The following is a 113030-nucleotide window of genomic DNA, read 5'->3' as shown; positions in this document are numbered from 1 at the left end:
TGACGGCGTTCGCCTGCACGGAGAGGTGAATTGGCATGTCCGGCCATTTGTCGCGAACCATCATAATCAGTCCTGGGTCGGACATGATCAGTGCGTCTGGCCGCATCTCAACTACAGGAGCCATATCGTCCAGAAAGGTTTTTACTTTGCTGTTGTGGGGGGCGATGTTGGCGGCGACATAAAACTTTTTGCCTTGTGACCGCGCTATTTCGACTCCTTCGGCCAGCGTGGCGAGATTGAAATCATTCTCCCGCACTCTCAGGCTGTAGCGAGGCTGGCCGGCGTAAACCGCATCGGCTCCGTAAGCGAATGCAAAGCGCATGTGTTTGAGTGAGCCGGCCGGAGCCAGGAGTTCAGGTTTGTTCATAGCTTTTACTTCGTTGTCGGTTGATTGGTGATTAATAGATCTGTATCGGGCTCAGCAGCAAAATGGCCAGTCCCGCAACGCCGGAAGCAGCGAGGGCGGCCGCTACTTTGATTCCCAACGGACGATTGCCGATGGTCCATGCGAGACCCGCCTTGACCAGGCTATTGCTGCAAGCGGCGATAAAAATGCCCCAGGCGGCGACCAGTAACGCCACTTTCTCTGGTTCTTTGGCGAGTCGGGCTAGAGATAAACTGATCGCGTCCACATCGCTAAGCCCGGATATGGCGCTGAGAGCGTAGACGCCACTGGCTCCCAACCACTCGTGCAGGGCATTGGACAGTAACATGATGAGGAGCAGCAGAAAGCCGAAGAACAGAGCGGAGGATATTTCCAGCGGGTTCTGTTTGAGATCGGGCTGCTCAATTGTTATTCCCGAATGGCTGCGCCAGAAATAAAACGCGGCGGCGTATACGCAGAGGGCCATGAGGGCGAAAGGAGGGGTAAGTGCGTAAGCCAGCGGTGGGTAGACGATATAGATAACCAGCAATAGCCTCGGAAACATAGTGCCGCAGGCGATCAACACGCCTGACGCCAGAAGCGGCGCATGTTCCTGATTATCTTTCGCTACCCGCGACAAATGTAGCGTTAGCGCAGTAGAGGAGCTCAAGCCTGCGAATAAACTGGTTATCAAGATTCCTTTGGAGGGGCCGCCTATTTTGACTGCGAAATAGCCAACAAAGGAGATGGCGCTGATCAAAACGATCATCCACCAAACCTCATAGGGGTTGATAGCGCCCCACGGGCCGAACCCTTCGTTGGGCAGTACTGGCAGCATGACGACGGTCATCACCAATAACTTGAGCCCGGCGTCCAGCTCTTCATCTCGTATCTTTTTCAGAAACCCGTGCAACTCTGGCTTGAGGTCGAGCAATATGGCGGTTACTACCGTCATGGTGGCCGCAACGGAAAACTCTCCCATGACGCACAAAGCGCCATAGAAAAAAGTCAGCATCGAGGCGATCAGACTGGTGATGCTCATGTCCAGACGTTGTCTCTGGCTGGTGACATAAGCGGCGATAAGGATCAGCGCCAGGGCGATGATGCCCGCCGCCAGCACCCACTCCCCTATTTGTTCGCCCAGCCAAGTAGCCAATCCCCCCAGGAGCGCAATTAAGGCGAATGTTCTTACCCCTGCAACCCGATGTCCGGCCTCCTCGTTGCGATTGACCCAGCCGCGCTGTATGCCGATGGTCAATCCAAGCAGCAGCGCCATGGCTAGATGGGGTAGCGGATATTGCGCGTCAATCAGACTGTTCATGCTGGCGGAAGGATGGAGAGCAGCGGCTCAACGCCGCTTCAAAAAGGCGTGAAACGGGTTGGAGTGGTAGCCATTAAGAGGGCGGAATTGAACTGTCATATTCATCAATGGCGCGCGGTGTTTTTGATAAATGGCTTTGTCTTAAAAAGTATAGCTAACAGGGTCGCGTCCGTGCTGAAACGACGACAAACTCTAGTGTAAATGGATTTTTTTCAGGGTTTTCTGAGGTAGATCAAATTGCCTTTCAGCCCCTGTTTAAGGGGCCTGGATTAGTATGATTATTCTAATTTTTGCACGTATCTTGAGGGCGCAATCAAGGCAAGGAACTGGGTTCCTTATCTCAAAGTAAACCGGTAGGAGACCAAAGATGGGCAAGCTCAAGTCATATCAGGAGCAAATTCAGGACGCTGTAGAAAAAGGAATCAAAACAGTAGAAGAGCAGCATCGCACTCTTGCTGCGAAACCTTTCGAATACGCGGAGAAAATAGAGCAGGAAGCCAAGAATTTGTCCGTTAAGTCCGTGCGAGAAATGCACGATCAAATGCTGGATAACGTTTACTCTTCGTTCCGCGCTTGGAATCAGCGTGTAAACGACTTTGCTGCGGACCTGGTGGCCAAGATCGAAGGCGCAGAAAAAGACAGCGATGACGAGGCCAAAAAATCCAAAGCCGCGGCTAAGAAAACGACAAAAACTGCAGAAAAGCCGGCCTCTAAGACTACTGAGGAAGAAGCTGCAGCCTAAGAGTTAGCACTCTTAACAAAAGGGCGCCGATTGGCGCTCTTTTGGTTAGGTGAGGCGGAAAAGTGGATCAGTTGTTTATTTTTTCAAGCAGGAATTTCAGGCGCTCAATTTTCTGAGCGTACTCAGCGGTTGTTTCTTCACGATCCTTTTCATGCGCGGCGATTTCACTCTGTAGCCGTTGTATCTGGCTGGCGTCTCGCTGAATTTCATCCAGTAAATCCTGTGGCACTGCGCGTCCCGCTCTTTCTGCGTCCGCCGCCCGAGATTCCTGGCTTGCCACCTTCTTTTCCAGCACCTCAATATTATTGCGCTTGAGGCTAATTAGCCCGTCCAGTTCTTGCAGTTTGCGATCGCGGGCGCGGGCGGCGTCATCGGGGTGGCTGAAAAGCCGCAGGAGGAGTTCATCAGCCTCGCGTTGTTTGCGGACTTCCTCTTCCATTTGCGCTTTCTCCGCCAACTTGCGGTCACGCTCGATAATTTGTTCCGGGGTCAATGCGGGGGGGATGTCCTTGATTACACGACCGAATGCATCAACAATCTGGTAACCCTTTTTTGCCGCCTCCGGTGGTACGGAGTTCCCTAACACTAATGTGCCGTTTTGGTCCTTGTATCGATAAAATAGGGTTTCGGCCTGGACGAATGTTAGCGACATCAAGCAGAGCAGTACGCCTGCGGCAATCTTTGCTCCCCTGATTTTTTTTAATGGCATCATGTAGTTATATTATGGTTACTTCGCTTGGGTAACCCCTGATTAGTGGGTTTAAAGGTCATATCGGAATTAGCATGACTTTTATAATGTTATTCATAATTTCATTAATTGCCAACGGACTATCCGCTTTGGCTGGTGGCGGCTCTGGTTTGCTGCAGCTTCCTGCGTTGTTGTTTTTGGGCTTGAGTTTCTCTGTGGCTTTGGCTACTCATAAAGTAGCAAGCGTCGCTTTGGGCGTGGGGGCGTCATTTCGCCATCTGAGGGAGAAAGGGCTGGATTGGCGTTTTGCGTTATTTATTCTGGCGGCGGGACTCCCAGGCGTTTTACTGGGCGCTCAGGTTATTCTGGGGGTTGACGATAATGCGGCGCAAATGGCGTTGGGACTTTTAACAACCGGGTTGGGAGTTTATTCCATGCGTTCGCCGCACTTGGGCATGCAGGCGCACAGCAAGAACCGCTCTACATTGGGATATGCGGTAGGAGCGCTTGGGCTGTTCGGGATTGGCGCATTGAATGGCTCAATTACATCCGGGACAGGTTTGTTCGTTACATTGTGGCTGATTGTGTGGTTCGGGCTAAGCTATCAAGGGGCGGTGGCGTACACGTTGGTTCTGGTTGGCGTTTTCTGGAATGGTGCGGGCGCGCTTTCTCTGGCGCTACAGACGGAAGTGCGCTGGGATTGGCTAATCCCACTGATATTAGGAGCTCTGGCCGGAGGATATCTCGGCGCGCACTGGTCCATCGCCAAAGGCAGCGCAATGGTGAAGCGAGCGTTTGAAGTGCTGACGATACTGGTCGGGTTCAGTCTGATGTTCAAGGCAGCCGGGTGGCTGCCTGATTTACGTTTAGTGGAAGTTACGAATTAACTTTGCACGCCGTAAACGGCACGATACTCGGCAACCTGCTTATAGTTGTCGGAAAAGTGCGGGTCAGACTTAAGAAACTCGAGAATTTGATCTAGCTGGATAATAGCTGTGACGGGAATCTGGTAGTTTTGCTCTATCTCTTGAATCGCCGACAACTGATGCTGTCCGCGCTCTTGCCTGTCAAGAGCGATGAGCACGCCAGCGGGTTCCGCGCCATTCGCCTTGATGATCGAGATGACTTCACGGATGGCTGTGCCTGCAGTAATTACATCGTCCACGATAAGCACCTTGCCTTTCAGCGGAGCGCCAACGATGACGCCGCCTTCGCCATGGGCTTTGGCTTCTTTGCGATTAAAGGCGTAGGGAACGTCCATGCTTTTTTCGTTGGCCAACGTAACGGCGAGAGCGGAAACCAGGGGAATGCCCTTGTAAGCCGGCCCGAACAGCATGTCGTATTGCAGTGGGCTGGAAGTTAAGGCCGCCGCATAAAAGTGCCCGATTTGCGCTAACGTTGTGGATGTATTGAATAATCCGGCGTTAAAAAAGTACGGGCTGCTGCGGCCGGATTTAAGTGTAAATTGGCCGAATTTCAGCACTTCACGCTGAATGGCGAACTCAATAAACGCTTTTTGATAGTCGTGCATAAGAGTTTCTTTAGCCCTTGGATTCTTTTGCAGTAAATATGAATTAGGTATCATACACGCAAATTTTTATAGGTAACATCTATGAGGGTAGTAACAATCAGCGTAAACGGACTGAAGCGCGCAGTCGGAGAGGGATTCTTCGAGTGGATGGCGCGCCAGGACGCTGACGTCGTTTGCGTGCAGGACCACAGGATGCGGGTTTATGAGTTGGACGAAGACAAATATCGTCCCGAAGGCTATGAGCCCTATTTTCTAGATGCGGAAAAGCTTGAAGACGGTGGGGTCGGCATTTATACCCGACAGATTCCCAAAGCCATCATGATGGGCTTTTCCTATGCTCCGGCGGATATGAACGGCGCTTTTATTCAGGCCGACTTCGACGCTGTCAGCATTGCTTCTTTGATGGTTCCCTGCGCATTGATGGATGACGAAAAACAACAGGCTAAAGAAGAGTATCTGGAAGCTTTCGGCAATCATCTGCAGAAAACGTTGCGTAAGCGTCGGCAGTTTATTTTCTGCGGTAATTTCCAGACTGCTCACTTGGTGACGGACGCCAATCCCCGCTATCACCGCTTGGAAGTGTCCGGTTTTCTGCCGCAGGAACGGGCCTGGTTTGATCAGGTGTTTGATGAAATGCAGTATGTAGACGCATTTCGCAAGATCAACCGGGAAAAGAACCAATACACATGGTGGCCGGAATCAGCGGAAGGCTGGCGTAAGCATTCGGGCTGGCGGGTAGACTATCAGATCGCCACGCAAGGGCTGCGCAGCTCTATCAAACGGGCCTGGATCGATACCGAAACCCGGTTCTCCGATCACGCGCCGTTAATCGTTGATTACGACGTAGACTTCTAGGGCGGGCTTTGTCTAAGCCCCGCCCCGCCTATCTGGCGGGACGCGGTCAAGCAGTCGGCGCTGCGGCGCCGTCCGCCCACTTCTCTTTCTAACTTTGTAGCACTTCTTCTTGGGCCACAAACAACTGGCGAATGCCTTTGCCGGCCAGATCCAGCATCGCCGTCAGCTCCGCGCTTGAGAATGGCGCTGCTTCCGCAGTTCCCTGGACTTCAATAAATCCATCCTGATCCGTCATGACGACGTTCATGTCCGTTTCCGCCTTGGAATCTTCATCATAATCAAGATCCACAACAGGGACGCCTTCGTAAACGCCTACGGAAATAGCGGCGACTTTGTGCAGAATCGGGTTGTTTTTCAGCTGGCCTTTGGCGAGCAGACTGTTGATGGCGTCCGCCATGGCGACGAATCCGCCAGTAATGGAGGCAGTGCGTGTGCCGCCGTCAGCTTGAATCACATCGCAATCGATAGTAATGGAAATATCCGGCATTTTCTTCAGGTCCACCGCTGCGCGCAGGGAGCGACCGATCAGACGTTGGATTTCCAGGGTGCGACCGCCCTGTTTGCCTCTGGCGGCTTCACGCTGATTGCGAGTGCCTGTAGAGCGGGGCAGCATGCCATATTCGGCCGTGATCCAGCCCTGATCTTCTCCACGCAGGAAACGGGGTACTCCGTTCTCTACTGTAGCGGTGCAGATGACTTTTGTGTCGCCGAACTCGACCAGCACGGAGCCTTCCGCATGTTTCGTGTAGTTCTTGGTGATCTTAATGTCGCGAGTCTGGTCGGGCTGTCTTCCGCTGGGTCTCATAATGCATTGGCTCTCTTTGATTCATGTGGGGGCGGATTGTAGCACGATAGGCCTATATGAATAAGTGAACGACATGATTTGCAAGCCACAAAACAACGCCTGTTTGGGTAGGGAACAGGGCTGTGATGCGTGTTGAAAAATAGTTGCGCCAGAGCCAATAAGCGCATGAATGGGGCCCGGATCTTGTGCTATTGTGATTGAGGAGGCGCCGAGTTTTTCATCTATTCCGGGGCGATTTTCCATTCCGAAAAATTCATTGAGTTAACCTTTCAGGAGGTTATATGCCGGTAGTTAAAATTAAGTCGCTACCGTTAGCTCATGACACTGATTTGCCGAGGGTGCTGGAGGGAATTAGTAAGGAGTTTGCGGAAAGCGTAAATATCAACGTCGATAATGTGTATATCACCTGGGAATACCTTTCACCAGGGCATTACGCTCATCAAGGCAGGGTGGCCGGATTACAGGAAACCCACAGCCATCCGGTTCAGGTTCAGCTGCTGACGGCGGACATGATCGATTCAGGTAAAGTTCACCAGATGTTCGAAGCGCTGGCGGAAGCAATCAGCAAGCGCACTCACGTTTATCGGGAAAATATATTTATTTGGCATTCGTCGGTAGCTAGCGGTAAGGTATTCGACAGGGGGCAGGTAGATAACTGGTAATCTGGTTTGCGCTAAAAACGCTGCATATTTTGCGGTCCGGCAGGATCGCCATCTCTGACTATCTGCATCTAATTTAAACGACTATTATTCAGTGAGGCCGGCTCAGGCTCCGCGACGGCGCAAGGCGTCATGCCGTTCACCTATCGCTGCAGCAACCTGAACCGCCGAAAATAATATACCTGCCGCCGGCTGTATTGCTCATCACGGAAAGTCGGCGCGCCGTCTTTTTCAACATTCAGGAATCGCGATTGGAGACTTTATGATTCGTAGTATGACTGCTTACGCACGGCAGGAATCCAGAGGAGAATGGGGTGTGCTCACTTGGGAGGTGCGCTCGGTAAACCACCGTTATCTGGAACCCATGTTTCGAATCCCTGAAGTCTTACGGGAAATTGAGCCCGCTCTGCGGGAGGCGATGCGCCAGTATGTGCAGAGAGGCAAACTGGAGTGTCAGCTTAAATTTCAGCAGGAATCGCAGGCGACGCCTTCCTATCAGGTGAATCTGGGGCTCGCCAACGAACTGAATCAGGCGGTCAATCAGATCAATCGCATTCTGGATAACCCCGCGCATATCAACGCATTCGACTTTCTCAACTGGCCTGGTGTGCTTGTGTCTGAGGAGACGGATCTGGACCCTGTGAAAGAAGAAGCCGTGAACTTGTTCGAACAGACTCTGGAAAGCCTGGTGAAAACCCGCGAAAGAGAGGGCGATCGCATTCGTCCCATGTTGGAAGACAGATTGACGGCGATCACCGATATTGTCGGCCGCGTGCGTCAAAAAATGCCAATCATTCTGGAGCGTCAGAACGAAGCCCTGAAGTCCCGCTTCGAAGAGTTGGAGTTGGCGGTGGATAGCGCCCGTCTGGAGCAGGAACTCGTGATCGTCTCTCAAAAAGCGGATGTGGCGGAAGAGCTTGATCGCCTCGACGCCCATGTCCATGAAGTGCGTGAAGTCCTCGGTAAAAAAGAACCGATGGGCCGTCGCCTGGATTTCCTGATGCAGGAGCTCAACCGCGAAGCCAACACCCTCTCCTCAAAATCCCTGGTCACAGAAACCACTCAGTTCGCTGTAGAGCTGAAGGTGCTGATCGAGCAGATGCGAGAGCAGATCCAAAACATCGAATAGTTTTTTCACCCGTCCAAAAATGTCTTAGAAGCCCTGTTATTTGCTTGTAAATACAGGGCTTTTTTATTTTTCCCGTCCAAATCGGTTTGCAGATGTCCGTTACCAGTTGCTGTTTAAGTGGTGGGCAAAATGGTGGGCAAGACCTGTTTTTTTGACACAATAAGCAAAAAGTCAAGGTATCTGGTGAGCAGATTTTTGCATCTATCTCACCACCGCCTTATGCCATCTCCACTTATCGTGCTGCTTGCAGATTGTTCAATCACTCAACTATCGAACCAATCGATAAACAAACAGTGGTGGGCAATGGTGAGCAAATTTTAACGATTTCTTAGGAATATAGAGTAACAAACGATGGCAAAACTAACCGCAACTCAGGTGCAATCTTATGCTCGCACCGCAGCAGCAAACAAAAAATACAGTGATGGTAATGGCCTATATTTTTGCGTAAGAAAATCTGGCATGCCGTATTGGATGCTAAGGTATACCAGCCTAAACGGACGACGAGAAGCCACGCTCGGTCAATATCCAAGCATGACCTTAGCAGAGGCTCGACTTGAATCGTCTAAAATGCAGCTACAACTTCAGCAAGGTGAAGATCCATTAGCAATTCGCGCTATTGAAACCATCCCAGAGATCCAAAATGTCAGCCAGCTGTTTCAAGACTGGTATGCCAAAGACTTAAGTCGCCGGTTAAAGCACCCCAATATACCCAAACGTGTTTTTACCAAAGAAATTGCACCAGTGATTGGTCAACTTCCTATCCAAGCTGTGCGCCCCACACATGTGCGCGAAGTATTAGAGCGCATTCGAGAAAGTAACCGCCCTACCATTGCCAACGATACCTTGATGTACATGAAGCAGCTGTTTCGACATGCGATAAAGCTCGACTTAACGCTGAACAACCCAGCCGCAGCATTTACCGTAGACGATGCCGGTGGCGTGGAGTCCAGTAAAGACAGGATGCTTAGCAAAGAGGAAATTCACTACGCCTTTAGCGTGTTTCATACCCATATCAATAGCTTTGGCCGCGACAACTACCTCGCTTGCTGTCTTTTTTTGGTATTGGGCGTACGCAAAAGCGAACTTTGCGAAGCCATGTGGCGTGAAATGGATTTAACCACGGGCGTATGGGATCTGCCCAAAGAACGCAGCAAAACCGGCGTGCCAATTAGCATTCCTTTACCGCGCCAAGCCATTGCCTGGTTTAACGAGCTGCAAATCCGCGCTTGTGGATCGCCTTATGTTTTCCCAGCCAGACGAGCAAGCCATCGTCCGCATATGGGGCCTGATACGCTAAACCGGGCCATTTCTAAACTCTTTGGTCGCGAGCCTGGGCGCAAAAAACAGCCTCCCAATAAAATGGGCAAACTTGAACACTTCACCGTACACGATTTGCGCCGCACCTTTCGCAGCCTTGCCGCCTCTTTGGGTATTGCAGGCAACGTAGCCGAACGCTGTCTAAACCATAAGCTAAAAGGCGTTGAGGGTATCTACGACCGCCACGATTACTTTGAAGAGCGCCGAATTGCCCATCAAACCGTGGCTGATGTGGTTGAACCATTGGTGAACTTTGAGCCACATTCGCAACAGCACGCAGGAGGGCGCTAACATGCAATTTATGATGCGACTTGCCCCCATTACCTTTCCAATAGCCATGCTGGCAGGCCTTGGTTGGTGTATTGGCATTGCCTTACTCGAACAACCTCATGGTATAGGCTACGCACTTACTCGGCATTGCCTGATGGTATTCGTGGTACTCGCTCCTTGGCTGATGCTAAAGCTCATGTTCTACGTGATTGTCAGTTTAGGACGCAAACTGGGGGTCATCCCGCCTGCACGCCCAACGCACAGCTTGGGGTATGAAGAATCACTCTATTGGTTCAGAGTATTGGCCTTTTTCGATGGCAAACGCAGCCGCATGCCGAAAAGGCCTATCAGGCGAAACTAACAAGCCCCCATTTGCTCACTTACCGTGGGCAGTTGGGACAATGGGGCAACACTTGATATGCCGAGCTTTAGAGGGTGAATAAGAGGAAATTAAACTGCCCCAAGGAATGGGGCAATTGGGGCTATGCAAAGTTTATAATTGGGTTAAACGCTGCTTTGCAAGCGCCCAAGGTAAGCGACGACCAGCTTTTGCCATTTTATCGTAGGCAGCTTGGGCTTCTTCAACTGACAATACACCATGGGTGACGAGCTGCTCAACAACCCATAGCGTACCTTGAACTAATATCGCTTCTTTTTCAGCCGCCTTCCTAAGCGCCATATCCCCAGTTAGCAATGGACACTGTTCTTGTTTCGCCAACGCAAGTGCAAAGCAATCGTTCATGCTAGGGCCAGCATACTTTTGCCTCAGTTCAAATGAGTACATCATAGACTCAGGGCTTAACTCTCCCAACAACAACCCTAACTCGAGTAAATAGCCATGTTGATCGCTTAGCTCCTCGTGGAATAACACATCTGGAACTTTGAACTGGTAAGGCAAATTGAAAAAGACGCCTAATAATTGGCCTTCTTCGAGATCAATGAGGATATTGGCATCACTGATCAACAAATACATTTAAACAGCCTCAGCCAACATTTGGCGTTGCTTATGCAATGCCATCACTGACATCTGTAACAGCTCAGCGGCTTTCGATTCACTAACAATTCCCTCTGCCAATGCACGATAAACCAACTGCTCAAACAATAATGTCTGCTCTTGTGGATAAGGATTCCCAGGCTCTTGCTTACGCCAACCGTTTTTTGAGAACTGTATAAATATTTGGCGTTTTTTCTCTTCGGTGATCACACCAAGGTCGGCACTGCGATACAAACAAGCTGCCATGCTTAAGCCATATTCGTGTTTCAGGAAATATAGCTCTTTGGGGTCTATGTTCGAACGTCGCTCTCCTAGATGCTGAAAAAGGCCTACTTCGGGCAGTAAAAACGCAGAAGCAAAGCGGTTGCAGGCCATCTCTTCGTCAAGGGATTCATCGAGTAAGCCATGTAAAACAAGGTGGCCAAGCTCATGCGCCAATGTGAACCGCTGGCGGCAACCAGGCCAATGAGAAGACACAACAACAATTGGCTGCCCTGATATTTTGGCTTGTAACCCATCAAATTTATCGGCTTGGGGTACGTTACTGACAATCACCAAAATACCTTTAGACTCAAGCAAGTCGATTAAGTCTGGCAATGGATTCATACCTAACTGCCAATCAGTACGGACTTTGGCGGCAACCTGCTCTACTGCGTCTAAAGTACTTACAACAGGAACGTCGGGGTGGTAGTTAAAACTCGCTATCGGGAAGTTTGGCCATACATTTTTAAGCGCTAACCAGCGCTCTGCTTGGTCAACCACATCAGACTCAATCTTCTTTAGCAACTTAGCTGAAGCTGAGGCTTTTTTACGATACTCCACCTCACCCAAAGTCACCTGTGCTGGGCGAAAGAAGTATTCAGTACGAACCGACAAAGCTGTCGCCAATTTAAGTAAAACTCCCGACGAAGGCATACTCTGGTCGTGCTCGTATTTTTTAACCATGTTGGCACTAATACCAACTTGCTCACCCAAGGCCTGCATCGACAGGCCAGCGGCTGCACGGGCTCGTTTTATGCGCTCTCCAATCATACAGACCTCTGGTTTATGAAAAATAAAATTACTTTAAAAATATAAACCAAGTTGGCGTTTTTGTCGATTGGTTTTACAGGGCAATCATTCGCGTGTTCGCGCACACACTTCCCCATGCCTTTACCCCCATACGCCAAAACCACTATCCGTTTGGCTTTTGGATCGAAACGCCAAACAGGGAAATTAGCCCATTTACTGTTTGGCTTCTCGATTGAAATCCAACGCTGGTAGGCCTTGCCATTACTGGCTCAAAGCAAGGTTTGGCACTTTTCGTACCCTAAACCAACCTCGGCATCAAAGTACAAACCGTTTGATTTTTTAAACCCAGAATGCAAACGATCGTTTGGCGTCTCGATTTTTTTGCACTAGTTGAATGCCGCCAAACAGCGCGGTATTGGACTATGTATTTCAAACAGTTAGCCGCGCACAGGTCATCATAAAAAACCGATTTGACTGGTGAGTTTGATGGCCATTTCTTTCATCTAATTCACCACTGACTCTGCACTCGACGACTGAAAATAGACGGCATGACGAACCAACAAGGTGATAAGTGACGTGTTATGGGCAAGTGCTAACGATTTGGATAGAGAATGGATACAGCAGGTGGTCGCTTTACTGGTTGGGCATGGCGCGTTTACCCTCTACCCAGCACTAAGCCAGTGCGATAATGCAGCCGAACGCTTAACCCGCTGGCTGACCTTTCAGTTACCACGCGTTAAACAAGCGCACCCAGGCTGCCCGATTCACCAATGGCTAAATAGCATTGGCGCACAAGTGATTGTAGAAAAATGGCAAAGCCCCGAGCAATGGCCAAACCTCTATTGGCTACCTTTACCTGAGGTTGATGGCCACGCGCAAGGCGGGTTGGTTTTGTTACCGGCACATTTGTTACCTACATATAGGGATGACACGAGCCAAACCAGAACATTACAAGCAAACACTCCCGCCAACGGCTGTATATTTTGGTGCATTTCGCCTTTATCTAAAACAGGAAAGTGCACTACCTTGCACCCCACACAGCAAAACCGCGCCTTTTGCCTGCCCAGTTCGCCGGGGCAAATGGGCAAATCATGCATGGGGTTATTACTGAGAGGTTTGAGAAAAGAAAGCCAAAAACGAAACGGCAACGTGATCAGCCACCAGATCAACCTAGCGCTGCTACACCACCTTTGTGGGCCGGAGAATGATGTGTGGATGGAAGCTAATTTTGGTGCCGTAACTGATTACGGTAGCAAAAATTAGAAGCCTTAAAAACGAGTAACCCCTCACAGGGCGCCGATCTAACGGGTAGCGGGAGGGGTGTTGTTAGTACGATTTTAATATTAACAATGCAAAATGGCCATCTATACGTACCATCTCGTGATGATCCACGAAATGGTTAGTAATCTTTTGCTGCTTCAATTGCTTCAAATATAGCCAATTTAACCGACTCCGGATAATCGTCGTCATAAAGTACTGAGCTGATGATCTGACGTAATAGATCCTTGTCGATCACGTTATCTGCAACCCAAACGACGATGTTTTCCATTTCTTTGGCAAAGCGCTTTACCACATAGTCAAAACCGTTTAATTCAAGGAAATAAGCGCCTAACACCAACGATGATCGTTTATTGCCATCATTAAAAGCATGGTTTTTATTAATGGAGAATACCAAGTGAGTCAGCTTGTCCTCAATTTCTGGGTAATACCCGTCATTTTGTATATGCTCTAACGGGCTTGCTAACTGACCAACGTCCTTGGTGCCTGCTAGCCCACCAGAATGCTCTATGATCCAATCGTGAACGCTAATCGCATGCGCTACATCGAAATAGAAGAACCGTAAGCCTGTGTCTGTAGAATCGCTCATAGCCACATTCCTTTGCTTATCGATCTTTCAAGCGTTTGAGTACAGCCAATGTTTCTGGATCACTCAATTGCTCTTCCAAAGAACGGCTCTTCTCACCTAAGAAGCGATCAAAATCAGCTTCGGGTACCGATTGAATATAAGCTTCCAGCTTTTCATGCAAGGCATCACGGAAGCACAAATCGCGGCTGGCCATTTTAGTTCTGGCATCCAAAATCAGCGGTTTGAACAGAGGGTGACTTTCAAAACTCGCAAACAGGCTCTCCGCCTCTTTCTGCGAAAGTTTGCGGCCTAATTTATTGCTAGCTTGCTCTAGTTCATGAGCAATACCTGATTCGTAGCTGGCAATCAGATTAAGCACTTCTGAATATAGGGTCTCGCGGATATTGGTTTTCGTTGCTAGGTTTAAAACCTTTTTATATTCAGTCGCGTTTTCATGAAAAATGCTCTGATATATGAGGTTAGTAAAGCGTCCATACGTCCATTTATTGACCTCTACATACTTATCCAATGCATCAGTGAACTGACGACGGTAGTTTTCTTCTTGCAGAGCAGAGACAAGGTAATTTTCATCACGCTGATTAATAAACTTAGTATGACCACCCACACGCTCAGCCATTACATCCAGTACAATGTCGAGCAGACGTGAACGCAAAAGGCGTGCGGGCTCACTTTCTGTTAGTAACATCCCTATGTTGAGCACTGCACGAAAACTGAACAAACCCAGCGCGGTGGTTTTGGTACCGTCATTGATGTCGGTACCAGAAGTTAGTCCTTTGAATTCCTTTAGTTTTTTACCTTTTAGCACCTGATAGCCGTTGCATTTTAACTCATCGGCATGGCTGGATAAGTAGCGCTCAATAGTACGGTCTGTAACGTCATACAAGGCAACCACCTGTGCCTTGGTAAATACCGTTTCACCTTCAAAGGTCACACCCCCCAAGCCCAAGTGCTGCTCGGCTTGTTGCAGCGCGTAGCGGTTGTTAAGGATATTTTGGCGGTCATGTGATGAAGCGGTTAGGTCTTTAGCCATTCGAGCTCCCCTCGCTGAATTCTTCTAAAATTTTGTCACATTCATCCACAACGTACTCGGGAATAAGGTCGAAGCGTGTTGGGTCAAGCTGAAATATAAACTCATTTTCAATATGATAAGTTTCGTTGATGAATTTTCTAATCACCGAATTTTCAACTTCCTCTATATTTAACAAAATTCTAATCAGTTGTAGTTTTTCATAGCCATTATTGCTTTGTAGATACAGCTTTTTTATTTTCTCGTCATTACTGAACAGAGTAACTAAGGATAGATAATCACTTGGAAGTTCAGAAATAAAGCGTTTTATATCACTAATACCAGTACTTAAATCAATACTTGATAGCGGCGTATTTAGCCCTTCTGCATTTCTAGGAATGCGAAAATCTTCTGGATCATCTCGTTTTTTAAACACATTCGATAGAACTTCATACCCATTATCGAGCTCATCTAGCACTTCATATCTTCGTCTCAAATATATCAATTTTATAATTGGGTCACTTTCAGACGAAAATACATTTTCACAAATTTGAACAAAGGTTTTGATGTCTTCATTAGAAATAGGCTGCTCTTTAATTTCCCCGCTTCGTAAGCATAAATACGACGCAAAAACTTGGTTACTAAACTTCCGACGTACCGACCTTAGAGTATCAATAATAGGCTCAACATCATGAGTAAGCATCAATACTGTCTTGCTTTTTAAACAATCGCTAGCATCTCGGCGAAACAACATCTCTAAAATTGCATATTTTTTATTTTTATCAAAAGACGATATCGGATCATCAAGTATTACTAAATCAGGCTTTTTAGCTAGGCATTCATACATGAAAAGTACTATTGAAAAGGCATTGCGTTCACCAAAACTTAAATGCTGATCTCCACCGCTAAGATGAGTCGAATTATCGATATGTCGTAATTTTAACTGCGCCTGTTCGCCTTCACCAACAATTGCGACCTGGTAGCGATAACCTGCAAATGTAAGAAAATTATTAATATCAGTTTGATGCTTTTCAACTAATTCTTTCATTTCTTTGCGCTGAAGATTAATTTTTCCTTGCAAAGGGCCTGCTTGCTTTAGTAGCTGTTCAATTGATAAATTTATTGTGGATATTGTTTCATTGGTTTTAACCGAATTTAAAGTATCGAAGAACTGAAGGTCGATTATATAACCCTGCAATTTTTGTTTAACATTTTCTCCTTCATTGAAATCAAATCCTGTTAAGCCTTTGAGTTTTTCCAGTTTGGCTACCAAGTCGTCAATCTGTGATTTCACAGTTACTATAAAGGTTTCATGCTCTTTTTCGAGCCCGTTTTTTAACGATTTAATAACATCTAGATTTTTCCTTGCTGCATCTGAAAAATATTCACCAAGCTTATTGATAACATCAATAACACTCACAAGGTTTTTAATTAAATTTTTATCGTATTCTTTGCTTACATTTGCTATTTGATCTTTCTTACTTGCCGCATCACTTGTACAAAAAGGACAAGAATCTGATAAGCCAGAAAATTCCTTATGCCCTTTAGCTTGCCAATCAATCCAATTTACACAATTTGAACTTTGAATAAAGGGTTGGTAAGGTTGTAATCCATCAGGAATATGGTCAATTTTATTTGAACTAGAGAGCGCCTTTGCACCGGTTGATGTTTTGGCCAAACCACCACTGGCGGTAACTTTAAATGCCCGTGACAATTCATTTAAATTTGATAAAAGCGCTTCCAGTTCTGTGTTGTTCGCAAATTGTTGCTTAACTAAACTGGTAAAGGTTTCTATATCTCGCTCTTTTTTTTGATAAGCATCTGTACGTATAAAAATATCAAAACTATTGCTAACGAGCTCTTCAGGCTTAAAAGTAAACTTATTCACGTACTCTTCGTTAAAACAGAGAACACTTTTGATATTTTCAATACCAAGCACATCGGGTTGGATATCATCTACATTTTCGCTGCGAAACTTAAAGGGTAAAAGATCAGCAAGCGCTTTTTCGTCATCTGTTACTGCATATTGGATGGCTTTAGAAATTGTACTTTTACCGGTTCCATTCGGAGCAAACTTAATATTCAACTTACTCGGCACGATAGCCACTTTGGCCATCGTGATGTTGTTACAGTTTTTAATTTCAATGTCCATATCGCCATCCTTAAATTATTTCACAGTGACTTGGCCATTCATTAGCATTGGAAGGAGCCAGTCGCGGAGAGCTATTAGCTCTCTATTTTCGAGGCTTCGCTCAAATATCATTTTGTTGTAATTCGTAACGATCTCATCATACTTTTTGAGCAAATCCGAAGTTGGATAAGCAAGTGTCAGCGAATGCAAATCGTTTTTTGTGATAGAGCCAAAGGTTGTACCTTCGGAGTTTCGACGGTCAAAAATCTGTTTGAAATACTTCATCACATAAAACAGAAAACCGTCAGAGCCAGTTTTGCTATTTAATGCTGCTAAACCTCGACCAATACAGCAGTCGGTATTAGCAATGTTCATATCACCTACTGGTGCACGAACGCTTAACAGTATGTCGCCTTTCTTGGCCATGCGGCTAGGCGCTGTCGTGTACTGGCGTGTGGTAGGGAACAACCAACCAAAGTCCGTAGAACCTTGATAAAAAATGGTTCCAACGCCTTCATCATTATACGAACTCCCCTCTGGGGATTGACCCATAGTGATGTTCGCTATTTCAGATAGCGTTTTGTCGCTCCACCCCTCCGGTATTTCTCGCTTAAGAGTTGGGTTAAAGACCATTTTTCCGCCGGAGGTTTTGTAGGGTTTACCTTGGCCTTCTGGTGTGTCGTCGGGGAAGTCGAACTGCACAAACCAGTAGTCGTACAAGCTTTTAGCCATGGCTTCCAGCTCAGCGTTGATACGGTTGTTGAGTTCGATTTTTTGGTCTAGAACCGACAAAACCGCGACGATTTTATCTTGGTAATCTTTGACAGGAACCTTGAACCGTAGACCAGTGAGATACTCAATATTTATATTGTCTTGGATACTACCACTAGCTGAATTCTGAATTGCTTTTCTAATGTATGTAAACACGTAGTGCATAAAGAGTTCAGATGACTCTTCAGGATTAGCATTGAAACCTACCACGCTATCAGGAAAGCACATCGGATAACCCAATAGAGCGGTTTCCGCAATATTTGCTGCAATTGTTATGCAAAGTGTATTTTCAGGCCATATTGCACTTTGTGAAAGGCCAAATTCATTATAATTAGCCTCATGAGAACGGATATATAAATTGGCCGCTTTAACTTCTCCTGTTTGCACTAACGGGTATGAGCCATTAGCAAAAAGCTTAGGATCATTTCGTGGACGGTGTCGTGACTTTCCTCTTTGAAACTTACCTAGTGCAGATAACGGTTGTGTACCCCAATCAGCATTATATTTAGACGAATTAAAGATCATACTTTAACCCCGCTAACTGCTTTTTAATCTCAGTTTCCAAATCACGTGACTGGCTAAACAGGTTATCTAAATTGCTGGTAAAGTCCTGCATTTTTTCGGAGAACTTCTCTGGAGTTATATCGGAGTATTCGATTTTAACATCGAAATACTGACCTGCACTGAATGAGTAATTCTTGGCTACGATGTCGGAATAACTCACCGCTACCGAAAGATCTTCGATGGTTTCTTTGGTGTTAAACACATCAATAATTTGTTGTTCTTCTGCTGGTGTTAATACGGTTTTTTGGTTTTTTCCGTCTTTGACTTTTTCACCCAAGTTTGAGGCGTCCACCAGTACTACATCGCCATCGTTACTGGCATCGATAAACAGAATGGATACGTTCGTGCCGGTGGTGGCGAAGATGTTCGATGGCATAGAAACCACACCAGCCAGCATTTTATGATTTACGAGATGTTTTCTTATTTTAGGATCAATTCCTGTTCCCGCTGTAATAAAGCCAGTAGGAACGACAATAGCTGCTTTGCCGTTTGGTTTGAGTGAGGCAATGATATGTTGTAAGAACAATTGATAGATCGCCATCCCTTCTTTTTTCTTGCCTGGAACCTTAGGAACTCCTGCAAAAAAGCGCTCTTTATTTTCTTTGCTGTCTAGCTCATCTCTAAAATCGCTAAAATCCAGCTTGAACGGTGGGTTAGAGACAATATAGTCAAAGCGTTTAAGCTCTTTGCCATCTTTATGGTAGGGGTGCAGTACCGTATTACCTTGGATCACATTCGGGATTGAGTGCACCAAGTTATTTAAGATTAAGTTTAACCGCAGCAGGTTAGAGGATTTTTGCGAAATATCTTGGGTGTAAATACTACAGCGGTTTTCACCAATGGCGTGTGCCACGTTCATCAGCAACGTACCCGAACCTGCTGATGGGTCGTAACAGCTAACATTACGCACAGTGCCGCGTTGATCTTGTGGCACTAGGATTTCCGCCATAATGCGTGCTACTGCATGAGGGGTAAAATACTCGGCGTATTTACCGCCGGAGTTGCTGTTATAGTCTTTGATCAGGTATTCAAAGATAGTTGCGTAGAAGTCGAATTTTTGCGTAAAAATTCGCTCAAAACTGAACTCGACCAGTTTATTGATAATAGCGCGGCAAAAGGCATCGCGTTTGGAATCGTCGGCAATGTATTGGCTGATGCGGTCGAACAGCACCACTTTTGCGCCTCCATCGGTTTTTACTGCAAACACATCGTTATTGGTAATGGCAATGTCGATTAAGGTATCGTCAAACAGCTTGGCAAAGTCAGGTGCGTTTTGTTGGCTAAACAGGTAGCTGATAAAGTGCTGCGGTTTTAGCCGTGCGGTGTCGCCGCCCATTTGCAGTTGCAGCATGTCGAAGTCGTCTTCACTCATGGCTGCTAGGGCTTCTTCCCACTTTTCAGCTTTAGCGATAGTGTCGTCGAGCTTTTTCGCTTCAAAGGCAAATTTATCGTTTAAAAACTTATACAAAAAGGTTTGGGTAATGATCTTAAATTCATTACCGTCGTTACCTAGTCCGTAATTGGCACAGATGCTTTTTAAGCTATCAATCAGGGTTTTGGTTTTTTGCTGAAATTCTAATTCAACCATTGGACTTTTACTTCCTAATCAGTGTTACCCGCATTACCACGCTTGGCTGCCAGTATTAAATTCTTTTAAGTATTCCGCGACGACAAGGTGGTTAATGTAACGCGAGGCGTCGGCGTTGAGTTTGATTTGCTGTTCTTTCACAAAGCGGCCAATCACCAGCGGCATCATTTGGCGTTCAAAGTAGCTTTCGTTATCCAACACTTGGCTGTTGTTGAGCACTTGCTCGTCGGCGTCTTGTTTTACACCTGCTAGCGCTTCAAAAATTTTGCGTTCTGACTCGCTAATGTCGCTTTGGTTTTGCTGGCGCTCTTGCAAGCGCTTATGAATACGGGTGTATTTGGCATCGCCTAAGTACTTTTGCCGCAGTTGGTTGTTTTGGCGGTTCAGCTCTTTGACGCGGTCGTGAATTTTATTCAGCGCGTCTATGTTGGCAACCATTTCATCTTGGGTGACTTCGCTTAAGTTTTTCTTCTTAAACAGGCGCTCTAGCTCTTCTTTTAAGCTAATAAACTGCGGGTCTTGCTGGTCAAAATTGCTGGCCAGTGCTTCGCGAGTTTGACGTAGCGTATTCTTGAGCTTGTCGGCTAGTACCAGTTCTTCTTCGCCGATTTTTACAAACTTGAAGATCACATCTTCTAAGGCGCGGTTGAGCAAGTTGCTGGTATCTTCGCCGCTTTCTAAGTCGTTTTTAAGATTGAGTAAGTCCAAGTGATTACTGGTTTCACGATACAACACATTGAGCTTGGCAAAATCCAGTTCATCGAGAAAGTCATACTCGCCTTGCAAACGGATCAAGTTATACAAGCTGCGAGCATCGGCTAAGGCTTTTTTGAGCACCAGTACGGTGTCGCGATCTTGTATTTGGCTGATTTGATTGCAGAACTCTTCCATGTTGTCGGTATCAAAACGGAACAGCACGTCTTTGATGTGTTCGATTTCTTGCTTGATTTCTTCCTGAGATTTAAACAGGTGTGAGTAGTGCTCCATCTCATCGCCAAGCTCCGCCTGTAACTCATCGAAATAGGCTTTGTTGGTGGCATCAAACTCTTTACGAATATCAGCAAAATCCACAACATAACCGTAGCGGAAATCTTTGTAAGTGCGGTTCACTCGTGTGAGCGCTTGTAGCAAGTTGTGCTTGCGGATCACCCGACCAAGGTAAAGCTTTTTCAGACGCTTGGCGTCAAAACCGGTGAGTAGCATGTTGTACACAAACAAAAAGTCGATTTTGCCTGCTTTGAAGTCTTCTACCCAGTTTTTACGTTCTTCTTTGGTGCCGATGTCGTGCAGGATCAAGGCGGCGTTTTTTACCTTTTGGGCTTGTTTGGCAGACTCTGCATAACTGGTTGGCGCAGGCTCAGCGATTTCAAGCACTTCGGTTTTTGAGTTGGATGTTTGCGGCAGAATAGGCGTTTCGGCATAAACGCCATTGAATATTTCAAACATCTGCTTGGCTTGATCTGAGCTGTCGCAAATGACCATGCCACCAATGGTTGTATCGTTTAATGCGCCACGGCTTTTTTCAAAGTCGTTTACGATGTAAGTCAGCATGGGCTCAACAAAGCTTGGGTGGGCGTAAATCAGTTTGCGATCGACATCGCCCATTTTCACTTCGGCTTCTTCAAGGGCTTTTTGCAACTCAATTTTGTATTGAGTGCTGATCTCTTCACGGATTAGGCGCAAGGTGTAACCGTCGGCAATGGACGCGTTGTAGTAGTACTTGTGAATGTAATCGCCAAACAAGACGCGTGAGTTGTAGTCATCTCCCAATAGCGGCGTACCCGTTAAGCCAATTTTAATGGCGTTGCTGTCTGACTGGCTTAAGTTGGCTAAGAAACTCCCTTTGGGGTTATAGCTGCGGTGAACTTCATCTAAAAAGTACACACGCTGGATCGCGACGTTATAGTCTTTGGTGCTGACCACATCTGGGTCATCTTTAAACTTTTGAATATTCACCACGGTGATTTCTGGTTTGCCAGAATGGTTATGGATCACCTGTGTGGCTTTAATGTCACGGGTAAAAGCATCCCTTGAGTTGATAGTGTGTACGGTTAAACCACGGGCGGTAAATTCGCGCTGCGCTTGTTGCAGTAAGTCTAGGCGGTCAACAATAAAGTAAAACTTAGGGATGACTTGCTGCTTTTGGAAGTAGTCGGTTAAAAAGCGCACGTTATAAAACGTTAGGGCAGTTTTACCACTGCCTTGGGTGTGCCAAATGATGCCTTTTTTTATCCCTTCGCTGAGCTTATTCTCAATGGCTTTGGTGGCAAACATTTGCGGGTAACGCATGATGTGCTTTTGTAGCCCGTCAGATTCCGATACATACGCCAAGGCGTAACGCAAAATAAAGGCTAAGCGCTCTCGACTGAGTAAAGAGGTGCAAATGCGGTTGGTTGGGCGCTCGGACTGCTTGTTGGTCTGGAACTCTGGGTTACTGCGGATCACTTCCAGATTATTGTCTTTTAAGACTTTAAGCTCGTCATCATCCGATACGGGCTTCAGCAAGGCGGTTAAGTTTAAGACTTCTTCTTCGCGGAAATAGTTGAACACCGGCTTATGGTAAGAACTACTGGCATAGAAAGCGCCTTGTACGGGTTCAGGATCGCCGTCGTCGTACTCCATGTTATTGGAGAAAATCATAAACTGGGTGATGTTGGCAAAACGCTTGAACTTAGGGTTTTGAAAGCGTTTGTTGATGCGGTCGCGCTCGGCCAGAATGCCTTCGCGGTTATTCGGCTTTTTCACCTCGATAAACACCAGCGGCATACCATTAATTAGCAGCGTGATATCGGGGCGGAATTCTTCATCACCGTTTTGACACGTTAGCTCGGTAACAACATGGAAGCTGTTGTTATTGAAGTTTTCAAAGTCAATCAACTTGGTATTTGAACGCTCAGATAGGCGCTCAAAAAAGGCTTTGCCCAAGTCTTCGTTATCAAGCAGTAGTTTGACATCTTCTAGCAAACGACCGGCTTCAGCATCTTCAATACCAGGGTTAATTTTGCCTATAGCGGTTTTGAATACGTCAGGGAAGATATTGGTGTCGAGATCCCAGCTTTGTCCTTTAAGTGACAGGTACTTATAACCTAGACGCATTAAATGAAGAATTGCAGGGATTTTTACTCGGCTATCTTCATTAAATTTTTTGGTATTGAAGGCCATAACATTCCTTGTAATCGTTTTAATTAGGAACCTGTTCAAGCAAATCGCTTAGAGGGCAGTTAAACAAATCGCACAGCTTATCGAGCGCCTCTAAGTCCACCTTAAGCGCAGTTTCTTTGTACAGTAGCGTGACGGTGGTACGGCTTAGGCCGGTTTCTCGCATCACGTCGCTAATGCGCATTTTTCTCTCACCCATTAATCGGGCTAGGTGGCAGCGGATCATGCTCTCTCCACGGTGTTTTCTTAACCATAAACTTGGGGATTTTTCACTGTTGCTTACCCTACCACGATTATGATTATTCTCAACTTATTTGAGTTAAAACCAAATAATTGAGCTCATTTGTTATTCGCTCGGTGCTGGTTGTTGGTACGCTAGCGGTTCACGGGAATGCCTCTGGAGGTATTGTCTGTGTTGGACTTCAAGCATCGCTAGCTATTTATGTTGACTGGCGATGCACTGTAAGGCAACAAACCCACACAAGATTCATCGCCTTTTTAGTCATCCAAAATACTGCCTTTAACACAGTACATGCGTGGGCGGGTGTTGTCGGGCAGGCTGACTTTGCGCTGTGGCCGATTACCATCGGGGACCAGGTAGCCTGCGGCCATCAGTGCTTTGGCGGCGCGATCTGGGCTGAGACCTTCGGTGGCTTCACGCCAGCCAGTTGGGTAAAACAGGTAAAGGGTTTGTGGGCCAGAAGTATCAAGCCAACCCGCGCGTTGGCGTACTTGACTGCTGTAACCGGTTTGTTTGGGCGTAAAGCGGCTTTCGCCATGCTGCTCAATAAAACTGCGCACTTGGCGAATCGCTTGTTGATCTTCATTGGCGGCTACACCACCGCGGGCGAGTATCCATTGGTTAAGCTGATTTAAGCAGGCGGCTTCGACACTTTGAGCTGGCCAATCGAGTACTTTGGCTTGAATGGCTAACAACCCAGCACTAGCCAGTAAGGCAAACTTTTCGGCGACCCGGCGCACTTGGCCGTCTGCCTCGGGAGGTAAGCCGGCTAAAAAACGTTGGCGTACGTTTTGGAAAACGGGTCGCACCTGCGCGCTGTGCTGCGTTAAATACCGTAACCAGTCCAAGGCCAAGCAGCCGTAATGTTGGCGACTTTGCTGTTTAAGATGATCGGCTAAATCGGCAGCGTTCATACCATGGCTCTGGTTAAACACGCCCATTTGCGCTCCGGCATCGGCACTGAGATCAATCACGCGCACTTGCTGCCCCGCTTTTACGCGTTTGCCAATACTGGCAAGATGGCTTTCGAGCGTCACTTCGCCAGTAGATAAAAACACTAAACGCCAACGCGCGGGTAAGCGCATTTCACCGTATTTGCCTGCACGGGTTTTACCTTGGCCATTGGCAAGCATATAAGCGACATCGCCTGCCTCTTTTGGGTCAACTTCGCCCATTTCATCGAGCGCCAACAAGGCATCGTTATGCGCTAATGCTGTGCCTTCTAAACCGTTGGCCGTGGCACGCCAACTGTGGCGCAGTTGATTAGGCTCGCCCCACACCGATAATGCCGGATACAGCGCTGCGGTTTTACCAGTACTGCTGGCACCGTAGAGGTGTAAACCAAAACCATCCACCCCGCACAAATGCAACAAAGGCGCAGCCAGCGCAGCACAAACACCAACAATTAATAGCGGGTTATCCAGACAATAACGGCCAACGTGCTGCCGCCAACTATCGCTACTACCTTGTTGAATAAAGCCTTCTATCGGGTGCATGGTTTGCAGCACCATGCGCAGGTTGTTGCTGTGTTCGCTTGGGTAAAAGGTGAGGCGCGGATGCACATAAGCGTGGTGATGCCAGCCAATGCAGTTCACGCTGATGGCCTTTTGCGTGGCCAGTTCGCCCATTTGTTGAATAAACAGGGAGAGCAACTGCCGCGCTTTGACACTGTTGCTTAGCCGCATACCTCGGCTGAGTAGGATTCGGCGGTACTCGCTGCCGTCTCCGGCCAATAGTTCTGCTGGCATGGCCCAATAGCGATGGCGATTGTCATCGTCTAACCAGTGCAATAAATAGCCGTAGTTGTCCCCTTGCGGATCGCGAGTACGAGCAGCTACTTGCAGCCAAGAGCAGATTTTGACTGGGCTATCTTGCCCTGCCGGTTGCATCACCAGCCAGTTTTGCGCGTTATAGGCAAAACCAGCTGGTAATTTTGGCTCGTTGCTAGGCATATCACTGGCAGATAATTGGTTTAATGCTGATGGTTTATCCACGGCCATAAGCAGCACCGATACGGCGGGTTTCAATCCACTGGTCGATATCGCTTTCTAACCAGCCCACGGCACGCGCACCAATACGAATGGAACGTGGAAATTCACCGCTGGCCATCAGGGCATAAATGGTACTGCGGCCAAAGCCTGTTTTGGCCTTTACCTCGGGCAAGCGCAAAATCCGCTGCTGACGCGCTGGGTGTGTTGATGTGGTGGATGATTGTGTAGTTGGGTTCATCGTTTGCTTCCTCACTGATCTGTTAAGTTCAGTTAGGAGTTTGCCAGTACTAATCGGACGCAGTAGGCAGATAAATGCCCAGATCGTGCATCTTTCTGAGGGTGCAGGTCGCTACTTGCCCCAGTTTGTAGATAGTGCCCAAAACAATAAATGCTCTGTGGGCAGGGTTAGTGTGTGCCTAAGTAGCGTGAATTAAGGCGTTGCCCAGACTACCCCAAGTGCCCAAAGCCATCTCAAAAGGGAAAGCCTTGCCCAACGATAACGTCATAACACTTTTATGCGCATAAAAATGTAAAATTCCACACTTTTCTGCGCGTAAAGGTGTGCAATGCAAGTTGAGTTCTCTATGCATTTTACCGAACGGGGGAATGCAGAGGTTGAAGGTCTACACAAAGAGTTTATGGGTAACAATCTGTAGACCTTGTATTTATTGTGAATTGAAAAGTTTGTTTTACTTTCATTGAAAAAGCGCGGCATTTTCCTGTTTGCGCTGATCCAATGTCTTAGCAATCGCAGACACTGTTGTTTTACTGATCCCTTGCTGCTGTGCCAGATACGTAAATTGGCTGATGGCTTCTGCGACTTCTTCAATAACTTGCTTTGCCTCATGCCAACTCCCATAGCCAGCACTGGTCGCTAGTTTTTGCATCACCTTAAGCGGTGGCGCTTTGCCATAACCGCCGAACGCAGTGGCGTGTTCGTTGAATGGATGTGGGCTGTAGGTAACATCGTAAAAAGGGGCAGGATCCCATTGACCGTCATCCGCTTGCAAGAACGCCCAGTTTTTACTGTGGTCGTCTTGATTAGACGACAGCAGGTTAAAAATGGCGCGGCGAAATTGCAGTTGTCCAGCAGCTGGCGATTTACACAACTGACGGCTGGCTTTAATCAAATCAATGTAATCTAAACTTGGCGTTCTAAAGTCTGCATCCAGAAGCCCGCAAGCGCTGTGCATATGCAGGCGACCTGCACTGCGCTTTCTGCCTAAGTCGGCCTGTTCAGTGACATAATCAAAGCGCTTAAGCGCCAACCAGGCAGACGCACCGCTTGTAGGTGGTGCTTCAATGAGTTGCCATAGCGGTGGTTGACACTTAGCAAGTTCTGCCATTTGTAAATAAACTGCCTCGCATAAACCTTCTTCATGCCCGAGCGCGAGATTTTTAGAAGTAAATTTAATCAGCCAGGCCTCATCACTAGGCTTTGCAAAGGTTCGACAATGCTGAGTTTCCCCAGCAGGCATATAAATTTGTGCCTTAGGCCTTGCCCCACCCGAACTACCTCCGGCGACTAATGCGGCCAACACCTGTTGCGTATGCCCATCTAACTCATCGTGATTATTATTCATGTAATCTGACATTGAAGCATCGAACAACGTTTGTGCTTCTAAGCCTAACGTCGCTAAATCAATATCCGCGTGCGTGGTGGCTGAAAACTCAGAAACCGGAGAAAAAGACAATGCTCCCATGCCTTTATCACCGACAAAGGCTAACCTATCCATCGCCGTTAATTGATTAGGCAGTATGCCCTTTTGCCGGAAAATACGATCTTGTAACAGCATGCCCCAGCCATCGGGTAAACAATCTCCAAATACGCCCTGTACACCTTGGTGCGGCGCTTTAGGAGCGACTTGAACTTGCGCGTTCGCATGCAAGGTAAAAGGTGATAAGTTGCCAAACTGCTGCAAATAGCTGTCTGCATACTGGAAAAAAACACCTTGCCGATTCTGCGCCAAGACCCCTACTGCAACCTGCTCACCTGAACTTAAGGTGCGAGTCACGGCGAGTTTTTGAATGGGTTTAAAACTCATCTTTTAGCACCTCATCAATACTAGAGGGCATAGTGACCCGTTCTTTGCTAGGTTGTGTGAGTTGATAGAGCCTCTCTAGCGAATCAAGGGTCTGCCATAGCAACAGCAATTGGCGAAATGAAATTTGCCCGGTCAGCTCAAACTTTTTAATGGTGGCCGCAGGTACACAGCTGCGCTCAGCAAGCGCCGCTCGTGACAGCTTTGCCTGCTTTCGTAACTCACGTAAATAAGCCGCATAGGCTTGGCTTACATCGGTATCATCAAGTAAGGTAAATTTCATCCGCAAAGGCCAAATGGATACATTCATATCCATTATAGCGAAATAAAACGGAAAGTGGATATTATTGTATCCATTATCAAATGAGGTGTTGAAAAAATTACTCGATAAAGCCCTTCAAAACTGCTATGTTTTAGCTCTAACAGCAGCATAAAAACGGCACTGTTTTTCCATTGCTAACCACTAAGATTTAGTAAAAGCCATAGGCAAGTGGTGGGCAGTTTGGTGGGCAAACAGGCATTTTTGAACGGTTTCTTTTCGATAACTCGTTGAGTTTGTTAGGGTCTAGGCCGCTACTCAATGAGCAGATCCAGAACGTCGAGTAAATCGAACTGAGCTCGCGCCAGATAACCCTGTGAATGCAGGGTTTTTTATTGCCCGAATAGAGTAGAAAATTCCTATGGCGAAGAGCCGCCTCTCAGTTAGAAGGACCGAATTTTCTACAGGTTGTAGAGGCTCAGGATTAAGGAAAGCCATGTACGCAAAGAAGTATGGGAAGACGATAAAGCTGTTTTTGATGGACGCTGATCCAGAAGGCAGGATGGTGTGTGAAATATCCAACTGGACGGGTAAGGCTTATCGTATCCCGAGGGCAAAAGTAAAAGATTGTGCTGACCGCAGCGACCTGAAAGGGACCGCTGTGTGTATACTTTTTGGTCGCGCAGACTCTCCCACCGCTAAACCCAAAGCCTATGTGGGAGAAACTGAAAATGCCTATGAGCGTCTCGTAAAGCATGTGTCAGACAAAGAGTTCTGGAATGAGTCGGTGGTATTCACCAGCAAAGATGAGAATTTAAATAAGGCGCATATTAAGTACCTTGAATCCAGGCTTTGCGATATTGCCAAAACGGCTGGCCGATTTGATATTCAAAATGGCAATACGCCCACTCGAAGCGCCATTTCAGAGCCTGACCAAGCGGAGATGGAAGAGTTTATTGAGTATATAAAAATCCTAGTCAACACGATGGGATTCAGGGTGTTTGAGCCTTTAGTGAAAGTGGATGACGCATCGGCGCGATCACCAGATGTTTTTTATGTGAAAGGCGCCAGAGGAGCCAGTGGTCGGGGGCGGCGCACGAATGATGGGTTTGTTGTGTTCGCTGGCTCAGAAGCCGCCACAAGTACTGTGCCGTCCTTTTCTAAAGGCTTCAACGCTCTTAGGGAAGAGCTTATGGAAGCCGGAGTATTAGGCATATCGGGCGAAAAGTTACTTTTCAACGCAGACTATCTCTTTAGTAGTCCTTCGGCAGCGGCTGCTGTCATCATGGGGCGAAGCGCCAATGGGCTTATCGAGTGGAAGGATGCGACAGGCAAGGATCTGAAGTCGGCGGAAGAGCAAGAGATATCCAGAGCGGTAAAGGCGAGATAGTCCCGAGCATTACAATTGCATAGATCTCCCCCTAACGACCCTTTAACTTAAGAATTCACTATTGCGTTGAGATGTACACAACTCCCCCAGGCCCCAAACAACGCTACGACTCTTTACTCAACGCTGGTGAAATTCAGGCTGATCCGTCGCAGGTGACGGCTTTGAATGCGTTGCAGGATTTGTATGAGCGGTTGGCGGGCGCTGGCGGTCGTCCTAAGTGGTTGGTGGGGCGGTCGGAGTATGTATCGGGGTTGTATCTGTGGGGCAAAGTGGGGCGGGGCAAGACGTTTTTGATGGATCTTTTCGTCGCCAGCCTCAATCCAGAACAGGTTTTGCGTCAGCATTTCCATCATTTTATGGCGTCCGTGCACCAGCAGTTGCAGGCGTTGAGTGGAACGCCAGAGCCTTTGCGACGTATCGCCAGAGACTTCAGCCGTCGCTACTCTGTACTTTGCTTCGATGAGTTTTTCGTCTCGGATATTGGCGACGCTATGCTGCTGGGCGGGCTGTTGCAGTCGCTGTTTGAGTTCAATGTGACGCTGGTGGCGACGAGCAATACGCCGCCGGAAAAGCTGTATTGGGACGGTTTGCAGCGCTCTCGCTTTTTGCCTGCTATCGCTGCGATCCAGGCGCATACACAAACTTTGCACATGGATGGCGGGCTGGACCACCGTGAACGCGCATTGCAATCGGAAGCAATTTATTTTGTTGAGCGTGACCAGTCTGCGTTGTCTGATATCCAGGACGACTTGCTACAGCGTTTTGAGTTAGTGGCGGAAAGTGACAAGCCGCGTACGGTACGGGTGCTGTCCCGCGATATCGCCTATGTGGCTCGCGCTGGACGGAGGATCGCATTCGATTTTGCGGCTCTTTGCGAAGGACCGCGCAGTCACCTGGATTACGTTGATCTCGCTGAACGCTTCGATCTGATTATTCTTCTCAATATCCCGCCGTTAAGCGGCGAGGCGTATGAGAGGATCAAGGCGCGGGGAACGGAAGACGGCAGTGTCGGTTCCGGCGCAACAGGGGAAAGGGCTGTGGTGTTGTCGCGGAGTGATGATGCGGCGCGTCGATTTATTGCGCTGGTGGACGAGTTGTACGAGCGCAAAGTACGACTTTACATGACTGCCTTGGCGCCACTGGCGGAACTCTATACTCGCGGCGCGCTGACTTTTGAATTTGAGCGGGCGCGCAGCCGGTTGATGGAAATGGGGTCGTTGCAGTATCAGCATCTGCGCGAGCCGTCGGAACTGGCCTGACTTGCTGTTGAGCTACAGGTTCCTGATGACATATTCAGGAATATCAAAGGCGTCGACTTTCGCGCCGTAGCGCTTATCCAGATCATACGCCATGATCTCCAAGGGGGCGTTTGCATAACCACAAGTCAGAATTTCTTTCATGTAACGCTGGATAAAGTTCAACGCGCCCAGCTCACGCCACTGCACTACGTGCGCCAATTCATGAAAATGCACTCGCAACTCGGAAACCGCTGAGCTTCTTATGTAGTAAGTATCTTTATAGGTGGTCCCATTGACGGGCATATCTATAAAGCTGCCGAATCCCATTTGGCGCAGTTCTGGAAAGTCGGGTCTGGGAATATCGTCGGTCACAACGAAATAGGCGCTGGCCAGAAATTCCGGCGAGTAGAAGCCAGCGAACGCTTGGGCGAACTCCGTACAGGCGCGGCGGTGATCGTAGTTCTTACGGTTGGTGTCGTCGATCCAGGCGTTTATCTTTTCCAGCACAATGCCTCCTTTTGGCCCCGTTTTGCTGTAAATCTTCTCCCGGCAGTTTATTTCAATTCCCCTTTCAGGGCATGCGGATAACGCGCCCGGCGCGTCATTTCAGCGCACTATAAGTTTCCCTAATACTAGCTTTGCGATGAAAGTGATTGTATTTGCTGGGTTTTTTGGGGCCTCCTAGAATCGGTTGGTGTTTGAAGCCTGCGCGCTCATCTCTGCGGAGATAGGGCGTCGTCCTAGTAAACAACAATAAACAGGGGGATTAACCCATGGCCGAAACGTCCGCTGCCACAGCGTCTGACAACAGCATTGCGCCTTCAGTTGCTCATGTCGGAACGGTGGATTATGAGAATGTATCCAATGACTATCTGGAAAAACGTCAATTAAAAAAGGGAGCGGCGGGATGGATTCTGCTGGCCAGTCTTGGCGTCTCTTATGTTATCTCCGGTGATTTCGCCGGCTGGAACTTTGGCCTGGAGCAGGGCGGTTTCGGCGGCATGTTTATCGCCACGATTCTGATGGCCGCGATGTACACCTTCATGGTGTTCGGCCTGGCGGAACTCTCCTCCGCCATTCCCACCGCCGGCGGCGGTTATGGCTTCGCCCGTCGCGCCATGGGCCCGCTTGGGGGCTTTCTCACCGGCACCGCCATTCTCCTTGAATACGCTATCGCGCCTGCGGCCATCGCCATCTTCATTGGCGGCTATGTGGGGGAGATGTTCGGCCTGAATGGTCCCTTGGTCTACGCTGCTTTCTATATCATTTTTGTGGGCATTCACCTGTGGGGCGCCGGCGAAGCGTTGAAGATCATGCTGGTCATCACCGCTATTGCAGCGGCGGCGCTGCTGGTGTTTATCCTGGGTATGCTGCCTGAGTTTGAACTGGCCAACCTGACGGATATCGCGGTTAACGAATCCGCCGTGGGCGCCAGCGCCTTCCTGCCGCAGGGTTACTTTGGGATATGGGCGGCGATTCCTTTCGCCATGTGGCTGTTCCTGGCTGTGGAAGGAGTGCCTTTAGCTGCGGAAGAAACTAAGAACCCGGCTCAGGACATGCCTAAGGGCATTATCACCGCCATGGTGATTCTGTTGATTTTCGGCGGATTGGTGTTGTTCCTGGCGCCGGGCGGCTCCAGCGCTGAGCTGATGAAAGATCATAGCGCGCCGCTGGTGGGCGCTCTGCAGCATGCATACGGTGAAAGCTCCGCCATGGCCACCTTCGTCAATTTGGTAGGCCTGGCGGGCCTGATCGCCAGCTTCTTCTCCATTATCTTCGCTTATTCCCGTCAAGTGTTCGCTTTGTCCCGCGCAGGTTATCTGCCGCGTTGGCTGTCCTTAACCGGCAATCGCAAAGTGCCGACAATGGCGCTGGTTGTGCCGGGTGTGATTGGGTTTCTGCTGTCATTGACCGGAGAAGGAGACTTGATGATCACCATGGCGGTGTTTGGCGCCACGATCTCCTACGCCATGATGATGCTGTCGCACATCATTCTGCGAGTCAAAGAGCCCAATATGCACCGTCCCTATCGTACGCCAGGGGGCATATTGACGACTGGGATCGCTTTGGTCTTGTCCGTCGCCGCATTCATCAGCACTTTTTTGGTCAGTCGGGAAGCCGCGATGTGGTCAGCCGTGTTCTATGCGGTGATGGTGGCGTATTTCGCCTTTTATAGTCGGCATCACCTGGTGGCGAAGGCTCCCGAGGAAGAGTTTGAAGCCATCGCCAAGGCCGAGGCTGAATTGAGTTAATTGGCTTAAAGGGATTGCGGGGCCGGCGCGCCGGCTCCAGGATCATTATCTGCAACAGGACTGAACAAGAATCACAACAAGGCGGATTAGAAATGATAAAGACAAGAGACGTAAAAACTATCGCCGACGCCAAACGGATTGTGGAAGAGCGCAATCTGACCCATGTGAAGGTCGGATTGTTTGATAACGATGGCGTTATGCGCGGCAAGTACATGAGTAAGGAGAAGTTCTTTTCCTCACTGGAAAGCGGCTTTGCCTTCTGTGACGTGGTGTTGGGCTGGGACTCACAAGACCAGCTTTATGAAAATGTCGGCGTCAAATACACCGGCTGGCATACAGGCTACCCGGACGCTCCGGTGAAAATTCTGCCGGAGAGCTGCCGCGACATCCCCTTCGAGCCGGGCATGTTGCTGTTTTTGTGCGACTTCGATGGACCCGCTGCGCGTATCTGTCCGCGCAATGTGTTGTCACGCGTACTGCGTCGTGCGGAGGACATGGGGCTGGACGCCTATGCCGCCTTTGAATATGAGTTCTTCATGTTCAATGAAACGCCGCATTCCGCTCGCGCCAAAGGATATCGCAATCTGGAGCCGATCACGCCGGGTTTTTTCGGCTACTCCATGCTGCGTAACTCCGTGCACGCGGAGCTTTATCATGAGCTGTTGGATCTGTGCGAGAAAATGGACTTCCCTTTGGAAGGACTGCACACCGAAACCGGACCAGGCGTCCTGGAGGCGGCATTGACGGTGGATTCAGCCTGCGCAGCGGCGGACAAGGCGGCTTTGTTCAAGACCTTCACCAAGGTATGGGCGCAGCGTAAGAACATGATGGCCACATTCATGGCCAAGTGGTCTAACGACTATCCCGGCCAATCCGGGCACATCCATATGTCGTTGCGGCATAAAGAAAGCGGCAAATCGGCCTTCTATGAAGCCGGTCAGCCCATGAACATGAGCAAGATGCAGCGTCATTTTATCGCCGGACAGCAAAAGCTGATGCCGGAAATGCTGGCGATGATGGCGCAGACAGTAAACGCCTATTCCCGTTTGGTTCCGGGGTTCTGGGCGCCGACCGATGCGACCTGGGGCTGCGAAAACCGCACGACGGCGCTACGGGTCATTCCCGGATCGGATAAGTCGCAGCGGGTCGAATATCGACTGGGCTCCGCCGACGCCAATCCCTATATCGCCCTGGCCGCGTCTCTTGGCTCAGGTCTTTACGGTATTGAACACGAACTGGAGCCGGAAGAGATGGTGTCCGGTAACGCCTACGATCAGGAACATCCCAGACAGCTGGCGTTGCCGTCCACGTTGGTGGACGCGGCTGCAGCCTTACGTCGCTCGGAAGCGGCGCGTGAGTTATTCGGGAATGAGTTTGTTGAACATTACGCCGCCACCCGCGATTGGGAAGGCCGCGAATTCCGTCGCCACATTACGGATTGGGAGCTGGAGCGTTATTTCGAGATTATCTAGCGCGACGATCAGAATGACCTTCAGTCCCATGACTATCCTTTAAGTAAAGGTAAGAGAATCGAAAATGAGCACTATGCAGAAGACTTGGTCCCCTGTGGATGGATCTCTCTACGTTGAGCGTCCCTACGCTGATCAAGCGGCCATCGCCGCCGCCACGGCTAAGGCGGCGCAAGCCCAGCGCGATTGGAAGCGCACTACGCTGGCGCAGCGGCGGGACATCTGTCGCAAGATGGTGGACGCCTTTGTCGCCAAACGTGACGAGATCGCGACGGAGTTGTGTTGGCAAATGGGACGGCCAATTCGCTACGCGGCGGGGGAAGTGGGCGGATTTGAAGAGCGCGCCCGTTTTATGATCGATGTCGCGGAGGAAGCGCTGGCGCCGATAGAGTTGGATGAGAAACCGGGCTTTCGTCGCTATATCAAACGTGAGCCCTTGGGCGTGGCCTTTGTCATTGCGCCCTGGAACTATCCTTATCTGACGGCGGTTAACGCCATTGTGCCGGCGATTCTGGCCGGCAACGCCGTGCTGCTTAAACATTCTGCGCAAACGCCTTTGTGCGCGGAGCGCATTTACGAAGCTTTCCGTGAAGCAGGCCTGCCTGACGGCGTATTCCAATACCTGCATTTGAATCATGCGGATACGGAAGCGCTGATCGGCTCGCCAGACATTCACTACGTCGCGTTTACCGGCTCTGTCCCTGGCGGGGCCATGGTGGAGCGCGCCGCCGCAGGCCGTTTTATCGGCGTGGGCCTGGAATTGGGCGGCAAAGACCCCGCTTATGTTCGCGCGGACGCGGATATTGACCACGCTGTGGAAACCACCATTGATGGCGCTTTCTTCAACTCGGGGCAGTCCTGCTGCGGCATCGAGCGCATCTATGTCCATGAATCCGTTTATGACGCCTTTGTGGAGAAGGCCGTCGCCCTGGTCAGAAGTTATCGCCTGGGGCGCTCCGATGATCCTAACACCACCCTGGGGCCGCTGGTGCGCGCTTCCGCGGCGGAATTCGTGCGGGGACAAGTGCGCGAGGCCGTGGAGCAGGGGGCCGTCGCCCATATCAATCCCGCTGACTTTGAGATGGATAAAGAAGGAACGCCTTATCTGGCCCCGCAGGTGCTGACTAATGTTGACCACAGTATGCGGGTAATGACCGAAGAGTCTTTCGGTCCGGTTGTCGGCATCCAGAAAGTGGCGTCCGATGAGGAAGCCGTGACGCTGATGAACGACAGCGAATTCGGCCTCACCGCGTCTATTTTTACGCGGGACCTGGACGCGGGCGTGGCGCTGGGCGAGCGGGTCGATACCGGCACGTTCTTTATCAACCGTTGCGATTATCTGGACCCGGCGTTGGCCTGGACCGGCGTGAAGAACTCCGGGCGCGGCTGCACCTTGTCCAAGCTGGGCTATGAATCCCTGACCCGGCCCAAGTCTTTCCATATCAAGATGCTGTAACGCCAGTTGTAAACAATGGCGAAACAAAAACTTTAACGAGCGTATTAAAGAGACTGTACATGAGTGCACTACAAGCCAATTGGAATTATCCGACCGCCATCCGCACTGGCGCCGGACGTATCCGGGAACTGCCGGAACTCTGTCGAAATCTCGGCATGCGGTCGCCTCTGCTGATAACCGACCCAGGTCTGAAATCCTTGCCGATGGTGCAGGACACCGTTGCTCTCTGCCGTGACGCCGGGCTGCAATGCGGGCTGTTCGCGGACATTCAAGGCAATCCCACGGGAGAAAATGTGGAAGCGGGAGTGGCCGCATATCGCGCTGGCGGCCATGATGGCGTCATCGCCTTTGGCGGCGGTTCTGCGTTGGACGCCGCCAAAGCGGTGGCGCTGATGGTTGGACAGGATCGTCCGTTATGGGATTTTGAAGATGTCGGCGATAACTGGACGCGGGTCAACGAAGCTGGCATGGCGCCGGTGGTCGCCGTGCCCACGACGGCGGGAACAGGTTCAGAAGTAGGGCGGGCCTCGGTGATCACGGACGCCGCCAAGCACGTCAAAAAAATTATCTTCCATCCGCGTATGTTGCCGGCGCTGGTGATTCTGGACCCAGAGTTGACCGTCGGCCTGCCGCCGCCCATCACGGCTGCGACCGGGATGGACGCGCTTTCCCATAATCTGGAAGCGTTGTGTTCGCCTTTTTATCACCCCTTGGCGGAAGGCATTGCGGTGGAAGGCATTCGTCTGGTGAAAGACTATCTGCCCCGCGCTGTCGCAGACGGCGCCGATATTGAGGCGCGCACGCAGATGCTGGTCGCCTCCAGCATGGGCGCTACGGCGTTCCAGAAAGGCCTTGGCGGCATGCACGCCCTGGCGCACCCGCTGGGCGCTTTGTACAACGCGCATCATGGTTTGCTCAATGCGATTCTCATGCCTTACGTGCTGAAGGCGAACCGCGAGGCGATTGAAGAGCGCATCACTCGTCTGGTGCGTTATCTGGACTTGTCGGAGCCAGGATTCGACGGCTTCCTGAACTGGGTGCTGGCGCTGCGTGAAAGCCTGGGCATTCCGCATGCTTTGTCTGCGATCGGTATTGACGACAGCGACGCGGAGCGTGTCGGCGCCATGGCGGTGGAAGACCCCTCCGCTGGCGGCAATCCGGTTGCGTTCGATGCAGGCCAGTATGCGGAACTCTTCAGAAACGCTGTACATGGACGTCTTTGAAGGCAGGGAGAGGCGGATGAGAATTGGCATTTTGCAGTGTGACGACGTTATGGAGGAATTACAGCCGGAATTCGGGAATTATCCGGCGATGTTTGAAGCGGCGCTGGGAGAACTGGCTCCGCAATGGGCTTTCGTCACTTATCGGGCGATGGACGGCGAACTGCCGGATTCCGTCGACGCCTGCGACGGCTACATTACCACCGGCAGTCGCCATGGCGTGAATGACGGCGCGCAGTGGATCGAGAAGCTGGAGAGTTTTGTGCTGGCGGTCGCTACGGCGGGGAAAAAGTTTGTGGGCATCTGCTTTGGTCATCAATTATTGGCCAAAGCGCTGGGAGGCCAGGTGGAGAAGTCCAATCGCGGCTGGGGCGTGGGCATGTCCTTCAATCAGATTGGCGTGCGCAAAAACTGGATGGAGCCTTATCAGCCTTCCCTGGACCTGGTGGTCAGCCATCAAGATCAGATCACGCAGTTGCCGGAAGGCGCGGAAGTGTTGGCGAGCAGCGCCTTCTGTCCCTTCTACCTGTTGCAGTACGGCTCTGATCTGATGACGGTGCAGGGGCATCCTGAGTTCAGCAAGGCGTACTCCAGCGCCTTGATGGACAAACGCACGGATCGTATCCCCGCGCCGCGTATTCGCGAAGGCAAGACGTCTCTAACAGCGCCGGTGGATGATCGTTTGATGATGCAGTGGATCATCAACTTTTTCGCAGGAGGACAGCTGACTCGTTAAGCCTGTTCTGCTCTTTATATCGGACACACGCAGAGTCGGGCTCTGCGTTGTTCCCCCTCAACCCTCTTTGGCTGCGCTAGCGTCCCTAAGGGCGACGCCAGACGCGGCCGTTTTTTTGTCTGGGTTCAATCCCCCAACGTCAGATATTCCATCATCCAGGGGTGTTCGGTCGCCATCAGCGACAGGAAATCCTGCTTCAATATTGCGATACAGTCCTGGGCGATTTCCCGGGGCAGGTCTCCCAGTTCTCCCTTGCGGGCAGTAAGAGTAATCGAGCGGAACAGCTGTTCGCCGGGCAAACGGCGGATTTGTACGTGATGCTGCTTGATGCCGCTTTGGAATAAACACAGAGGCGTGGTGATGGTCCAGCCCATGCCCGCCGATACGGCGGAGACAATGGCGTAAGAGTTGTCCAGCTGCAGACGGTCCGGGGCTTCCACCCGCACCGCGCGCAAATGCCGCTCGATGCCCCGAGCGATGAGGGAATGAGCGCCGTAACGGACAAAGTCCAACTCCGCCGCCAGTTTGTTGAGGTCATCGACGGGGCCGTTGTAGTCGTTGGGAAGAGCCAGAATGAACGGCTCCCGCAGGATGCGGTAGCGGGACAGATCGGCGTAATCCTCCAAGGCGTCGTCGGAGATAATAATGTCTGTGTTGCGCGAGAGCAGGGAATGGCCGTGCAGATGCGAAAGTCCCGTGCTGATCGACCAGTCATGGGCGCGTTTTTTCACCGCATCCAGCAGCGATCGTCCTACCGAGGTGACGATGGAATCGGTTAACGCGATCTTTATGAGGCGCAATTGCGCGAAATCCGACTGCAGAATGGCCTGACTGGTCTGTTCCGCTTCCTGCAACAGGGCGGTGCTGCGGTCATACAGAAAGCGCCCGGCGCTGGTCAGCTCCATGGGGCGGACTGTGCGATCGAACAGCCGGGTCTTCAGCGACTCCTCCAGCTTGGACAAAGCCTGGGAGATAGAGCTTTGCGTCATTCCCAACTGCTCAGCGGAGTGGCTCATATTCCCAGTCTTGGCGACGTGGGCGAAAATCCTCAGAGCGCGGAGATCGAAACCGAAACGTGTTGCCATAACTTCTACGAATCACGGTTGTATGCATGGGCGTTTATCGCCTGTTTCAGGATTGCACGGAGCGGCCTCTGAATGCAAAGGTCCGCTACAACCCATCACAACTCTGATACTATTGTTGATTAACTAGAGCGTGTTGGTTAACTGGAATTCGTTGGTTAACTTGATTTGTTAACTGACCGGATTACTTAATCATTTTTCGCCAGCACCCAGAATAACGAAGGATATCTCATGGCCAGAGGTCAGTTATATATTATTTCAGCGCCCTCCGGGGCGGGTAAGACCAGTTTGGTGTCGGCTTTACTCAAAGAAGATAAACTGGCGCAAGTCTCCATCTCCCACACGACTCGTCAGGTGCGTCCGGGCGAACAGGATGGGGTGAATTACTTTTTTATCTCCCGCGAAGAGTTTCTGGCGCAGGCGCAGGCGGGAGATTTCCTGGAGCACGCGGAAGTGTTCGGCAATTTCTACGGCACGTCTCAGGCCTGGGTGGAGTCCACTTTGGCGAAAGGCGTCGACGTTATCCTGGAAATTGACTGGCAGGGTGCGCAACAGGTGCGCAAACTGCGTCCGGAAGCCAAGTCCATATTCATCCTGCCTCCTTCTCTGGAAGCCTTGCAGCAGCGCCTGGAATCTCGCGGTCAGGACAGCGCCGAAGTCATTCAGCGCCGTTTGCAGGAAGCAGCGAATGAAATTTCCCATTATCCTGAATACGACTATCTTGTATTCAACGATGACTTCGATCACGCGCTGGTGGATTTGAAGTCCGTTTTCCGGGCTGAGCGGCTGCGTTTATCCGTGCAGCAAGTGCGCTTCGAAGCCGAGCTACGCGGGATGTTGTCATCCCAGTCGAGTTAGCCTAAACTACGCGGTCATTTTCTGAACTGGCACTGGTAAAGGGTGTGTTATGGCGCGAGTAACCGTTGAAGATTGTCTGGATCATGTAGATAACCGTTTTGAGCTGGTCATGCTGGCTTCAAAGCGCGCTCGTCAGATCAGCCAGTATGGCAAAGACCCTAAAGTCGAGTGGGAAAACGATAAACCCACTGTCGTCGCACTGCGCGAAATCGCTGCGGGCCTCGTCACATCTGCGATGCTTGAGCAAGACGAAGACTAACGTCCGGGGCCCCGCAAAGGGGCCTGACTTCACCCTCTCTTGAAATTCCCCTCTTTATCTTTATATTGATTTATACAGCTGTAAAAAATCTGGGCTGATTGTCCGGTTTTTTCATCTCCACCTTTTTTATTTTGTGTACCGCTTATGTTGTGAAGGTCCCTTGTGCCGACGATTGATGCGCTTGCTGAACGTTTAAAAACCTATTTGGATAACCACCATATCAATGTGGTGCGGCGAGCGTTTTACTACGCCGAGCAGGCGCATGAAGGGCAATACCGGCAAAGCGGGGAGCCTTACATCACCCATCCGCTGGCGGTGGCCAATCTCCTGGCCGATTTGCAATTGGATCATCAGTGTCTGGCGGCGGCCATGCTGCATGACGTCATTGAAGACACCGGCATACCCAAAGATGCGCTCAGCGGCCAGTTTGGAGAGAGCATCGCCGAATTGGTGGATGGCGTAAGTAAGCTGACCCAGATTGAGTTCAAGTCCAAGGCGGAAGCCCAGGCGGAAAACTTTCAAAAGATGACTTTGGCCATGGCCAAAGACATTCGCGTTATCCTGGTGAAGCTGGCGGACCGTCTGCATAACATGCGCACGCTGGGACCGTTGAAACCGGAGAAGCGTCGTCGGATCGCGACGGAGACGCTGGATATCTACGCGCCGATCGCAAATCGCCTTGGCATCCACACCATGTGTGTGGAGCTTGAGGACCTCGGGTTTCAGGCCATGTTCCCGATGCGCGCAAAATATATTCAGGAAGCCGTACGTAAACTGCGCGGCACCCATTACGAGATCATCGAAGAGATCAAGCACAAGCTGGAAAGCAAACTGAAGGAGCGCGGTCTGTCCGTGCGTATTCAGGGCAGGGAGAAGCACCTGCACAGCATTTACCAGAAGATGAAGGCCAAACGACGTTCATTCCATGACATTATGGACGTGTACGCCTTCCGCATTATTACCGACTCCGTGGATAGCTGTTACCGAACGCTCGGGGTGGTCCACGGCATGTACAAGCCGGTGCCGGGCCGCTTCAAAGACTATATCGCCCTGCCCAAGGCCAACGGTTATCAATCCATTCACACCACGCTGTTCGGCTCCCACGTCAATATCGAAATCCAGATCCGCACCGAAGAAATGGACAAAGTCGCCAACAGCGGCATTGCGGCGCATTGGGTTTACAAGAGCGCCACCTCTGACTTGGCGGATAACCAGCAGATGCGGGCGCAGAAGTGGGTGAAGGATTTGATGGAGCTGCGCGAGCGGGCGGACGACTCGTTGGAATTCATCGAGCATGTCAAAATCGACCTGTTCCCGGACGAAATCTACATCTTTACGCCGAAGGGCCGCATCATGGAGCTGCCCGGCGGGGCGACTCCGGTGGACTTCGCGTACGCGATACACACGGATATCGGCAACTCCACGGTGGCCTGTCGCATTAACAAGCATCTGGCTTCTCTCAGTATGCCGCTGAAGAGCGGGCAAACTGTGGAAATTATTACCGCGCCCGGCGCCAAGCCAAACCCGGCGTGGCTCAACTTTGTCGTCACCGGCAAGGCGAAGAGCAACATCCGTCACTATCTGAAGCAGCAGCGCCAGAGCGAGTCCCGTGATCTGGGGCGGCGCCTGCTGAAGAAAAACCTGCAGGCGTTCGGCAAACGACTCGACGACATCAGCGAGCAGCACAAAGAAAAAGTGCTCAAGCATAATCAGGCCAGCAGCTTCGACCGCCTGCTAGAGGAAATCGGGCTGGGCAGCCGCATGGCGTATATTGTAGCCCGGCAACTGGTGTCTGATGGCGAGCCGACGGAAAGCCATGACATGGAATACCGCGAGGACGACAACAAGCCGTCCTTGATGGTGGAAGGCGCTGATGGTCAGGTATTGAATCTGGCGCACTGCTGTAAACCGATTCCCGGCGATCCCATCGTCGGCGTCATCAATCGCGGCGCGGGGTTGATGATTCACTCCGAAACCTGCGACAAGATCAAGAAATTCCTCCACGACCCTGAGCACTGCATCCATCTGACCTGGGCCAAGAACATCACTGACGAGTTCTCCGTAGCCTTGCGGGTCGAAGTGGAGCGCCAGCGGGGCGTCATCGCCGAAATCGCCAGCGCGGTCACCATGGCCGACGGCAATATCGAGAAAATCAATGTGGAAGAGCAAAACGCCCGTCTCAGTGTGGTGAGCCTGATCATCAAAGTTCAGGGCCGTATCCATCTGGCGCGGGTCATGCGTCGCCTGCGTCATCTGCTGGCGGTGACTTCCATTTCCAGGGTGAAACACTAAGCGGCCGGGAACGCTGCGCCAACCTTATCCATCCTGCTAGCTGATCCGTTTCCTGAGTACTGTCTGACAGTATTCGCAAACCGGAGAAATCCGGTAAGATGCCGTTCTTTCAACACAGTATCGGCGGTAACTATATCCAAGGCGGCGTTGTCCGCGGCGGAACGAGAATAATGAGGCAACAGATATGACTAATAAATCCGTTATCCAGACTGAAAATGCGCCCAAGGCGATCGGCACCTACTCCCAGGCTGTAAAAGCCGGTCAAACCGTATACCTGTCCGGTCAGATTCCATTGAATCCCGAGACAATGGAACTGGTGAGCGGCGATTTCGCCGAGCAGACCAGGCAAGTATTCGATAACCTGCGCGCCGTATGCCGCGCCGCCGGCGGTGATCTGGGCGATATCGTCAAGCTGAATATCTATCTGACCGACCTGAGCAACTTCGCTACCGTCAACGAAATCATGGCGACTTACTTCAAAGAGCCTTACCCCGCTCGCGCTGCGATTGGTATTTCCCAGCTGCCGAAAGGCTCTCTGGTGGAAATGGACGGCATCATGGTGACTTCCTGATCCGCTGATTCCTTCTCCCCGGTCCGGCTCCGGACCGGGAAGCTTTCCCTGCTAGCTTCTGATCTTCACTCTTTTGTATTCGCCTGACTGTTTTGGGCGATATATGCCTCAATCATTTCCCCATAGCCTTCTCGAAATGTGGGATAGCTGAAGCGAAAACCACTGGCCAGTAGCCGTTGGTTGGCGCAGCGTTTACTGCCTGCGCGGCGTTTTTGCTGGGCTGGCGCGGCTTCCGGCGCGCACTCCGCGCGAGAGCAGGCTTGCTCTCGAATCCATTGCGCCACGTTGTGCATGCGCACCGGCTCGCAGTCGCTGGCCAGGTAGCAGGATTGCAGCGGCTTGTCGGTAGCGAGTTCCGCAAAGTGACATAACACGCCCACGGCGTCCTGCTCGTGGATGCGATTGGTATAGCCGCTAGGGCCAGAGAGGGCGACCTGTCCATCCAGCGCCTGCTGCAACAAGCGTGTGCGGCCAGCGCCATAGATGCCGGAAAAGCGCACCACGGTCGTCGCAATATCGGCGTCCGCCAGCAACGCCTCCGCTTGCAGCAGGGTAGCGCCGGAGAAGCTGGAAGGCGCTGTGGCGCTGTCTTCATCGACCCATTCGTCGTTTTCCTGACCATACACACTGGTGGAGGATACAAACAACAAGCGCTTGATTAAGCCGTTGCTCAGGCGGTGCAGAACGCGTTGCAGGCTTTTCACGTAAACGGCTTCATAGCCTTCCGGCGTAAAGGCGGAGGGTGTGAGGCAGTAAATGGCGACGTCGATATCGACGGGCAGGGCGTCCAAAGCATCCTGCTCCAGATCCAGCGCATAGTGGGCGACGCCTTCCGGCTGTTGTGGCGTGCGCGATACTGCGAGGATGTCAAAACGGTCTTGCAGGCGCGCCGCCACTTGGCGATTCAGCGCCCCAAAACCGAGTAGCAACAGGCGTGGTTGATGCATTGCGTCTATCTCCAATCAGGCTTATGCTAGCTCTTGGCTATTAAGTCGAAAAGTTCAATATGGTCAGACTATTAAGCCAAGTCTGCGAAGCGGTTTCTTAACCGGCGCGCCGGGCGTATAAATTGGCGCATTCGGAACCCTGGAAAACAAGTGATGCAGGGTAGAGTATTCCCTGGCGTTCTGAAATGTTTTCCTGGGGAAAGCAGGAACTCCTGGTCCCACAGGCTGTCCATAAAAAGATTTGAGCCGATAAGTAGTCGTCCGGAAAGATGACTGAGCGCTTAACGGATGGAAAACAACATAGTGAGAAACACATGACTCTGACTGAATTGCGTTACATTGTTACTCTGGCTGAAGAGAAGCATTTCGGCCGCGCCGCTGAGCGCTGTTTCGTCAGTCAGCCCACCTTGAGCGTGGCGGTGAAAAAGCTGGAGGATGAACTGGGGGTCACCCTGTTCGAACGCAGCAAGAGCCATATCACTGTCACTGACACTGGCAAGCGCGTGGTGGAGCAAGCCTTGCGCGTACTGGATCAGGTCAGCGTCATCAAGGATATCGCCCAGGCGGGTAAAGATCAGTTGTCTCAGCCGCTGCGCGTTGGCGCGATTTATACTATCGGGCCCTACCTGTTTCCTCATCTGATGCCTGAGTTGCACCGGGCGGCGCCGCAAATGCCTCTGTATATAGAAGAGAACTACACCGCCGTATTGCGGGAGAAGCTGCGCCACTCTGAGCTGGACGCCATTATCGTGGCGCTGCCCTTTAATGAACCGGAAGTCGTGACTCTGCCGCTGTATGACGAACCTTTCGTTGTGTTGATGCCGGAAGATCATCCGCTGTCCCAATACGACGAAATCGACAGCGAAATGCTGCCCGCCCACGACCTGCTGTTGCTGGGACCGGGACACTGCTTCCGCGATCAGGTGCTGGACGCCTGCCCGGAATTGTTCAACCGTATGGGTAAAGAACCACCCCGCAGTGAGCGGCCGGCGCATATCATCACAGAAGGCAGCTCGCTGGAAACCATCCGCCACATGGTCGCTTCCGGCCTTGGCATCACCGTTCTGCCGTTGTCCGCCGTGCGGGAAGATCGCTACGCCAGCGGCTTGCTGACGACCCGGCCATTCAAATCACCAGCGCCTTATCGAACGGTGGGGCTGGCCTGGCGCGTCACCTTCCCGCGCCCGAAAGCGATCGACATGGTGGCTTTGGCGGCGGGGCAGTGCCGGGTGGTTGAGAAGCGCGCCAGTTAAAGCAAGACGGAAAAGGATCGCCTTAGCGTGTCTATTGAACAGCCATTGACCGAACTGAAAGGCGTCGGGCCGGCCCTGGCGGAAAAACTGGCGAAGCTGGGCCTGCATACGGTGCAGGACCTGCTGTTTCACTTACCCCTGCGCTATGAGGACCGCACCCGAGTGACGCCGGTTGCTCAGGTGCGAGTGGGGATGCCAGCGCAAGTCGAAGCGACGGTGGTGGACTCCCGGGTCGAACTGGGGCGCAAACGCAGTCTGCTGGTGCGGGTGCGCGACGATAGCGGTGAGATCGGCCTGCGTTTTTACTACTTCACCGCGCAACAGAAGAATCGCTTCAGCCCGGGCCGTAAATTCCTGTGCTACGGCGAGGCGCGCCTCGGCCGTAGCGGGTTGGAGATGTATCACCCTGAAACCACTCAGGTGGATGAGTTGAAACCGGCGGAGATGGAGCAGCGTCTTACGCCTATTTATCCAACCACTGAAGGGTTAATGCAAAAACGGTTGCGCGATCTGTGTCAGCAGGCGCTGACGCTGATGCGCCGTTACCCCATCAAAGACTGGCTGCCCCAGGAATTACGCAATCATTATCAGATGCCGGAGCTGAATACGGCGCTGGATTACCTGCATCACCCGCCGGTGGGCGCCAATGTGACGGCGCTGGCGGAAAGTCGTCATCCCAATCAGCAACGTCTGGTGGCGGAAGAGCTGCTGGCGCACCACCTCAGTCTGTTGCAGTTGCGGCAGGAAGTGCAGTCGCAACCGGCCCCGGCGCTGAGAGCTGGCGCTTTACAACAGCGCTTTATCGAGCAGTTGCCTTTCGCTTTGACCGGCGCGCAGAAACGCGTGATCGGGGAGATCGAACAGGATGTGCGCGCCTTGGTCCCGATGTTGCGTCTGGTGCAGGGCGATGTCGGCTCCGGCAAAACGGTCGTTGCTGCGGCGTCAGCCCTGTGCGCTATTGAAACCGGCCATCAGGCGGCGTTGATGGCGCCGACGGAAATCCTGTCAGAACAGCACTACAAGACGCTCAGTCAGTGGCTGGAGCCTCTGGGCGTCAGCGTGGTATGGCTTAACGGCAAGCTTAAGGCCAGTGAGCGGCAAAAAGTGCTGGATGCAATTGCTTCTGGCGCAGCGCAACTGGCTATCGGCACTCATGCCCTGTTTCAGGATCAAGTCGAGTTCGCACGACTTGGCCTCGCTATTATTGACGAACAGCACCGCTTTGGCGTGCATCAGCGACTATCGCTGCGGGAGAAAGGCGCCCGTTCCGGGCAGGCTCCTCATCAGCTGATCATGACCGCGACGCCGATTCCCAGAACTCTGGCAATGAGCGCCTACGCGGATCTGGACACCTCTGTGATCGACGAATTACCGCCGGGACGCACGCCCGTGGTCACGGCGGTCATTCCCGACATCAAACGGGACGATGTGGTGGAGCGGGTGCGCAAAGTCTGTCTCGAAGGACGTCAGGCTTATTGGGTCTGCACCCTGATTGAAGAATCCGAAGTGTTGCAGTGCCAGGCCGCGGAAGCGACGGCGGCGAATCTGGCGGAAGCCTTGCCGGATTTGCGCGTAGGCTTGGTGCACGGCCGGATGAAGGCGGCCGAGAAAACCGCCGTCATGGATGACTTTAAGAACAATCGTCTGCACTTATTAGTGGCGACTACTGTCATCGAAGTCGGCGTGGACGTGCCCAACGCGAGTCTGATGATCATCGAAAACCCTGAGCGTCTTGGGTTGGCGCAGCTGCATCAGTTACGCGGCCGGGTTGGGCGCGGCAGTCACGAAAGTTACTGTGTGCTGATGTATCACCCGCCGCTGTCTCTGGCCGGCAAAGCGCGCATGCAGGTTATGCGGGACAGCAACGACGGCTTTGTCATCGCAGAAAAGGACCTGGAGATTCGTGGACCGGGAGAAGTGCTCGGCACCCGCCAAACCGGTTTGATTCAGTTTCGCATCGCCGATCTGCAACGGGACCGACAGTGGTTGCCGGTAGTGAAAGAAATGGCTCTGAGCGTCATTGATCAGACGGACGTGACGGAAGCCCTCATCCGCCGCTGGATCGGCCACCGCGCGTTATACGGTAAGGTCTGAGCGGGCGCGCGTAGCACTCCCTTACCAATCATTACAAAAGATACCCTAAGCCAGCAGAACCCCCGAAACCTGCTAAGCTACAATTAAAGTAATGATGAAAAATCCCCCTGATATTAGAAGCCGGTTTATTTTATTTCTCCCATACGAGGCGATAAGAGATATGGCCGTTCCAGCAGCCGTTGCGCGTTTACTAGAGGACTACAGCACTCAAAGGAGCGACTTGGCGGAAGACGCCGCCAAGGTGCGGGAAGTAGCGGGCAAAGACGCGCCGACGGAAGCGAGAGTGCGGGCTATTATGCTGCACGACGAGGCTGGCGTTCTGCAGGCGGTGATACCTGAAAGCACTATCCTTGATCTGGACCGGCTTAATGAGGGCGTGGGCCGCAACTTGCGGGCTTTGCCGCTGGCGGAACTGGATGAACTGCGCAAGCGCCTGCAATGGTATGAAGTGCCGGCGCTGCCGGACCTGACCGGTTGCGACGCGGTGATTGACGCCCGCCTGAGCGCACTGGATGAAATTTTCCTGCCGTCCTCGGAAGAAGATAAATATCTGTGCATGAGCCGCCGCTTGTTCGAAGCCGCCATGGGGGCGGTCAAGAGCATGCAGATCAGTGTGCGCCTGCCTGAAATCGCCGTTAACCATAATCAGCCGGCGAAAGACATGGATCAGATCAACAAGGCGATTTCCAGTTTCACCAGTTTGCGTATTCAGCGCCGCCTGGAAGATACGCTGGAGATGCCGCCGTTGCCGGAGACCGCCCAGCGCATCATCAAACTGCGCGTCGATCCGGAAGCGGGCATTTCCGAACTGGCGGATATTGTAGAAACCGACCCCAGCCTGTCGGCTCAGGTGGTCAGTTGGGCCAGTTCCTCATTTTACGCCGCCCCGGGCAAGATCCGCTCCGTGCATGACGCCATCGTGCGGGTGCTGGGATTTGATCTGGTCATGAATCTGTCCATGGGGTTGGCGCTGGGAAGGACGCTGGAAGTGCCAGAGGAACGCGGCGATGGCTTTACTCCCTACTGGGAGCAGGCGGTGTGGACCGCCACGCTGTGCGGCGCGCTCACCACTGCGATACCGAAGGAGCGTCGTCCTGAATTTGGACTGGCGTATCTGGTTGGGCTGTTGCACAACTTCGGCTATCTGGTGCTGGCTCATGTGTTTCCGCCGCACTTCTCGCTGATTGGTCGTTACAACGAAGCCAATCGACACGTGGATTCCGAGAACTGCGAACAGTTTCTGTTAGGCATCACACGGGAGCAGATGGGCGGCAAGTTGATGGAAATGTGGAACATGCCGGAAGAAGTCTGCGTGGCTTTGCGCTATCAGAAAAACCCCTACTACAACGGCGATTATGGGGTATACAGCGCCTTGCTGTTCGTCGCCACCCAGCTATTGCGCAAACACGGCATCGGCGAAGGCCCGGCGCAACCTGCGCCTCAGTCCATATGGGACGATCTCGGCCTGACCCGCGAGCGCGCCGAGGAAGTGCTGCAGGAATTGCTCAGTATGTCCGAAGATATGAAGAGTCTGGCGGACAATCTGGCGGACGCCACACGCAGCTGATCCGTTTCCGGGATTAATCTCCTCCTTCGTGGTTACTTTGTGTAAGTGGGAATTTAAAAATAATGTGACAGGTTTCACATTATTTCAAAACTGTGTCTATAGTTAAGTTGTAAGCTCTTTAAGAACCATCAACCAACCGATCCACTCGCAACGCCTGCCATATAAGGCCTGCAGACGGACATAAACACCACCGAAGGCGCTTAATAAACTTTACCGACAGGAGGGCTGTCATGGGCGCGCTTATTTTCAATCAAGCCAGCATTTATCACTTGCAGCAGTTGGAGTATCAGTTCCGCCGTCGATTCGGCGAACGTTACCGGCTTTCCGAAGAAAGTTCGCGCATGGAGCTTATTACTAAGTCATCGCAATCGTCTGACATCATCATTCAGAAATATTTCCGGAAGTTCGCACATGAGCTGGAGCCGGAATTGATCAAAGAACTAGTGTCCCGAGGAGTGGTTCCTCCGAAGCTCTGGAATTGATTTTTTGTGTAAACCCCAGAGACTTTAGTCCTTTTGCCCCGTTCTGCGGGGCCTTTATTAACGGATGTCAGTCCTTAGAATGAATGCTCCAGAATCGCTTTGGAAGCATCAAGAATCTGCTCCCGATACTTTTCCTCCAAATCCCAGCGCTGCTTGTCCAGCTTAAATAAAAAGCGCTTGTCCACTTCCTTGCGGGCCCCATGAGTGGGCATGTGCTCAGTTTCTTTGTAGATCTTACTGAAGATGGCGTAGGGCTCCCGCTCATGCAGGCTGGGGTCGACGGCGTCGAGCAACACTTTGATGCGGATGCTGCCCTCGGACAATTCCACCTGATCAGACAGGATACAGCGTGCCAGCACCGTGATGCTTTCGATGGCGTGGGCGCGATTCGCCTCTGTGCGGCTTTGCTGCTCCGCTTCCAGTCGGCGGTGTTCTTGCAAAGTGCGGAGTTGGCGACGGATAAAAAATCCCAGAAACAGACAGACGGCCAAACCGACCAAAATAAGAATCCATTGTAAATAAGCAGGCATTGGGGCAATTCCGGTAGGTATTCAATTCGCGCGGACGCCGGCCTCGCGCCGACATGAACATGGTGCAGATTATTGGCGATCCGGCGACAAAATGATACCCGCGCCGTAATGGCCGGGCCAGGGACATGATTCTGTCACACTGGCGCAGCAGGATAGGGGGGAGAGTCGCCGGGAAGCTGGCTCAGGCGTTGGAAAACTGGTCTACCTGATTGGTCAGGCGGATATACATGGCTAACTCGTTTTCAGCTTCGGTGATGGATCGGTATGGGCCTTCCTGGGTGTTTTCTCTAGTCATGAAATACCACCCGTCGGAAGTGTGGATGAATCGCTCACTACGGAACCAGGAACGATCAGCTTCGCCAGCGCGTACTTTCATAGCCTGCTACCTCTTACTGCTTGGACTACGAGGGGATGGCCACAGGAACCTATTTTAAGGTTAGATCGTTTTTTGATCTATTATTAGACTGATTGGCTATAAAAAAGCCTGTCACTCAGATTGCGCTGGCATAAACGCAAGATCAGAGTTCATAGAGGGAACGCTTTGGTTCCTTCCGGACGCATTGAAATTTAAAGGCGTCAGAGTCTGTAAGCCCGGCCCCATGGGCTTTGGCGGGTATTTCAGCCGCCGTACGGGAGAGCATTAATTGATCAGGCATTTGTGAAATTTGTCTGCTATGGTGATGTGAGAGCTCGCAGTACCCGAACTTCCGCTGTGAACCGGGCGGCGCCAGCCGTCTTCTGATCCGCCGTTCGGGCAGCCTACGTCAAACCCCATCAAGAACAAGGAATAGAACCTATGGCGGTGACGAAGGAGACTCTGGCCGAATTTTTTTCAGCCGTCAGAGGCGCCTCCCATGAGCTGATCCAGGGATTAAGCGTTGAGGACATGCTGCTGCAGTCCATGAACGACGCCAGTCCTATCAAGTGGCATCTCGCCCACACAAGCTGGTTTTTCGAAGAATTGATTCTCGCCCCGTTCATGAGCGGTTATGAGCGTATGAACGATGGCTTTCGCTATTACTTCAATTCCTATTACGAAGCATTGGGGGAGAGGCATCCCCGGGCGCGACGAGGCATGCTGAGCCGGCCTTCTCTGGAGGAGGCGCTGGCGTACCGTGAGCATGTCGATCGCCATATCCTCGCTCTGTTGAGTAAGCCTGACCCGGACCCGCAAATACTGCAGCGGGTGGAACTGGGCCTGCATCATGAAATGCAGCATCAGGAACTCATGATCACCGACATGCTGCATGCTCTCAGTTTCAACCCCGCCTATCCCGCCTGGAAGCCGCCGCTGCCTCCTGAAACAGAATCCAAGCCCGCCGCGCCTCTGGAATGGTTCGACAGCGACGGCGGTTTATTTGAAATCGGCGCGCTCAGCAAAGGCTTCAGTTACGACTGCGAAGGTCCCCGTCACAAGGTGTTTCAGGCGCCTTTTCGTCTCGCTTCCCGGCCTGTGACCAATGGCGAATGGCTGGCGTTCATGGACGCCGACGGCTATGAGGACCCCCAACTTTGGCTTTCCGACGGCTGGGCGGCGCGATGGCGGGAAGACTGGCGCGCTCCCTTGTACTGGATCAAACGTGACGGCGGCTGGCTGCGATTCACCCCTCATGGTCTGACGCCTCTCAATCCGGATGAGCCCGTGTGCCACGTGAACTATTTCGAGGCGGACGCCTACGCCCGCTGGGCTCAGGCGCGTTTACCCAGTGAAGCCGAATGGGAAATCGCTGCTCGCAGCTACTTGGCGGGCATCGCCAAAGAAGGGGACTCAGGCGGCGTGGCGCCGGGTCGCTTTATGGAACAGGGGCGCTGGACCCCCTCTGTCAGTCAGCCTCAGCAGGGGCAGGCGCTGGCGGATATGTTCGGCAATGTGTGGGAATGGACGCAGAGCGCCTATTCCTCCTACCCAGGCTTCAAACCTTTGGACGGAGCCCTGGGAGAATATAACGGCAAGTTCATGTGTGGTCAGTTTGTGTTGCGCGGGGGCGCCTTTACCTCTCCGCGGCGGTTGTTGCGGGCCAGTTATCGTAATTTCTTTTATCCCCATCAACGTTGGCAGGCGACAGGAGTGAGGTTGGCGCGAGATGATTGAACCAGTTATTAAGGAACTATGTGAACACGAAGTTATTGATAAGGCGTTTTTAGCGGACGTGGTGCAGGGCCTGTCCGGCTGGCCGAAAACGCTGCCGTGTAAATACTTTTACGACCAGCGCGGTTCGGAGCTGTTCGAGCAGATATGTGACGTGGACGAGTATTATCTGACTCGTACGGAAATGGGCATGATCGATTACGTGGCCCGGGAAATGGCGCAGAGACTCCCGCATATCGGACAGATCGTGGAGTTTGGTTGTGGAAACTGCGAAAAGGTGCAGCGACTGCTGGATGCCCATCCCAGGGTTGATGGATTCGTCGCCATCGACGTGTCTGAAACCTTTCTGCTGGAGAGCGTTAAAAACCTGAGCCAGCGTTATCCTGCTTTAACGGTGACGCCGGTAGTGGGCGACTTTATGGAGGCGCAACCACTGCCGGACACCACAGGACCTCGCATGGGCTTTTTTCCCGGCTCGACTATCGGCAATCTGCAGGCCAGGGACGCGCGACGTTTTCTTTACCGGGTTGGGCGTACGCTAGGGGAAGGCGGGTATCTGCTGGTTGGCGTGGACACCCTGAAAGATCGCCGTATTCTACTGCGCGCTTACGATGACGCCAAAGGCGTGACGCGAGAGTTCAATCTCAATCTGTTGCGCCGCATGCAGCAGGAACTGGGCGCAGAGCTGACGCTGGAGCAGTTTGCCCATGAAGCCCGCTTCAATGAAGCGAAGAGTCGCATAGAGATGCACTTGCGCAGTCTGTGCGACCAGTTTATCGCTGTGGGCGGCAAGTACTTCCATCTGTCGAAAGACGAAACCATCCATACGGAAAATTCTCACAAATACACCGTGGAGCGTTTCCAGGATCTGGCGACGTCGGCGGGCTGGCAGTCGCGTCGGGTATGGCTGGCGGAGGATGACATGTACAGCATGCATCTGCTGCAGTATGAAGGCGGCGTCAGAATGACGGACTGAAAAACGGGGCCAAGAGGCCCCGCATTCGCCGGAATCAGTGAGTGAAGAACAGCTCGTAGAGCGTCAGCAGTATCTCAAACACGATCAGGATGACGATGTACCACTCCACCCGCAGACTGCGTTTGGCGGTAATGATGTCGAGTACGGTTTGCGAGGTGCGGGAAATGATTTCCATCTTGCGCTCCAGCGCTTTGTCCCGCTCCCGTATTTCGAACTCATCGGACAGGCGCAGGTAGAAGCGCTCCAGCTCTGGGAAGTCCCACAACAGGTCCGGCTTTTCGCCCACTTCGACGCGGCCCACCATGATTTGTTGATTCAGCAGCACCTTACCGATTTGCTTTAGCAGCTCCTGCGTCTTGGCGCCGGTGCGGCCCTGAGAGTGCAGGAATTCCGCAAGGGGACTGATGCGCTCCAGGTTACGGCTCTCCTCTAGCTCATAGAATTCCAGGATCACGGATTTCGCCATCGCATCGGCGATGATCTGTAGCTTCTCCACAGTGGGTGCGAACACGCTGATGATGTTGTCGGCGACGGTGTCGGACGGCGTGGTGGTAATGGAAAGCTCTGATTCTTCCACTACAGGCTTGTCCAGCGGGCGTTTGGTATGCAGCATGATTTCCCGCATCAGCGCCGCCTCGTCCTGAGGTTTGACGTTGAACATCACCACTACGCCGTAGCGGAAGATAGTCACGTAGGCGGCTTCCTGCTCCACCATCAGTGTAAGTGGATTACGCGCGCAGGCTTTTACTTTTTCCAATTGACGAACATCTATCTGGTCGCCGATATAAAGCGCCCGGATAAGCAATGAACTGATATCCTGAAACATCGAAGGTCCTGATTTAACAAAAAATGACGGTTCCCGAACTCCCGCTGAATAACGGGCGCGAAGCGGCGCCGTCTTCAATGAGCTTAGCACGAAAGTGAACAAGGTAGAGGACGGAAAAGCCCAGGATTGGTATATTTCCTGAGGATGTTCAGCACAAGCTGTCATGTGTTCAGAAGCAGTTATCTACCCGGAGTCCCGCACCTTTGAAATTCCTTCGTTACTTTTCCCTGGCGGCAGCCTGTCTGTGCGCTTTTTCCAGTGCGGCGCAGACCGTCTATAAGTATCAGGACGCCAGCGGCCGTTGGCATTTCACCGATAAGGCGCCGCAACAGGGTAAGCATGAACAGGTGAAACTGACCTCTTCCCGCGACTCCCAGGACAAGCCTGTTATTACTTCCAGAGTGGAAGATAACGTCACGATTCTGACAGCCACGAATCCGTGGCGTGGTCCCGTGCAGTTCCTGTTGCAGGTGCGGGACAAGGGCGAGTATAAGCGGGACAGTATTTTGGTGGAGGCTGAGGCTACCCGCTATTTCAAGATTCAGGGCCAGGTGGATTACCAGTATTACTATATCCCCGGCGATCCCGAGGCCAAACCCGATTACAACGCCATATACTCTCCTCCGTTCGCCGGTGGCGAATCCTATGTGATTTCCCAGGGCTTCAACGGTCAGTTTTCGCATACGGAAGAACCCAACACCTATGCCGTGGATATCGCCATGCCAGTCGGCAGCTACATTCACGCCGCCCGGGGCGGGGTGGTGATGGCGGTGGAGGAGAATTACAGCATCGGCAGCGCCGCTTTCGCCTATTTTCTGGATAAAGCCAACTTCGTCATGATTCTGCATGACGACGGCACTACAGGCATGTATGCGCATATTTTACAGGGGAGTCTACAGGTGCGTCCCGGTGACCGGGTGGAGCGCGGTCAGGCGCTGGCGCGCTCCGGCAGCACCGGCTTCTCTACCGGGCCGCATTTGCATTTTGTCGTGCGTAGAAATGTCGGACTGGATTTGCAGTCGCTACGCTTTCACATGCAGGACTCTGCGGGAAATGACTATCCCATTAGGGAGAGGACTCGTATGGTTGGCTGGTAGAGGCCTAATCCCTGTCGAGATAAATGACGCCTCAATATTGATACAACCTGAGAGTGGACGCCAAGCGTCCATTTTTTTTACGCGTATTTCGGGCATAGGACAAAAGGCTGTCAACAAGCTGGCTTTGTCTATGGGGCTAGGCCGATAGGCTTACGCTGTTGTCTGGCGCAGCGGAGGGGGAGAAGACAAATTCAAGTGAAAAAGTGATTTAAAGCTGACCAATCGGCTACCTCTAGTCAGCAATTTTTACAGTTAATGGCTCATCCGCGACTTTTTTTCTCGAAATTCTCATGTGACGTAGTTCAACTTTCTTTTTACTGTATTCAACTAATTGATATTTAATGTTTTTTTATTTTGTGGCCTCAGGTGTGCAATATAAGGGGCAATAGTGTTATACAGACAGTTGGGAGAATGAAGTATGCCTCCGATAGTAACTGTTCCCGAGCCCGCGACGTTGGCTCTTTATGGTATAGCGCTCTTGGCGATCATCCTCTACAGAGGCATGAAATCCAAGAAACACGGTTAAATTCATTGGCGGTGAATACCCCTCTTAGCGTTATGTTAAGAGGGTTTTTTTTGCCCTGAAGAAAGTACGCGGCAAACCTTCCCTGGTTTATGTATTCAATTCACGTGAGACCAGACTAGCGGCGCAGGCGAGACGAAAGCTCTGACGCGCGATCGGCGAGATGGCTCAGTCGACCGATTTTATCTTTGGCGGATGTCGCATTACGTGCGGATTCGTCAGTCAATTCCGACACTTCCTCCAGATTCTTGGCGATATCCTCAGAGACTGACAACTGCTCGTCAGACGCGGTAGCCACTTCCGTATTCAAAGCGTTCACTTTGGCGATGGCTTCGCTGATGGAAGAGAGCTTTTCTGATGCGCTGGCGAAATAGCCACTGCATTCGTCAGTGATGCGATTACTGGCCTCCATCACAGACACTGTGTTTTTGGCGCCGTTTTGCACGCTGTCGATGATGGACTCGATTTCCGCCGTGGAGTTCTGGGTTTTCTGCGCCAGGGAGCGCACTTCGTCCGCCACTACCGCGAAGCCGCGGCCTTGCTCACCCGCCCGGGCCGCTTCAATGGCGGCGTTCAATGCGAGCAGATTGGTTTGTTCGGCGATGCCGCGAATCACATTTAACACTGTGCCCACATTTTTGGTGTCTTCAGCCAGCTTCTTCACGGTATCCGAGCTGCTCGACACCTGCTGTGACAGGCGTTTGATGGCGTCGTTGGCGCGCTTCATCGCCTCCATACCGTCTTTGGCTGCGATATCAGTCTCATGGGCCACTTCCGCTGCGTTACTGGCGTTCTGGGCGACTTGCTGAGAGGCGGCGGTCATCTCCTGCATGGCGGTGGCGACATGAATAGTGCGGCCGTTGGAGTCCTGTGAACAGTTAACGATATCGTCAGCAGCGCGGGTAATGATAGTGATGTTTTCGCCGAGGTCTTCCGCTGTTTTGTCCATGGCGGTGGCGAAATCGTCGAGAAACTTCTGTAGTTCGGAGGCGGAATTCGACAGTCGCCCCAGTTCATCCTGGCGGTCGGAAGAGAAGTCATGGCCCATCTCGCCGTGGCTGAGCTTGCTGATCTTATCAATGATGTTGCGGGTAGGGCGCACGATACGCACGTTAATCAGGGATAGCACAATGATGGCCGACGCCAGGGTGACGGCGGCCAGAACGATGCTCCAGAAAGTGAAGCTGCTGCTGAATTCGTGGTGGGCGCGGGTGTAAGACTCGGTGACGTGCGCCTTGAGACTGTCCGCCAGGTCCTGCAATAGTTTGGTGGGCTCTCTGTCGATGCCGGAGACCGCATTGTCGCCAGCCTGTGGATCGAAGTTCGCCTTTTTGAACTCCGCCAGACCCTCGCGATAGGCCTGTCCCATAATCTTATGGCGATTGATAAACTGGTCCAGCGTCGACTTCATGGTTTCTTCCGGCAGCAGCGGGCGGATGGCGGCGACCTTTTCCTGCACTTTGGCTTCCGTCTCTACGAAGCGGTCCCAGTACTTTTTCAGATTGTCCGGATTACCGCCGCGCAGCAACACGTTCTTCCATTCCTGCACTTGAATTTTAAACAGCGCTACGGACTCATTCGCTTCCTGCAGAAGATCTCCATTTCTGGCCAGGGACATTTCCAGTTCGCTGATGCGGCGCTCATTGGATACGGCGCTGAAAATACCTGCGGCCAGCGTCAGCAGTCCGCTTAACACGACGACGGCTAACAGCTGATTAAACAAACTTCGGGATAACCATTGCATGATTGACTCCGGAACGGATCGGAACGAAGAGTGGTATGTATCTATAAAGTAATAGCATATAAGAGGATTTTTGCTATTTACGGCGGGATGTCGCACGTTTGTTGCAGTTTTATGACAAAACGCTGGACGTTGGCGGGAGAGCGAATGAATTTTGAGCTGGCGTCAGGCCTGGGGAGCAGTGACTGTACAATGTCCGAGTAGCTCCTGCAGGAGCTGATCGAGCTGATTTCGGTCCAGAGGTTTGCCGAGATAGCCTTGCGCGCCGGACTCCATGTAAGTGGCGATATCGGCAGGCTCAGTGTTGCCGGAAATGATATAAACCGGTTGCGTGTATCCCTGGGCGCGCAAGGCGCGTAGCGCCTCCAGACCATCCATGACCGGCATTTGGATGTCCATCAGGATCAGGTCGAAACTTTCCGCCAGCGCCGCCTCCAGCGCTTCCTGGCCGTTCTCGACGGTCACCACGGTCAAAGCGGGACCAATGCGCTCGATCTGACGTTTGAACAGCAAGCGGTTGACGTCATTGTCCTCCGCTACAAGGATACGTCCGGTAAGGTCTTCCGGCACGGTTGGCAGGTAAAGCCGCAGTTTTTGATAGAAATGCAGGCGGTCGACTGGTTTAGCGATGAAGTCGATAAAACCCAACTGCCGGTATTCATCCAATTGATGACGCATGACGTTGGCGGTCAGTGCGATCACTGGCGGCGTCTGGCTGAGTTCCCGTAAATGTTGAATGGCTTCATCGCCACCCATCTCCGGCATTTGGATATCCAATAGAATCAGATCGAAACGAGACGCGGACGCCGCTTCCACCGCTTGTTTGCCGTTGCTCGCCAGTGTGACGCTGAGGCCGGCTTCCACTAAGAAGCGATGAAACAGCGTCTGGTTGTCGAGGTTGTCTTCCGCCAGCAGCACTTTGCCGCGCAAACGGGGAGCGCTCCAGGCGGCGCCGTTCAGCTCCAGGCGCTGCCGGGCTTTCTCGAACTCCTCCAGGCTGTTTATCCATGGCGTCTGGCTCAGGTCGCCGGCGTTGATGGTGACGCTGAAGCGACTGCCTTCGCCTTGGGAGCTGTCCACCGTCAATTCGCCGCCGAGCATGTGGGCTAATTGTCTGGAAATATAGAGTCCCAGTCCGGTGCCGCCGTACTGGCGAGTGGTGGAGCTGTCCGCCTGCACGAAGGGTTCGAAGATTTTCTTAAGTTCGCCCGGACCCAGTCCGATACCGGTGTCAGTGACGGTGAAGCGCAGCAGGTTGGCGTTCTTTTCATAACTGACGCCGAAGTGAATGCTCCCCTTGTGAGTGAACTTGGTGGCGTTGGCGCCCAGGTTGAACAAGATCTGTTTGAGGCGTGTGGGGTCCGATTCGAAGTGAGCGGGTAGCGGCAATTTCGGCGTGATGTCCAGGGTCAGGCCTTTTTCGTGCGCGCGCATGCCGATGTGAGAGCGCAGATCTTCAATCAGGTTCGGCAACGAGATCTGCATATGCTCGATTTCAATCTTTTCCGCCTCGATTTTCGACAAGTCGAGAATGTCATTGATGATGGTGAGCAAATGGCGGCCGCTGCGCACGATGATATCGATAAACTGGTTACGCTCCTCGCGGCTCAGGTTGCTCTCCCGCAGCGACTCCGAGTAGCCGAGAATCGCTGTCATAGGCGTGCGTATCTCGTGACTCATATTGGCGAGGAAACGACTTTTGGCGGCTTCCGACACCTCCGCCGCGCGTTGGGCGTTGAGCGCCTGTTCTTTGGCCTGCCGGGCCTGCTCGAAAAGCTGGGCGTTGCGCACCGCGGTGCCGACCTGCACCAGATATTCGGCGATGGATTCGATGGCGGCGGCGTCCAGATCCAGAGGTTGGACGTAATTGACGAAGCCGAAGCCGCCAATGACTTTGTTATCTACATGCAGAGGGAAATAGGCGATGGAAATAGGTGCGCGAAAATCGTAGAGACGTTTGTCCACTTTTGAGGTTGTAGCGTCAGGGGGAGGCACCCGGGGAATAAATAGCGGCTCGTCTTGCACCAAAGGGCGGACAAAGATGCTGTTCTCATCTTCCGGCAGGAAAAAAGTGAACCCCTCCGACTGCTTGACCTCTTGCGCCGTCAGCGCATCGCCATAGCTTTTCACCAGCACCAGACGCTCCAGATTGTCTTCGAACAGCGTGATGTAAACCTGTTCGAACGGCTGGATACGGCGTAAAGCCTGCATGACCCTGCCCATGATCAGGTCCAGTTCGAGGTGGGTGTTGACCGCGTGGGCCAGAGAGCTGATGTCGATCAGCGACTCTTTCTGCTCCAGCAGGCGCAGCTTGGTTTGATTCAGTTTGAGGTTGATGCGATGCAGCAGCATGCCCAGGCTCATGGTGTAGCCGAACAGGCCGGCGGAGGCGATCAGGGTGGGCGTCAACTCCAGGCTGGGACGGAAATAAAAATCAGTGATCAACCCTGTCAGCAGCGCGCCGGTGACATTGGCGACAATGCCTTTAAAAAAGAATATAGCGCCGTCGGCGGCCAGATTGGTCATCCAGGCTCCGCAGATAAAAGCCAGTGTGATCAGGGGATTGAATCCCCACAGCGCAACACAGGCCCCATAGGCGAAGGAGTCGACCAGGATGTTATCCAGTTCTTGCTTCTTGGACTCGGAAAAAAAATACGCCAGATGGGGGTAGATCAGCGTGTGCAGGACAATCAGCCCCCACATCAGCGGGTGGCCGGAGAATTTGAATATCGCGATGTGCAGGCACAAAACGATCATGCAGGCGATAACGCGCAACACATAACCATTGCGCACCTGGGTCGATTTCTGTGCGGACGGTAACTCGGCTTTCCTTTTCACTACTCACACGCGCGGTTGTGGTTTTTCGCCACGCCAGTTCTGGCGCAGCAGTGGCGACGCCGAAAAGCTGACAGACCTAATTATAGCAAAGGCTGTCCTGCGCTCGGCCCCCGTCGACGCTGGCGATCAGCTGCAAGCGTCTAACGCCCCAATGGGCGAATGAGCCTGACGCTTGATTCGCTACAGCATTTCCATACACGACTGTGCTGGTTAGTCTAGTTGACCGGAGGGCCTATGGATATTGTCCATCTGGCACTGCGGAAAGTACGGACTCTCCGCGGCGCCTTCATTGCTAATCGCGGTGGCGGTTACGCAACGGCGACGCGCCTACTTCATGGAGGGGCGTGAAGCCAGGCTGTTGTGAGTAACTTGGGCGGCGGTCAGCAGCAGAATGACTGCGATAGTGCCTGTGAGGGCTTGTTGCCACAGGTCCGGCGTCTGCAGGATTTCCGGCAGCAACAGGGCGGGAGTGACGATCACCGCCAATAGAATGCCCACCAGCTTAAGCAGGGTGCGACTGACGCAGATGGTGCTCAGTCGTAACAAGGAAGCTTCAGCGTTGCGCTCACTCTCTTGCGGACTGACTTCGTCGTCCAGTGCGCTCAATGATTCAATCACCCATTCGCGACCCAGACGATGGCCCAGGAACATCAACAGAAGGGGGCAGATGGCGATCATCAGTCCGCCTTTCACCAGATCGTTGTGCATGACATGGCTGCCTTCGATCATGATCAAAGCGGATAAAAAAACGGTGGAGCACTGAATGACGAGCAACAGCTTGGCGGGGGAAAGACGCATTGTGTACCGACCCTCTGCAGTGTTGTGGCGATAATCCGTGATGCTAATTAATGCTTCGGTCAATTTCAGTTGTTCTTTCTTAGCGGACGGTAACGGTTTGCAACCTGCGAAGGGGGGCGGTCATCCGGCGAATCCACCGGCGTCGAGAAAAAATTGCTCTGTTTGGGTGGTGACGCGTCCCAGCATGGCGTTGCGATGAGGAAAGCGGCCGAAGCGCTGGATGATGTTGCGGTGGCTGCGGGCGTGCGCGGTGTAGTCAGCGCCTAATTGCGCATTAAGACGCCCTGACAGATGCTGATCTTCTTCATGCTCGGAGTGTGCGAAGGGAAGATAAAAGAACAACCGCAACGCAGGATCGATCTGTTTGTCGAAACCCTGCGTTAGCGCTGTCTTTGCGAACAGCAGCGCCAGCGCATCGGTGGCGTACATGTGCGCGCTGCCGCGGAAGGCGTTACGTGGGAACTGGTCCAACAGTATCAACAACGCCAGCGCGCCATCCGGCGATTGCGCCCAGTGGTCCAGCTCTCTTTTGGCGGCCCGCATATGCAATTTAAGAAACCGGTCGCGAAAGATGTCGTCAAAGGCGGGGTCTTTCGCGAACCAGCGTTGCGGGCCGGCGTCTGACCAAAAAGTGATAACTTCGGCGATTGTCTGCGCAGAATATGTTGTCGGCGCATTCAGGTTAGCCACGGGAAAATCTCCACCAACAAAACAGAGCGACAGCGGAGGGAATGGCGAAGATGAGCAGGAATATCGGGGCTTCTTCCATAATGGAATAGCCGGCGTGGGAAACGCCAATCCACATATTGATGGCGGCCGCGACTGCCCAGACAGGGATGAAGATCAGCGCCGCCAAGGCCAATGCGCCGAAATAGCGTCCAAGTATCAGACAGATCGCCAACAGGGAGAGTCCGCCGAAGATCACAAGAAGTGTGTGCATGGTTATGGTTCCGCTATTAGTTGATTAAGAAGGCAATCAGGACGGCTCCAGCCCCGGTGGCGGAATCGCGCCGCCGCCGGGGCCTGCAGAAAGGCGGGCTACTTCGTGGTGTAACCGCCATTGGCCAGAATGGTTTGCCCGGTGATCCACCAACCTTCCGTCACCAGATAGCGCACCAGTGTGACAATGTCCTGGGGATCGGTCAGACCAGTGCGGGTGAAGGGGCTCAAGGCGGCCGCCGTCTGGTTATAGTGAGCAGACTCCTGCGTCTCCTGGCCATAAAAGAAAGGCGTTTCCATTGGACCCGGCGCTACCGCTGTGACGGAAATGCCGCGCTCGCCCAGCTCTTTGGCTGCTGCGCGAGTGAAGTGCTCCACGGGCGCCTTACTGCCGGCGTAAATAGAGTAGTAGCCTGTAAATGCGCCCAGCAGAGACGTCACGATTGTGCACAACTTGCCGTCGTCACTAAGCTTTTTCCCAGCTTCCTGCATGAAGAAAAATGCGGCTTTGGCATTGATGGCGAAGATCTTGTCATAGTCAGACTCGCTGATTTCCGGTAACGGCTTCTTGATGACCATGCCAGTGGTGTTCACCGCCACGTCGATGTGGCCAAAGGCTTCTACGGCGGCGTCGAACAGGCGGGCTACTTCAGATACCTGTGTCAGATCTCCCTGAATCATCAGCGCCTGAGCGCCAGCGGCCTTGACTGCCGCGAGCGTTTCTTCCGCCGCCTGGCGGGTGGCGTCGCTGTTGTAGTGAATCACAACAGCGCTGGCGCCAGCCTCAGCAAAGTGGCGAGACAACAAACCGCCTAGGTTTTTGGCGCCGCCGCCGACGAGGACGACTTTATCTTTGAGAGTGTGCGAGGTAAGGGATTGCGTGCTCATGTCATGCTCCTCTGTAAGTGAGTGGATCAGACGAACGCCTGACCTGATTGCATTCTATCTGTGCGGTTGTTTCGCATAATGGCTGCGCTGCTGCATAATCTGTCCATGAATTGCGAATAATAGAGGGGCGAATATGGATAGAATCGACGCATTGCAGGTGTTCGCCCGGGTGGCGGAAACCGGCAGCTTTACCCGGGCGGCGGACTTGTGTGAGCTGCCTCGCTCCACGGTCTCTTCCGTGGTGCAGAAGCTGGAGGCCAGCCTCGGCGCCCGTCTGCTGCATCGCACTACTCGTCGCGTCAGCCTGACGCATGATGGCGCGGCGCTGTTGGAGCGCTGCTGTCATTTGCTGACGGAAATCGAAGAGATTGAAAGCATGTTCCGCGAGCCCGGGGCGAAGGTGAGCGGGAAACTGAAAGTGGATGTTCCCAGTCGTTTTGGTTCCCGGGTGATTGCGCCGGCGTTGCCGGACTTCTTTGAGCGCTATCCGGATATTGAGCTGGAGCTGGGAGCGACGGATCGCACTATCGACCTGATTCAGGAAGGCGTCGACTGCGTGGTGCGAGTGGGCGATCCCGGCTCCGCCAGTCTGGTGGCCAAACCGTTTGGAAAAATGGAATTCGTAAACTGCGCCAGCCCTGCCTATATAGCGCGTTACGGCGCGCCGCAGACCCCGGATGATTTGCGCGCGCACCGGGCGGTCAGGTTCGCCTCACCCAATACCGGACGTGCTGAGCCCTGGGAATATATGCAGGATGGTGAGCTGCATTATGTGGAAATGCGCAGCTGGGTGACGGTGAACAATGCGGAGACTTATGTGGCCTGCGCCCTGGCGGGAATGGGGCTGTTGCAGGCCCCGGCATATGACGTGAGACACCTGTTAGCCTCCGGGGAACTGGTGGAAGTGCTGCCGCAGGCCAGAGCGGAAGCCATGCAGATTTACGCGATGTATCCTCATCGACGGCAACTGTCCCGGCGGGTGCGCGTCTTCATTGATTGGGTGGGCGAACTGGTCAAGATGGTCTGCGTCTGAGCATCGGCGCGCCCGATGAGGTATACTAGGCAGGCTAAAGCGCCTGTTTAGGCACGCGTAATTGGTTGTTGAACAACCTGTCTAAATGATCGCGGGGGTCGTTGGAGATTACTCTGACGCACTGCGATTGCTAGGTAACTCTAAGGCGCGCCGGATGCGCATCCTGCGACCTTATCGAATCAAATGCACGACGACTTAAGGACACATTATGAATGGGAGCCCGAAAGCGCGTTTAAATCCCCCTGTCTTTTTTACCTCCTCTGGACTGATTGTATTGTTGGTGGCCTTTGCGGCGCTCTTTCCTGAGAAAGCCAGCGAGTTGTTCACTGAGCTGCAGGCGACCATTGTCGCCAACGCCAGTTGGTTTTACGTGCTGACAGTGGCGATCATTTTGATCACTGTCTGCTTTCTCGGGTTGTCTCGTTATGGCGAGATCAAACTGGGCCCGGATCATTCCACGCCGGATTATTCCTACATCACCTGGTTCGCCATGTTGTTTTCCGCCGGTATGGGCATTGGCCTGATGTTCTTCGGCGTGGCGGAGCCGGTGATGCACTTCCTGTCGCCGCCGGTTGGCGATGGCGGTACCGTACAGGCGGCGCGTGAGGCCATGAAAATCACCTTTTTCCACTGGGGCCTGCACGCCTGGGCGATCTACGCCATCGTGGCGCTGATCCTGGCGTTTTTCAGTTATCGTCACGGTTTGCCACTGACGTTGCGTTCCGCGCTGTATCCATTGATCGGCGAGAGGATTTACGGCCCTATCGGTCATGCGGTGGATATTTTCGCTGTCATCGGCACCCTGTTCGGCGTCGCCACCTCCCTGGGGTACGGCGTGCTGCAGGTGAACTCCGGCTTGAATCACCTCTTTGACATACCTGTCGGTCTGACGACCCAGGTTATCTTGATCGTTTTCGTAACGTTTCTGGCGATACTGTCCGTCACCACAGGTCTTGATAAAGGCATTCGACGCCTGTCCGAATTGAACATGGCGCTGGCGGTGCTTCTGCTGGTCTTCGTGTTGCTGGCGGGCCCGACTGTGTTCCTGTTGCAGGCGTTTGTGCAGAACCTGGGCTCTTATGCTTCCGATATCGTTCGCAACACTTTTAATTTGTTCGCCTATGAGAAAACCGATTGGATCGGCGGCTGGACCATTCTGTACTGGGGGTGGTGGATGTCCTGGGCGCCGTTCGTGGGTCTGTTTATCGCGCGGGTATCCCGTGGACGCACCATTCGCGAATTCGCCATGGGCGTGTTGTTCGTGCCGACTGGCTTTACCCTGATGTGGATGACCTTTTTCGGCAACACTGCGATTAACATGATCCTGAATGAGGGCCTGACTTCGTTGGGAGATACCGTATCCAGCGACGTCACCATTGCCTTGTTCGCCTTCCTGGAGCAATTCCCGTTCTCCGGCGTGCTGTCGCTGCTGGCGACGGTGATGGTGATCGTGTTCTTTGTGACTTCTTCTGACTCCGGCTCCATGGTAGTGGACATGCTCTGCTCCAACGGTCGCGACGATACTCCCATGTGGCAGCGGGTATACTGGGCTGGCGGCGAAGGCGTTGTCGCCGCCGTATTGCTGGCCGCCGGCGGCCTCGGTGCGCTGCAGACCATGACTATCGCCAGTGCGCTGCCATTCGCCGTCGTTTTGCTGATCGCTACCTATGGCTTGATCAAAGCCCTGCGCATCGACGCATTCAAACGGGACAGTCTACAGCTCAATGTGCAGCCGGCTGCGCCTATGGTGCATGACGAAAACTGGCGCGATCGCTTATCCAACATTGTCGATTATCCGGACAAAGATAACGTCAGCCGTTTTCTGGGAACTATCGCCAAACCCGCTTGCGAGTCGGTGTGCAAAGAGCTGCGGGAACATGAGCTGGATGCGCATGTGGAAGAGGACCGAGAGCGTCATCGGGTGCGACTGACGGTGATGTTGGGCAATGAGGTGGACTTCGTTTACGAGGTGCGCAGTCGTTCTCATGTGAAGCCGAATTTCATCCACCCGGAGGAGTCCATTGAAGAGGCCCCGGAAGAGGAGCGCTACTACCGCGCTGAAGTGCATTTGCGCGAAGGCGGGCAGGACTATGATGTGATGGGCTGGAGCAAAGTCGCGGTGATCAACGACATCATCGACCAGTACCACAAGCACATGCACTTCCTGCATTTGCTGCGCTAATCGCCGCCTCTGCGCCGACGGCGAGGTTACTTCACTTCGCCGTCGGCCACCATGCGATAGAATATCTCCACACCCCAGGGCAATAAGCGCTCGTCAAAATCGAAAGCGCCGCTGTGGTGGCCGTCTCCGACTGGACATCCCAATATCAGGTGGGTGGCCAGTCCCCCCTGATCCCGCACTTGCCGCACCATATAGCCGGCGTCTTCACTGGCCGGAACCAGATAAGGCCGTTGCAGCAACTCCTCAGGCAGCCCCAATTCGCGGGCGATTGTCTCCGCCTTCGCCGCCAGTTCCGGACTATTAGGCCACCCCGAAAATTCGGCGAAGGTGGTTTTTTCATATTCCACGCCATTCATCATCGCCGCGCCGCCTAACACTTGTTCCGCCTGCTGCGCCATGTAATCAGCCACATCGTTGTTGGCGCCGCGCACTTCATATCGGAAGCGCACATCGTCAGCGATGACATTGTGGGCGTTGGCGGAATGAAAACGTCCGACGTTGATGCGTGATAAGCCTCCGCTGTGTCGGGGCAGGGCGTACAGTCCCTGCACCGCCTGACAGGCGGCCAATAAGGCGTTACGTCCATCCTGCGGCGCGTTGCCAGCATGACTGGCGCGCCCCCGGAATTGGACGTCGTAGATTTTGGCGCAGATCCAGGTGGCGTCGCAGATGATCTGGTAGGCGTCAACAATGCCCAGATGCAAGGTCATGAAGCGTTCGACTTCACGCAACTGCGGCAGGTCCGCAAAGACGACTCCGCCTCCGCCGACTTCCTCTGCGGGCTGGAAAAACAAATGAACGCGCCCGCGCCATTGCTCACGCGTGGCGGCGAGGCGCTGCGCGAGTCCCAGTCCGATGGTGAGATGCCCGTCATGACCGCAGGCGTGCATGACGCCAGGGTTGTCTGAGGCGAACCCCTTTGCGGCGGGAGGATGCGAAGAATCGCGGCTTTCCTCAATGGGTAGGGCGTCGATATCAAAACGGAATCCCCACACTGGGCCCGGGCGTCCACTGTCCAGTGTCGCGCAAAGACCGGTGAGATTGCCGGCCATTGCGGCGAGGTGCGAATCGTTCCTGCCCAGAGCGGCTTCCGCACGGGCGTAAGCCTGCCGGGTGACCTCCGCTTCAGGAGGATTGGATGGCTTGCGTTCGCCATATAGCGCCTTGCCGTAAAGCACGTCGAAGCCAAGCTCAGACAGCTCGGCGCACAGTCGCGCGCTGGTGCGAAACTCAGTCCAGGACAACTCAGGTTCGCGATGAAAACTCTGTCGTATGGCGCTTAACGTTGACTGCTGCGCTGCATCGGGAAAATCGGGGAAGCCGCTCATAGGGTCCTCATTAGCAATAGATAAAGTCGGTGACGTCAGCGCAACTTACTGGGGTCCAGGTTAACCGATTTGCGCGCGCTAAAAGCCTGCAATCCTTCCGGGGCCAGCGCCAGAGAGCCGTTACCGGAACTACGCTGACCAATCCAACCCAGTCGCGCGTCCACGAAATTACAGCGATTGACGAAAACCGTACCGGTTTCCATGGCGGCGATATACTGCTCGGCGCGCTGTCGGGAAGCGGTAAAGATAGAAGAGGTCAGACCATAGGCGCTATTCAGTGCTTGTTCAATGGCTTCATCATCGTTGCTGACGGACATCACCGGTAAAACAGGGCCGAAGGTTTCCTCCTGCAAGACGCGCATGTTCGGCTTCGCGTCGGCCAGCAAAGTGGGTTTGAGGAAGTCGACCACGCCGATGCGCTCGGTGGTTCCGCCGCATAACAGACGGGCTCCGTCCTGCTGCGCCTCCTGCGTCATCGCCAGCAGGTTGTTCAGCGTCGCCTCGCCGCCATGTAGCGGTCCCAGGCTCGTTGATTCCTCCATGGGGTCGCCGTTTTTCTGTTCTTCCATAATGGCCTGTGCTTTATCCAGAAAGGCGTCGTAGATGCTGGCGTGGGCATAGATGCGTTTAACGGCGCAACAGGACTGTCCTGAATTGTGCAGTCGCCCGATTCTCACCGCCCAGAACGCGGCGTCCTCAAGATCCGCGTCTTCGGCGATATAGGCGGCGTCGCTGCCGCCCAACTCCAGAGAACTGGCGATAAATGGGTCTGCTACATCGTTGAACGCGCGTTTGGCCACGCTCTGTTGAACGGCCCGGCCGCCTTTCACAGACCCGGTGAACACCACATGATTGATGTCGGCCTCTTCAATGATGCGCGCGGAAACATCGAAGTCCACGGTCACATTGATGAGCAGATTCTCAATGCCGGCCATGACGCCGAAGGCGTTTTCGAAGTGCGCGCCGACGGAAGGCGTCGTGGTGTGTTTGAGCACAACGGCGCTGCCGCTCAACAACGCGCAGACCGTGCCGTTGATGGCGCAGAACAGGGGATAATTCCAAGGGGTAATGATATAGACGACGCCCTTGGCTCGGCATTCAATGCGGCCCTCAAAACTGGGATCGTCATACTCGGGGTGACGACTTGGGCGCAGGGCGCCGTCTTTGGCGAAGCGACACAGATACTCCGCACGCTCAAGCATGAAATCCAGCTCTTCTCCCGCCGCCTTCAGAGGTTTGCCGACCTCCCGGGTAACGCCCTGCGCGATATCCGGGCGATGATGGCGGAAATAATCCAGAGCTTTCATGACGTGCTCGGCGCGCTCTTCGGGCTTCAATCTGCGCCAGTAATAGGAGGCGTCCTGGGCGTCATTGATTCGTAAGTTGACGGACTCGAATGTCTGCGAGGGCTGGGAGAACTCCAGCTCACGGGTGAAAGGATTGTAGACGTCGATTTGACTCATAGTGAGGCCTCCTGCTGTGTGGGTCGACCGCTGTCTTCGATGACGCGTCGGATAGCTGTGTGGGTGAGTTTGAAAGAGAGTGCGCTAAGCTCCTGACAGGTTTGGAATGCTAGAAAAAGATCTTTTATGAGACGCCGGTCGCGGCGTCTGTGTTGGCGAACGCTACGAAGCTCCGTGTATTCAGGCTAACGATACAAGACTTCCCGGTTTACCGTGGTTAAAAACTCGCAGCTATTGGCGGTGACTTCCACGGTATCGGATAAAAAGGCGTCGCCTATGCCGGAATTGAGCAGCCAGCTCATCAAGTGAAACGTCATCCCCTCGCGTAACTGCAAATCAGAATTACGGCGCAGTCCCACGGGAACGCCGCTGCCGGACCAGCTGGGCGGATAGCCAATACCGATGGAGTAGCCGCAATGGTGACGGGAATAGTGAGCCAGATTATTGCGGTCCAGTACAGCCTGCCATGTCTCGTACACATCGCCCGCCCTTACGCCGGGCTTGATGGCGTCGGCGGCGGCCAGCATGGCTTCCCTGCATATCGTGTTGACCCGTTGCGCTTCCGAGGGCGCTTCGCCAACAAAGACAAAACGGCCGATAGGCGCATGATAGCGGCGCACGCAACCCGCCATTTCCAGAAACAACAGGTCGCCTCGCTCCAGCGCCATATCTTCCCAGGTGCCGTGTTCGTGAGCGAGGGTGCGGGTGGATCGCACCAAAGGTACGAAACCGGGGTAGGTGCCGCCGCGTCGGAACATGGCGTCGTAAATAGCGGCCATGATTTCCCGGGCGTTTACGCCAGGGCCTGCGGCGGCGATGGCGGAGAGCATCATGGAATCGGAGATGGCGGCGGCTTCCCTCGTCAGCTCCAGCTCTGCGGGGGATTGAACGATGCGTACGTCGTCCACCAAGTTGTCGAGCTGGCGCCATTCCGCATCTGGAGCGCCATTCATGACGCCTTCTGCGACGGAGTAGGGCAAAAACGTACTGTTCATGTCGATGCCAATTACGCCTTGCCCCAAACCAGTGTCATGTAAGGCTTTCACGGTTTCGCGCACTGCCGCGCTGGGAGTGAGGTTGGGGCGTTTGCGAGTGGCGTCGCGCGTGGGGGCTCCCATGGTCATCGACCAGGCGTCTTCGGAAATGGCGACATCGTCTTCTCCAGGAAGCGGCTCGCTGCCATCGCTGTATCCGATATGAAGGACATCCGGCGCCTGATCCCGCACCGTGGCCTTTTCCATGGCGCGGGTGATGAGAATTGGCTGACCGCTGGCGGGTAAAATCAACAGTTGGCTGGCGAAATACCCTTGATGGTCCAGGCCGGTTAGATAGTAGATATTCTCTGGGCTGGCGATCAGGCAAGCATCCAACCCCCGCGATGACATGCTGGTTCTCACCTGCGCGCGTCGACGCTGGTACTCGGCGTCTTTGAAATAGCGACCGCTGACATTTTCCATCATAGCTCCTCCTCCCATTCTATGATTCAGGTTCGCGCCTGTTTAACCTTGCCTCCGGCATACCCCTTACCCCCACTGTAGAAGTCTATGGATGAGAATTCAATTTACGCCATGAGACTGACCAGACGATCAGCCTAGATCCTATCTACTATTCGAAGGGCATGGGGGATTCAGTAGACTGACCCTCTAATGGAGTACGGATGGGCAAGTATGATGAAGAATAAAACGCTATGCATAACGGCTCTGGCATGCCTCACATTGAGCGGCTGTGGCGGGGGAAATGATACGACAGGCGACGCCTCGAACGGGGGGAGCAACTCCGGTGAGAGCGAGGTGGAGATTGTCGCTGGGGCTTTGTATGTCAGCCCGGATGGCGATGACGGCAATGATGGTCACCTAACGTCAGAGGGGGGAACCGGCCCTTGGAAAACGCTGCAGAAAGCGGCCGCCACCGCGGTAGCGGGAGAGACCGTCTACGTTCGCGCTGGCGAATACAAAGAACCGGGTCCGATTCCAGGCAGCGAGAAACTCTGGGGCGTACGGGCGCAGAACGATGGCGAGGAGGGCAAACCGATTGTTTTCGCCGGTTATCCGAAAGACGACGCTATGCCAATAGTGGATATGGATTATGAAGCGCCCTGCTTTACTCTGTATGGCCGTCAGCATGTCGTCATCAAAGGCTTTGAGATGCGTGAGTGCCGCGGAGCTGGCGTTTGGGTCATGAGCGGCAGCGGACGGGATAATCTCTATCTCACCATTGCGAATAACTATATTCATCATATTGACGGCGGCGCAGGAACCAATGTGGCGGGCGTGCGTATGGACACTGTCGGCTACGGCGTCATCGCCAATAACCGCATTCACCATATACGCGTCGATGGCGTGGATAACGGCAACGCCGCCGGCGTGCTGAGTTACCGCATGTATGAAACCACCATCAATAACAATGAGCTCTACGACGCCCACTCAGGCATTTTTCATAAAGCCCCGGACTATGAAGGGCGTAAAGGCGGCATATTCAGAAATAATCTGATTCATGACGTTTCCAAGGCGTTCTATTTCAACACTAATATTGGCGTGCCCGCCCCTGGGGCTCATGTGAATACGGAAATTCGGCAGAATGTGGTGTATGGCGTCGAGACCTTTATTTACGACTGGACGTTTGGCGCCAACACTCAGAATAAAGGGCTGAAGTTGTATAACAATACGATTATCGGCGCCAATCTGAATGTTCGCGGCTTCACTGAATTTGAGTTCCATCACAACATTCTGTTCGGCGGAGCCAACATCACTACGACCTATCAGGAAGATGTTTTCACCGATGATCAGAAGTTTCCTCCCGGTCTGAAAGCCGTCGATTACAACCTGTATTCGGAGGACTTTACCGCCACGTTGGGACGCTATAGCTCGGAAACGATCAATTATGCTTCGCTGGGAGAATGGCAAGTGGCGGGAGCGACTTTCGACAAATTTTCCCTGAACGTTCCCAACGGCACTCCGGATATCAACAGCGCGACCACCAGCGACCCGAAATTCCAGAATGCAGGCGACCACGACTATCGGCTCAAATCAGAGTCACCGGCTTTGCATCCCGACGGAAATATCGGCGCTTACATCAAAAATACTGACCAGATCGGACCTGATTGGTGATAAGGCTTGAGGCAGGGGAGTTATTTAATGACTTCCCTGTCTGGTCGTTGTCCCGCCGCACCCCGGATAGCCGTGGGCGAAAAGCCGAAGCGCTGCTTGAATCTCACTGAGAAACGCGAAGCTGATTCGTATCCGACCAGATAGGCGACACAGCCGATGGCGGCGTCCGTTGACTGTAGCAATGACAAGGCTAACGGCATTCGAACATCCACAAGAATTTCACCGAAGGTTTGCCCCTCTTTGGCTAGCTTGCGTCTAAGCGTCGCCTCGCTCATGGCCAGCGATTCGGCGATGTCTTGCGAGGACCACTTCCTGTCCGGCTCCGCGCCAATTAGTAAACGCACTTTTCGCTGAATATTCGCCCGCTCATCAGATCTGAATACATATCCTGAGCTCGCTAACCAGTGTAGAAGTTCGCAGACACGATGTACTGCGATCAGGTCCGGGACTGTCTTCGGCTCCCTGATGGCCTGAAGGCCGCGTTCGAAGGTGAGGGTGAACTCTCCTCCCAGCCCTTGCATGGAAACGATGCCTTGCACGCCTTTGAGCTTTGGAAAATCGGGTTCCACTTTGTGAATGAGCGCCCGAGGGCAAACTATCCAGTCAGCCTCAAACTGACCGTCATCGGTTTCATTCTCTACATCGCAGGCCGCGCCCGCCCCGATGGCGACAGCGTCGCCGGGAAGCAGAACGACGCGCCGCTCATCCATGAGCAAAGTCTTTTTCCCGCGTTTAACCAAGATAAGCGTTGGGTAATCGGTGACGAATTTGCCTATGAACAAATCATTGCGCGTCAGTATAGACGCGGTGGCTCCTACGCCTTCTCTGGAGATAACTGTCCGTTTGATAGAAGTCTCTGAGTTCATTCGTCGTTTCAGGGTGAGTCTTTATAAATCTGCGCCCAAGCGTTAAGACGCATTGATCGCATCAGCACAGCTTATGAACGTCTCGGCGCAGGTTGTGTAAATACTCTTATGTATCATTGGATTAGGTTTATCTCAACAGACAGAAAGGGAAACGCAGGAGTCATTATGCTGACCGTTCATCACTTGGGGCGCTCTCAGTCGGAGAGAATCGTCTGGCTTTGCGAAGAACTTGGAATCGACTATGCACTCAAATGCTATGAGCGCAGGGCGGACAATAAAATGGCGCCGCCGGAGTATAAAACCCTGCACCCCCTCGGCGCCGCGCCGATCATTACTGATGGCGACCTCGTGCTCGGCGAATCCGGGGCCATCATAGAATATCTGGTTGCGGTGTACGGCAGTGGCCGTATGACGATCAAGCCAGGAGCATCCGGTTACACCGACTACCTGTATTGGCTTCACTTCGCCAATGGCACGTTTCAGGCGCTGATACTAAGAATGCTATCGCTAGAACGCGTAGACGCCTCGGACAACAACGCCCCCCTGACAATGGCGAAAGAGCGTTTCCAACTGATGCTATCCATGATGGAAAAGAAACTGGGAGAATCAGACTATCTCGCCGGAGACACACTGACCGCAGCAGATATCATGATCATCTTCTCACTCACCACGATGAGACTGTTTAAACCCTACGACCTCTCACAATACCCAAATATCTTGGCTTACCTGCATCGTATCGGCGCACGGCCAGCATACCGGCGAGCTATGCAAAAAGCAGAGCCTGGCTTGATTCCTGTTCTGGGAGCCAAGTTGCCAGTAATAGCACTTTAAGTGCTAGTGGGTGTTGGGGCTGAGATAAATCGCATTGAGCTTCGCCCTGATGGCGGGCTAGGACACAGGGCGGACCTTCCTATCGGTGATCAGGCACCAAAGCTTCTGCACCTGCGTGAGAGATAGGTGAGTGGAGATGGCGAATAAGTGGGGTATTCCAGCTTGGCTAGAACGGGAAGTTCGGGAAAGGGATAAGGCATGTGTTTATTGCGGTAATGAGTTCGTCTCGCCAAAGATATCTGCTAAAGCCTCCGCCAGCTGGGAGCACATTATCAATGATGCAGAAATAGTCACTAGGGAAAATATCGCCCGCTGTTGTCGTGGATGTAACGCAAGCAAAGGGCAAAAAAGTGTGTCTGATTGGCTGGAGACTCAGTATTGCATAGAGCGTGGTATCACTGCCCTTACTGTAGCCCCTATTGTTAAAAAGGCTATAGAGAATGGGCAGTAGGGTGGTGATAAATAAGTGAAGTCGCGGCCAGTCTTCGTAGCCGGGGTGTCCTCTTTCTCAATCTGTGTGGACACTATGTCGACACTCAGCCTTAGATCTAGGATGTATGCTCCAGATTTAAGAGTGTAATTTACTGAATTCAATGGGAAAAATTGGTGGGCCCACCAGGACTTGAACCTGGGACCAACGGATTATGAGTCTACGCAAACATTATGATCCGGTATAACACTAAATCACAATGTATAACTAAGTTGTTGTTTCTAAAGAATTTTATATACACGTAGGTCACGCTATGTAATATGAAATCTTATTGTGATGTAACCCCAGTGTAACCCCGGAGAAAACGTGGAACGACAATTCAACTTCACCAAGCAGGCCATAGAAGACCTACCTCTGCCTGATACCCGGATTGAGTACCGGGATGAAAAGATTCCTGAACTGCGCCTGCGGGTTACTTCAACCGGAGTAAAAAGTTTCTCTGTGTTCAAGCGTGTATCGGGTGGCAGCCCGGTGCGGATCACTCTTGGCAAGTATCCGGGCCTATCACCGGTCAGGGCTCGAACGCTGGCCCTGAAACACCTGGCTGACCTGAGTGACGGGGTGAATCCGAATGAGCAGCGACGTGTTGAGGCTATGTCGGCTGTGACGCTGGGCGAAACTTTTGAACGCTACAAGCGCGCCCGTAAGCTCAAGGTGTCCACATTGAGGGGGTATGAAGGCGTGGTAAGCAACCACCTTAAGAAGCTCGTGGATAAGCCTCTCAAGGACATTGATCGCCGGGTGATTGTCGACATTCATGCGGGCATCGCCTCCAAGGCCCAAGCAGACCTGACCATGCGAGTGCTGAGGGCAATATTCAACTTTGCCAAGTATGAATACTGCCGACAGGACGGCTCCTCGATCTTTCCTGAAAACCCGGTTGAGATCCTGTCTCATCGTAAGCAGTGGAACAATGTTCGACGCAGGCAGACCCATCTCCGACCTGGTGAGCTGTCAGTTTTCTATAACGCCCTGCAGGAGGTTAGGCAACAGGAAACGCCTACCGGTCAATCCATCTGTGATGCAATGCTGTTTGCCCTGCTGACGGGGCTAAGGCGTGGTGAAATCTTCAGCCTGAAGTGGAACGACGTGAATCTGCGGGCGGCTATCTTTACCGTCTATGACACCAAGAACGGGCTGCCGTTGGAGCTGCCAATCACCAAGCATATCGACGAGCTGTTCCGGAAACAGAAGGGCCGTATTCCCTCCGAGTTCGTATTTTCTGCCGAGAATGAGTATGGTCAGGTGCGGGAGCCAAAGAAGGTGGTAGCCAAGGTAAAGAAGCTATCGGACACCCATTGCGACTTCCACGACCTGAGGCGGACATTTGCCACCACGGCAGAGCATCTGGACGTAGGTAGCTATAAACTAAAGCGCCTGATGAATCACTCCACTGGGCGGGATGACGTGACAGCCGGGTATATCATTCTAACGGCGGAGACCCTGCGGCAGTCTGCGGAGAAGATCCAGAACTATTTTGTTAAGCGAATGGATAGCACAAATGTCGTAGCGTTTACGAAAGTAATCTGAGCGTGAAAAAATTATCGGGGAGAAGGTGAATGCCGTATTTTTTTGTCGGCACTCACCGGTATCAAAAAGGGTTGAGGTTTATTTCGTTCTATTTCCGGGAAAGTCGAGAACATTTCCCCCGTTATTGTTTTTAGGCTTGCTGGCATTTTCTTTCAATAATGCTTTCAGCTCCACTAAATTACTTTCGGTTGATTTGGGTGAGAAAAAACCCTTAGGTAATCCGCACAAAGACTCTACTAAATACTCTGAAAGACCAAGCCTGTGAGAGAGTTCAGTTCGACTGAGAACGTTTTGATCAACAAGCATCCTGACGGCTCTGTTTAGCAATCTAGGTTCTTCAAATGGAAACTGATTGTCATACGGTTCGCCTTTTGTCCAGCCTCTTGCGGAACGTCCTTTGAATAATCTCAGTTTCTGGTCGTCATCTATGATGTCAAGCTGGTAGCATCTCATGATCATTGCTGCCACAGAGGTTTTCCAGCGTGGTTTTAACGATAATAATGTCTCTAGCGTTGGCCAACTAACTTCCGCAGAAAATGATTCAGCAGGCAATAAAAAACATCCTGCAAAAAGGTCTGCCTGTCGCTCGATTTCCTTATAGTGTTGCTTAAAAGTCGGTTCATCGACATTTCTGTGAAGTACCAAGTGGCCTAGTTCATGGGCTGCGTCAAATCTATTCCGAATTCCATTTGCTTTATCAGCCGTGACAAAAACATAAGGTCTACTGTCTAACTGGCTCCAATGAGAAACACCGTCCATTTTTAAATAGCCGATTTCATCGCGTACGAATATTACGCCGGCATTTTCCAGCGTAAGAACAACATCAGAAATTGGCCCCATGCCCAACTTCCAAACCTTTCTACACTCGGCAGCCAAAGTTTCAATTTCACCATCTGTGATTTTGAGAAATACTTTTTCTGGTATAGAGGGAACATTAACTTTAGGCCAGTTTACCCATTGGCCCAAAGTGTTTGCCATCTCCGCCACCCAATTTAATCGAACTCTCGCCATCTCTCTTGCAGTCTTGGTTGATGATGCGAGTGATCTGAAAAAATAGGGTTCGTTACCATGCTCTGGTGAGTTTTTCAAAAACCAATTCATAGGGAACTTTACGGCTTCGCCCAGCGCGCGAAGTTTGTCTTCCTCTGGGGACTGACTACCTTTCTCCCAATTTGAGATGGTTGCTGGTGAAACACCAACAAGGGTCGCTAATGCGACCCTTGTTATGCCTAATGATTCTCTAGCCTGGATTAATCTCGCAGGCTGGAATCCACTGACTCCAGTTCTCATAGCTTTACCCTGACTTTTTCTCGGACGTATGTTCTTCTTTTTGTAGATCGTCTCTTAATGTCGGCCAAGCCTCATCAATGAGGCTTGAATCACGTTCTACCTCATACTCTTGGAGAAGTTCTCGAATAGGAATTTCCAAATGATAACCGGCCCAATCTGTATAAGGTACCGAAATGAATATCTCGCTCGGCTCGGATTGATTCTGAGCTTGTGGGCGAGGATGTAATACAACAGCTACCACATGTAGTGCGTCATCAAGCTTAGGAGGAGCCGTTTCAAACAGATCGAGTGTCACTGGCTCCAATATCGCGTTTTTCTGGGCAAGAAAGCTTCTGTGCTTAGCGGGTCTTGCCCACGCGTTTTCATGTAGCTCAATGTGGCTTAAGGTGACGTTGCCAGAGCACACCACCACATACTGTTCACCTTTAGGAATGGTCTGTAACACAGACGGACTCCCCTCGGCTAAGGCCCCCGCGAGAGCATCATCTATCATATAGCGTCTCATTTGGGCTCGGGGGCGTGCAGGGTTGGTGTTCTTGAAATCTTCCAGGGCTCTGGCGTTTGCTTTGGCATAAGCTGCGCGTATAGAGTCATCCATAGAAAGGAATAGGCTCCTATCTACATTGGAGGTGATATAGCGCACCAGGCGAGATTTCAAGATTTCTGTCATGGGTAGCGGATTCCTGCATTTAGTTAAGCGGAATTATTGCCCTGAAAATTTAGTTTTGCAAGTTGTTATGCTATTCTCAGCCGGTAGCTTGGTAAAGAAAGGGTATGGCAATGGCTAGAAAGCGGGTTTCAGTGACTACAGAGTCGAAATCGGGGCGTAATCAGAAGTTCCATGACAACTACACAAATGAGGATATGACCAGAGCCCAATTTGTCAAACAAATCAAGAATGGGAGCTATTCTCAATATCATGTCCGGAATATCAACGGAGTGGAGACACCAGTATCTAATCCAGATTCGAGTAAAAACAATAACTTAGATTGATGGCGGGCGGTAATGGCTGGAAAGTAAGAAGCCCCGACACTTTCGCACCGGGGCCTCAAATCAGTCGCCAATTTGTGGGGGCATCACCACTCAACCTTACGGCTGGCGGGAGAGGAATCCCCACTGGCTATGGGGCAAACATACGATAACAAGCAGGAACTGTCAAGTTGAGAACAATAAACCATACAAGGCTGGAGCCTTACATATCGTCCGCCCGTTTGAATACATACAGTAACTTTTTTGCCCCTGCTGACCAAATAGAGCTATTCGGATGTTACCTGTGGAGCAAAGAGGTTGCCGCGGCCTTTTTCCCGCTTCTCCAGGTGTTGGAAATAACGTTAAGGAACGCTATCCATAAAGAAGCCAGGAACGCTTTAGGGCCGTACTGGTTTGACAATGTCGCAACAAGGCCCCAAAGAAGGTTGAGTGCTAGCCAGCATCGCCATGTACAGCATCTTGCAGACTCGATTCGAAATGCAAGAACGGAGATAAGGCGAGATTTGAATATGCCGCGTACTGCAACAGTTAATGAGGATCGGATAATTGCCAAGGTAACGTTTGGTTTTTGGACAAACCTTTTCAGTGCCGCCTTTGATGTAAATCGAAACCCCAGAGCTCTCTGGCCAAACCTATTGCGGCCAGTATTTCCAAATGCACCTCAGGGGCATAGAGATCGGGCTACGATGCAAGGCAAGTTGTTGGCCATCAAGACTTTCAGGAACAAGGCTTTTCACCATGAGCCCATCTGGAATATTGGACGTCCGGCTGGAGTGATTGATGCGATCAATAAACTGCAATCTACATGCGATGATATCTCGGATATGATCAAGTGGATTTCCTTGGATGGTTTGGATCTTGTTGAGAAGGCAGGGTATATAAGCACTATTCGGCGGGTTTGTTCCCTTGAGCATTTAGATTATTTAAAGAATCCTGGTGCCAACGATAAACCGTTTAGCAGGGTAAAACGCGAGCTGAGAGCCATAATTCGTCAGCCTAACCACACAACTCATATAACGTTAAATGGGCGAAACAAAGGGAAGATACTGGGTAGTTGAGGTTAAATAAATACCGGAAACCGCACCAAACACAGGCGGGTTTCAGGCTGAGCATACTTAATCACGGTTTTCGACACCAAAATAGCTTTCCAGGTCGTCCGCGTTGCCCTTGTTGGTGTCGCTTGTTCTGGTCAAATCCCACCGGACACTTTCTTTAGAGAATTTTCATAATTAACCGGCGACATATCATTGTTCGCCGTATGCAGTCTTTCGAGGTTGTAATATCTCATGTAGGCTGCGACATCCTGCTTCATGTGTTCCCGGGTGGGCTGGGGGATTTTGAATATCCAGTCATGCTTAAGACTCCCAAAAAAGCGTTCAACCACCGCATTGTCCCAACAGGCTCCTACATCGCCCATACTTGCCCTGATTTCATACTTTTCCAGCAGTTTTCGATAATGTCCGCTGGTGTACTGAGAGCCCCGGTCACTATGGAATACCAGGCCCTTGGGCGGCTTCCGCAAATTGTAAGCCTTGATCAGCGCCTGGCTGACCAGGCTCGTTGTCATGCGCTTATCGATGCGCCACCCGACGATTCTTCGGGAATATAAATCCATGACAATGGCCAGATACATCCAGCCTTCTCCTGTTTTCAGATAGGTCACGTCGCCAGCCCAAACCTGATTGGGCGCAGTAGGATTAAAATTCTGATTCAACAGGTTATCCGCCACCGCATGATGGTGCTTGCGCCTTGTAGTGGGTTTGTAAGCAACGCGTTGCGTGACCTGAAGACCAAGCCGACTCATGAGCTTGCGAACCCGGTAGCGTCCCACCTGAAAGCCTTCTTCACGTAGCTTCTTCATCATCTCTCGACTGCCCAGACTGCATCGAGAAGCGTTAAACAGTCGCTTCATTCGCCGATGCAGGTGAAGCTCATCAAAATGGATCACCGGCGCGGAGCGCCGTCGCCAGGCATAAAATGCTGATCGACTTGCACGCAGAGCCCGGCAAAGCGCTTTCACAGGGAAGCGATTCGACTCTGCCTGAATGAAGGCGAACTTTATTTCATTTCTTTCGCGAAGAAGGCCGAAGCCTTTTTTAGAATTTCCTTTTCCATGCGCAGCTCTTTGTTTTCTTTGCGAAGCCGTTTTAACTCGGCGCGCTCGTCTTCAGCCAGAACCTGGTTTTCAAGCTGAGCTTCAATTTTTTCCTTCCACTTGTAGAGCATATTGGCGCTAATGCCGAGGGATTTAGCCGCTTCTGGGACGGAATAACCTTGGTCGCGCACCAAGGAAACGGCCTCTTCTTTAAACTCTTTTGTATACTGTTTATACGACCTTTTCTGACTCATGCTGACACCTTAATCGTTGACGGGTATTGTCTCTTATTAATGTGTCCGGGACTATTAGACCACTACAGCTTTCCTGAAAGTGCATATTTCTTCAATTCCGTGATGACAACGGGGCGCTCAAATATTTACATTTTCCGGTTCTTTGCACATTCATGGAGTAATGATAAATGTTTCAAACCTCAAGAAGTTCGGAAATCAGTCTCCCGGAATCGTTGGGAGATGGCGATCATCAGCAGTGGCATACAATATCTCAAACACTGATGACATGTTGGTTTCATATCCATTGTATTAATTTGAGCACGCGGTTAGAAAAAGTTTTATTTACTGGAATGCCTGAAGTGCTTGAAGAAGTCACTCGTAGTCCCAGGGTAAAAATATCAGAGGTAAACATTGTTACTCCTCCGCAGTTGAATATGACTGGAGGTTGGGAGTTAAGCCCGCTTCAACAGATTACTATTTTTGAGCGATACCATAAAGAAAACAAGGCTCTCATAGGGTTTCAGTATTTGCTAATGGATGGCAGGGTTCTCACAGATCAGTTTGATCGGCGATTCAAGCTTTCGCGATCTGATATAGAGCGGCGTGTCATATCTATTCAGCTTTATTCAAGCCAATCCCATTGACGTCGAGAAAAGCAATGGCTAAAGAATCCGAGATTATCAATCCCGATAGCGGCGTCGATATCGTTATTATTGATATCGAATGTACCTGCGATGACGCTAAAAATTTACCAAGATCGGAAATGGAGATTATTGAGATCGGGGCAGTTTTTGGAAAGCTTACCGACGTTTCTTTTGTGCTTGTGGACGAAGTCCAAATCTACGTTCGTCCCGTAATTCACGCGAAATTGACACAGTTTTGCATCTCGCTAACCGGCATCACGCAAGATGTCGTTGATACGGCCTCACCGCTTAGCGAGGGGTTAAAAAGGTTTGCAGGTAGAATATCGAGCAATTCGCCTCGAGTATGGGGAAGTTGGGGAAATTTTGATTTGAGGCAGTTCGAGAAGGAGTCTCTATCAAAAAATATAACCAATCCCTTGGTCGCTCTGCCACATGTCAATATTAAACAATTATACGCCAGAAAGCGTGGGCATAGGGTTGGTCTAGCAAGAGCGATTCGGTTGTCAGGGCTCGTCTTCCAGGGGCGGCATCACTCGGGGCTTGATGATGCTAGAAATATTGCTCAGCTTCTCGAAGTTGATGGAGTGTTGAGGGAGGCTATACTGCAAAGAGTATAACTGCTTGTAAAATTGACCAAGTTTCTGATTGGCAATAGAATCTCTGTGACCGGGTATGAACCCCTCCTGTCTGAAAACATGTAATGGGGTCTGCGAAGCGCATGAGGTGGCCAGCGATAAGAGCAAATAACCTCGTGATTTGAGAGCAGCAAATCAATTCTGTAATAGGTTAACGTGTTGAGGGGCCTTTGGTCCCTTTTTCTTTTTTCTATCGTTAAAATCCTTTTCGGAAGCTTTTTATTCCCTCTGATTTATATATTTTTCTTCAACGTGCTATCTGGTTGCGCATTGGTAAAAATTCTCCAAGAAAACTCCACTTTTCTTCACTTTTTTAGTGAATAAAGTGTTGACGCTCACGCATCATAATCCCTCGCCATGTAGCGAAACACATCGTCACATGAGCGCAAAGTAAAGATTACTGGTTGGAGAGTGATTATGAATATTGTCGATCCAATGGCAGTGCGTGGAGGTAAAAATGCAGGTTAGCGCTGAACGATATCTCACTTACGAGCAAGCAGCAGCTTTGCTCTGTATGTCTACAGGTGGGCTTAGAAATAGGATGTGTAGAGGGGAGCCAATGCCCCCCTCAGTCAAGATAGGGCGCCGTCGATTATTTCCCGAGTCTGAGCTGCATAAGTGGCTGGCCGAGCAAGGTGGGCTATTAGCTCAAGGGGAGTAATTAAGTGGCTATTGATATTCTTGCAGCATTCGAAAATGAGCCTCCACATCTGGATTTTATATGGCCAGGTTTTTTGGCTGGAACGGTGGGTGCATTGGTCGCACCGGGAGCTACAGGAAAAAGTTATTGGGCTTTGGAGGCCGTTATGTCAATTGCATGTAGTGTTACATGCGGAGATTTATTAAAGCTTGGCCCCGCCCAAACCGGTCGCGTAGTCTACCTGGCAGGAGAAGATCCGGAGAGTGTTTTAATTGGTCGTGTTCACGCCATTGGTCAGCACTTTAACCAACAGGCACGGCAAGAGATAGCGAGCAATCTTTCTCTTGAACCAATTATGGGCAGGCGTTTAAACGTTATGGCACAGCCGGATCTTAATTGGTTGATTCAGCTGGGCGCGGGGGCAAGGCTGATCGTACTGGATACACTAAGCCGCACACATTGCCTTGATGAAAACAGCAACGGAGATATGTCTCGCCTTGTTTCAACGCTTGAGCATATTGCTGTGGAAACAGGGGCTGCAATCCTTTATCTGCATCATGTTAATAAAGGCTCCGCCAGAGAAGGGCAGGCGGATCAGCAGCAGGCTGCCCGAGGGGCTTCGGCTCTGGTGGATAATGTTCGCTGGTGTGGGTTTGTTGCAAAAATGTCAGAGTCAGAAGCCAAAAAGTTAAGTGATCGCCCCTATGACAGACAGCCTGTAGGCAATGACCGAAGAGGTTTTTTTGTTCGGTATGGTGTTAGCAAACAGAACTATGCCCTGGTTGAGGCTGACAAGTGGTATGAGCGTGGGGATGGTGGTGTATTGTTGCCCGTAGATTTATCTGCTTCCAGGAATAACGACAACAACAGCAAAAAGACCACTCCTTTTAGAGTGGGTGAAGTTGATGAAGAGCGCTGGTAACGCCGTCAGTCCAACCAGCACAATCGCTCAGGCTCGGGTGATGTTGTACCAGCCGAGTCAGCGCCCACGACACCGAGAGGGCGACTGGCAGGAAACCTCTTTTGGTCGTTGCCGCGTAGCTGGCAGGTTAGGTCAGCGCCACGCTGATGTTGTTGAGGCGATTCTTTACTGCGCAGAGAAAAGGCGAGACGTGTCAGATGGTGGTGTTGAGCTGCTGGTAGACCCTGCTCGGATACGAAAAACGCTTTCCGATAGCCGATACAGTCTGGCTCAAATTCAAAAGCTTCTTTCTGAGCTGCGCGCATCAACCATTGAAATCGAAACGCCAGATTTGGCAAGAACTGGTGACCGGATTATTGGTGGTTTGATAGACCATGTTATTCCATCCCCTATGATGCGCCCAGACCCGCTTACAGGTGGTGAGCGGAGCATGTGGCGCGTGCGCTTGGGGATAGCTCTGGTAATGCTCCTGGAGCGTGATTTGGCCCTTTACTACAACCCGGCCCCTATTGCCCGTCTACGGCATGGTATTGGTCAAGCCGTTGCCAGGCACATCCTGAGTCATAAAAATGAGCCGGCCGGCGGCTGGCATCTGGATACTGTCATCTTGGCGGTAGCTCGACAGGCCACAGGAAAAGCGCTGAGAGATGCTCGTTTTCGGCTTAGGGAGGATGCCGAGCAGCTCGAACAAATTGGCCTTGTCATCGATGGAAACAGGGTTCGAAGAGTGAGTTTAACTGCGCCAGGCCGTCGCACAGCCGCCCGATAGCGTCGCACAGCCGCCCGGCAGTGTCGCACATCCGCCCGAAACGTCGCACACCCGCCCGAAGTTAGCAGGATGTTCAGGATATTCAGATTCGGCGCAGCCGCCGCTGGATGCGGCGACTGGCCTTAAGCTTCTATAAAAACAAGAAGAAAAGTTTGGAAGAAAAATCATTTAGTGGAAGGAGCGTTGCCCTTTCAAAAATCCCCGCAAACAGCCGTGTTTGATCCGGCATGCGTTATCAGCCGTTAGAATATATCACCGAACTCATCGTCCTGATCGGTGCCCAACAGGTGCGATAAACGACCAACATCGTTTGGCGTAGCTTGCCCCTGAGCAATACGGTTACGCAAAGCATGGATTTCAGCCTGCCTGTGTTGAAACTGCTCAGGGGTTTCACCGAACCGAAATCCGCCAGTCATTTCAAGCCACTGATCCTTGGGGCGGATATTTGGCACCTCGTAATGCATGTGCTCATCCGGCTCATCTGGATAGGGATTATCAAAAGCATTGACGCTCACACGGATGGTTCGATCGTCATCCAGACCGTTGATCTTTTCCAATATCTCAAGTGGACAGCTTTCATCAAAGGTCAGCACATAATCATAGGGCAGACCATCATCACTGCTGTTTTCCAGTGTTTCCCATTCCAGCAATTCCAGATCATCGTCCGTAATGCCAAGCTCTGCTGCTAAATTGCTCCGAGGGCGTTTGCCGTATCGCAGCTCAGGATCAACCCAGTCGTCATTGACGCTGCCACCAACTTCCAGCTCGAAATCGTAGAAACCGCGTTTACCAGCCATACGGGGTAATGTCACCTGTACAACCATATCAATGGTGTCCCCACAGAAGGGCTTGTCATCCAGTGGCTCGCCCTTGTACTGGGTTTTGGCGATTGCTACCAGCTCATCACCACGATCTTCGATCTGCACATCGTCATAATATGGTGAATCGAAAAATCCCGCGTTTGTTTCTGCCATCGTGCCTGACAGTTGATCATCTATCAGCGTTTGACAATCGGGAAGTAAGACCTCGGCAATGTAGGTTTCCAGTGAGTCATAGAGCCAGATATTTCCACCGCATAACCCCTCATCGGAAAGCATGCCTGATAGGAGCTTGGCGATGTCGATTGACGGGATAAGATCATCTGGCAGGCCACCTAGCTTCGCACGTCTGTCATTCATGAGCGGTATATCGGGAATGAAAATATATGCCTCTTCGAGCCGATCCAGTGGATAGCCCTTCTCGGCCATAAGTGCCGCATGGCTCTTATACCCAAAAAATGCCGCCACCAGCTCTCTGGCATGGGACGCTTTCAGCTTTTCAGTAGAACGAGACGTATGATTTTGGCGCAGGAAATCTGCACACAGTTTTGAGAGATCAATACTCATAGGAGTGATCCTTTCTTAACAATGCCGGACTTTAAAGGTAGTGGTAAGTGTTTAAGTCACTACGCTTGCCAGCAGGGTTAATAAAGATCAACTGCAACCACCTAACCAGGAGGTGATTCATGGCTGATGCCGATTTTACAGTAAGAGATATTCACTCACGAGAGTTCAAGCGGGTTTTGCCTGTCATTGTCGCGTTGGAGCGCATTGAGCGTCCTACTGTCGTGGGGTTGGCATCAAGTACCGGTCTTACAGAGAGGGAGCTTGAATCCCGTTTTAAACAATTGCAGAGTAACTATCAGGTTGTCATAGAGCGATCACGCAACGATGGCTGCCTTACCGTCAAAAATTGGGGAATAATCGTTCGCCACCAGTCCAGCAGTCAGGAGGTATGACATGGCCGTTTTCTCTATCCAGCGTTGCAATCCAGATGAACAAATCGTCCTTGATGTTGGCGAAGGTATGCTCCGAATATATGGTTTGACCTCATTTTCAGTCCCACTTAATGCGGTGACATTGCGCTATGTAGAAATTGGTAAATATGAAGGCGGAGAGCTGGTTGTAGATTCAGAAGGTTTTTGTGGAAATGTACGGTTAACGCTTGCCGAATATATCCAGGCTGATCACTATTTTAAGGTCATTAATCAATACAATCATGAGGTGACCTTGCAATGACTAAAGGAAAAATTTTAGCGATTCTAATCCACTGCGCAGGTGTGGCAGTTGCAATGGCTATTTGCCTTGGGGTTATGAATGCCCTGGCAGGAAGTGTTTCAAGTGAAGCGCTAACCGGAGCAGCCGTTTTTTACTGTGCCACGGTTGCCTGGGTAACTGTTCGCGTGTTGCGAGGGCAGGATCGCCTGGCCAACTCTGCGGCCTCTTTCATAGACGAAAAGTGAGTTTTTATTACCCGGTGCAAGCTGGGTTTCCAGTTGATTTGACAGGTATCTATATAGCGGTACGTTGAAGCAAACTGCCATAAAAATATAGAGAGGAATGTCGCCTCATGAGTGACTTTTTGATGAGCCAGCGGGAGCTGGCTAAATGGACTGAGCGTCTGGCCGCCGATGATTGGGGCAGACAGACCTGGGAGTCAATCGCACTCGGGGTAAGCTGTGGTGTATTGTGGCTGTTGTGTATTGTGGTTTTAGTCGGCTGCCTTGTTCCACCGATTCGTCGCAGGATTCACTCATGGACAGGGATATACCTGCCCTGGAATATTGCTATCGCAGTTCTGATCATTACTAACCTGGTGGGAATCATGGGGCATCCAGCGATTTTCAGCAGTGGAGTTGTTGCTTACTGGATCAATACAATGGTTCCGGCATCCGTGCTGGAACCACTGGCGGAAGCACTGGACTTCCTGGCTTTTGCTGGCTGGTTTAGGCTGTAGTCCTATTTTGGGCTGAGCATTTTGGAGATTTTACTCATGCCTGTTTTGGCTGCACCGGCAGCATTTTTTAGCCCACTGCCTGCCGCGTCAGCCATACTCTGAGCGCCTCCGCGCGTTTTATCCCGCATAGTATGACCAGCTCCACCAACAACCTTAGCAGCGCCGCCAACGAATACGGAGCGGCTCTGCTGCTCCTGGCTCGCTTCCCCGAGGTTTTCAGATCCCCCGCCGATGTAGCGCAGCACCTTGTCCGGCACTTCATGTATCAATCCAAACGCTCGATGAGCGATTTGGATTATCAGTACGGTGAAAATACCCAGCATTGCGACTGCTGTTACCACGCCGCTGATTGAGTCGCCGATCATGCCACTCATGGCAGGCAAAAATATGAGCATGACCACTTTCAGCATGACGATAACCAGGAGCATCGATGCGAAAAAGCCGAATATGGCCAGCGCCGGTCGAAGGAACACACTCAGCGCGACCATGTAACCGGCTTTCGCCCGCTCCCCGATGAACCCGGAACCTTCCGGCATGGCATGGCTTACAGCCCATATAGGAGCTGCTATCACGGCCTCGATGAGCATCACGAACCAACCGGCTACTCCCATAATCCAAAGAATCATAGGTGTGGCAGGCAGATAAAAGGCAAGCATTAACGCAATAGGGATCAGCAGCAGGCCAGCGCCAACTAATGACCACAAAGCTTTGTTTGTCATCCGGCATAGCGTACTGGTGACGGGCCGGGCTGCACCACCAATCAGACCGCCTACCGCCTCACTGGTGTCGTCAGCAACGCAGGCCGCCAGATCCGAGACGAATGCAGCGGTTAGTGCAGTTTCAAACGTCCCAATGATCACATGCCCTACGTTGGCCAGCCCCGCTACCGGATCAGGTTCGGATAACGCAAAATTGATAACGGATTCAACGCGACCCATTACAAAACCTAAAGTGGCGTTGTCGTCAGCATAGGTGCTGCGTTCCATCGCATTTACCGGTGTGCCTGTGGCTGGATCTGTGACCAGCATATTCTGGGAATATGCTGCAAGGCCGTCCATGAACGACTGGTAGTCGTCATGTTCCAGCGCTGCCTCTGTCGGCCCCACGAGTTCAGCTTTAACTGAAACCATTTTCTGGGTTTCTGCATTAACTCGCTGCAAATCCCAGTACCAGGCACCCACTGAGATCCATCCGGCATCACGAGCCCCTACCGTCATCCCAGCAGCGTCCGGGTTGCCTCCTGCCCACTTGCTAACGCGAGCGCTGGCAATCTCACTCAAAGCATCTGAGATGGCCTTTTGGTATTCCGTTTTAAAATTATTAACGGCCAGATTGTAGGCTGCTTGATCCGGTGCGGGGGCGGTTTCATCCACAGTACTCAGAACAATTTCACGAGCCAGAGAATCAAGATCCTCATCAAGCTGTGCATGTGCCGCAATCACCTTATTTTGGTAACTCCGAACGGGTATATCTATCGCCGTGCCTTCGTCTATTTCTGCAAACTCTAAGGTGATCGATCCACACGGGTTTGAGCCGTAAGATCTGGGAATGCCATTTGGGAAACCGCTAAGCCAGGCAGCGCCGTAAGCAATACCCGCTCCGGCCAATCCATACACCGAATCATAGCGCTGCATTACTCGATGCTGAACAGGCACAAGCGGGGCTTCTGTTGTCCCGGAGGAGCGGATTGATACCACCTGATCATCATCAACAATTTCGACCGGTTTTTCTTCCACGTTTATGTGTCTGTCCGCCGTGTTAATACCGTGCATGCACACCCTCGATTCGAGAATTCTCATAGCGGTATTTTCATAATCGACGGTGATCTGTGGTGGGTATAGAGTACCGGTGCTTGTGATGTGATCCAGCGCTGCATTCCAGGTTGAATTGACGAGCCCGATACCATGCCCCGCTAACCACATAACACCGATCTGCATAGTCGAATAACCACCACTAAATGGCAAAACTAAAGCCAGTGCTACAACCATTCTCAAAGGCACCCACATGGTTGAATACATTCTGCCTAATGGATTGCCTTCGTGAGCCGAATTCAGCACTCCAGTCAGAAACACATAGCCGATAATAAGGCCGGTAAAAACGAGCATTCCCGTGTTGAGAATTTGTGACATCGCACCCAGAACAGAATCAGGATTGGCTGGCCCGGTTCCACCTGTTATGACATCAACAGTTGAACCAAAAATGTACCTCAAATACTCAAGACTTTTATCAGCAGGATCAACGTCCGTAATTGACGCAAAAGCCCCCGAACTACTCAGCAGTAGCGGGAGCAGAATCAATATTATTTTCAGTGTTTTCATTTTCCATCTCCCAGCCAAATCGGCTCATGATTTCTTTGTCTCGTGTCGCGGTTAAATGCCTGGATAAAACTTTTTCAAAACGTTCTCTAAACGTGGGGTTTTTCTCGCACTCTGAGAGAACGGCTACACCGATCAGAATTTTCTGTCGGGTCATATCTTTTTTTGCTTGTTCGCTGGCTTGTCGCATTAGGTCAATTGCCTTCGCTTCTTCCTGAGCAAGGTTCTTGAGAATCTGGGCTGCTGGCCCTCCAGGGTTACGTTGGGCTTCCTCTTCCAAAAGGCGCCGCTGTTTGGGTTTCAAAGACATTTACAACCTCCACTAAATGAACAAATTTTCTTCCCATTCAGATTAATGCTTGATAGTTTTCTGGTAAACAAAAAAGTACTTAAAAATCAATAAGTTATACGTGCAGTTTAACGGCGCGTTGGGCGAGCGGGAGCGAGCATTGCACGGACTTTAAAGTTGGCACTGAGCAAGCCCCCCTGGCGATGAAGGGCGCATATACGACTTGTTCCAAGTCATGCGTTTTTCGCTGCGCGAAAAAGAGAAAACCGAGGTTCTTTTCATGGCCATTTTTTATTGCCAAACATCGCTCATTGCTCGTTCAAAAGGGCGAAGCGCAACGGCTGCGGCAGCGGAAAAAATCATGGATGAAAGAACCGGAATTATTAATGACTACGAACGCAAAAAGGGTGTGCTGGATAAGTTCGTTTTTAACAGTGCGGGACTATCCCGAACAGAATTATGGAATCTGGCAGAAATGTCAGAGAAACGCTCAGATTCCAGGGTAGCCAGAGAGTGGATTCTCGCCCTTCCGCATGAGCTTCGAAGAGATGCGCATCACCGAATTATTGAGCAATTTTCTCAAGCGCTTATTGCTCAATACCAGGTCGCTATTGACGTTTGCGTGCATGCGCCAGGTCGAGGTGGAGATAACCGAAATTTGCACGCCCATTTACTGATGACTACTCGTCCAATGGACGCGGCTGGAGAACTGGGAAAGCTGAAAACTTTCCTGGAATGGAGCGACGCCAAACTCCGAAAAAATGGATTACCAACAGGGCGACAACAAATAGATGCGATCAGGGAAAAGTGGAGTTCCATTGTGAACTCCGAATTAGAGGCTGCCGGTCTCGAAGAGCGCATCTCTCACCTATCCCTACAGGAGCAGGGAATCACAGACAAAATTCCTGAAATCCACGTTGGCCCGTTGAACATGCAACTGGCCAGGATGGGCTACCACGAGCGAGCCTCTCGCTGGAAGCTAAATGAAGCAATCAAGGCTCAAAACAACATTATTGATATTCAAACCGCGAGGATTGCACGTATGCAAAACCAACAACAAACCATTGAAAAAAACGATGCTCAGGCATCTCAAAATCCAGCAGCCGGTTTTGGCGGCCTTGCCGCTACACAGGAGGCAGCGGACGAAGCTTACCAGCAGGCTAAAAAGCGTATGGATACACAGCAAAAACAAATCGCAGAACAGGCTAATGAGGAGCGTTGGAAACCTGCGCAGATCGACCCTAACCGGGGCAGCGTGATCAGCATGTTTCAGGCTGATACTCAAGGCGTATACCGCTGGACGAAAGGGAAAAATGAGGGCGCGGAGGCTTTCCGTGACTCTGGAAAGGCGATTCACAGCCAGACTATAAATTCATGGGCTCTGGCGGCCGAGTTGGAACTGGCTCAGCAGAAAGTACAGGACAGAGAGTGGAAGGAAATTCGTGCATTCGGCTCCGAAGAATACCGCCGTGCCGTGTGGATTCAGGGGCAGACAATGGGAATTCAGGTCGAGGGCTATAAGCCTACGAAAGAAGAGCTGGCGAAATATGGCCAAGCGCCTGCCCAAGGGTTGGCGGCGGATCAAAAATCAGCGGCAGAAGCCGCTCAAAACCGCTTCCAGCAAGATCAAAAATATCAGAACAAGTTCGAGAAAAACAACGGCGCAGCCAATACAACGGACAACACAAACTCCAGCTCCTCACGTAGCCCGAAAATGTAATAAATCAGGAGAAAACCTAATGAGTAAATCAAAAATTGAACTGGTAAAGGATCAAGTTGCCTCTCTCCAGAGTCGGCTAAATTGCAAACTTCAGGTAACGATCTATAACAGTGGATTAAACGATGATGACTTCAATCAGGCTGCTAGAGATTGTCGTATGTCGATGGTTACGTTTAAGTCTGATAGCGATGAATGGGGAGACACCCAGGGAGAGATATTTTCTGTGCGTGTTGTTGCTGAAGGGCTGGGAGAGATCCCCTATGCTCTTATGTGTGAAACGGCCTATTTTGAAAACGGCGAGGATAAGGGCGAAGCCGAAGTGTTCAGCAGTCGTGCGCTCGCCCCGGCAGCCCTGGCCAGCGTAGTGACCAGCATGTTGACCGTTGATGAGCTTGAAAGCCTGGTTAACTCCGCCTGTGAGGCAGGAAAGCTTAATGACCAGCAATTGGCGCTTATTAAGCAAGAATACCTAGGTGAGGAGGTGGCTGATGGTGTCTAACCAAGATGGAACGATCCTGGACACGTTGAGGTCTGCATTGCACAGCCCTCAGACAATTCACAATGAGTGCCTGGCCAACGGCTTGGAGCGCTTCAAACTGAGGCAGGTAATGCGCCAGGCGGAAGAGCGGAACCAAGAGAGGCGGCAGGTAGAAATTGCCGAAAACCGCAGCAAGGCGTTTTTCAGCTCTAAAATAGATGAATTGGAGGATTTGTCCCGTATTTTTGAAGACTGAAACCGCACTTATGCAGTTTTCGTCATTCCCTTTCATTAAGTGGGCGGGTTTTCGTGCGGTTTTCGGCATGTTCCCGCTCAGTTTTCATGGCGCAGCAGATGTTAGGCAATGAGATTGGCTCATCTGGCACCACGACATAGTTGTAACGGTTTCGCTCTTCAGCAGAGGCTGAGTCATATTCTTCTTGGGTCACCAGAAAATGGGGTATATATATTGGTTTGATGGCGTCAATCCTGCCAGTTGTCTGATCGAATCTTGCTTAGTTCATCGATAGCTAAATCTATAAACCGTTTACCGCATTCCATACAGTAATTCCGCTCGCTTTGCCCTTCTTTGACCGTAAGTCTCTGGTCTCCCTTTTGTATCTTATGCTTTGCATTGGATTTACAAGAGTGGGCTCGCTTTGCTTCGGAAATATAAATATTTTTAACAAGTGATTTTGGTCTACCCATTGCGTAGTTCCTCTTCGAGAGAGGCTACATGTCCATTCAGGGCTTCATGAGCGGCTTCCAACTGGGTGAGAGTAAAGTTCTCACGGTTTGAGCCAGCTTGATCCACGCTGGCATTAACTCTGCGATTAAGCTCGGTTACAGCCCATTGAAAATTTGTGCTTTGATGTCGGGGGTCTAGGTTGCGTCCGCCGGGATTCACACCACATCTCCCTAGTAGCCCACCAGTCTCATTTTGAATTCTTTCGTTTAAGGCACTACGGCGTGCGATACGCTGATCTTGTCTGGTAGGACGAATTCTCCGGATTCCTGCTGCAGCTTGGTCTGGAGTAATACCTCTATCTACAAGTTGTTGAAGAAGGGCTGCGACCTCAGGATCTCCAATCGGATCCATTTCTGCTGCGGATACTCCAGATTCAGATACGATATCAACTGGAGATAAGCCGCCTGTCCCTGTTGGCTCTCTTGTCGCGGTTCCACTTGGATCGAAATCTACGTTGTCAGCTTCTGGCAAGAGGTCAGCAAAATAAGCTTGGTCTGCCGAGCTAAAATCTCTGAAGTCGTTCCAGCGTTGAGCCACATTTGCTCCAGCATGGAATACCACTACGCCACGGTTTACCGGATTATCTGGGTCGTTTTGCTCAACGACTCGCATTATTCGCCCTACAAATTGAACAAAAGGAGAAAGATTGGCGAATATACTGCCGACCATCGCTACAGCTAAAAATCTATGATCAAATCCTTCACCTAGCATTCTGGCTTGGACGATCACATCAAGTTCATGGTTTTCTAACTGCTGAAAAACTCTTTGGTTCGCATCTGTTCCCTCTCGTGAGTGTACATAGCCCGCCCTTAACCCTCTTGCTCTAAAGGATTCTGTGATCTGTATGCAGTGGTCTATATTTAGAGCTGAAGCAATAATTTTCAGGCGTTGCTCACCAGTCTCCTCTCTTAGTCGCCTTAACTCACCAATAGAGCAGTCTACTATCGAAGCCAAGGTATGCTCTGACATTACTATACCGCGCCGGAATTCGGCATCCTGCTGGCCAAGGTCAATTACTTCTTGCAGTCCTATGGTACGCTCTTCGCCATTGCTACGATCAATATAAGTCAATTCTGAGGGACGAAGCATCTTTGCGGAAAGTCGCTTTACATACCCGGCCTGTATAGCCCGGATTACCGGAAACGAATATATGACGTGGCCTTCCATTAGTTGCCCGTCTGATCTCGTTGGAGTTGCGCTGAAATTAATTACACGCGCATTAGGAAAGCGATTGAAAACCTGTTGCCATGAGGCCGCTGCATTGTGATGACCTTCATCGACTAGAATTAGATCGAAAAAATCGTTTTCATATTCATCAAGCCACCGATTCTCTTCCCCAGCGATTTGCTGGATATTGGATACCACGATGTCTGCGTTCTCTATGTCATCATGGTTTACTGTTCCGCTTGCGACGACAACTGTTTCTGGGTAATTGGCATTCCCAGGCAATACCGAGCATCTTTCATAAAAGTTCGTAGCGCTACTTGACTTCATGTCTGCGCCTAGCTGGTCTCGGATTCGAGTGCCTGGAGCAATGACCAATACTCTTTGAGCTTGTAGTGCATAAGGCGTTACAGAAATAAGTCCTGATTTTCCACAACCTACTGGGAGAACAATTCCCACAAACCGTTCGGCACCAATGTTATTGTTATAGTGATCGCGAATTGCGAGCCAGCCCTCTCTTTGAGGCGCTCTCAGGTTTTGATTATTTTCTATGTCGAACGGTTCGATAAATGTCACAGAAGCCCCCTGTAGAAATTGGTCATCAAGCTTGTTTGAATTGTGTGATCTCCACGTCTTGCCCATCTGGAAATTTTGCATGGATTTCGAGTTTTCCACCTAAGGCTTCAACATAAGACGCCAGTGTGCTGATCATTGTGTCAGGGCGTTTTTCAATTTGAGAAACATTAGGTTGGGCTATACCCAAGGCGCGAGCCACCACTGCTTGACTGCGACCACGCAGCTTACGAGTTTCTGCCAGTGACATTTCTGCAACTATGCCAACTGCTTTTGCTCGTGCGGCTGCTTGTACTTCAGGGCTCATTTGCTTGCGCAGTTCGCTTAAAGGCTTTGCCATTTCATTTCTCCCAGACCTACTTGAGGCCTTCGCTTTTTAAGTGATCCGCAAACTCTGCTTCAGCTAGCGGAACCATCTGTTTGTAAAACTGTTTATCTTTCGATCCATCTTTTCGACCACCGCATAGAAGAACAGCGCGTCGTTTGGGGTCAAAGGCATAGAAAACTCTATATGGTTTTCCTGCGTGCTGAATGACCAGCTCCTTAAGGTTTTTAACCTTCTTTGTGCCTTTTATCGTATCTGCCTGAGGGCGGCCAAGGTTAGGGCCTTTGATTTCCAGAACGTCAACCATTGCTTGAACGTCAATTTGTTCAGCGTCAGTTAGATTTAGAAACCAGCCCTCATATTCATCTGTGACTAATATTTCCCACGTCATGTGCTGTCCTTACTTTCTTAAAAATATACTCCACAGCTTATATATCGTCAAGCGTATTATTTCTGATTCAATGGATGGGTTTGGCATGCTTTGTCAGCAAACCCTGTCGGGTAGGTAGAGGCTGTAAAGACTATCGTTCTGCAAGGGGTGTGCGTAGGGCTGGTATGTGAGGATGTAACCCCAGTGTAACCCCGGAAAAATTAGCGTTCGGTACTTTGGTGGGCGTAGTGCGGTGGGAATGGCTCGGGGTTACGTCTGTTTGAACCCCAGAAGAAACCGGGATGTTTCGCTAACATACTGATTTTAAAGGTTTAAATGGTGGGCCTGCTCGGACTTGAACCGAGGACCTACCGATTATGAGTCGGGTGCTCTAACCAACTGAGCTACAGGCCCATTTAAACTTTTTTCACCCTGGCCTATTGATTATGAGACCGTCTTGATGGTCCTTGTTGTTACTCGTTTTTCCATAAGCTATTGATTTGTATGTGAGGATTCCACATTCAAACGTGATTTTCCACGTCTCGGTTGACACTTTGTTGACAGTATAGCGTTGCTAGTGGGTTTTTATGTACAGCATCAGCCAAGTGCCTCGGCGCAAGCTTTGCGTACCGCAGTGTCATCGTTAACGTCTGATGCCCAAGGATGTCTTTGAGCTTCAGAATATTTCCGTCATTTATCATGTAATGACTTGCAAATGTATGCCGCAGCACATGCGTCATTTGTCCATCTGGGAGCTGTATCCTAGCCCGCTCTATTGCACGCTGGAACGCTTGGTGTGATGAGCCTGTAAAAAGTCGGCCAAATCGTGGGCGACCTGTCAAAACCTCTCTTTCCAATTCAGCAGATATTGGAACGGCTCGCACCTTACTATTCTTGGTTTTTGTAAAGTGGATTTTGCCTTGCTTTACTTGCTCTCCTCTTAGGGATTCTGCCTCTCCCCAGCGTGCTCCTGTAGAAAGACATATTTTGCTGATTACTAAGACATCAGTATTTTTAGATTCGCTCAACGCAGCCAGTAGGGATTTGATCTGGTCTTTTTCTAGATAAACTAAATCTGGTTCATCAATGATGAGCTTTGATACGCCTTTAAGTGGGTTATCAAAAGGCCAATTTTTGAGTTTTATTAGGCGTCCAAACACTGCTGATAGATAAGCTTGTTCATGGTTAATTGTATTTGGCTCAACTAACTTTTCCCGTCTCTCTAGCTTTTGCGTGAGGCGTTCCTTCCGGTATTTTAACCAATCTTCGGAAGTAAAGTTTTTGGCAATAGGATTGCCCAATCTAGAACACAGGCCGTTCAGTACACGCAAACGATTATCGCAATCCTTCAATGTGTATCCGTGAAGCTCGTACCAGGTATTTATGAGATCGGCCAATCGCCTTTTATCCTTCAGAGGCGGAGTCCACTCGCCAGCATTTGCCTTTGCTTTTTGCTCTGTATCGAATTGCTCGGCTTGTCGCTTTGTGGGAAAGGTTTTTCTAATTCTTCTACCGCCTCGACCTTCTGGTTGGATATCAACTTGCCATCCTGAAGCAATCTTCTTAATTGCCATTGTGCTATTCCTTTATAAAGCTGATCGATTTATAGTCTTTCACTGTTTTATTACTTCTTCGAAGTAGTACCCTTCAGGAATCTGACCCGCTTCAAACCGGGCCGCGAGAAGTCGGCAAAGCTTATTCTCACTTACTCTTAGGGCTTCTAGCGATATGTCACCCTCAAACGCTAGCCATTGAATAATGTCGGGGAAAAGAAGCCCGAGCTTCTCGTATTCATCTTCTGCTACGCGAGCCTTTAGTTTTTCCAAGTTCGTTAGCCGCGTAAGTTCAATGTTTGTGATATTTGAAAACTCTTGTCGAGTGAAGCCAGCCAACTCACGAAGCCCTTTAAGCCTCTCACCTGCTTTAAGTCTCATCCTAATTTCCTTTAACGACAATTTTGTACGCACACACCGGCACATTTTTACACTTTCAGGGGTAAAAAAAGCAACAGAAAAGGTAAATGAAAATTAACTGGCGCTCATGCAGGTCTGAATCTAAGTCATATAAAAATATTTAATGGGTAACAATTACCTATAACAGGTCAAAAAATTGTTGACATGCATTCGTTTAGGGGTAAATAATGACCCTGAATGGTCACATAGTGGCTTATACAAACACATAGGATGTAATTTCATGGAAAAAAATCTAACTATCACCTCGCCTGTAATGACTAAAAAAGCCTTCGCGGAATGCTCAGGGCTTCGGGAGGACCAAGTAAGAGGCCAAATTGAACGTGGTTATATACCCGTTAAATATATTGGCCGCTTGGTATTGGTTAACGTCGCGCTCCTTATGCTGGAGTGCATGGAAGAAGATGGAAAGCGCAGGTAAGAGTCGAAGTAATGCTACATTTCGATAACAGAAAAGAAATAGCGGAGGCGCTGGCCAGCGATGGCCAGTTCGCTTTCAAGCGCGTAGGGGAATACCTACAGCAGGGCAAATGCCCGAACTGCGGAAAGAAAGAGCTTTTCGTCAGTATGAAAGAGCCCTGGCGCGTCAGCTGTAACCGCTTGAAGCATTGCGGTTACAGCGAGACAACCCGGGAGATATACCCGGAACTTTTCAATAACTACTCCGAACGCTTCCCCACTACGGAGGAAAACCCGAACGCCACGGCGGACGCCTACCTGGCGCACAATCGCCGTTTCCCCCTTAGTGAAATGGTGGGCTGGTATGAGCAAGGCAGCTATAAGCTGCCCAAGTCTCAGGAGTGGTGCAACACCGTCCGCTTCTATCTGAACAGCGACCGGACCCTTTATTGGGAACGGCTGATCGACAAACAGAAAGACGACGGACAACGCATCAACTTCAGCGGCAAACGCCATAACGTCAATGGGCGATGGGTGTTAGTTGACCCGGTCAAGGGCAAATGGTGGATGCCGCCGACCCAGGAGCTTAAACAAGGTGATCGCGTTTATATCGTGGAGGGGATCTTTCACGCCCTGGCGCTGCACTTCTCTGAGCGTAAGGCGGTGGCGATCCTGGCCGCCGGCTATTACCCAAGCGAGGCGATAAAACCCTACTTAGGGAAAAAAATCACTTGGGTGCTGGCGCTGGATGACGACGCAGCGGGCCGCAAGAGCATGAAGTCTCATTACACCAAGCTCCAGATGGCGGGTGAAAAAGTCGAGATATCTCTAACCGGGACCAGCAAGGACTGGGACGACCTTTACCGCCTGGATAGGATCAACGATACGTTCCTGCAGGAAGCGCAATACCGGGGGAAAATGTTCACGGCGCAAAGCGTGATGTGGAAGGCGTACGCGTACTATTTGTGGAAGAGCCATTCTCACTTCGTTATCGACTTTGATAACCGGCTGTATTCGGTTTCAGTGGACTTACATAAGCTGTCCGAAGCACTGGAAGGCGCAGCATTGACGCTAGGTAAAGGCTATGACTCCTTTAGCCAGCACTGTACGGCGTTCCCGATCAGTAACTTTGTGCCGGAACTGCTTTATGCGGAGCGGGACGACATCCTGGACGAAAAGTTTTATGTGTTTCGGGTGCAGTACAGCAGCAATAACGCGGATGCGTTAATCCCATTTGACGGGAGCAACATCGACACGCCATCGAGCTTTCATAAGGCGATGATCACCAAGGGTTATGGCGCGTTTTCCGGTAGCTCTAAAGACATGGCCATGCTGCATGAGCTGTGGTTAAACCGTAAGGTCAAAGAGATTCAATCCATTCCTTATGTGGGTTACCACGCCGACAGCCAGGCATACGTCTACCAGACCTTTGCTTTCTGCAAAGGCAAAGAACTGGAACTAAATGCGGAGGGGTATTTTGAACTGGACCGGGGCGGCATCAAAACCAGCTTTAAAGGCTTTCGGATTCAGCCTGGGGAGTTTAACCCGGAGTGGATCGATAACTTTATAACGACCTTTTCCTGGCAAGGTTTAACGGCGCTGGCCTTCTGGCTGGGCTCGTTGTTCGTTCAGCAGATCCGGGCGAAGCACAAGAGCTTCCCCTTTCTTGAACTGACGGGCGATCCTGGCGCCGGTAAATCCACGCTGATTGAGTTTCTGTGGAAGCTCATGGGGCGCGACGACTACGAAGGATTCGACGCCATGAAGGCGACGGCCGCCGGACGCCGGCGCGCATTCACGCAAAGCTCTAATATGCCGCTGGTGTTGATCGAATCCGACCGGGGCGACGAGCCGGACGTGAAAAAGAAGCAGTTTGATTTCGACGAGTTTAAACCCTTCTTTAACGGGCGCGCGGTCGGGACGTTGGGCGTCGCCAAGCGCGGCAACGACACGGAAGAACCGCTCTTTTTGGGTTCCCTGGTGTTTGCGCAAAATGCCGAGGTGGACGGATCGGAAGCCCTGCTACAACGGATTGTCCATTGTCACTGTACGACCGAACACCACTCGCCAGGCACGCGAAAACTGGCGCAGTGGTTTGAACGACAAAGCGTCGACCAGATGGCGGGTTTTCTGCGTAAGGCGCTGGAGAATGAAACGCAGATCTTAAACACGTTCTTCAACGAGTTTAATCGCTATGAGGAAGCCTTCACCAGCCGCGGGGAAATTAAAACCAGCCTGCTGCGTTTGGTGAAAAACCATGCCCAGGTAATGGCGGCTGCAAAAGCGTTGCGGCATATCTTCCCAACCCTTAATGAAAGCGCTTTCAGTGGCTTAAGCGATTATCTGTATGGACGTGCTCTCAGCCGCCAAGAGCGCTTGGCGGACGACCATCCGGCGGTGGCGGAGTTCTGGGAGTCTTTTGAGTATCTGAACGCGCAGCCGGACCCTAACGCGTTTGCATCCAGCGCCCTGGTGGAAGTTCTAAACCACGCCGTAGGGACAGGAAACATCGCCGTTAACCTGAACCATTTTGACGAGGTGTGTCGCACTCACGGCCAGAAGTCACTGGACCTCAAGGCCTTAAAGAAACTGCTGCCCAACAGCCAGCGCTACAAGTTCATTGAAACCGGGAAGGTTTATTCCAGGAGTCTCAATAAAACGATTCATTGCTGGATATTTAAGCGCTAAGTAAACGTGTAAATACGTGCGCCTATGTGCGCGTTAGGCAGAGGAAGCCCGTTTTTTCAGGGGGGTGTCGGGATTTGGTAATTTTGGTAAGACGGGTTTAAAAATCGAGTTTTTTCTATTTTAAATCAATGTCTTACAAACTTACTAAAAAGGTAATATTTAGGTAATTTTGAGGTAAGTTTCTTACCTTTTGAAACTCTAAAAAATTACTTCCCCATTACCTTTTTAAAAATGGAAAAAACGTTATAAATCAAGGGTCTTACTTTTTGTCTTACCTTGATATTACCTTTTTCTTACTTTTTTGGAGCGACTAAAAAACCATTTAAAAACATAAAGATAAGTGCTTTTTTCGGGATCGTCTTACCTAAATTACCAAATCCCGACACCCCCCACCCAATTATCGGGGGGAGATTCAGGCCCGGGGCTGACCCGGAATCAATGTAAAGGAGATAACACCATGATGAATAAAGGGGCGATTGCGCCCACTTTAGAGGCCCCCTTATGCCCAATGGAAACCTGGGCGGCGGGGATCTGCAACGGCCTGGCGATTGCGCCGGGCATGTCGAAAACCCTTAATTCGCGGCAGGCGCTGCGCTGTTGGGTGCATGAAGCGAAAACAAAAGGCCGGCTCGCCGTGCTCGAAACGCTGGGCAAGCGTCACTACAGAGCGCCGTTCGAACTCCCCCAGGCGACCCCGGCTTTTTTCTTCTACTGGAGCCAAGCCGTCGAAATGCTGGGAGAGCATGCTTTCGCTATCCAAGCCGTGAAAGAAGGCCACAAGGGCGTTAGGCGTCTGGATCAAATCGGTTTGAGATCCCCGGCGGCGTTGAATGCAGCTTTGATTAACGCCAAGCGCCGCGACCAGATTTTACTGGCGACCATGGCCAGCCTGTTAAAGCCTGTGTGGGGAACATTACTTGTCGCCAGCCATGGCGTATGTAGTCAAAGTGATCTGGCCGGGGGCGTACTGGATAGCTATTACGAGTCGGTTATAGAGGGGTTGCTGATATGAACGACTTTAAAGGAGCACTGACAGCAGAACTTGACCGGGACGCTGTCAGCCGCACAAGCATTTACCTGGAAGCAAATCCACACAAGGCCGATAAATCGGCTCTGCTAGGCGCTCATACGTTAGCCCGAGTGTGATTCTACGTGGTGAAACGTGCAGAGGAAAGCGCCGGCAATGGAACGCAAACACCCGAAACACAACGGCCACGTCATCGCCTGGCTAAAGCATCTAGTGAAAGGCGGCGAGTACCACCGCAGGTTAAGAGACAGGAACAAAAGAGCAACGCAGACGACAAGTGAAAGCAACGACGTTACGCCAGTTAATATTGACGATATGAATTAACTAAATGGAAGCACAAGCAGAGGGCCGCAACCGTTCGCCCTCTGCTAATTAGGACAAAGTAAAAGTGAATGACGAATTATTGGAACTCTTAAAAGGATGGATATACAGCCCCCAAGTGGTGGTGCTGGATACGGAAACCACAGGCCTGGACGACCAGGCGGAAGTGATAGAAATCAGCGTCATGGATATGCGCGGGAAAGTGCTGTTTGATCAGCTGGTGCGCCCGCTTAATCCGGTGCCGGACGAAGCCACAGACATTCACGGCATAACCAATGATAGCTTGGCGAGCAAGCCAAACTTTCCCGATGTATACCTTGCGCTTAGGCGAGTGATCAGCGGAAAAACCGTGGTGGCCTACAATGCGAGCTTTGACAATCGGCTATTAATGCAGACCTGCGCCGCATACGGATTACCGATGATAGAAGCAGACTGGCAATGCGCCATGGATGCATACTCAAGGTATCGGAAAGAGCCCGACGCAAAACGAGGCGGCTATAGAAGGCAGAGCTTAGCCAAGGCTGCCAAGCAAATGGGCATAGAAGTGTATGGAGCCCACCGGGCAGTGGCGGACTGCTTTACTACCGTTGAAGTGATTGGAAGCGTATATTCGAAATTATTAGCAAAATTATCGTGAATACAGATTCCTGGCTACCTCAGTAGCCAGGGGTTACGGTGAAGGCCGCATTGCTTTACGGCAATATAAAAGTTTAAGGAAGTGTTTCTAATGCATACATACTATCTACGCACAAGCTCCGTATACCATATGGCCGATTTATTTCTTTCTCGTGGTTGATTACAATTTATCCACATCTTCATTCGAAGCAACATCTATAAATAGGGATTTTTCACCTCAAAAGAAACTCAACTTCTATCTTCAGGTTTCATTTTTCTTTGGCTTATTTCTTTGCTTAGAAGTAACAATGTTTCGCTTTTTAGCCTTACATGAGATAAAGAAAAAACTAACTGAAAACATAGCGAAGGTTGTAGCCATTCTTGTTGAGTTTATTAAGACCAAAATTCTTATTTAAACCAAATTGAGAGGATATGATGAGCGGCGTACAGCAAGCAGTTATTGACCACAACTCAACTATAAAATCCGTAGGCGGAACCATCGCGTCTATGGGCTTAGAAAAAAGTGGTTACAGCACAATAGGCAAATTTATTACTCCAGCAGTATGGGCCACAGACTATGCTGTAAATAAGAATATGCCAGACAAGGGAGACTTAGGGATATACGCAACGGGTCTTTTCGGGGGGGCTGCGGCGGTAGCTTCTACAGTAGTTGGCATCTTTAAATCAGTTGTTGATGATGACATGAACATCAAGCTTAGAGCTGTAAAAGCTGCTGAAGGAGCCCCTTACAACGAAGGGATAAAAATTTGTTATCACTACGCATCAAAACCCCCATTTATTAACGCAATGACTATCGCAAGCTTAGGTGGTACTAGCTGGCAACATCCTAATGGTTTATGGGTTTATATAGTGGATAAAAATAACAATCCTGTTCATGACTATAAACCGAAAGTAGCCGTTCAAATTATACGTCCTGCGCATCCATTTAGAATGGATTCGAATGGACGATTAGCTATATCGAATATCACCGTACGAAAATTTTAGTAACTATATAGGGATTGTAGGCTAAATAATGAAAGCTAAATTTATTGGGTTGATTGTTGTTTTTTTCGTGGTCTCAGCAACCGCATTCACCTTTCTTTCAAAGGTGGATGAAAATGACTTTGATATAGTTTGCTCATCATTTAAAGAGCTGTCTAAAGAAGGTGACGTGGATGCTTTATCCCACGAGGAAAGAGTGGCGTATATCACTAAGAAACTGGATCAGAAGCTAACTGCTGACGATAATGCATATGAAGCATGGATGGCTACTTCTTCAGCGGTTGAAGGACAAAGGTACATGCTCTTTAAAATGGCAGCGGATAGCACTGGCTATGAAAGCTGGAGTTGTGAAGAAATGCGCAGCCTGATTGAGCCTTCTTCAGAGTAATATTTTATAGCCATTCAGATGGAACTATCAGTGGGCAGCTTTCACTATTCGGCTGCCCCAGTTTTATAGATGAGAGCAAGCTTTTAATTTCCCTTTCAATAAACGCACCGTCCTCATACTGTATAATATCAATTTGAGCTGACCGTGAGTTAGACTTGCTGATAGCTATCCAATGCCATTTTTGGAAATACTGTGAACTTTTATTTTCCAGTATCAGGCATGAATAAATTTCATTGTTGGTATAGCACTCAATATCTATAATCTCTTTTCTTTGCGATAAGTCTATTATTGATTCTGGTATGGAAATGGTAGGTGGGCTGAAACACTTTGGTCTTATCTCAGCAATTTCATTCTCATTTTCTGAATAGCTAATATACGGGAAATATGGTGACTGTAAATATTGTTTGTTCCATTTTATGCTAGCCACTAAAGACACCCCCATTTCAGGGAAATAAAACTCTTTTTTATCACCTTCTTGTTCTATGCTTTTGGGAAATGGCAGTGCTTTATCGAACAGGCCTGATTGTATTGCAATCATGTTTTTTATTTTAACATCAAACTCTGATGTTATTGCGTAAGATAAAACGAAAACTGGAATACAAATACCACTCAGTATGAAGTTGGCATTTGTGACCCGCTTTGTTAAACATATCAGGCAGATAATAATAAATGGAACAAAAAATACAGCCTGAATAAACGCAGTAGACTCCTCGGCTAACGACGCATAGATATCTATATATGGAAAAAACGATAAGTAATAAGTTGCCATTAATGCTCCGACTACAAGCCGAGCGTGAGTGTTTTTTGTTTTATAACTTACAATCATCACAAGGGCTATGGAGGCAATTAAATAAATTTTTTCCATTTTTCTCAATACATAAAGTAGATGTTTGTTGATGTGGACTTTCGGCTAATATCTAGTTCAGAGGAAAGGCTTCCCACGGCTAGACTAAATAAATGAGGTTTTAATATTGCTCACTTATATGGTGGCCAAAGTGTGATTCTACCTGGTGGAAGGTAAAGAAGAAAGCATTAGCAACTTATTTTCCTACATGATGGTTATGCAATCACTTAGCTGAAGTAATTAGGTGGAGGGCGGGACGACGTAATGCTTTAGAGATAGGGGAGAGCGACTAATAAGGATTGATAAGAAACAAGGTATCCTAATACTGGCAGTTATACTTAACCTTACTTTAGCTAACTAGTAGAGAGCCTGAAATATTAGAATTGCAGGCTCTCTACTTAATGGAATTCATATTTCAGCTTTCTGAGAAAAGGGAAGTTTTCAAAATGTATTGGCTTCCGTAGATTACAATTGTCGAGCCCAATTAATTATATTTTTCGATGGCTCATTCGGATTTGCCAATGCTATTTGTACAATCTTTCTCCCAAGATCACAATTTCTTCCTAAAATATCCATACGATCATAGGCTGCCTTGTCTCCCAAGCTCCCTGGTTGTATAACACCGGGAGTTAATCTCCATTTATACCACTCCCCTTGATTCCACTTATACCATACTGCTCTATATCTTCCATCTACGCTCGGAATCTCTCCTCTCATAAAACGAGTAGTTTGGGGTCCAGTATATCCACCATTATGAGTTCCGTGGTCGGTAATCCAGATATCGTTGCGGTTATTTGGACAAATGAACATTCTTTTAGTGAATGCACTTACCCCTTGTTCTTGATATTCGTAATAGCCCACTCCATTAACAGGTAGAATTCTCTCACGATTACCATATCTATTTCTCTTAGGGTTAACATCAAATCGAAGAGTTATGCCAGATTTAGGGAATGTATTTTTACAAGAGTTTTCCGCTACAAAAACCCATGTTCGTAGTAACGCTATGGCTACATCAAAATCCATTCCAATGTCTTCTGATTGATATGTCATTAATGTATCTTGAAATTTCTTTGCAAGATCATTTATCTTTGCCGAAGTATTGGACAAAGTAGAATTAACAGGGCTGGTGCAGACATATAGATCTTGCACTATAGTAGCTGCAATCTCGCCAAGATTTGGGTTTACGCCGACAGGAGTAGAGTTAACTATTGCTGAACTTATAGTATTTGGTTCTGGTATCATTATTCGCTTCCTCTGCTTTCCTTCTTTTCATTAATTAAAATGCAAGAATAAAATTAGTATACATGCAGGGATATAAGCGACATTAACGCATAATGCCCTTCATGCTTAACGTAACTTTTAATATCACAGATAGAGCGCGCTGCGCATAATTGGCAAACATCACATTAATAACCAATAAAGAGCTACCCTCCTGCAAGTACGGTCTTTACTGGATTTATGTGGCAGGGTTCACAAAAATACAAAAAAAACTATACTTTTGTTACACACTTTATCGTCAAAAAAGTGTCATATATACACTCTGTATTTACATACAGTTATCCGTGAAAGCTAAGGTGAGATCTGATTTATAAGCCCCCAAAGTTGTCGGGGTATTGTAAGGGCGGAGATGCTGGACTGTAGACGCAGCGTAGGAAGTAAATCGGAGTTTAAGTATTGACGTCCAGGATGAAAAAAATTGACGCTTTGGAGCGACTGGCGGAGAGCCAGCAGATTTTAGAATTCGTGCAATTTTCAATGACAGATAGATCATGGCCTGAAATGAGCCAGCAATGTCAGCAGGGTTACAGCCTAGTGATTGAGCACGTGAGAGAAAGAATAGAGGAGGCGCAGGGGATTATTAATAAGGATTTGAAATAATATCATGCGTTGCTTCGAGCCTGGGCCAGCAGTTCTAACTGCTCGGCCTGACCCATTCCCCTTAACATTTCCACCATCATTTTTTTAGCCTGAAACGACGACGGGCTGAGCGTATGGCTAAACGCCAGATTCATGACAAAGCTGTGTCCACACTCTGCGTTTTTGCAGACGCAATATAGATTCGCCAGCTTAGGGTCCAAGACTTGGCGACTGGTAATAATGGCTTTGTTTCCGCACTCGCTACAGTTAACTTGCATCAGTTTTCATTCCTTCGTTGTAAGCCAGAATTCTAACATATTACCCTTTTTATTGTAGATATTACCTCTTGGCTATGGTTGGCTAGGCAGCTCCGTAAAGCGAATCTGTTTTTGACCAGGTAGCTCGTCATTCAATTTTAAAAACACATGCTGCATGGGGACCACTTCGTTTTCGTAGTAAACGCGGCTGATCTTTTCGATATCCCCAAAACCTCCTGTGTTTTCCGGCATGATGCCGGCCAGCGCCGGCTGAATGCGCCACATGCTTAATACATCGTTACGGCTTAGATTCTTGACCCGCTCGAATTCGTCCTTGGTGGTGATGTCGCCCACGGGAATGATTTTCACCGAGTCGGGTTTGCCGCCGGGTATGTTGATGTAAAGGCTTCTAAAATTGCCCACGCCCTTGCTGGCGCGGATTTGTTCCTTCAGAGATTGTTCGTCTTCGGGGTCCAGCTGGGCATCGGCGGTGTAGAAGATAAAGCCCATGTGCGCGCCGTTGTTGTAGTACTTGCGCCTAAATAGCGTTGCGCTTTCGTTCAGCAAGACGGATTGCAGGCCGCCCAGGTATTGCGGGACGCCATAGATCTGCTGATTCACGTCGTACTCTTTTAACTGAATGATTTCCCCTGGACGAAATGCTAACGGGTCCATCAGGTTAGGCTGAAGCAAACAGAACTGATCCGGCGCTTTCATGCGCCGCATGTTCAACGCGGGAATGTGTTGCAGGCGGACGATCTGACCCAGGCGGTTAAAGAGCTTCTGAAAGTAGCACATGCCAAACACCAGGTAATCGAAGCCGGCGCTCTCCAGATCGGTGGCGCTGAGCACGGGCGACGGCACGTAAAACTTGCGCAGCATGTTGCGCTTAAAGTAGGGAATAGTCCCGTGATGGGCGTTGGCGCGTAGCAGTTTGGCCAGCCCGGTGAGACTGACCGGCGGCGCGTAATAGTCGCCATGGGGATTCAGAAACACGCCCAGGTAAGAGGTCAGCGTCGTGTCTAACACGGCCTCGGGCGCGCCAAAGCTAAATGCTGTCGGGGAAGTTTGCTTGCTCATAGGGGGATGCTCTTCTATCCGGCCATGGCGATGGAGCCACGGCGCTGCTTACGGTCCAAGGGTTCATTGCTAAGTGCATGCATGATTGACCAGGCCACGTCGGCGTGGCCGGTTTTGCTGCTGCGGTCGGCCACATAGGTGACCAGGTCGTTGCCGGTGGTGGTCTGCTTCACCTGCAGGAACGCCTGGGGAATGTCCGTGTGCTCCGCGTCCCACTCAATGCGGGCGTTTTCGATCACGTCCATGGCTTTCAACACCAGGGCGGTTTTGGCGTTCAGGCTGTAGTGAATGGGCGTGGCGCGAGGGTAAAAGGATTTCACCTGTTCGAATACGCCGAGGCCCGGGCCGGTGCAGTCGATGCCGACAAACTGCACGTTGTAGCGTCCTAACAGATCCTTGATGCGGTTCGCCTGATAGCTGAACGCGCCTTTTAACTGGATCTTTTCCAGCACGCGGAACTTACCAGCGGGATGCATCGGCGGCGCCACCACCACCACGGTGGAGCGATCCCCCGTGCGCGCCGGATCGTAGCCCAACCACACGGGATAGTTTGCAAACGGGCGCGGCTGCCTGGGCTTGAAGTCGGACCAGACCTCGCCGCTGCATACGGCGCAGCTTAGCAAGTCGTCCAGCTTGAACACGGACAAGCCCGCTTCCATGAACGCGCACATAAACAGGTTGTTGAATTCCGCCTCCGTGTATTCCTGTTTCAGCTCGTCGATGTCGAACAGGTCGCAGCCCTGATCCGCCGCATCCTCTACCGTCACCACATTCCGCCAGACCTTATCCGGTCCCAGCTGGCCCTCCCGTAACGCCACCCGCGACAGATCAAACTCGACCTTATGCCGGCGGCTCTCGTTGTAGCGCTCGCCGCTCCACAAGGTGTACGCGCCGTGGCTTTTCACCGATGGCGTGGAAAAGTACGTTTTGCGCCATTTCTTATGCGCCGCCATGCCGCTGGCCAACTTGTTGAGCCGGTCAAAGTCGGGAATCCAGAACACTTCATCAATGTATAAATGACCGTGGTAACCCTGGGCGGTGCGGCCATTGGTGGACACGAAGCGCAACTCCGCGCCGTTGCTGAGCGGGATCACGTCCACGCCTTTCAATTCCGTGTCGAAATACTCCCGCGCGAACTTGAGGATGTAGGCTTTAAATATGTCCGCCTGGGAACGGCTGGCGGATAGAAAGATCTGGTTATCGCCGGACGTGATGGCGTCCTGGAAGGCCTCCCAGGCAAAGTAATAGGTGGCGCCGATCTGGCGCGACTTCAGAATAAAGCGTGTGCGCTGGTTTTTGTTGTCGTGCCAGCGGTGCTGGTAGTCGTAAAACAGTTCCTTGCGGATCGTCTCCAGACGCTCCGGGGTAATCGCGCTGACGTCATTTTTAACGCCGCGCTTTTTCTTCTTACGGTTGCCGCTGGCGTCGCCGTGTTCCGCCTGCGCTTTCTCCCTCGCGGTTTTGGCTTTCTTTAAATCAATGCCGGCCAGCTTATCCAGCAGGTTGCTAAGGCGGTCCAGTTCCTGGAAGTCGGCGGCGGTTTTGCTGGGCTTCTCCACCAACAACACCATACGCCGGGCGGTGGCCTGCTCGACGGTTTCGTGCTGCAACATGTCTTTCCAGTTGTGCCGCTCAATCCACTGGTAAATAACGCGGACGTTATTAATCCCCAGCTGCTGCTGGATTTCCGCCGGCGTGATATGGCGAAGAAAAAGGCCCTTCGCCGCTTCGATAATTTCAGGGGGGTAACGTGATGACATGCGGCCCAGTTTAAGGGCTTTTTGGCGGCGTTAATCCTGGTTTAACTCCTTGTTATTCCTACTAAAAACGACAAGGAAAAACGCGCATTCAAAGCCTTTGCCGGGTTCGGTCGGAATGCCTATCTTGGCGTCATCGCAACGACTGACGGACCCGAACCCATGCCCCGGACCCTGCATACTGATTTTGTCAAAGTGGCCACCAGCGGACCCACGATCGACGGGCGCAACATCGCCGCCCAGGACATTATCGACATGGCCGCTAACTACGACCCCGCCGAATACACGGCCAACATCTGGTACGAGCACATCCGCATTTTTGGCAACCTCGGCCAGGTGGTGGCGGTGAAGCACGAACAGGACGACAAAGGCCGGGAATGTTTGTTCGCCAAAATCGCCCCCTCGGACCAACTGATTTTGATGAACACCAGCGGACAAAAGCTGTTTACCTCTATCGAGATCCAGCCGAATTTCGCGGGAACCGGCAAAGCCTACTTAGCAGGCCTGGCAGTGACTGACTCGCCGGCCAGCCTCGGCACCTCGGAACTGCGCTTTAACGCCCGGGCGCAACACCCGGACAACCTGTTTACCGCCCCGATTGAACTAGCGCCGCTGCGCGTGGACAACCCGACCAGCCTGTTTTCCCGGCTCATGGGCAAGTTTGCGCGAGCGGAACCCAGCCACGAACCCAACGAGCAAGAGCACGCCATGACGGAAGACCAATTCAACCAGCTTAACCGCGCCTTGGCGGACGGCTTCGCCAGCCTCGCGGACAAGCTAAACGCCAACGACGACGCAGCCCAGAAAGAACCGGAAACCCCCGACCTGGCGCAAGCCCTGGCGGACATCAAAGCCGAATTCGCCGACCTAAAGACCGCGCACGACAGTTTAAAGGCCGAGTTCAGCGCCGCCCTGGAAGAAGCGCCCGGCACCCTGACCCCGGAAGGCGTCGGCGACGCCGCGCCGCGCGTGCTGTAACTCCAACCACCTACGAGCGGACCGAATGAACTTTAAAACGAAACAACTATTCAATGACATGTGCGCCGCCATGGCGGCCACCTATGGCGTAGGCTCCGTCGCGGAGCAGTTCAATGTAGAGCCCACTATCGCCCAGGAGTTGCAGGACAAGATCACCGAAAGTTCGGAGTTCTTGCAGCTGATTAACGTGGTGGCGGTGGACGAGCTGAAAGGGGAAAAGGTGATCGGCAGCGTGACCGGCTTTGTGCCCAAACGCACCGACACTGACAGCGCCGACCGCCAGACCAGCGACGTGCTGGCCCTGGGCAGTAAAGGCTATGAGCTGCACCCGGTGGAATACGACACCCACATTAAATACAAAACCATCGATTCCTGGGCCAAGTTTCCCGACTTCCAAGCCCGTTACGGCGGATGGGTGCGCAAGGCGATCAGTCTTTCCAAGCTCCGTGTGGGCTGGCTGGGCACCAGTTGCGCCTTGCCCGCCACTAAGCCTGGCGACCACCCCAACGGCGAGGATGTGAACAAAGGCTGGTTGCAGCAACTACGAGAATTTAAATCCGGTTCGCAGTGGTTCGTCGAAGGCGCGACCGCCGGCCAGATCCGCATTGGCGAGGGCGGCGACTTCGCCAACCTGGACGCCGCCGTTCACGCCTGCTTACAGATGGTGGACGAACTGCATCGCGACGGCGGCGACCTGGTGGTGATCATGGGGCGGGATCTGCTGGCGGAGGACAAAGCGCAGCTGTACGCGGCGCAAGGTCACAAGCCAACGGAAAAAGAGCGCCTGGAGAATCAGGCCATTATCCGCACCTATGGCGGTTTACCTGCGATCACCGCGCCCTTTTTCCCGGCCCGAGGCCTGCTGATCACCAGCCTGGATAACCTGAGCCTTTACTACCAGGCCGACAGCCTGCGCCGTCAGGTGATCGACAACCCGAAACGCAACCGCGTGGAAGACTTCAACAGCCTGAACGAAGGCTATGTGATCGAGGACGAAACCAAGGCCGCCGGCTTTGAGTTCGCCAACGTGAAGTTGCCCACGGGCGCCGGCGACTGGGCTTAACCCATGCCGTTGCTGACCGTTCAACACAAACAGCGCCGTCTCGCCAGGCAGGCCGCTAGCGACGCCTTAACGGCGGCGGAGGTAGCGCGCAATTCGCCAGTAATGAATAGCGCCCTGTCTCCCCGGGTGCGGGGCGATTACCAGGTGGCGCTGGCGGCGCTGACGCAATGCCGGGAGCAGCTGGCCGAGCTGGACAGCATCCCCGACAAGGTGGCGTTAAAGGCGCGCGTACTGCCCCAGTTCATGGATTTTTTGCAGGCGTACCGGGATAGCGGCCAGCGCTACCCCAACGAAGTATTGGTGTTCTGCGTCATCTGGCTGTTCGACGTGGGCGACATCGAAAGCGCCCTGAGTTGGGCGGGGCTCGCCATCGAGCAACAGCAATGCATGCCCGGCCACTTTAAACGGGATCTGCCGACCTATGTGCTGGAAGAGGTCCACGACTGGGCGGAGCGTCAGTTCAAGGCCGGCGACAGCGCCAGCCCCTACCTGGACGACGCGGCGGCGCGTTTAACCTCGCAGGCCTGGCCGACGGCTAACGACATTGTCGCCGGCAAGCTGTACCGCCAATGCGGGCTGAACGCGGAGCAAAACGGCGACCTGAACGCGGCGCTTACCTACTTCGAGCAGGCGCAGGCAGCCAACCCGGCGGCGGGCTGTAAAACCCGCATCGCCAAACTACAGGCCAAGCTAGGACTGGCCTAACCGACTACCCACCCAGGCGGGCGCCTGGGGGCGCTGCCGGCCTCGCGCCGCGTCAGCGGAACCCAGTGCGCGCCGCCTTCTTATTTGGAGGCTGCGACCATGAGTTTCAGCGGTAAAAGCAACGCCGTGATAGAGGCGACGCTCGCCAATGACGGCTTTTTCCCGGACCTGTCCCTGGCGGCGTTCCAACGGGTTTACCGCATACCGGCGGAGTACCACGGGGACATGGTCGCGGCCCATGTGCGCCAGGCCATGCTGGACATTAATTTCAGCCTGGCGATGCGCAAGGCGGAATGGCTGGGCGGCGGCTTTAAAACCTTGGACGCGGTCGGCGCGGAGCAGTTGGACGGGCGCAACGTGCTGGTCCTGTACTACCTGCGCGCCGTGTCCTGTCGCGCCAAAGCGTCGTTGCTGAACGCCTTCGCCACCATGAACCGACGGGCGCAGGCGGAGAACCTGGCCAAAGAATCGGACGACACCGAGCAGCAATTGCTAAGCGACAGCGTGCGCGCCCTGCGTCGCCTGCTGGGCGCGGCCACGGGCATTACGGCGGAGTTGCTGTAATGGCCCTGGCGAAGCTGCGCGACCTGACCCGCTTTCTCCTGGCCCAGGATCTGGCGCCGGCGGAGCAGTGGGACAGCTGGATGGAAAACGGCGCCCTGGAGGCGGCGGACAAACGCCTGGGCGCAGGCGTGCGGGTGTGTCGTCTGAAATATGACGCCGTGCTGGTGGTGGAACGCTACTGCGGCCCGCCGCAACTGCTGATCGCCCACGTGGTCACCTGGTTGATGGATCACGACCCGGAACGGGAGCGGGACGGCCTGGGCCACCCCGATATCGACGTGGACGTAAACGGCGACGACACCGCCGACATAGAAATCCGCATCGGCTTTTACGAAAACCTCGACCTGGTGCGCGACGACGCCGGCGCGATCCAGTTTAACGGCGCGCGCTGGCGGGTGGAGTCGGTCCCGGTGTACGAGCCCGACGCGGTCGGCGTGGGCGACGATAAAGCTTTGCCCACGGATGCGCCCTATGTCCGTAAAAATTGAGGTCGGCGGCCATCTGAAACTACAGCGCCAGCTGGCCCTTTTGAAACTGCCGGCGGCCAAGCGCAAGCGGATTCTGGGACAGATCGGGCGCCAGGTGCGCACCCAGTCGCGCAAGCGCCTGCGCAGCCAGACCGGCATGGACGGTCAGCCCTGGGAAGCGCGCAAACAGGGCAATAAAAAAATGCTGCGCGGATTGAGCAAACGCCTGGCGGTGTTCGCCGGCGTGGACCGGGTGACGATCACCTTTAAAAACGCCCTGGTCGGACGTATCGCACGCATGCAGCAAGAGGGCGTCACGGAAGTGATGACCCGCGCCCGCATGCAACAGCGCCACGGCCAACCCGACTACGCCGCCCCGGCCACCCGGGGCCAGGCCAGGCAATTGCGCGAAGCCGGATTCACGATCCCGCGCGGCCAGGGACGCGGACGCAAACGGCCCACGCTGAAGTGGGTCACGCAACACCTGACTTTCGGCCAGGCCGGCGCCGTGCTGCGCGCGCTGACCGACAAGCCGCGCCAGGGGCGCTGGCTGATTCCCCTGCCGGCGCGCAGCTTTTTAGGGGCGACGCAGCACGACATTGACGCGTTCATTGATCGCATTTTTGAACAGACATTCAAGCAGGCAACGAAGGGTTAACCATGGCGCAAGGCAAGGTCACCATCAATAACTTGAACCTCTCGCAGGGAAACTTCCCCGAGGTGGAGCGCAAGGCGCTGTTTATCGGCGTAGGCGCTAAGAACCTGGGACGGGTGCTGTCGCTGAACACCCAAAGCAACCTGGACGAGAGCCTGGGCGCGGACGACAGCGCTCTAAAAACCAACGTCGCGGCGGCCAAGGCCAATGGCGGCGAGAACTGGCAGGCCTACGCGGCCCCGATCAACAGCGGCGATCCCTGGGAAGCCGCCCTGGATCAGGCCATGTTGACCGTATCGCCGGAACTGGTGGCGCTGTGTTCGCCGGCGGCGGACGCCGCCGCCATCGAGGCGATGCAGACCAAAGCGGAGTTGATCCGCACCACCATAGGCCGGCGCGTCATCGTGCTGACGGCCAGCGCCGGGATTGATGCGGAGACGCAAAGCTGGAGCGATTACGAGGCGGCCCAGGCGGCGATTACCCACGGCGCGGCCTGTCCTCGCGTGGCGGTGATTCCCCAACTGCACGGCAACGACTTAGGCGTGCTGGTGGGGCGTCTGTGTAACCGGGCGGTGAGTATCGCCGATAGCCCGATGCGCGTCGCCACCGGCTCCGTGTTGGGTCTGGGGGACGCCCCCGTGGATCGCGACGGCGTAGAGCTGCCGGACGCCACCCTGGCGACCCTGGACGCCAACCGCCTGTCCTGCGTGCAGCGATACCCGGATTACCCAGGCACCTACTGGGGCGACTGCAACCTGCTGGACGTGCCGGCGGGCGATTACCAGGTGATTGAAAACCTGCGCGTCGTGGACAAGGCCGCGCGCGCCATTCGCATTCTGGCCATTGCGCGGGTGGCGAATCGTTCGCTGAAT

General features: G+C 51.6%; 110 protein-coding genes and 1 tRNA gene (2 of these 111 cut by a window edge). 60 read left to right on the top strand and 51 right to left on the bottom strand.

The features are described 5' to 3' along the window. Both yegQ and EUZ85_RS30400 read right to left on the bottom strand, forming a co-directional pair. Positions 1–367: the start of a tRNA 5-hydroxyuridine modification protein YegQ gene (gene yegQ / locus EUZ85_RS30405; RefSeq protein WP_127973823.1), read on the bottom strand. The gene continues 974 nt to the left of window position 1, outside the view; only the first 367 of its 1341 coding nucleotides appear in the window; it begins with the start codon at positions 365–367; its stop codon lies beyond the left edge, outside the window. A gap of 31 nt (positions 368–398) precedes the next feature. After that, positions 399–1685, bottom strand: a complete 1287-nt coding sequence (locus tag EUZ85_RS30400; protein WP_127973822.1) for an MgtC/SapB family protein — start codon at positions 1683–1685, stop codon at positions 399–401. A 367-nt stretch (positions 1686–2052) separates the two neighbouring features. On the opposite strand from EUZ85_RS30400, the gene EUZ85_RS30395 reads away from it, so the two are divergent. Beyond that, positions 2053–2427, top strand: coding sequence for a hypothetical protein (locus EUZ85_RS30395; RefSeq protein ID WP_127973821.1), 375 nt, complete (start codon positions 2053–2055; stop codon positions 2425–2427). Between the two features lie 67 nt (positions 2428–2494). On the opposite strand, the gene EUZ85_RS30390 is transcribed toward EUZ85_RS30395, so the two are convergent. After that, positions 2495–3139 carry an ABC transporter ATPase gene (locus EUZ85_RS30390; protein ID WP_127973820.1) on the bottom strand — a complete coding sequence of 215 codons (645 nt, stop codon included), beginning with the start codon at positions 3137–3139 and terminating at the stop codon, positions 2495–2497. 83 nt (positions 3140–3222) lie between these two features. On the opposite strand from EUZ85_RS30390, the gene EUZ85_RS30385 reads away from it, so the two are divergent. Continuing rightward, positions 3223–4002: a sulfite exporter TauE/SafE family protein gene (locus tag EUZ85_RS30385; RefSeq protein WP_241566900.1), complete on the top strand. Its 780-nt coding sequence runs from the start codon at positions 3223–3225 to the stop codon at positions 4000–4002. On the opposite strand, the gene pyrE is transcribed toward EUZ85_RS30385, so the two are convergent. Beyond that, positions 3999–4646 carry an orotate phosphoribosyltransferase gene (gene pyrE, locus EUZ85_RS30380; protein ID WP_011400040.1) on the bottom strand — a complete coding sequence of 216 codons (648 nt, stop codon included), beginning with the start codon at positions 4644–4646 and terminating at the stop codon, positions 3999–4001. The two genes, EUZ85_RS30385 and pyrE, sit on opposite strands and share 4 nt — an antisense overlap. Before the next feature lie 81 nt (positions 4647–4727). On the opposite strand from pyrE, the gene EUZ85_RS30375 reads away from it, so the two are divergent. Further along, complete coding sequence (locus EUZ85_RS30375; protein ID WP_127973818.1) at positions 4728–5501, top strand: exodeoxyribonuclease III; 774 nt, start codon at positions 4728–4730, stop codon at positions 5499–5501. Between the two features lie 88 nt (positions 5502–5589). Here the strand turns inward: EUZ85_RS30375 and rph are convergent, their stop codons facing one another. Then, positions 5590–6306, bottom strand: a complete 717-nt coding sequence (gene rph / locus EUZ85_RS30370) for a ribonuclease PH (RefSeq protein ID WP_127973817.1) — start codon at positions 6304–6306, stop codon at positions 5590–5592. 281 nt (positions 6307–6587) lie between these two features. On the opposite strand from rph, the gene EUZ85_RS30365 reads away from it, so the two are divergent. From EUZ85_RS30365 to EUZ85_RS30345, 4 genes are all read left to right on the top strand, one after another. Beyond that, complete coding sequence (locus EUZ85_RS30365) at positions 6588–6968, top strand: hypothetical protein (protein WP_011400037.1); 381 nt, start codon at positions 6588–6590, stop codon at positions 6966–6968. A gap of 259 nt (positions 6969–7227) precedes the next feature. Continuing rightward, positions 7228–8094, top strand: coding sequence for a YicC/YloC family endoribonuclease (locus EUZ85_RS30360; RefSeq protein WP_127973816.1), 867 nt, complete (start codon positions 7228–7230; stop codon positions 8092–8094). 351 nt (positions 8095–8445) lie between these two features. Further along, entirely contained in the window at positions 8446–9702 is a 1257-nt protein-coding gene (locus tag EUZ85_RS30350) for a site-specific integrase (RefSeq protein ID WP_127973814.1), read from the top strand. Between the two features lies 1 nt (position 9703). After that, positions 9704–10042: a hypothetical protein gene (locus EUZ85_RS30345; RefSeq protein WP_127973813.1), complete on the top strand. Its 339-nt coding sequence runs from the start codon at positions 9704–9706 to the stop codon at positions 10040–10042. Positions 10043–10174: 132 nt separating this feature from the next. Here EUZ85_RS30345 and EUZ85_RS30340 read toward each other — a convergent pair whose 3' ends face one another. Both EUZ85_RS30340 and EUZ85_RS30335 read right to left on the bottom strand, forming a co-directional pair. Continuing rightward, complete coding sequence (locus EUZ85_RS30340) at positions 10175–10654, bottom strand: PIN domain-containing protein (RefSeq protein ID WP_095500538.1); 480 nt, start codon at positions 10652–10654, stop codon at positions 10175–10177. Continuing rightward, positions 10655–11707 (bottom strand): ImmA/IrrE family metallo-endopeptidase, encoded by a 1053-nt coding sequence (locus tag EUZ85_RS30335; protein ID WP_127973812.1) that lies wholly within the window; start codon positions 11705–11707, stop codon positions 10655–10657. A 555-nt stretch (positions 11708–12262) separates the two neighbouring features. Here EUZ85_RS30335 and EUZ85_RS30330 point away from each other — a divergent pair. Beyond that, entirely contained in the window at positions 12263–12949 is a 687-nt protein-coding gene (locus EUZ85_RS30330; RefSeq protein WP_127973811.1) for a hypothetical protein, read from the top strand. 136 nt (positions 12950–13085) lie between these two features. Here EUZ85_RS30330 and EUZ85_RS30325 read toward each other — a convergent pair whose 3' ends face one another. The 11 genes from EUZ85_RS30325 to EUZ85_RS30275 form a co-directional block, all read right to left on the bottom strand. Beyond that, positions 13086–13553 carry a type II toxin-antitoxin system death-on-curing family toxin gene (locus tag EUZ85_RS30325; RefSeq protein ID WP_127973810.1) on the bottom strand — a complete coding sequence of 156 codons (468 nt, stop codon included), beginning with the start codon at positions 13551–13553 and terminating at the stop codon, positions 13086–13088. Positions 13554–13569: 16 nt separating this feature from the next. Then, positions 13570–14583: a DNA-binding protein gene (locus tag EUZ85_RS30320; protein WP_127973809.1), complete on the bottom strand. Its 1014-nt coding sequence runs from the start codon at positions 14581–14583 to the stop codon at positions 13570–13572. Beyond that, the gene (locus EUZ85_RS31780) at positions 14576–16711 is read right to left on the bottom strand and encodes an AAA family ATPase (protein WP_127973808.1); all 2136 of its coding nucleotides are present in this window, start codon (positions 16709–16711) and stop codon (positions 14576–14578) included. The genes EUZ85_RS30320 and EUZ85_RS31780 overlap by 8 nt, the downstream gene beginning before the upstream one ends. A 15-nt stretch (positions 16712–16726) precedes the next feature. Continuing rightward, complete coding sequence (locus tag EUZ85_RS30310) at positions 16727–17986, bottom strand: restriction endonuclease subunit S (RefSeq protein ID WP_127973807.1); 1260 nt, start codon at positions 17984–17986, stop codon at positions 16727–16729. Next, positions 17976–19613: a class I SAM-dependent DNA methyltransferase gene (locus tag EUZ85_RS30305; protein ID WP_127973806.1), complete on the bottom strand. Its 1638-nt coding sequence runs from the start codon at positions 19611–19613 to the stop codon at positions 17976–17978. Before EUZ85_RS30305 ends, EUZ85_RS30310 begins: the two co-directional genes overlap by 11 nt. 33 nt (positions 19614–19646) lie before the next feature. Further along, positions 19647–22775: a type I restriction endonuclease subunit R gene (locus EUZ85_RS30300; protein ID WP_127973805.1), complete on the bottom strand. Its 3129-nt coding sequence runs from the start codon at positions 22773–22775 to the stop codon at positions 19647–19649. Positions 22776–22794: 19 nt separating this feature from the next. Then, positions 22795–22998, bottom strand: a complete 204-nt coding sequence (locus tag EUZ85_RS30295) for a helix-turn-helix transcriptional regulator (protein WP_127973804.1) — start codon at positions 22996–22998, stop codon at positions 22795–22797. 272 nt (positions 22999–23270) lie between these two features. Next, complete coding sequence (locus EUZ85_RS30290) at positions 23271–25013, bottom strand: DUF927 domain-containing protein (protein WP_127973803.1); 1743 nt, start codon at positions 25011–25013, stop codon at positions 23271–23273. Beyond that, on the bottom strand, positions 25000–25242 hold the full coding sequence (locus EUZ85_RS30285) for an AlpA family transcriptional regulator (RefSeq protein ID WP_001070200.1): 243 nt from the start codon (positions 25240–25242) through the stop codon (positions 25000–25002). The genes EUZ85_RS30290 and EUZ85_RS30285 overlap by 14 nt, the downstream gene beginning before the upstream one ends. Positions 25243–25699: 457 nt before the next feature. Continuing rightward, positions 25700–27049, bottom strand: coding sequence for a type II toxin-antitoxin system HipA family toxin (locus tag EUZ85_RS30280; protein WP_127973802.1), 1350 nt, complete (start codon positions 27047–27049; stop codon positions 25700–25702). Then, on the bottom strand, positions 27039–27329 hold the full coding sequence (locus EUZ85_RS30275; protein ID WP_075274496.1) for a helix-turn-helix transcriptional regulator: 291 nt from the start codon (positions 27327–27329) through the stop codon (positions 27039–27041). The genes EUZ85_RS30280 and EUZ85_RS30275 overlap by 11 nt, the downstream gene beginning before the upstream one ends. Positions 27330–27801: 472 nt before the next feature. Here EUZ85_RS30275 and EUZ85_RS30270 point away from each other — a divergent pair, with 472 nt between their 5' ends. After that, on the top strand, positions 27802–28695 hold the full coding sequence (locus tag EUZ85_RS30270) for a GIY-YIG nuclease family protein (RefSeq protein ID WP_127973801.1): 894 nt from the start codon (positions 27802–27804) through the stop codon (positions 28693–28695). 71 nt (positions 28696–28766) lie between these two features. Next, the gene (zapE, locus tag EUZ85_RS30265; RefSeq protein ID WP_127973800.1) at positions 28767–29954 is read left to right on the top strand and encodes a cell division protein ZapE; all 1188 of its coding nucleotides are present in this window, start codon (positions 28767–28769) and stop codon (positions 29952–29954) included. Positions 29955–29966: 12 nt separating this feature from the next. Here zapE and EUZ85_RS30260 read toward each other — a convergent pair whose 3' ends face one another. Continuing rightward, a complete protein-coding gene (locus EUZ85_RS30260) occupies positions 29967–30440 on the bottom strand; it encodes a hypothetical protein (protein ID WP_127973799.1) in 474 nt (157 codons plus the stop codon). A gap of 266 nt (positions 30441–30706) precedes the next feature. Here EUZ85_RS30260 and eat point away from each other — a divergent pair, with 266 nt between their 5' ends. The 5 genes from eat to EUZ85_RS30235 all read left to right on the top strand — a co-directional run bounded on the left by eat (position 30707) and on the right by EUZ85_RS30235 (position 37066). Beyond that, complete coding sequence (gene eat / locus EUZ85_RS30255) at positions 30707–32185, top strand: ethanolamine permease (RefSeq protein WP_241566899.1); 1479 nt, start codon at positions 30707–30709, stop codon at positions 32183–32185. A gap of 92 nt (positions 32186–32277) precedes the next feature. Further along, entirely contained in the window at positions 32278–33657 is a 1380-nt protein-coding gene (locus tag EUZ85_RS30250) for a glutamine synthetase family protein (RefSeq protein WP_127973798.1), read from the top strand. A 64-nt stretch (positions 33658–33721) separates the two neighbouring features. Beyond that, complete coding sequence (locus EUZ85_RS30245) at positions 33722–35110, top strand: aldehyde dehydrogenase family protein (protein WP_127973797.1); 1389 nt, start codon at positions 33722–33724, stop codon at positions 35108–35110. 59 nt (positions 35111–35169) lie between these two features. Further along, positions 35170–36333 carry an iron-containing alcohol dehydrogenase gene (locus EUZ85_RS30240; RefSeq protein ID WP_127973796.1) on the top strand — a complete coding sequence of 388 codons (1164 nt, stop codon included), beginning with the start codon at positions 35170–35172 and terminating at the stop codon, positions 36331–36333. Between the two features lie 16 nt (positions 36334–36349). Further along, positions 36350–37066, top strand: coding sequence for a GMP synthase (locus EUZ85_RS30235; protein WP_127973795.1), 717 nt, complete (start codon positions 36350–36352; stop codon positions 37064–37066). Positions 37067–37191: 125 nt separating this feature from the next. Here the strand turns inward: EUZ85_RS30235 and EUZ85_RS30230 are convergent, their stop codons facing one another. Next, positions 37192–38151, bottom strand: coding sequence for a LysR family transcriptional regulator (locus EUZ85_RS30230; RefSeq protein WP_127973794.1), 960 nt, complete (start codon positions 38149–38151; stop codon positions 37192–37194). 228 nt (positions 38152–38379) lie between these two features. Here EUZ85_RS30230 and gmk point away from each other — a divergent pair, with 228 nt between their 5' ends. The 4 genes from gmk (at position 38380) to EUZ85_RS30210 (ending at position 42128) form a co-directional block, all read left to right on the top strand. After that, positions 38380–39006, top strand: a complete 627-nt coding sequence (gmk, locus tag EUZ85_RS30225; protein WP_127973793.1) for a guanylate kinase — start codon at positions 38380–38382, stop codon at positions 39004–39006. Between the two features lie 49 nt (positions 39007–39055). Next, on the top strand, positions 39056–39265 hold the full coding sequence (rpoZ, locus tag EUZ85_RS30220) for a DNA-directed RNA polymerase subunit omega (RefSeq protein WP_127973792.1): 210 nt from the start codon (positions 39056–39058) through the stop codon (positions 39263–39265). A gap of 162 nt (positions 39266–39427) precedes the next feature. Beyond that, the gene (locus EUZ85_RS30215) at positions 39428–41557 is read left to right on the top strand and encodes a bifunctional (p)ppGpp synthetase/guanosine-3',5'-bis(diphosphate) 3'-pyrophosphohydrolase (RefSeq protein ID WP_127973791.1); all 2130 of its coding nucleotides are present in this window, start codon (positions 39428–39430) and stop codon (positions 41555–41557) included. Between the two features lie 184 nt (positions 41558–41741). Then, positions 41742–42128, top strand: coding sequence for a RidA family protein (locus EUZ85_RS30210; protein ID WP_011400015.1), 387 nt, complete (start codon positions 41742–41744; stop codon positions 42126–42128). Positions 42129–42193: 65 nt separating this feature from the next. Here the strand turns inward: EUZ85_RS30210 and EUZ85_RS30205 are convergent, their stop codons facing one another. Further along, a complete protein-coding gene (locus tag EUZ85_RS30205) occupies positions 42194–43075 on the bottom strand; it encodes an NAD-dependent epimerase/dehydratase family protein (RefSeq protein ID WP_127973790.1) in 882 nt (293 codons plus the stop codon). A gap of 314 nt (positions 43076–43389) precedes the next feature. Between EUZ85_RS30205 and EUZ85_RS30200 the strand changes: the two genes are divergently transcribed. The 4 genes from EUZ85_RS30200 to EUZ85_RS30185 all read left to right on the top strand — a co-directional run bounded on the left by EUZ85_RS30200 (position 43390) and on the right by EUZ85_RS30185 (position 48471). Continuing rightward, complete coding sequence (locus EUZ85_RS30200; RefSeq protein ID WP_127973789.1) at positions 43390–44328, top strand: hydrogen peroxide-inducible genes activator; 939 nt, start codon at positions 43390–43392, stop codon at positions 44326–44328. 27 nt (positions 44329–44355) lie between these two features. Next, a complete protein-coding gene (gene recG, locus EUZ85_RS30195) occupies positions 44356–46422 on the top strand; it encodes an ATP-dependent DNA helicase RecG (protein WP_127973788.1) in 2067 nt (688 codons plus the stop codon). A 160-nt stretch (positions 46423–46582) separates the two neighbouring features. Continuing rightward, positions 46583–47989, top strand: coding sequence for an HDOD domain-containing protein (locus tag EUZ85_RS30190; protein ID WP_127973787.1), 1407 nt, complete (start codon positions 46583–46585; stop codon positions 47987–47989). 230 nt (positions 47990–48219) lie between these two features. Continuing rightward, a complete protein-coding gene (locus tag EUZ85_RS30185) occupies positions 48220–48471 on the top strand; it encodes a hypothetical protein (protein ID WP_011400010.1) in 252 nt (83 codons plus the stop codon). Positions 48472–48545: 74 nt separating this feature from the next. Here the strand turns inward: EUZ85_RS30185 and EUZ85_RS30180 are convergent, their stop codons facing one another. Together EUZ85_RS30180 and EUZ85_RS30175 are read right to left on the bottom strand one after the other, a co-directional pair. Beyond that, on the bottom strand, positions 48546–49001 hold the full coding sequence (locus EUZ85_RS30180; RefSeq protein WP_127973786.1) for a DUF2489 domain-containing protein: 456 nt from the start codon (positions 48999–49001) through the stop codon (positions 48546–48548). 181 nt (positions 49002–49182) lie between these two features. Beyond that, complete coding sequence (locus tag EUZ85_RS30175) at positions 49183–49377, bottom strand: DUF6316 family protein (RefSeq protein WP_127973785.1); 195 nt, start codon at positions 49375–49377, stop codon at positions 49183–49185. A gap of 420 nt (positions 49378–49797) precedes the next feature. On the opposite strand from EUZ85_RS30175, the gene egtB reads away from it, so the two are divergent. Both egtB and egtD read left to right on the top strand, forming a co-directional pair. Beyond that, positions 49798–51093, top strand: a complete 1296-nt coding sequence (gene egtB / locus EUZ85_RS30170) for an ergothioneine biosynthesis protein EgtB (RefSeq protein ID WP_127973784.1) — start codon at positions 49798–49800, stop codon at positions 51091–51093. Then, complete coding sequence (gene egtD / locus EUZ85_RS30165) at positions 51086–52066, top strand: L-histidine N(alpha)-methyltransferase (protein ID WP_127973783.1); 981 nt, start codon at positions 51086–51088, stop codon at positions 52064–52066. Before egtB ends, egtD begins: the two co-directional genes overlap by 8 nt. A gap of 34 nt (positions 52067–52100) precedes the next feature. Here egtD and EUZ85_RS30160 read toward each other — a convergent pair whose 3' ends face one another. Beyond that, positions 52101–52892, bottom strand: coding sequence for an RMD1 family protein (locus EUZ85_RS30160; protein WP_164887397.1), 792 nt, complete (start codon positions 52890–52892; stop codon positions 52101–52103). 203 nt (positions 52893–53095) lie between these two features. Between EUZ85_RS30160 and EUZ85_RS30155 the strand changes: the two genes are divergently transcribed. Beyond that, positions 53096–53989, top strand: coding sequence for a M23 family metallopeptidase (locus tag EUZ85_RS30155; protein WP_127973781.1), 894 nt, complete (start codon positions 53096–53098; stop codon positions 53987–53989). A 418-nt stretch (positions 53990–54407) separates the two neighbouring features. Beyond that, positions 54408–54515: a PEP-CTERM sorting domain-containing protein gene (locus EUZ85_RS32085; protein ID WP_127973780.1), complete on the top strand. Its 108-nt coding sequence runs from the start codon at positions 54408–54410 to the stop codon at positions 54513–54515. Positions 54516–54630: 115 nt separating this feature from the next. Here the strand turns inward: EUZ85_RS32085 and EUZ85_RS30145 are convergent, their stop codons facing one another. The 6 genes from EUZ85_RS30145 to EUZ85_RS30120 form a co-directional block, all read right to left on the bottom strand. Next, positions 54631–56256 carry a methyl-accepting chemotaxis protein gene (locus EUZ85_RS30145; RefSeq protein WP_127973779.1) on the bottom strand — a complete coding sequence of 542 codons (1626 nt, stop codon included), beginning with the start codon at positions 56254–56256 and terminating at the stop codon, positions 54631–54633. Between the two features lie 162 nt (positions 56257–56418). Then, a complete protein-coding gene (locus EUZ85_RS30140; protein WP_127973778.1) occupies positions 56419–59091 on the bottom strand; it encodes a response regulator in 2673 nt (890 codons plus the stop codon). Positions 59092–59418: 327 nt separating this feature from the next. Then, entirely contained in the window at positions 59419–59889 is a 471-nt protein-coding gene (locus EUZ85_RS30135; protein WP_127973777.1) for a hypothetical protein, read from the bottom strand. Positions 59890–60009: 120 nt separating this feature from the next. Continuing rightward, positions 60010–60579, bottom strand: coding sequence for a DUF924 family protein (locus EUZ85_RS30130; protein ID WP_127973776.1), 570 nt, complete (start codon positions 60577–60579; stop codon positions 60010–60012). Then, positions 60572–60829, bottom strand: coding sequence for a hypothetical protein (locus tag EUZ85_RS30125; RefSeq protein WP_127973775.1), 258 nt, complete (start codon positions 60827–60829; stop codon positions 60572–60574). Before EUZ85_RS30125 ends, EUZ85_RS30130 begins: the two co-directional genes overlap by 8 nt. Positions 60830–60927: 98 nt before the next feature. Further along, positions 60928–61716, bottom strand: a complete 789-nt coding sequence (locus EUZ85_RS30120) for an SDR family oxidoreductase (protein WP_127973774.1) — start codon at positions 61714–61716, stop codon at positions 60928–60930. Positions 61717–61849: 133 nt separating this feature from the next. On the opposite strand from EUZ85_RS30120, the gene EUZ85_RS30115 reads away from it, so the two are divergent. Next, positions 61850–62749, top strand: coding sequence for a LysR family transcriptional regulator (locus EUZ85_RS30115; RefSeq protein ID WP_127973773.1), 900 nt, complete (start codon positions 61850–61852; stop codon positions 62747–62749). A 208-nt stretch (positions 62750–62957) separates the two neighbouring features. After that, positions 62958–64931 carry a choline BCCT transporter BetT gene (locus EUZ85_RS30110; protein ID WP_127973772.1) on the top strand — a complete coding sequence of 658 codons (1974 nt, stop codon included), beginning with the start codon at positions 62958–62960 and terminating at the stop codon, positions 64929–64931. A 26-nt stretch (positions 64932–64957) separates the two neighbouring features. Here the strand turns inward: EUZ85_RS30110 and EUZ85_RS30105 are convergent, their stop codons facing one another. The 3 genes from EUZ85_RS30105 to EUZ85_RS30095 form a co-directional block, all read right to left on the bottom strand. Continuing rightward, the gene (locus EUZ85_RS30105) at positions 64958–66259 is read right to left on the bottom strand and encodes an amidohydrolase (RefSeq protein WP_127973771.1); all 1302 of its coding nucleotides are present in this window, start codon (positions 66257–66259) and stop codon (positions 64958–64960) included. 35 nt (positions 66260–66294) lie between these two features. Then, positions 66295–67722, bottom strand: a complete 1428-nt coding sequence (locus EUZ85_RS30100; RefSeq protein WP_127973770.1) for an aldehyde dehydrogenase family protein — start codon at positions 67720–67722, stop codon at positions 66295–66297. Positions 67723–67907: 185 nt separating this feature from the next. Next, positions 67908–69182 carry a Xaa-Pro peptidase family protein gene (locus EUZ85_RS30095; RefSeq protein WP_241566897.1) on the bottom strand — a complete coding sequence of 425 codons (1275 nt, stop codon included), beginning with the start codon at positions 69180–69182 and terminating at the stop codon, positions 67908–67910. Between the two features lie 207 nt (positions 69183–69389). On the opposite strand from EUZ85_RS30095, the gene EUZ85_RS30090 reads away from it, so the two are divergent. Then, positions 69390–70829 (top strand): right-handed parallel beta-helix repeat-containing protein, encoded by a 1440-nt coding sequence (locus EUZ85_RS30090; RefSeq protein WP_164887396.1) that lies wholly within the window; start codon positions 69390–69392, stop codon positions 70827–70829. Between the two features lie 20 nt (positions 70830–70849). On the opposite strand, the gene EUZ85_RS30085 is transcribed toward EUZ85_RS30090, so the two are convergent. Then, entirely contained in the window at positions 70850–71695 is an 846-nt protein-coding gene (locus EUZ85_RS30085) for an AraC family transcriptional regulator (RefSeq protein WP_127973768.1), read from the bottom strand. Positions 71696–71860: 165 nt separating this feature from the next. On the opposite strand from EUZ85_RS30085, the gene EUZ85_RS30080 reads away from it, so the two are divergent. Continuing rightward, the gene (locus EUZ85_RS30080; protein WP_127973767.1) at positions 71861–72526 is read left to right on the top strand and encodes a glutathione S-transferase family protein; all 666 of its coding nucleotides are present in this window, start codon (positions 71861–71863) and stop codon (positions 72524–72526) included. 796 nt (positions 72527–73322) lie between these two features. After that, on the top strand, positions 73323–74546 hold the full coding sequence (locus tag EUZ85_RS30070) for an integrase family protein (RefSeq protein ID WP_127973765.1): 1224 nt from the start codon (positions 73323–73325) through the stop codon (positions 74544–74546). Positions 74547–74624: 78 nt separating this feature from the next. On the opposite strand, the gene EUZ85_RS30065 is transcribed toward EUZ85_RS30070, so the two are convergent. Further along, on the bottom strand, positions 74625–75836 hold the full coding sequence (locus EUZ85_RS30065) for an ImmA/IrrE family metallo-endopeptidase (RefSeq protein ID WP_127973764.1): 1212 nt from the start codon (positions 75834–75836) through the stop codon (positions 74625–74627). A 4-nt stretch (positions 75837–75840) separates the two neighbouring features. Beyond that, complete coding sequence (locus tag EUZ85_RS30060; RefSeq protein ID WP_127973763.1) at positions 75841–76506, bottom strand: hypothetical protein; 666 nt, start codon at positions 76504–76506, stop codon at positions 75841–75843. A gap of 490 nt (positions 76507–76996) precedes the next feature. Here EUZ85_RS30060 and EUZ85_RS30050 point away from each other — a divergent pair, with 490 nt between their 5' ends. Then, complete coding sequence (locus tag EUZ85_RS30050) at positions 76997–77884, top strand: Abi family protein (RefSeq protein WP_127973762.1); 888 nt, start codon at positions 76997–76999, stop codon at positions 77882–77884. Positions 77885–78015: 131 nt separating this feature from the next. On the opposite strand, the gene EUZ85_RS30045 is transcribed toward EUZ85_RS30050, so the two are convergent. Then, positions 78016–79175 (bottom strand): IS3 family transposase gene (locus EUZ85_RS30045; RefSeq protein WP_127973761.1). Its coding sequence is split into 2 segments (ribosomal slippage): positions 78016–78911 and positions 78911–79175, totalling 1161 coding nucleotides; the frame shifts between segments, so codons are not numbered across the junction. A 167-nt stretch (positions 79176–79342) separates the two neighbouring features. On the opposite strand from EUZ85_RS30045, the gene EUZ85_RS30040 reads away from it, so the two are divergent. From EUZ85_RS30040 to EUZ85_RS30020, 5 genes are all read left to right on the top strand, one after another. Continuing rightward, complete coding sequence (locus EUZ85_RS30040; protein WP_127973760.1) at positions 79343–79798, top strand: hypothetical protein; 456 nt, start codon at positions 79343–79345, stop codon at positions 79796–79798. Positions 79799–79812: 14 nt separating this feature from the next. Beyond that, on the top strand, positions 79813–80415 hold the full coding sequence (locus EUZ85_RS30035) for a 3'-5' exonuclease (RefSeq protein WP_127973759.1): 603 nt from the start codon (positions 79813–79815) through the stop codon (positions 80413–80415). Positions 80416–80890: 475 nt separating this feature from the next. Beyond that, on the top strand, positions 80891–81094 hold the full coding sequence (locus EUZ85_RS32080) for an AlpA family transcriptional regulator (protein ID WP_020405287.1): 204 nt from the start codon (positions 80891–80893) through the stop codon (positions 81092–81094). A 4-nt stretch (positions 81095–81098) separates the two neighbouring features. Beyond that, on the top strand, positions 81099–81995 hold the full coding sequence (locus EUZ85_RS30025) for a helicase RepA family protein (protein WP_127973758.1): 897 nt from the start codon (positions 81099–81101) through the stop codon (positions 81993–81995). After that, positions 81979–82764, top strand: a complete 786-nt coding sequence (locus EUZ85_RS30020) for an ABC transporter ATPase (RefSeq protein WP_127973757.1) — start codon at positions 81979–81981, stop codon at positions 82762–82764. Before EUZ85_RS30025 ends, EUZ85_RS30020 begins: the two co-directional genes overlap by 17 nt. A gap of 242 nt (positions 82765–83006) precedes the next feature. On the opposite strand, the gene EUZ85_RS30015 is transcribed toward EUZ85_RS30020, so the two are convergent. Then, a complete protein-coding gene (locus EUZ85_RS30015; protein WP_127973756.1) occupies positions 83007–84149 on the bottom strand; it encodes a hypothetical protein in 1143 nt (380 codons plus the stop codon). 119 nt (positions 84150–84268) lie between these two features. On the opposite strand from EUZ85_RS30015, the gene EUZ85_RS30010 reads away from it, so the two are divergent. From EUZ85_RS30010 to EUZ85_RS29995, 4 genes are all read left to right on the top strand, one after another. Beyond that, positions 84269–84541, top strand: coding sequence for a hypothetical protein (locus EUZ85_RS30010; protein WP_127973755.1), 273 nt, complete (start codon positions 84269–84271; stop codon positions 84539–84541). A gap of 1 nt (position 84542) precedes the next feature. Beyond that, positions 84543–84821: a hypothetical protein gene (locus EUZ85_RS30005; protein ID WP_127973754.1), complete on the top strand. Its 279-nt coding sequence runs from the start codon at positions 84543–84545 to the stop codon at positions 84819–84821. After that, on the top strand, positions 84818–85045 hold the full coding sequence (locus EUZ85_RS30000; RefSeq protein ID WP_127973753.1) for a hypothetical protein: 228 nt from the start codon (positions 84818–84820) through the stop codon (positions 85043–85045). Before EUZ85_RS30005 ends, EUZ85_RS30000 begins: the two co-directional genes overlap by 4 nt. Before the next feature lie 107 nt (positions 85046–85152). Beyond that, positions 85153–85539, top strand: a complete 387-nt coding sequence (locus EUZ85_RS29995; RefSeq protein ID WP_127973752.1) for a hypothetical protein — start codon at positions 85153–85155, stop codon at positions 85537–85539. A gap of 2 nt (positions 85540–85541) precedes the next feature. On the opposite strand, the gene EUZ85_RS29990 is transcribed toward EUZ85_RS29995, so the two are convergent. Together EUZ85_RS29990 and EUZ85_RS29985 are read right to left on the bottom strand one after the other, a co-directional pair. Next, positions 85542–87857 carry a DotA/TraY family protein gene (locus EUZ85_RS29990; RefSeq protein ID WP_127973751.1) on the bottom strand — a complete coding sequence of 772 codons (2316 nt, stop codon included), beginning with the start codon at positions 87855–87857 and terminating at the stop codon, positions 85542–85544. Then, on the bottom strand, positions 87808–88164 hold the full coding sequence (locus EUZ85_RS29985) for a hypothetical protein (protein ID WP_044618812.1): 357 nt from the start codon (positions 88162–88164) through the stop codon (positions 87808–87810). The genes EUZ85_RS29990 and EUZ85_RS29985 overlap by 50 nt, the downstream gene beginning before the upstream one ends. A 214-nt stretch (positions 88165–88378) precedes the next feature. Here EUZ85_RS29985 and EUZ85_RS29980 point away from each other — a divergent pair, with 214 nt between their 5' ends. From EUZ85_RS29980 to EUZ85_RS29970, 3 genes are read left to right on the top strand one after another with little or no spacing between them, the layout of a single operon-like run. Next, positions 88379–89863, top strand: coding sequence for a MobA/MobL family protein (locus tag EUZ85_RS29980; RefSeq protein WP_127974618.1), 1485 nt, complete (start codon positions 88379–88381; stop codon positions 89861–89863). Between the two features lie 19 nt (positions 89864–89882). Beyond that, positions 89883–90362, top strand: a complete 480-nt coding sequence (locus tag EUZ85_RS29975) for a hypothetical protein (protein ID WP_127973750.1) — start codon at positions 89883–89885, stop codon at positions 90360–90362. Further along, a complete protein-coding gene (locus EUZ85_RS29970) occupies positions 90352–90597 on the top strand; it encodes a hypothetical protein (RefSeq protein WP_127973749.1) in 246 nt (81 codons plus the stop codon). The genes EUZ85_RS29975 and EUZ85_RS29970 overlap by 11 nt, the downstream gene beginning before the upstream one ends. A 444-nt stretch (positions 90598–91041) precedes the next feature. Here the strand turns inward: EUZ85_RS29970 and EUZ85_RS29965 are convergent, their stop codons facing one another. The 6 genes from EUZ85_RS29965 to EUZ85_RS29940 form a co-directional block, all read right to left on the bottom strand. Then, positions 91042–92829, bottom strand: a complete 1788-nt coding sequence (locus EUZ85_RS29965) for a DEAD/DEAH box helicase (RefSeq protein WP_164887395.1) — start codon at positions 92827–92829, stop codon at positions 91042–91044. Positions 92830–92854: 25 nt separating this feature from the next. After that, complete coding sequence (locus tag EUZ85_RS29960; RefSeq protein ID WP_127973747.1) at positions 92855–93166, bottom strand: XRE family transcriptional regulator; 312 nt, start codon at positions 93164–93166, stop codon at positions 92855–92857. A 16-nt stretch (positions 93167–93182) separates the two neighbouring features. Next, on the bottom strand, positions 93183–93542 hold the full coding sequence (locus tag EUZ85_RS29955) for a type II toxin-antitoxin system RelE/ParE family toxin (RefSeq protein ID WP_127973746.1): 360 nt from the start codon (positions 93540–93542) through the stop codon (positions 93183–93185). Positions 93543–93858: 316 nt separating this feature from the next. Further along, positions 93859–93935 (bottom strand) — tRNA-Ile (locus EUZ85_RS29950). Between the two features lie 107 nt (positions 93936–94042). Continuing rightward, positions 94043–95095 (bottom strand): tyrosine-type recombinase/integrase, encoded by a 1053-nt coding sequence (locus tag EUZ85_RS29945; RefSeq protein ID WP_127973745.1) that lies wholly within the window; start codon positions 95093–95095, stop codon positions 94043–94045. A gap of 39 nt (positions 95096–95134) precedes the next feature. Further along, positions 95135–95455, bottom strand: a complete 321-nt coding sequence (locus EUZ85_RS29940) for an XRE family transcriptional regulator (RefSeq protein ID WP_127973744.1) — start codon at positions 95453–95455, stop codon at positions 95135–95137. A gap of 259 nt (positions 95456–95714) precedes the next feature. Here EUZ85_RS29940 and EUZ85_RS29935 point away from each other — a divergent pair, with 259 nt between their 5' ends. From EUZ85_RS29935 to EUZ85_RS29905, 7 genes are all read left to right on the top strand, one after another. Then, complete coding sequence (locus EUZ85_RS29935; protein ID WP_127973743.1) at positions 95715–95912, top strand: DNA-binding protein; 198 nt, start codon at positions 95715–95717, stop codon at positions 95910–95912. Positions 95913–95923: 11 nt separating this feature from the next. Next, a complete protein-coding gene (locus EUZ85_RS29930; RefSeq protein ID WP_127973742.1) occupies positions 95924–98578 on the top strand; it encodes a toprim domain-containing protein in 2655 nt (884 codons plus the stop codon). A gap of 457 nt (positions 98579–99035) precedes the next feature. Continuing rightward, positions 99036–99590 (top strand): hypothetical protein, encoded by a 555-nt coding sequence (locus EUZ85_RS29925; protein WP_127973741.1) that lies wholly within the window; start codon positions 99036–99038, stop codon positions 99588–99590. A 171-nt stretch (positions 99591–99761) separates the two neighbouring features. Continuing rightward, positions 99762–99929 (top strand): hypothetical protein, encoded by a 168-nt coding sequence (locus EUZ85_RS29920; RefSeq protein ID WP_241566896.1) that lies wholly within the window; start codon positions 99762–99764, stop codon positions 99927–99929. Between the two features lie 64 nt (positions 99930–99993). Further along, complete coding sequence (locus EUZ85_RS29915; RefSeq protein ID WP_127973739.1) at positions 99994–100563, top strand: 3'-5' exonuclease; 570 nt, start codon at positions 99994–99996, stop codon at positions 100561–100563. 410 nt (positions 100564–100973) lie between these two features. Next, entirely contained in the window at positions 100974–101546 is a 573-nt protein-coding gene (locus EUZ85_RS29910) for a hypothetical protein (protein WP_127973738.1), read from the top strand. A gap of 28 nt (positions 101547–101574) precedes the next feature. Next, entirely contained in the window at positions 101575–101931 is a 357-nt protein-coding gene (locus tag EUZ85_RS29905; RefSeq protein ID WP_127973737.1) for a hypothetical protein, read from the top strand. A gap of 4 nt (positions 101932–101935) precedes the next feature. Here EUZ85_RS29905 and EUZ85_RS29900 read toward each other — a convergent pair whose 3' ends face one another. After that, positions 101936–102796: a hypothetical protein gene (locus tag EUZ85_RS29900; RefSeq protein WP_127973736.1), complete on the bottom strand. Its 861-nt coding sequence runs from the start codon at positions 102794–102796 to the stop codon at positions 101936–101938. 444 nt (positions 102797–103240) lie between these two features. Beyond that, the gene (locus EUZ85_RS29895) at positions 103241–104017 is read right to left on the bottom strand and encodes a hypothetical protein (protein WP_127973735.1); all 777 of its coding nucleotides are present in this window, start codon (positions 104015–104017) and stop codon (positions 103241–103243) included. Positions 104018–104461: 444 nt separating this feature from the next. Between EUZ85_RS29895 and EUZ85_RS29890 the strand changes: the two genes are divergently transcribed. Further along, positions 104462–104653 carry a hypothetical protein gene (locus EUZ85_RS29890; protein WP_127973734.1) on the top strand — a complete coding sequence of 64 codons (192 nt, stop codon included), beginning with the start codon at positions 104462–104464 and terminating at the stop codon, positions 104651–104653. A 2-nt stretch (positions 104654–104655) separates the two neighbouring features. Here the strand turns inward: EUZ85_RS29890 and EUZ85_RS29885 are convergent, their stop codons facing one another. The 3 genes from EUZ85_RS29885 to EUZ85_RS29875 all read right to left on the bottom strand — a co-directional run bounded on the left by EUZ85_RS29885 (position 104656) and on the right by EUZ85_RS29875 (position 107729). Further along, positions 104656–104910 (bottom strand): ogr/Delta-like zinc finger family protein, encoded by a 255-nt coding sequence (locus EUZ85_RS29885; protein WP_127973733.1) that lies wholly within the window; start codon positions 104908–104910, stop codon positions 104656–104658. A 72-nt stretch (positions 104911–104982) separates the two neighbouring features. After that, positions 104983–105969, bottom strand: a complete 987-nt coding sequence (locus tag EUZ85_RS29880) for a phage portal protein (RefSeq protein ID WP_127973732.1) — start codon at positions 105967–105969, stop codon at positions 104983–104985. Positions 105970–105983: 14 nt separating this feature from the next. Continuing rightward, complete coding sequence (locus EUZ85_RS29875) at positions 105984–107729, bottom strand: terminase large subunit domain-containing protein (protein ID WP_127973731.1); 1746 nt, start codon at positions 107727–107729, stop codon at positions 105984–105986. Positions 107730–107888: 159 nt separating this feature from the next. Between EUZ85_RS29875 and EUZ85_RS29870 the strand changes: the two genes are divergently transcribed. The 7 genes from EUZ85_RS29870 to EUZ85_RS29840 all read left to right on the top strand — a co-directional run. Then, on the top strand, positions 107889–108704 hold the full coding sequence (locus tag EUZ85_RS29870) for a GPO family capsid scaffolding protein (protein ID WP_127973730.1): 816 nt from the start codon (positions 107889–107891) through the stop codon (positions 108702–108704). 25 nt (positions 108705–108729) lie between these two features. Continuing rightward, positions 108730–109767, top strand: coding sequence for a phage major capsid protein, P2 family (locus EUZ85_RS29865; protein WP_011394382.1), 1038 nt, complete (start codon positions 108730–108732; stop codon positions 109765–109767). 3 nt (positions 109768–109770) lie between these two features. After that, the gene (gene gpM / locus EUZ85_RS29860; protein WP_127973729.1) at positions 109771–110472 is read left to right on the top strand and encodes a phage terminase small subunit; all 702 of its coding nucleotides are present in this window, start codon (positions 109771–109773) and stop codon (positions 110470–110472) included. A 99-nt stretch (positions 110473–110571) separates the two neighbouring features. Further along, complete coding sequence (locus EUZ85_RS29855; protein ID WP_127973728.1) at positions 110572–111036, top strand: head completion/stabilization protein; 465 nt, start codon at positions 110572–110574, stop codon at positions 111034–111036. Further along, complete coding sequence (locus EUZ85_RS29850; protein ID WP_127973727.1) at positions 111036–111524, top strand: phage tail protein; 489 nt, start codon at positions 111036–111038, stop codon at positions 111522–111524. Before EUZ85_RS29855 ends, EUZ85_RS29850 begins: the two co-directional genes overlap by 1 nt. Further along, positions 111508–112161 (top strand): phage virion morphogenesis protein, encoded by a 654-nt coding sequence (locus EUZ85_RS29845; protein ID WP_241566895.1) that lies wholly within the window; start codon positions 111508–111510, stop codon positions 112159–112161. Before EUZ85_RS29850 ends, EUZ85_RS29845 begins: the two co-directional genes overlap by 17 nt. Positions 112162–112163: 2 nt before the next feature. Continuing rightward, on the top strand, positions 112164–113030 hold the 5' portion of the coding sequence (locus EUZ85_RS29840) for a DUF2586 domain-containing protein (protein WP_127973725.1). The gene runs 237 nt beyond the window's last position; only the first 867 of its 1104 coding nucleotides appear in the window; its start codon is at positions 112164–112166; its stop codon lies off the right edge, out of view.

The organism is Hahella sp. KA22 (genome assembly GCF_004135205.1).
Taxonomy (GTDB): Bacteria; Pseudomonadota; Gammaproteobacteria; order Pseudomonadales; family Oleiphilaceae; genus Hahella.
Note: the sequence above shows the minus strand (reverse complement) of the source record. Positions and strands in the feature narration are given on the sequence as shown.

Excerpts from the sequence above, each read along its gene's own strand:
- EUZ85_RS29935 (WP_127973743.1), top strand. The coding sequence starts at position 95,715 with ATGGAAAAAAATCTAACTATCACCTCGCCTGTAATGACTAAAAAAGCC.
- EUZ85_RS29995 (WP_127973752.1), top strand. The coding sequence starts at position 85,153 with ATGAGTGACTTTTTGATGAGCCAGCGGGAGCTGGCTAAATGGACTGAG.
- EUZ85_RS30190 (WP_127973787.1), top strand. The coding sequence starts at position 46,583 with ATGGCCGTTCCAGCAGCCGTTGCGCGTTTACTAGAGGACTACAGCACT.
- gmk (WP_127973793.1), top strand. The coding sequence starts at position 38,380 with ATGGCCAGAGGTCAGTTATATATTATTTCAGCGCCCTCCGGGGCGGGT.
- EUZ85_RS29945 (WP_127973745.1), bottom strand. The coding sequence starts at position 95,095 with ATGGCAATTAAGAAGATTGCTTCAGGATGGCAAGTTGATATCCAACCA.
- EUZ85_RS30200 (WP_127973789.1), top strand. The coding sequence starts at position 43,390 with ATGACTCTGACTGAATTGCGTTACATTGTTACTCTGGCTGAAGAGAAG.
- egtB (WP_127973784.1), top strand. The coding sequence starts at position 49,798 with ATGGCGGTGACGAAGGAGACTCTGGCCGAATTTTTTTCAGCCGTCAGA.
- EUZ85_RS30365 (WP_011400037.1), top strand. The coding sequence starts at position 6,588 with ATGCCGGTAGTTAAAATTAAGTCGCTACCGTTAGCTCATGACACTGAT.
- EUZ85_RS30305 (WP_127973806.1), bottom strand. The coding sequence starts at position 19,613 with ATGGTTGAATTAGAATTTCAGCAAAAAACCAAAACCCTGATTGATAGC.
- EUZ85_RS30235 (WP_127973795.1), top strand. The coding sequence starts at position 36,350 with ATGAGAATTGGCATTTTGCAGTGTGACGACGTTATGGAGGAATTACAG.
- EUZ85_RS30020 (WP_127973757.1), top strand. The coding sequence starts at position 81,979 with ATGAAGAGCGCTGGTAACGCCGTCAGTCCAACCAGCACAATCGCTCAG.
- eat (WP_241566899.1), top strand. The coding sequence starts at position 30,707 with ATGGCCGAAACGTCCGCTGCCACAGCGTCTGACAACAGCATTGCGCCT.
- EUZ85_RS30010 (WP_127973755.1), top strand. The coding sequence starts at position 84,269 with ATGGCTGATGCCGATTTTACAGTAAGAGATATTCACTCACGAGAGTTC.
- rpoZ (WP_127973792.1), top strand. The coding sequence starts at position 39,056 with ATGGCGCGAGTAACCGTTGAAGATTGTCTGGATCATGTAGATAACCGT.
- EUZ85_RS30295 (WP_127973804.1), bottom strand. The coding sequence starts at position 22,998 with ATGATCCGCTGCCACCTAGCCCGATTAATGGGTGAGAGAAAAATGCGC.
- EUZ85_RS30105 (WP_127973771.1), bottom strand. The coding sequence starts at position 66,259 with ATGAGCGGCTTCCCCGATTTTCCCGATGCAGCGCAGCAGTCAACGTTA.
- EUZ85_RS29970 (WP_127973749.1), top strand. The coding sequence starts at position 90,352 with ATGGTGTCTAACCAAGATGGAACGATCCTGGACACGTTGAGGTCTGCA.
- EUZ85_RS32085 (WP_127973780.1), top strand. The coding sequence starts at position 54,408 with ATGCCTCCGATAGTAACTGTTCCCGAGCCCGCGACGTTGGCTCTTTAT.
- EUZ85_RS32080 (WP_020405287.1), top strand. The coding sequence starts at position 80,891 with ATGCAGGTTAGCGCTGAACGATATCTCACTTACGAGCAAGCAGCAGCT.
- EUZ85_RS30145 (WP_127973779.1), bottom strand. The coding sequence starts at position 56,256 with ATGCAATGGTTATCCCGAAGTTTGTTTAATCAGCTGTTAGCCGTCGTC.
- EUZ85_RS29940 (WP_127973744.1), bottom strand. The coding sequence starts at position 95,455 with ATGAGACTTAAAGCAGGTGAGAGGCTTAAAGGGCTTCGTGAGTTGGCT.
- EUZ85_RS29980 (WP_127974618.1), top strand. The coding sequence starts at position 88,379 with ATGCGTTTTTCGCTGCGCGAAAAAGAGAAAACCGAGGTTCTTTTCATG.
- EUZ85_RS29920 (WP_241566896.1), top strand. The coding sequence starts at position 99,762 with ATGGAACGCAAACACCCGAAACACAACGGCCACGTCATCGCCTGGCTA.
- EUZ85_RS29890 (WP_127973734.1), top strand. The coding sequence starts at position 104,462 with ATGAAAAAAATTGACGCTTTGGAGCGACTGGCGGAGAGCCAGCAGATT.
- rph (WP_127973817.1), bottom strand. The coding sequence starts at position 6,306 with ATGAGACCCAGCGGAAGACAGCCCGACCAGACTCGCGACATTAAGATC.
- EUZ85_RS30125 (WP_127973775.1), bottom strand. The coding sequence starts at position 60,829 with ATGCACACACTTCTTGTGATCTTCGGCGGACTCTCCCTGTTGGCGATC.
- EUZ85_RS30270 (WP_127973801.1), top strand. The coding sequence starts at position 27,802 with ATGTACGCAAAGAAGTATGGGAAGACGATAAAGCTGTTTTTGATGGAC.
- EUZ85_RS30320 (WP_127973809.1), bottom strand. The coding sequence starts at position 14,583 with ATGGCTAAAGACCTAACCGCTTCATCACATGACCGCCAAAATATCCTT.
- EUZ85_RS29900 (WP_127973736.1), bottom strand. The coding sequence starts at position 102,796 with ATGGAAAAAATTTATTTAATTGCCTCCATAGCCCTTGTGATGATTGTA.
- EUZ85_RS30325 (WP_127973810.1), bottom strand. The coding sequence starts at position 13,553 with ATGAGCGATTCTACAGACACAGGCTTACGGTTCTTCTATTTCGATGTA.
- EUZ85_RS29885 (WP_127973733.1), bottom strand. The coding sequence starts at position 104,910 with ATGCAAGTTAACTGTAGCGAGTGCGGAAACAAAGCCATTATTACCAGT.
- EUZ85_RS30005 (WP_127973754.1), top strand. The coding sequence starts at position 84,543 with ATGGCCGTTTTCTCTATCCAGCGTTGCAATCCAGATGAACAAATCGTC.
- EUZ85_RS30090 (WP_164887396.1), top strand. The coding sequence starts at position 69,390 with ATGATGAAGAATAAAACGCTATGCATAACGGCTCTGGCATGCCTCACA.
- pyrE (WP_011400040.1), bottom strand. The coding sequence starts at position 4,646 with ATGCACGACTATCAAAAAGCGTTTATTGAGTTCGCCATTCAGCGTGAA.
- EUZ85_RS30035 (WP_127973759.1), top strand. The coding sequence starts at position 79,813 with ATGGCTAAAGAATCCGAGATTATCAATCCCGATAGCGGCGTCGATATC.
- EUZ85_RS30095 (WP_241566897.1), bottom strand. The coding sequence starts at position 69,182 with ATGATGGAAAATGTCAGCGGTCGCTATTTCAAAGACGCCGAGTACCAG.
- EUZ85_RS30395 (WP_127973821.1), top strand. The coding sequence starts at position 2,053 with ATGGGCAAGCTCAAGTCATATCAGGAGCAAATTCAGGACGCTGTAGAA.
- EUZ85_RS30250 (WP_127973798.1), top strand. The coding sequence starts at position 32,278 with ATGATAAAGACAAGAGACGTAAAAACTATCGCCGACGCCAAACGGATT.
- EUZ85_RS30360 (WP_127973816.1), top strand. The coding sequence starts at position 7,228 with ATGATTCGTAGTATGACTGCTTACGCACGGCAGGAATCCAGAGGAGAA.
- EUZ85_RS30280 (WP_127973802.1), bottom strand. The coding sequence starts at position 27,049 with ATGAGTTTTAAACCCATTCAAAAACTCGCCGTGACTCGCACCTTAAGT.
- EUZ85_RS29895 (WP_127973735.1), bottom strand. The coding sequence starts at position 104,017 with ATGATACCAGAACCAAATACTATAAGTTCAGCAATAGTTAACTCTACT.
- EUZ85_RS29850 (WP_127973727.1), top strand. The coding sequence starts at position 111,036 with ATGGCCCTGGCGAAGCTGCGCGACCTGACCCGCTTTCTCCTGGCCCAG.
- EUZ85_RS29880 (WP_127973732.1), bottom strand. The coding sequence starts at position 105,969 with ATGAGCAAGCAAACTTCCCCGACAGCATTTAGCTTTGGCGCGCCCGAG.
- EUZ85_RS30115 (WP_127973773.1), top strand. The coding sequence starts at position 61,850 with ATGGATAGAATCGACGCATTGCAGGTGTTCGCCCGGGTGGCGGAAACC.
- EUZ85_RS29955 (WP_127973746.1), bottom strand. The coding sequence starts at position 93,542 with ATGACGTGGGAAATATTAGTCACAGATGAATATGAGGGCTGGTTTCTA.
- EUZ85_RS30285 (WP_001070200.1), bottom strand. The coding sequence starts at position 25,242 with ATGAACCCAACTACACAATCATCCACCACATCAACACACCCAGCGCGT.
- gpM (WP_127973729.1), top strand. The coding sequence starts at position 109,771 with ATGCCGTTGCTGACCGTTCAACACAAACAGCGCCGTCTCGCCAGGCAG.
- EUZ85_RS30015 (WP_127973756.1), bottom strand. The coding sequence starts at position 84,149 with ATGAGTATTGATCTCTCAAAACTGTGTGCAGATTTCCTGCGCCAAAAT.
- EUZ85_RS30100 (WP_127973770.1), bottom strand. The coding sequence starts at position 67,722 with ATGAGTCAAATCGACGTCTACAATCCTTTCACCCGTGAGCTGGAGTTC.
- EUZ85_RS30230 (WP_127973794.1), bottom strand. The coding sequence starts at position 38,151 with ATGGCAACACGTTTCGGTTTCGATCTCCGCGCTCTGAGGATTTTCGCC.
- EUZ85_RS30185 (WP_011400010.1), top strand. The coding sequence starts at position 48,220 with ATGGGCGCGCTTATTTTCAATCAAGCCAGCATTTATCACTTGCAGCAG.
- EUZ85_RS30245 (WP_127973797.1), top strand. The coding sequence starts at position 33,722 with ATGAGCACTATGCAGAAGACTTGGTCCCCTGTGGATGGATCTCTCTAC.
- EUZ85_RS30175 (WP_127973785.1), bottom strand. The coding sequence starts at position 49,377 with ATGAAAGTACGCGCTGGCGAAGCTGATCGTTCCTGGTTCCGTAGTGAG.
- EUZ85_RS30310 (WP_127973807.1), bottom strand. The coding sequence starts at position 17,986 with ATGATCTTTAATTCGTCTAAATATAATGCTGATTGGGGTACACAACCG.
- EUZ85_RS29990 (WP_127973751.1), bottom strand. The coding sequence starts at position 87,857 with ATGAAAACACTGAAAATAATATTGATTCTGCTCCCGCTACTGCTGAGT.
- EUZ85_RS29960 (WP_127973747.1), bottom strand. The coding sequence starts at position 93,166 with ATGGCAAAGCCTTTAAGCGAACTGCGCAAGCAAATGAGCCCTGAAGTA.
- EUZ85_RS30350 (WP_127973814.1), top strand. The coding sequence starts at position 8,446 with ATGGCAAAACTAACCGCAACTCAGGTGCAATCTTATGCTCGCACCGCA.
- EUZ85_RS31780 (WP_127973808.1), bottom strand. The coding sequence starts at position 16,711 with ATGGACATTGAAATTAAAAACTGTAACAACATCACGATGGCCAAAGTG.
- EUZ85_RS29905 (WP_127973737.1), top strand. The coding sequence starts at position 101,575 with ATGAAAGCTAAATTTATTGGGTTGATTGTTGTTTTTTTCGTGGTCTCA.
- EUZ85_RS30390 (WP_127973820.1), bottom strand. The coding sequence starts at position 3,139 with ATGATGCCATTAAAAAAAATCAGGGGAGCAAAGATTGCCGCAGGCGTA.
- EUZ85_RS30300 (WP_127973805.1), bottom strand. The coding sequence starts at position 22,775 with ATGGCCTTCAATACCAAAAAATTTAATGAAGATAGCCGAGTAAAAATC.
- EUZ85_RS30085 (WP_127973768.1), bottom strand. The coding sequence starts at position 71,695 with ATGAACTCAGAGACTTCTATCAAACGGACAGTTATCTCCAGAGAAGGC.
- zapE (WP_127973800.1), top strand. The coding sequence starts at position 28,767 with ATGTACACAACTCCCCCAGGCCCCAAACAACGCTACGACTCTTTACTC.
- EUZ85_RS30000 (WP_127973753.1), top strand. The coding sequence starts at position 84,818 with ATGACTAAAGGAAAAATTTTAGCGATTCTAATCCACTGCGCAGGTGTG.
- EUZ85_RS29865 (WP_011394382.1), top strand. The coding sequence starts at position 108,730 with ATGAACTTTAAAACGAAACAACTATTCAATGACATGTGCGCCGCCATG.
- EUZ85_RS30340 (WP_095500538.1), bottom strand. The coding sequence starts at position 10,654 with ATGTATTTGTTGATCAGTGATGCCAATATCCTCATTGATCTCGAAGAA.
- EUZ85_RS30080 (WP_127973767.1), top strand. The coding sequence starts at position 71,861 with ATGCTGACCGTTCATCACTTGGGGCGCTCTCAGTCGGAGAGAATCGTC.
- EUZ85_RS30275 (WP_075274496.1), bottom strand. The coding sequence starts at position 27,329 with ATGAAATTTACCTTACTTGATGATACCGATGTAAGCCAAGCCTATGCG.
- EUZ85_RS29930 (WP_127973742.1), top strand. The coding sequence starts at position 95,924 with ATGCTACATTTCGATAACAGAAAAGAAATAGCGGAGGCGCTGGCCAGC.
- EUZ85_RS29975 (WP_127973750.1), top strand. The coding sequence starts at position 89,883 with ATGAGTAAATCAAAAATTGAACTGGTAAAGGATCAAGTTGCCTCTCTC.
- EUZ85_RS30135 (WP_127973777.1), bottom strand. The coding sequence starts at position 59,889 with ATGCGTCTTTCCCCCGCCAAGCTGTTGCTCGTCATTCAGTGCTCCACC.
- EUZ85_RS30160 (WP_164887397.1), bottom strand. The coding sequence starts at position 52,892 with ATGTTTCAGGATATCAGTTCATTGCTTATCCGGGCGCTTTATATCGGC.
- EUZ85_RS30060 (WP_127973763.1), bottom strand. The coding sequence starts at position 76,506 with ATGACAGAAATCTTGAAATCTCGCCTGGTGCGCTATATCACCTCCAAT.
- EUZ85_RS30110 (WP_127973772.1), top strand. The coding sequence starts at position 62,958 with ATGAATGGGAGCCCGAAAGCGCGTTTAAATCCCCCTGTCTTTTTTACC.
- EUZ85_RS30400 (WP_127973822.1), bottom strand. The coding sequence starts at position 1,685 with ATGAACAGTCTGATTGACGCGCAATATCCGCTACCCCATCTAGCCATG.
- EUZ85_RS30240 (WP_127973796.1), top strand. The coding sequence starts at position 35,170 with ATGAGTGCACTACAAGCCAATTGGAATTATCCGACCGCCATCCGCACT.
- EUZ85_RS29845 (WP_241566895.1), top strand. The coding sequence starts at position 111,508 with ATGTCCGTAAAAATTGAGGTCGGCGGCCATCTGAAACTACAGCGCCAG.
- EUZ85_RS30290 (WP_127973803.1), bottom strand. The coding sequence starts at position 25,013 with ATGGCCGTGGATAAACCATCAGCATTAAACCAATTATCTGCCAGTGAT.
- EUZ85_RS30205 (WP_127973790.1), bottom strand. The coding sequence starts at position 43,075 with ATGCATCAACCACGCCTGTTGCTACTCGGTTTTGGGGCGCTGAATCGC.
- EUZ85_RS30345 (WP_127973813.1), top strand. The coding sequence starts at position 9,704 with ATGCAATTTATGATGCGACTTGCCCCCATTACCTTTCCAATAGCCATG.
- EUZ85_RS30210 (WP_011400015.1), top strand. The coding sequence starts at position 41,742 with ATGACTAATAAATCCGTTATCCAGACTGAAAATGCGCCCAAGGCGATC.
- EUZ85_RS29910 (WP_127973738.1), top strand. The coding sequence starts at position 100,974 with ATGATGAGCGGCGTACAGCAAGCAGTTATTGACCACAACTCAACTATA.
- EUZ85_RS30065 (WP_127973764.1), bottom strand. The coding sequence starts at position 75,836 with ATGAGAACTGGAGTCAGTGGATTCCAGCCTGCGAGATTAATCCAGGCT.
- EUZ85_RS30180 (WP_127973786.1), bottom strand. The coding sequence starts at position 49,001 with ATGCCTGCTTATTTACAATGGATTCTTATTTTGGTCGGTTTGGCCGTC.
- EUZ85_RS30040 (WP_127973760.1), top strand. The coding sequence starts at position 79,343 with ATGTTTCAAACCTCAAGAAGTTCGGAAATCAGTCTCCCGGAATCGTTG.
- EUZ85_RS29985 (WP_044618812.1), bottom strand. The coding sequence starts at position 88,164 with ATGTCTTTGAAACCCAAACAGCGGCGCCTTTTGGAAGAGGAAGCCCAA.
- EUZ85_RS29925 (WP_127973741.1), top strand. The coding sequence starts at position 99,036 with ATGATGAATAAAGGGGCGATTGCGCCCACTTTAGAGGCCCCCTTATGC.
- EUZ85_RS29875 (WP_127973731.1), bottom strand. The coding sequence starts at position 107,729 with ATGTCATCACGTTACCCCCCTGAAATTATCGAAGCGGCGAAGGGCCTT.
- EUZ85_RS30375 (WP_127973818.1), top strand. The coding sequence starts at position 4,728 with ATGAGGGTAGTAACAATCAGCGTAAACGGACTGAAGCGCGCAGTCGGA.
- EUZ85_RS30385 (WP_241566900.1), top strand. The coding sequence starts at position 3,223 with ATGTTATTCATAATTTCATTAATTGCCAACGGACTATCCGCTTTGGCT.
- EUZ85_RS30335 (WP_127973812.1), bottom strand. The coding sequence starts at position 11,707 with ATGATTGGAGAGCGCATAAAACGAGCCCGTGCAGCCGCTGGCCTGTCG.
- EUZ85_RS29870 (WP_127973730.1), top strand. The coding sequence starts at position 107,889 with ATGCCCCGGACCCTGCATACTGATTTTGTCAAAGTGGCCACCAGCGGA.
- EUZ85_RS30120 (WP_127973774.1), bottom strand. The coding sequence starts at position 61,716 with ATGAGCACGCAATCCCTTACCTCGCACACTCTCAAAGATAAAGTCGTC.
- EUZ85_RS29855 (WP_127973728.1), top strand. The coding sequence starts at position 110,572 with ATGAGTTTCAGCGGTAAAAGCAACGCCGTGATAGAGGCGACGCTCGCC.
- egtD (WP_127973783.1), top strand. The coding sequence starts at position 51,086 with ATGATTGAACCAGTTATTAAGGAACTATGTGAACACGAAGTTATTGAT.